At 69.6% G+C, this 114219-nt stretch carries 105 protein-coding genes and 1 pseudogene (2 of these 106 cut by a window edge); 47 read left to right on the forward strand and 59 right to left on the reverse strand.

Going from position 1 to position 114219, the window contains the following annotated elements:
* Together LL946_RS05875 and LL946_RS05880 are read left to right on the forward strand one after the other, a co-directional pair.
* Window positions 1-1688: the 3' portion of a DUF998 domain-containing protein gene (locus LL946_RS05875; RefSeq protein ID WP_404385736.1), read on the forward strand. Its footprint begins 466 nt before the window's first position; 1688 of the gene's 2154 nt are visible here — the last part of the coding sequence; the start codon falls outside the window, past its left edge; it ends in the stop codon at window positions 1686-1688.
* Between the two features lie 20 nt (window positions 1689-1708).
* Window positions 1709-2104 carry a hypothetical protein gene (locus tag LL946_RS05880; RefSeq protein WP_404385738.1) on the forward strand — a complete coding sequence of 132 codons (396 nt, stop codon included), beginning with the start codon at window positions 1709-1711 and terminating at the stop codon, window positions 2102-2104.
* Window positions 2105-2122: 18 nt separating this feature from the next.
* Here LL946_RS05880 and LL946_RS05885 read toward each other — a convergent pair whose 3' ends face one another.
* Genes LL946_RS05885 through LL946_RS05895 form a run of 3 tightly spaced genes read right to left on the reverse strand, consistent with a single transcriptional unit; the run spans window position 2123 to window position 6040 of the window.
* Window positions 2123-3358, reverse strand: coding sequence for an NAD(P)/FAD-dependent oxidoreductase (locus tag LL946_RS05885; RefSeq protein WP_404385740.1), 1236 nt, complete (start codon window positions 3356-3358; stop codon window positions 2123-2125).
* Between the two features lie 3 nt (window positions 3359-3361).
* Window positions 3362-5089, reverse strand: a complete 1728-nt coding sequence (locus tag LL946_RS05890; protein WP_404385742.1) for an AMP-binding protein — start codon at window positions 5087-5089, stop codon at window positions 3362-3364.
* 54 nt (window positions 5090-5143) lie between these two features.
* On the reverse strand, window positions 5144-6040 hold the full coding sequence (locus LL946_RS05895) for a sucrase ferredoxin (protein ID WP_404385744.1): 897 nt from the start codon (window positions 6038-6040) through the stop codon (window positions 5144-5146).
* 241 nt (window positions 6041-6281) lie between these two features.
* Between LL946_RS05895 and LL946_RS05900 the strand changes: the two genes are divergently transcribed.
* Window positions 6282-6734 (forward strand): hypothetical protein, encoded by a 453-nt coding sequence (locus LL946_RS05900; RefSeq protein ID WP_404385746.1) that lies wholly within the window; start codon window positions 6282-6284, stop codon window positions 6732-6734.
* Window positions 6735-6755: 21 nt separating this feature from the next.
* Here LL946_RS05900 and LL946_RS05905 read toward each other — a convergent pair whose 3' ends face one another.
* Complete coding sequence (locus tag LL946_RS05905) at window positions 6756-6887, reverse strand: sugar-binding domain-containing protein (protein WP_404386805.1); 132 nt, start codon at window positions 6885-6887, stop codon at window positions 6756-6758.
* A gap of 21 nt (window positions 6888-6908) precedes the next feature.
* On the opposite strand from LL946_RS05905, the pseudogene LL946_RS05910 reads away from it, so the two are divergent.
* The 3 genes and pseudogenes from LL946_RS05910 to LL946_RS05920 all read left to right on the forward strand — a co-directional run.
* Window positions 6909-7187, forward strand: a pseudogene (locus tag LL946_RS05910) (carbohydrate ABC transporter permease); the annotation flags it as partial.
* Between the two features lie 73 nt (window positions 7188-7260).
* The gene (locus LL946_RS05915) at window positions 7261-8748 is read left to right on the forward strand and encodes a mannitol dehydrogenase family protein (RefSeq protein WP_404385748.1); all 1488 of its coding nucleotides are present in this window, start codon (window positions 7261-7263) and stop codon (window positions 8746-8748) included.
* The gene (locus tag LL946_RS05920; protein WP_404385750.1) at window positions 8745-9794 is read left to right on the forward strand and encodes an NAD(P)-dependent alcohol dehydrogenase; all 1050 of its coding nucleotides are present in this window, start codon (window positions 8745-8747) and stop codon (window positions 9792-9794) included. Before LL946_RS05915 ends, LL946_RS05920 begins: the two co-directional genes overlap by 4 nt.
* Here LL946_RS05920 and LL946_RS05925 read toward each other — a convergent pair.
* The 6 genes from LL946_RS05925 to LL946_RS05950 are packed head-to-tail and all read right to left on the reverse strand — an operon-like array spanning window position 9787 to window position 17344.
* Window positions 9787-10473 (reverse strand): response regulator, encoded by a 687-nt coding sequence (locus LL946_RS05925; RefSeq protein WP_404385752.1) that lies wholly within the window; start codon window positions 10471-10473, stop codon window positions 9787-9789. The genes LL946_RS05920 and LL946_RS05925 overlap by 8 nt on opposite strands.
* On the reverse strand, window positions 10474-12984 hold the full coding sequence (locus LL946_RS05930) for an ATP-binding protein (RefSeq protein WP_404385754.1): 2511 nt from the start codon (window positions 12982-12984) through the stop codon (window positions 10474-10476).
* Window positions 12985-12994: 10 nt separating this feature from the next.
* A complete protein-coding gene (gene kdpC / locus LL946_RS05935; RefSeq protein ID WP_404385756.1) occupies window positions 12995-13561 on the reverse strand; it encodes a potassium-transporting ATPase subunit KdpC in 567 nt (188 codons plus the stop codon).
* 10 nt (window positions 13562-13571) lie between these two features.
* Window positions 13572-15605, reverse strand: coding sequence for a potassium-transporting ATPase subunit KdpB (gene kdpB / locus LL946_RS05940; protein ID WP_404385758.1), 2034 nt, complete (start codon window positions 15603-15605; stop codon window positions 13572-13574).
* Window positions 15602-17248: a potassium-transporting ATPase subunit KdpA gene (kdpA, locus tag LL946_RS05945; protein ID WP_404385760.1), complete on the reverse strand. Its 1647-nt coding sequence runs from the start codon at window positions 17246-17248 to the stop codon at window positions 15602-15604. The genes kdpB and kdpA overlap by 4 nt, the downstream gene beginning before the upstream one ends.
* A 9-nt stretch (window positions 17249-17257) precedes the next feature.
* Complete coding sequence (locus LL946_RS05950; RefSeq protein WP_404386807.1) at window positions 17258-17344, reverse strand: potassium-transporting ATPase subunit F; 87 nt, start codon at window positions 17342-17344, stop codon at window positions 17258-17260.
* A gap of 128 nt (window positions 17345-17472) precedes the next feature.
* Here LL946_RS05950 and LL946_RS05955 point away from each other — a divergent pair, with 128 nt between their 5' ends.
* Complete coding sequence (locus LL946_RS05955; RefSeq protein WP_404385762.1) at window positions 17473-18519, forward strand: zinc-binding dehydrogenase; 1047 nt, start codon at window positions 17473-17475, stop codon at window positions 18517-18519.
* Between the two features lie 24 nt (window positions 18520-18543).
* On the opposite strand, the gene LL946_RS05960 is transcribed toward LL946_RS05955, so the two are convergent.
* Complete coding sequence (locus tag LL946_RS05960) at window positions 18544-20253, reverse strand: hypothetical protein (RefSeq protein ID WP_404385764.1); 1710 nt, start codon at window positions 20251-20253, stop codon at window positions 18544-18546.
* A 184-nt stretch (window positions 20254-20437) separates the two neighbouring features.
* Here LL946_RS05960 and xylB point away from each other — a divergent pair, with 184 nt between their 5' ends.
* Complete coding sequence (gene xylB, locus LL946_RS05965) at window positions 20438-21856, forward strand: xylulokinase (protein ID WP_404385766.1); 1419 nt, start codon at window positions 20438-20440, stop codon at window positions 21854-21856.
* Window positions 21857-21872: 16 nt separating this feature from the next.
* Window positions 21873-23510, forward strand: coding sequence for an ABC-F family ATP-binding cassette domain-containing protein (locus LL946_RS05970; protein WP_404385768.1), 1638 nt, complete (start codon window positions 21873-21875; stop codon window positions 23508-23510).
* On the opposite strand, the gene LL946_RS05975 is transcribed toward LL946_RS05970, so the two are convergent.
* The 3 genes from LL946_RS05975 to LL946_RS05985 form a co-directional block, all read right to left on the reverse strand.
* Window positions 23497-24765: a cupin domain-containing protein gene (locus tag LL946_RS05975; RefSeq protein WP_404385770.1), complete on the reverse strand. Its 1269-nt coding sequence runs from the start codon at window positions 24763-24765 to the stop codon at window positions 23497-23499. The genes LL946_RS05970 and LL946_RS05975 overlap by 14 nt on opposite strands.
* Complete coding sequence (locus LL946_RS05980; RefSeq protein WP_404385772.1) at window positions 24762-25022, reverse strand: hypothetical protein; 261 nt, start codon at window positions 25020-25022, stop codon at window positions 24762-24764. Before LL946_RS05980 ends, LL946_RS05975 begins: the two co-directional genes overlap by 4 nt.
* A 104-nt stretch (window positions 25023-25126) precedes the next feature.
* Window positions 25127-26359 carry a glucose-1-phosphate adenylyltransferase family protein gene (locus LL946_RS05985; RefSeq protein WP_404385774.1) on the reverse strand — a complete coding sequence of 411 codons (1233 nt, stop codon included), beginning with the start codon at window positions 26357-26359 and terminating at the stop codon, window positions 25127-25129.
* 68 nt (window positions 26360-26427) lie between these two features.
* Between LL946_RS05985 and LL946_RS05990 the strand changes: the two genes are divergently transcribed.
* From LL946_RS05990 to LL946_RS06000, 3 genes are all read left to right on the forward strand, one after another.
* The gene (locus tag LL946_RS05990) at window positions 26428-27690 is read left to right on the forward strand and encodes a saccharopine dehydrogenase family protein (protein WP_404385776.1); all 1263 of its coding nucleotides are present in this window, start codon (window positions 26428-26430) and stop codon (window positions 27688-27690) included.
* A 140-nt stretch (window positions 27691-27830) separates the two neighbouring features.
* Complete coding sequence (locus LL946_RS05995) at window positions 27831-28463, forward strand: lysoplasmalogenase family protein (protein ID WP_404386809.1); 633 nt, start codon at window positions 27831-27833, stop codon at window positions 28461-28463.
* Window positions 28460-28948, forward strand: a complete 489-nt coding sequence (locus tag LL946_RS06000) for a GNAT family N-acetyltransferase (protein ID WP_404385778.1) — start codon at window positions 28460-28462, stop codon at window positions 28946-28948. Before LL946_RS05995 ends, LL946_RS06000 begins: the two co-directional genes overlap by 4 nt.
* A 38-nt stretch (window positions 28949-28986) precedes the next feature.
* Here the strand turns inward: LL946_RS06000 and LL946_RS06005 are convergent, their stop codons facing one another.
* Window positions 28987-29316: a hypothetical protein gene (locus LL946_RS06005; protein WP_404385780.1), complete on the reverse strand. Its 330-nt coding sequence runs from the start codon at window positions 29314-29316 to the stop codon at window positions 28987-28989.
* A gap of 210 nt (window positions 29317-29526) precedes the next feature.
* On the opposite strand from LL946_RS06005, the gene LL946_RS06010 reads away from it, so the two are divergent.
* Window positions 29527-29979 carry an NUDIX domain-containing protein gene (locus tag LL946_RS06010; protein ID WP_404385782.1) on the forward strand — a complete coding sequence of 151 codons (453 nt, stop codon included), beginning with the start codon at window positions 29527-29529 and terminating at the stop codon, window positions 29977-29979.
* Between the two features lie 193 nt (window positions 29980-30172).
* On the opposite strand, the gene LL946_RS06015 is transcribed toward LL946_RS06010, so the two are convergent.
* Window positions 30173-30511, reverse strand: coding sequence for a hypothetical protein (locus tag LL946_RS06015; RefSeq protein WP_404385784.1), 339 nt, complete (start codon window positions 30509-30511; stop codon window positions 30173-30175).
* 334 nt (window positions 30512-30845) lie between these two features.
* On the opposite strand from LL946_RS06015, the gene LL946_RS06020 reads away from it, so the two are divergent.
* The 3 genes from LL946_RS06020 (at window position 30846) to LL946_RS06030 (ending at window position 34224) form a co-directional block, all read left to right on the forward strand.
* Entirely contained in the window at window positions 30846-31970 is a 1125-nt protein-coding gene (locus tag LL946_RS06020) for an adenosylhomocysteinase (RefSeq protein WP_404385786.1), read from the forward strand.
* Between the two features lie 258 nt (window positions 31971-32228).
* The gene (locus LL946_RS06025; RefSeq protein ID WP_404385788.1) at window positions 32229-32663 is read left to right on the forward strand and encodes an SRPBCC family protein; all 435 of its coding nucleotides are present in this window, start codon (window positions 32229-32231) and stop codon (window positions 32661-32663) included.
* 181 nt (window positions 32664-32844) lie between these two features.
* Entirely contained in the window at window positions 32845-34224 is a 1380-nt protein-coding gene (locus LL946_RS06030) for an NAD(P)-binding protein (RefSeq protein WP_404385790.1), read from the forward strand.
* Window positions 34225-34339: 115 nt separating this feature from the next.
* On the opposite strand, the gene LL946_RS06035 is transcribed toward LL946_RS06030, so the two are convergent.
* Window positions 34340-34960 (reverse strand): hypothetical protein, encoded by a 621-nt coding sequence (locus tag LL946_RS06035; RefSeq protein ID WP_404385792.1) that lies wholly within the window; start codon window positions 34958-34960, stop codon window positions 34340-34342.
* Between the two features lie 175 nt (window positions 34961-35135).
* Here LL946_RS06035 and LL946_RS06040 point away from each other — a divergent pair, with 175 nt between their 5' ends.
* From LL946_RS06040 to LL946_RS06050, 3 genes are all read left to right on the forward strand, one after another.
* Complete coding sequence (locus tag LL946_RS06040) at window positions 35136-35363, forward strand: hypothetical protein (protein WP_404385794.1); 228 nt, start codon at window positions 35136-35138, stop codon at window positions 35361-35363.
* Window positions 35364-35960: 597 nt separating this feature from the next.
* Window positions 35961-36299 (forward strand): hypothetical protein, encoded by a 339-nt coding sequence (locus tag LL946_RS06045; RefSeq protein WP_404385796.1) that lies wholly within the window; start codon window positions 35961-35963, stop codon window positions 36297-36299.
* Between the two features lie 128 nt (window positions 36300-36427).
* A complete protein-coding gene (locus LL946_RS06050) occupies window positions 36428-36907 on the forward strand; it encodes a hypothetical protein (protein WP_404385798.1) in 480 nt (159 codons plus the stop codon).
* Window positions 36908-36947: 40 nt separating this feature from the next.
* On the opposite strand, the gene LL946_RS06055 is transcribed toward LL946_RS06050, so the two are convergent.
* Both LL946_RS06055 and LL946_RS06060 read right to left on the reverse strand, forming a co-directional pair.
* A complete protein-coding gene (locus LL946_RS06055) occupies window positions 36948-41309 on the reverse strand; it encodes a hypothetical protein (protein ID WP_404385800.1) in 4362 nt (1453 codons plus the stop codon).
* Between the two features lie 377 nt (window positions 41310-41686).
* Entirely contained in the window at window positions 41687-41989 is a 303-nt protein-coding gene (locus LL946_RS06060; RefSeq protein ID WP_404385802.1) for a hypothetical protein, read from the reverse strand.
* 496 nt (window positions 41990-42485) lie between these two features.
* On the opposite strand from LL946_RS06060, the gene LL946_RS06065 reads away from it, so the two are divergent.
* On the forward strand, window positions 42486-42701 hold the full coding sequence (locus tag LL946_RS06065; protein ID WP_404385804.1) for a hypothetical protein: 216 nt from the start codon (window positions 42486-42488) through the stop codon (window positions 42699-42701).
* 21 nt (window positions 42702-42722) lie between these two features.
* Here the strand turns inward: LL946_RS06065 and LL946_RS06070 are convergent, their stop codons facing one another.
* The 11 genes from LL946_RS06070 to LL946_RS06120 form a co-directional block, all read right to left on the reverse strand.
* Window positions 42723-43238 carry an HIT family protein gene (locus tag LL946_RS06070; RefSeq protein ID WP_404385806.1) on the reverse strand — a complete coding sequence of 172 codons (516 nt, stop codon included), beginning with the start codon at window positions 43236-43238 and terminating at the stop codon, window positions 42723-42725.
* Between the two features lie 39 nt (window positions 43239-43277).
* Window positions 43278-44033 carry an SDR family oxidoreductase gene (locus tag LL946_RS06075; RefSeq protein WP_404385808.1) on the reverse strand — a complete coding sequence of 252 codons (756 nt, stop codon included), beginning with the start codon at window positions 44031-44033 and terminating at the stop codon, window positions 43278-43280.
* 14 nt (window positions 44034-44047) lie between these two features.
* Window positions 44048-44737, reverse strand: a complete 690-nt coding sequence (locus LL946_RS06080) for a histidine phosphatase family protein (RefSeq protein ID WP_404385810.1) — start codon at window positions 44735-44737, stop codon at window positions 44048-44050.
* Window positions 44734-45912, reverse strand: coding sequence for a phosphotransferase family protein (locus LL946_RS06085; RefSeq protein WP_404385812.1), 1179 nt, complete (start codon window positions 45910-45912; stop codon window positions 44734-44736). Before LL946_RS06085 ends, LL946_RS06080 begins: the two co-directional genes overlap by 4 nt.
* Window positions 45905-46696, reverse strand: coding sequence for an SDR family NAD(P)-dependent oxidoreductase (locus tag LL946_RS06090; protein ID WP_404385814.1), 792 nt, complete (start codon window positions 46694-46696; stop codon window positions 45905-45907). Before LL946_RS06090 ends, LL946_RS06085 begins: the two co-directional genes overlap by 8 nt.
* On the reverse strand, window positions 46693-47961 hold the full coding sequence (locus LL946_RS06095) for an acyl-CoA dehydrogenase family protein (protein ID WP_404385816.1): 1269 nt from the start codon (window positions 47959-47961) through the stop codon (window positions 46693-46695). Before LL946_RS06095 ends, LL946_RS06090 begins: the two co-directional genes overlap by 4 nt.
* A gap of 198 nt (window positions 47962-48159) precedes the next feature.
* Window positions 48160-48516 carry a hypothetical protein gene (locus LL946_RS06100; protein WP_404385818.1) on the reverse strand — a complete coding sequence of 119 codons (357 nt, stop codon included), beginning with the start codon at window positions 48514-48516 and terminating at the stop codon, window positions 48160-48162.
* Window positions 48513-50651: a molybdopterin-dependent oxidoreductase gene (locus LL946_RS06105; protein ID WP_404385820.1), complete on the reverse strand. Its 2139-nt coding sequence runs from the start codon at window positions 50649-50651 to the stop codon at window positions 48513-48515. The genes LL946_RS06100 and LL946_RS06105 overlap by 4 nt, the downstream gene beginning before the upstream one ends.
* Window positions 50652-50655: 4 nt before the next feature.
* The gene (locus LL946_RS06110) at window positions 50656-51468 is read right to left on the reverse strand and encodes a crotonase/enoyl-CoA hydratase family protein (protein ID WP_404385822.1); all 813 of its coding nucleotides are present in this window, start codon (window positions 51466-51468) and stop codon (window positions 50656-50658) included.
* 19 nt (window positions 51469-51487) lie between these two features.
* A complete protein-coding gene (locus LL946_RS06115; RefSeq protein WP_404385824.1) occupies window positions 51488-52669 on the reverse strand; it encodes an MFS transporter in 1182 nt (393 codons plus the stop codon).
* Window positions 52670-52694: 25 nt separating this feature from the next.
* Window positions 52695-53648 carry an ArgP/LysG family DNA-binding transcriptional regulator gene (locus tag LL946_RS06120; protein ID WP_404385826.1) on the reverse strand — a complete coding sequence of 318 codons (954 nt, stop codon included), beginning with the start codon at window positions 53646-53648 and terminating at the stop codon, window positions 52695-52697.
* A gap of 276 nt (window positions 53649-53924) precedes the next feature.
* Between LL946_RS06120 and LL946_RS06125 the strand changes: the two genes are divergently transcribed.
* Window positions 53925-54896 carry an NADPH:quinone oxidoreductase family protein gene (locus LL946_RS06125; RefSeq protein ID WP_404385828.1) on the forward strand — a complete coding sequence of 324 codons (972 nt, stop codon included), beginning with the start codon at window positions 53925-53927 and terminating at the stop codon, window positions 54894-54896.
* Window positions 54897-54941: 45 nt separating this feature from the next.
* On the opposite strand, the gene LL946_RS06130 is transcribed toward LL946_RS06125, so the two are convergent.
* Window positions 54942-55976: a Y-family DNA polymerase gene (locus tag LL946_RS06130; RefSeq protein ID WP_404385830.1), complete on the reverse strand. Its 1035-nt coding sequence runs from the start codon at window positions 55974-55976 to the stop codon at window positions 54942-54944.
* 154 nt (window positions 55977-56130) lie between these two features.
* Here LL946_RS06130 and LL946_RS06135 point away from each other — a divergent pair, with 154 nt between their 5' ends.
* Window positions 56131-58221 (forward strand): NAD(+) synthase, encoded by a 2091-nt coding sequence (locus LL946_RS06135; RefSeq protein ID WP_404385832.1) that lies wholly within the window; start codon window positions 56131-56133, stop codon window positions 58219-58221.
* A 105-nt stretch (window positions 58222-58326) separates the two neighbouring features.
* Here the strand turns inward: LL946_RS06135 and LL946_RS06140 are convergent, their stop codons facing one another.
* Both LL946_RS06140 and LL946_RS06145 read right to left on the reverse strand, forming a co-directional pair.
* Entirely contained in the window at window positions 58327-59175 is an 849-nt protein-coding gene (locus tag LL946_RS06140; RefSeq protein WP_404385834.1) for an ABC transporter permease, read from the reverse strand.
* The gene (locus LL946_RS06145; RefSeq protein ID WP_404385836.1) at window positions 59172-60071 is read right to left on the reverse strand and encodes an ABC transporter ATP-binding protein; all 900 of its coding nucleotides are present in this window, start codon (window positions 60069-60071) and stop codon (window positions 59172-59174) included. Before LL946_RS06145 ends, LL946_RS06140 begins: the two co-directional genes overlap by 4 nt.
* A gap of 184 nt (window positions 60072-60255) precedes the next feature.
* Between LL946_RS06145 and LL946_RS06150 the strand changes: the two genes are divergently transcribed.
* On the forward strand, window positions 60256-61521 hold the full coding sequence (locus tag LL946_RS06150) for an endonuclease (RefSeq protein WP_404385838.1): 1266 nt from the start codon (window positions 60256-60258) through the stop codon (window positions 61519-61521).
* A gap of 58 nt (window positions 61522-61579) precedes the next feature.
* Here the strand turns inward: LL946_RS06150 and LL946_RS06155 are convergent, their stop codons facing one another.
* Window positions 61580-62089: a hypothetical protein gene (locus LL946_RS06155; RefSeq protein WP_404385840.1), complete on the reverse strand. Its 510-nt coding sequence runs from the start codon at window positions 62087-62089 to the stop codon at window positions 61580-61582.
* A gap of 164 nt (window positions 62090-62253) precedes the next feature.
* Window positions 62254-62730 (reverse strand): GNAT family N-acetyltransferase, encoded by a 477-nt coding sequence (locus LL946_RS06160; RefSeq protein WP_404385842.1) that lies wholly within the window; start codon window positions 62728-62730, stop codon window positions 62254-62256.
* 62 nt (window positions 62731-62792) lie between these two features.
* On the opposite strand from LL946_RS06160, the gene LL946_RS06165 reads away from it, so the two are divergent.
* Window positions 62793-63155 carry a DUF952 domain-containing protein gene (locus LL946_RS06165; protein WP_404385844.1) on the forward strand — a complete coding sequence of 121 codons (363 nt, stop codon included), beginning with the start codon at window positions 62793-62795 and terminating at the stop codon, window positions 63153-63155.
* A 47-nt stretch (window positions 63156-63202) separates the two neighbouring features.
* Here the strand turns inward: LL946_RS06165 and LL946_RS06170 are convergent, their stop codons facing one another.
* A complete protein-coding gene (locus tag LL946_RS06170; RefSeq protein WP_404385846.1) occupies window positions 63203-64114 on the reverse strand; it encodes a LysR family transcriptional regulator in 912 nt (303 codons plus the stop codon).
* A gap of 82 nt (window positions 64115-64196) precedes the next feature.
* On the opposite strand from LL946_RS06170, the gene LL946_RS06175 reads away from it, so the two are divergent.
* Window positions 64197-64370, forward strand: a complete 174-nt coding sequence (locus LL946_RS06175) for a hypothetical protein (RefSeq protein ID WP_404385848.1) — start codon at window positions 64197-64199, stop codon at window positions 64368-64370.
* 116 nt (window positions 64371-64486) lie between these two features.
* Here the strand turns inward: LL946_RS06175 and LL946_RS06180 are convergent, their stop codons facing one another.
* Together LL946_RS06180 and trxA are read right to left on the reverse strand one after the other, a co-directional pair.
* Entirely contained in the window at window positions 64487-65446 is a 960-nt protein-coding gene (locus tag LL946_RS06180; RefSeq protein WP_404385850.1) for an SGNH/GDSL hydrolase family protein, read from the reverse strand.
* Between the two features lie 115 nt (window positions 65447-65561).
* Window positions 65562-65942 (reverse strand): thioredoxin, encoded by a 381-nt coding sequence (gene trxA, locus LL946_RS06185; protein ID WP_404385852.1) that lies wholly within the window; start codon window positions 65940-65942, stop codon window positions 65562-65564.
* Window positions 65943-66220: 278 nt separating this feature from the next.
* Here trxA and LL946_RS06190 point away from each other — a divergent pair, with 278 nt between their 5' ends.
* Window positions 66221-67579, forward strand: a complete 1359-nt coding sequence (locus LL946_RS06190; RefSeq protein WP_404385854.1) for an aspartate aminotransferase family protein — start codon at window positions 66221-66223, stop codon at window positions 67577-67579.
* Between the two features lie 21 nt (window positions 67580-67600).
* Here LL946_RS06190 and LL946_RS06195 read toward each other — a convergent pair whose 3' ends face one another.
* Entirely contained in the window at window positions 67601-69418 is a 1818-nt protein-coding gene (locus LL946_RS06195; RefSeq protein ID WP_404385856.1) for an alpha-amylase family glycosyl hydrolase, read from the reverse strand.
* Between the two features lie 61 nt (window positions 69419-69479).
* Between LL946_RS06195 and LL946_RS06200 the strand changes: the two genes are divergently transcribed.
* Together LL946_RS06200 and LL946_RS06205 are read left to right on the forward strand one after the other, a co-directional pair.
* Complete coding sequence (locus tag LL946_RS06200; protein ID WP_404385858.1) at window positions 69480-69929, forward strand: DUF5990 family protein; 450 nt, start codon at window positions 69480-69482, stop codon at window positions 69927-69929.
* A 295-nt stretch (window positions 69930-70224) separates the two neighbouring features.
* Window positions 70225-70929, forward strand: coding sequence for a response regulator transcription factor (locus LL946_RS06205; protein WP_404385860.1), 705 nt, complete (start codon window positions 70225-70227; stop codon window positions 70927-70929).
* Between the two features lie 22 nt (window positions 70930-70951).
* On the opposite strand, the gene fumC is transcribed toward LL946_RS06205, so the two are convergent.
* Window positions 70952-72370, reverse strand: coding sequence for a class II fumarate hydratase (gene fumC / locus LL946_RS06210; RefSeq protein ID WP_404385862.1), 1419 nt, complete (start codon window positions 72368-72370; stop codon window positions 70952-70954).
* Window positions 72371-72416: 46 nt separating this feature from the next.
* Between fumC and LL946_RS06215 the strand changes: the two genes are divergently transcribed.
* From LL946_RS06215 to LL946_RS06225, 3 genes are read left to right on the forward strand one after another with little or no spacing between them, the layout of a single operon-like run.
* Entirely contained in the window at window positions 72417-73217 is an 801-nt protein-coding gene (locus LL946_RS06215; RefSeq protein ID WP_404385864.1) for an HAD-IIA family hydrolase, read from the forward strand.
* Window positions 73214-74299: a GNAT family N-acetyltransferase gene (locus LL946_RS06220; protein ID WP_404385866.1), complete on the forward strand. Its 1086-nt coding sequence runs from the start codon at window positions 73214-73216 to the stop codon at window positions 74297-74299. The genes LL946_RS06215 and LL946_RS06220 overlap by 4 nt, the downstream gene beginning before the upstream one ends.
* A 55-nt stretch (window positions 74300-74354) precedes the next feature.
* Window positions 74355-74747: a VOC family protein gene (locus tag LL946_RS06225; protein WP_404385868.1), complete on the forward strand. Its 393-nt coding sequence runs from the start codon at window positions 74355-74357 to the stop codon at window positions 74745-74747.
* Window positions 74748-74941: 194 nt separating this feature from the next.
* On the opposite strand, the gene LL946_RS06230 is transcribed toward LL946_RS06225, so the two are convergent.
* Window positions 74942-75619 (reverse strand): sirohydrochlorin chelatase, encoded by a 678-nt coding sequence (locus LL946_RS06230; RefSeq protein ID WP_404385870.1) that lies wholly within the window; start codon window positions 75617-75619, stop codon window positions 74942-74944.
* Window positions 75620-75680: 61 nt separating this feature from the next.
* Window positions 75681-77459, reverse strand: a complete 1779-nt coding sequence (locus LL946_RS06235) for an ABC transporter ATP-binding protein (protein WP_404385872.1) — start codon at window positions 77457-77459, stop codon at window positions 75681-75683.
* 77 nt (window positions 77460-77536) lie between these two features.
* Between LL946_RS06235 and LL946_RS06240 the strand changes: the two genes are divergently transcribed.
* From LL946_RS06240 to LL946_RS06250, 3 genes are all read left to right on the forward strand, one after another.
* Window positions 77537-78724, forward strand: coding sequence for a thiolase family protein (locus tag LL946_RS06240; RefSeq protein ID WP_404385874.1), 1188 nt, complete (start codon window positions 77537-77539; stop codon window positions 78722-78724).
* Window positions 78725-78755: 31 nt separating this feature from the next.
* Complete coding sequence (gene kynA, locus LL946_RS06245) at window positions 78756-79625, forward strand: tryptophan 2,3-dioxygenase (protein ID WP_404385876.1); 870 nt, start codon at window positions 78756-78758, stop codon at window positions 79623-79625.
* Between the two features lie 144 nt (window positions 79626-79769).
* Complete coding sequence (locus LL946_RS06250) at window positions 79770-80492, forward strand: CHAP domain-containing protein (protein ID WP_404385878.1); 723 nt, start codon at window positions 79770-79772, stop codon at window positions 80490-80492.
* An 85-nt stretch (window positions 80493-80577) separates the two neighbouring features.
* On the opposite strand, the gene LL946_RS06255 is transcribed toward LL946_RS06250, so the two are convergent.
* From LL946_RS06255 to LL946_RS06265, 3 genes are all read right to left on the reverse strand, one after another.
* Window positions 80578-81426, reverse strand: a complete 849-nt coding sequence (locus tag LL946_RS06255) for a hypothetical protein (protein WP_404385880.1) — start codon at window positions 81424-81426, stop codon at window positions 80578-80580.
* A gap of 93 nt (window positions 81427-81519) precedes the next feature.
* Window positions 81520-84789 (reverse strand): BTAD domain-containing putative transcriptional regulator, encoded by a 3270-nt coding sequence (locus tag LL946_RS06260; protein WP_404385882.1) that lies wholly within the window; start codon window positions 84787-84789, stop codon window positions 81520-81522.
* A gap of 156 nt (window positions 84790-84945) precedes the next feature.
* Window positions 84946-85872, reverse strand: coding sequence for a hypothetical protein (locus tag LL946_RS06265; RefSeq protein ID WP_404385884.1), 927 nt, complete (start codon window positions 85870-85872; stop codon window positions 84946-84948).
* 143 nt (window positions 85873-86015) lie between these two features.
* Between LL946_RS06265 and LL946_RS06270 the strand changes: the two genes are divergently transcribed.
* Window positions 86016-86636 (forward strand): TetR/AcrR family transcriptional regulator C-terminal ligand-binding domain-containing protein, encoded by a 621-nt coding sequence (locus tag LL946_RS06270; protein WP_404385886.1) that lies wholly within the window; start codon window positions 86016-86018, stop codon window positions 86634-86636.
* The gene (locus tag LL946_RS06275) at window positions 86633-88240 is read left to right on the forward strand and encodes an MFS transporter (protein WP_404385888.1); all 1608 of its coding nucleotides are present in this window, start codon (window positions 86633-86635) and stop codon (window positions 88238-88240) included. The genes LL946_RS06270 and LL946_RS06275 overlap by 4 nt, the downstream gene beginning before the upstream one ends.
* A 63-nt stretch (window positions 88241-88303) precedes the next feature.
* Here the strand turns inward: LL946_RS06275 and LL946_RS06280 are convergent, their stop codons facing one another.
* Genes LL946_RS06280 through LL946_RS06295 form a run of 4 tightly spaced genes read right to left on the reverse strand, consistent with a single transcriptional unit; the run spans window position 88304 to window position 90031 of the window.
* On the reverse strand, window positions 88304-88666 hold the full coding sequence (locus LL946_RS06280) for a TfoX/Sxy family protein (protein WP_404385890.1): 363 nt from the start codon (window positions 88664-88666) through the stop codon (window positions 88304-88306).
* A 36-nt stretch (window positions 88667-88702) separates the two neighbouring features.
* On the reverse strand, window positions 88703-89113 hold the full coding sequence (locus tag LL946_RS06285; RefSeq protein WP_404385892.1) for an MmcQ/YjbR family DNA-binding protein: 411 nt from the start codon (window positions 89111-89113) through the stop codon (window positions 88703-88705).
* Complete coding sequence (locus tag LL946_RS06290; RefSeq protein WP_404385894.1) at window positions 89113-89793, reverse strand: DUF2461 domain-containing protein; 681 nt, start codon at window positions 89791-89793, stop codon at window positions 89113-89115. Before LL946_RS06290 ends, LL946_RS06285 begins: the two co-directional genes overlap by 1 nt.
* Entirely contained in the window at window positions 89762-90031 is a 270-nt protein-coding gene (locus LL946_RS06295; RefSeq protein WP_404385896.1) for a hypothetical protein, read from the reverse strand. The genes LL946_RS06290 and LL946_RS06295 overlap by 32 nt, the downstream gene beginning before the upstream one ends.
* A 295-nt stretch (window positions 90032-90326) precedes the next feature.
* Between LL946_RS06295 and LL946_RS06300 the strand changes: the two genes are divergently transcribed.
* The 4 genes from LL946_RS06300 (at window position 90327) to LL946_RS06315 (ending at window position 94013) form a co-directional block, all read left to right on the forward strand.
* Complete coding sequence (locus LL946_RS06300; RefSeq protein WP_404385898.1) at window positions 90327-91325, forward strand: nucleotidyltransferase; 999 nt, start codon at window positions 90327-90329, stop codon at window positions 91323-91325.
* A 74-nt stretch (window positions 91326-91399) separates the two neighbouring features.
* Window positions 91400-92752 (forward strand): ThiF family adenylyltransferase, encoded by a 1353-nt coding sequence (locus LL946_RS06305; protein ID WP_404385900.1) that lies wholly within the window; start codon window positions 91400-91402, stop codon window positions 92750-92752.
* Between the two features lie 41 nt (window positions 92753-92793).
* Window positions 92794-93273, forward strand: a complete 480-nt coding sequence (locus tag LL946_RS06310; RefSeq protein ID WP_404385902.1) for a Mov34/MPN/PAD-1 family protein — start codon at window positions 92794-92796, stop codon at window positions 93271-93273.
* Window positions 93270-94013 carry a DUF6602 domain-containing protein gene (locus tag LL946_RS06315; protein ID WP_404385904.1) on the forward strand — a complete coding sequence of 248 codons (744 nt, stop codon included), beginning with the start codon at window positions 93270-93272 and terminating at the stop codon, window positions 94011-94013. The genes LL946_RS06310 and LL946_RS06315 overlap by 4 nt, the downstream gene beginning before the upstream one ends.
* A 505-nt stretch (window positions 94014-94518) precedes the next feature.
* Here LL946_RS06315 and LL946_RS06320 read toward each other — a convergent pair.
* The 3 genes from LL946_RS06320 to LL946_RS06330 form a co-directional block, all read right to left on the reverse strand.
* Entirely contained in the window at window positions 94519-95889 is a 1371-nt protein-coding gene (locus LL946_RS06320) for a hypothetical protein (protein ID WP_404385906.1), read from the reverse strand.
* A gap of 827 nt (window positions 95890-96716) precedes the next feature.
* Complete coding sequence (locus LL946_RS06325) at window positions 96717-98102, reverse strand: hypothetical protein (RefSeq protein ID WP_404385908.1); 1386 nt, start codon at window positions 98100-98102, stop codon at window positions 96717-96719.
* 275 nt (window positions 98103-98377) lie between these two features.
* Window positions 98378-98878, reverse strand: coding sequence for a hypothetical protein (locus LL946_RS06330; RefSeq protein ID WP_404385910.1), 501 nt, complete (start codon window positions 98876-98878; stop codon window positions 98378-98380).
* 1498 nt (window positions 98879-100376) lie between these two features.
* Between LL946_RS06330 and LL946_RS06335 the strand changes: the two genes are divergently transcribed.
* Together LL946_RS06335 and LL946_RS06340 are read left to right on the forward strand one after the other, a co-directional pair.
* Window positions 100377-100589, forward strand: a complete 213-nt coding sequence (locus LL946_RS06335) for a hypothetical protein (RefSeq protein WP_404385912.1) — start codon at window positions 100377-100379, stop codon at window positions 100587-100589.
* 16 nt (window positions 100590-100605) lie between these two features.
* Window positions 100606-101079: a hypothetical protein gene (locus LL946_RS06340; protein ID WP_404385914.1), complete on the forward strand. Its 474-nt coding sequence runs from the start codon at window positions 100606-100608 to the stop codon at window positions 101077-101079.
* A 34-nt stretch (window positions 101080-101113) separates the two neighbouring features.
* Here the strand turns inward: LL946_RS06340 and LL946_RS06345 are convergent, their stop codons facing one another.
* Both LL946_RS06345 and LL946_RS06350 read right to left on the reverse strand, forming a co-directional pair.
* Window positions 101114-102097 (reverse strand): hypothetical protein, encoded by a 984-nt coding sequence (locus LL946_RS06345; RefSeq protein WP_404385916.1) that lies wholly within the window; start codon window positions 102095-102097, stop codon window positions 101114-101116.
* A gap of 779 nt (window positions 102098-102876) precedes the next feature.
* Complete coding sequence (locus LL946_RS06350) at window positions 102877-103347, reverse strand: hypothetical protein (protein WP_404385918.1); 471 nt, start codon at window positions 103345-103347, stop codon at window positions 102877-102879.
* A gap of 192 nt (window positions 103348-103539) precedes the next feature.
* On the opposite strand from LL946_RS06350, the gene LL946_RS06355 reads away from it, so the two are divergent.
* Window positions 103540-103713, forward strand: a complete 174-nt coding sequence (locus LL946_RS06355; protein WP_404386811.1) for a helix-turn-helix domain-containing protein — start codon at window positions 103540-103542, stop codon at window positions 103711-103713.
* Window positions 103714-104120: 407 nt separating this feature from the next.
* Here the strand turns inward: LL946_RS06355 and LL946_RS06360 are convergent, their stop codons facing one another.
* The 3 genes from LL946_RS06360 to LL946_RS06370 all read right to left on the reverse strand — a co-directional run bounded on the left by LL946_RS06360 (window position 104121) and on the right by LL946_RS06370 (window position 106954).
* A complete protein-coding gene (locus LL946_RS06360) occupies window positions 104121-104792 on the reverse strand; it encodes an RES family NAD+ phosphorylase (RefSeq protein WP_404385920.1) in 672 nt (223 codons plus the stop codon).
* A complete protein-coding gene (locus LL946_RS06365; protein WP_404385922.1) occupies window positions 104789-105538 on the reverse strand; it encodes a hypothetical protein in 750 nt (249 codons plus the stop codon). Before LL946_RS06365 ends, LL946_RS06360 begins: the two co-directional genes overlap by 4 nt.
* 255 nt (window positions 105539-105793) lie before the next feature.
* Entirely contained in the window at window positions 105794-106954 is a 1161-nt protein-coding gene (locus LL946_RS06370; RefSeq protein WP_404385924.1) for an LLM class flavin-dependent oxidoreductase, read from the reverse strand.
* A 76-nt stretch (window positions 106955-107030) separates the two neighbouring features.
* Here LL946_RS06370 and LL946_RS06375 point away from each other — a divergent pair, with 76 nt between their 5' ends.
* Window positions 107031-107894 carry an SDR family oxidoreductase gene (locus LL946_RS06375; RefSeq protein WP_404385926.1) on the forward strand — a complete coding sequence of 288 codons (864 nt, stop codon included), beginning with the start codon at window positions 107031-107033 and terminating at the stop codon, window positions 107892-107894.
* Between the two features lie 56 nt (window positions 107895-107950).
* Here LL946_RS06375 and LL946_RS06380 read toward each other — a convergent pair whose 3' ends face one another.
* Entirely contained in the window at window positions 107951-108697 is a 747-nt protein-coding gene (locus tag LL946_RS06380) for a class F sortase (RefSeq protein ID WP_404385928.1), read from the reverse strand.
* An 11-nt stretch (window positions 108698-108708) separates the two neighbouring features.
* Window positions 108709-109503 carry a hypothetical protein gene (locus LL946_RS06385; protein ID WP_404385930.1) on the reverse strand — a complete coding sequence of 265 codons (795 nt, stop codon included), beginning with the start codon at window positions 109501-109503 and terminating at the stop codon, window positions 108709-108711.
* 205 nt (window positions 109504-109708) lie between these two features.
* Here LL946_RS06385 and LL946_RS06390 point away from each other — a divergent pair, with 205 nt between their 5' ends.
* From LL946_RS06390 to LL946_RS06400, 3 genes are all read left to right on the forward strand, one after another.
* Entirely contained in the window at window positions 109709-111598 is a 1890-nt protein-coding gene (locus tag LL946_RS06390; protein ID WP_404385932.1) for an HNH endonuclease, read from the forward strand.
* A gap of 220 nt (window positions 111599-111818) precedes the next feature.
* Window positions 111819-111971 carry a hypothetical protein gene (locus tag LL946_RS06395; protein ID WP_404385934.1) on the forward strand — a complete coding sequence of 51 codons (153 nt, stop codon included), beginning with the start codon at window positions 111819-111821 and terminating at the stop codon, window positions 111969-111971.
* A 65-nt stretch (window positions 111972-112036) separates the two neighbouring features.
* A protein-coding gene (locus tag LL946_RS06400; protein WP_404385936.1) for an AAA family ATPase crosses the window boundary here: on the forward strand, window positions 112037-114219 show its 5' portion. Its footprint extends 730 nt past the window's final position; the window shows 2183 of its 2913 coding nt (coding positions 1-2183); it begins with the start codon at window positions 112037-112039; its stop codon lies off the right edge, out of view.

Here is a 114219-nt window from a genome sequence, read left to right on the forward strand (position 1 = left end):
TCGCCTCGTTGCCCCTCGGTGTGCGAGCCGGTATGCCGTTCGGTGCGCACGAGCGCGTCGTCGCAGCACTGCTCGCCCTGTGGCCGCTGGCGACGGCGGCGACGGCGTGGTGGGCCCTCGGCCACCGCGTCGGCGGGCGCCGGGCGCGCGCCCTGCTCACCGTCGGTGTGCTCACCCTCGCCTGTGCCACGGGCGGTGTGGCTGCCACCCGACTCGCACCGGCCACTGCCGAGACGACGCACTACTCGGCGCAGGTGCAGCTGTCGATGGACCCCCGCGACTCCACCCGGATCCTCGCCCGAACCCTGTTCGGGGACATCGACGTCGGCTTCACCGGGCTCGCCCCGGGCATCGAGGCGACACCCCAGGTCAAGGCGTCGATCGCCGACCTCCTCAGCCGACCGGGCATCACCGTGTCGAGCCTCCAGCCGGGGCCTCTCGAGCTCAACGCCGCCATCGTCACCGCTGCCCGTGACGTCGGGATCCGGTTCGCGCTCGGGGCTCTGCTCGTTGCTGCGCTGTGGCTTCTCGTCCGGACGCTGGTCCGACGGCGACGCCCCGGCCGGTGGGCCCTCGTCGGCGCCACCGCTGCGTGGGCGGTGGCCTGTGCGGCAACAGGTCTGGGCATGTGGCAGACCTACCAGCCGGCACGCCAGCTCGAGTTCACCTCGACCGGCGTGCTCGGCACGGTGCAGCGCAACCAGTCGCTCCTCAGCGACGTCGAGGCGCGCACAGCGCAGGTCTCGCCCTACCTGCGCAACCTCATCGCCCTGTCGTCGGCGCTCCAGGACAAGTACTCCCCCACCGAGCTGGCGCAGCCCACGGCCCTGCGGGTCCTGCTCGTCTCGGACCTGCACGCGGGCAACCAGTACGCCCTGATGCGCACCATCGTCGAGGAGGAGGACATCGACCTCGTCGTCGACACCGGCGACCTCGTCAACTTCGGCACGGTCGCCGAGGGCAACGCCTCGGGCATGTTCGCCGGCATCGCCTCGGTGCCCGTGCCCTACGTCTTCGTCCGCGGCAACCACGACGCCACCTCCGCCACCGACCGCGCCATCCTCGACCGGATGGCCTCGATCCCCAACGTCGTGCTCCTCCAGCCCGCCGACGAGACCTACACGGTCGTCGAGGCGGGCGGCATACGGATCGGCGGGTTCAACGACCCGCGCTGGTTCGGCGACGACGGCAAGCGGAGCAAGGACAAGCAGCAGCCGGCCAAGCGCGCGTTCGTCGCGGCATTCGAGCAGGAGGCGCCGCTCGACCTGCTCGTCTCGCACGAGCCGTGGGCGGTCCAGGACGTGCCGCGCGCCGACGTCGCGGTCAACGGGCACATGCACACGCCCGACCTCGAGGGGAACCGCATCCAGGCGGGCACCTTCACCGGAGGCGGACCGCTGACGCACTTCGTCGGCGAGGAGGACGGCGAGGAGCTCGTCGGCCAGCCGTCGGCGTTCGACGTCCTCAGCTTCGGCGAGGAGTGCCGGCTCACGTCGGTGACGCGCTACCGGTTCCGCAACGTCATCGAGGGGCGGCCGGCATACGACGACGTCAGCCTCGTCAACGGGAGCCGGATCGACACGGTGACCGACCCCGAGCGGACCTGCTCGCGGCCCGAGCGGGGAGCCACGCCGCTGGACTCGCTGACCCTGCGAGAGGTCCGGGCACAGTCCGTCACGGCCGAGTGATCGGGGGCAGACTGGCCGGCATGGCTGAGTACACCGATGCAGAGCGCGACACCATCCGCAACGCCGCCTTCGGGGCGATCGCCCTCGTGAGCAAGGCCGACCCAGGCTTCCTCTCCTCGTTCAAGGAGAGCCTTGCCGGGTCCAAGGCTCTCGCCCAAGGGCCCAAGGAGATCACCGAGATCCTGCGCGGCGGTGGGTTCCCCACGCCACCGAGCGGGGATGCGGCTGCCCAGGAGCAGTCGATGATCTCTGGGCTCACCCAGGCCAAGGGCATCCTCGCGGCCAAGGCGGACGGCTCGGCTGAGGCGTTCTCGGGTGTCATCCTCGAGGCGACGCAGGCCGTCGCGGGCGCGTCCGACGGGGTGAGCCCCGAGGAGCAGGCGGTCATCGACAAGGTCCGCGCCGCCCTGACCTGACCCCTCTGCGTATGCCGGTCAGCCGGGACTGCGGACCGCGCTCGCTCCCCGGCGGGCGAGCGAGCCGGCCAGGCCGGCGACCAGATGCCGGTCGATGAGGCCGTCCCCGAGGCCGATCTCGACGAGGGTGTCGAAGACCCGGCGATCCCGCACCGCGGCAGAGATGCCGGCGTCGACGACCACGGGCGACTGCGCGAGCCGGGACGCGAACCAGGTGTGCCGCAGGTGCTGGGCGAGCAGGCGGCGCACCTCCCTGCGGTGGACCGTGCCCGCGTCACCCGGACGGCCGAGGCGGACGGCGCGGGCGGCGGTGCGTCCGGCGAGGATCCCGGTGGCGACGGCGTAGTAGATGCCCTCGCCCGTCATCGGGTTGACGAGTCCGGCGGCGTCACCGGCGAGGAGCACCGGGCCGTCGGGCTGGTCCCAGCGCCAGGTGCTCAGCGGGAGGTGGTGGCCGAGCCAGTCGCCGCCGGTCTCGGCGGCTCCGGGGATGAGCTCCTCGAGCTGCTCGAGGAGAAGCCGACGGCTCGGGGTCGCACCGCTCTCGTTGGCACCATCGCTCCGGTTGCCGCGCCTGCCGCGGCCCGCGAGGCGACCGTCGCTGGGTCGGTCCGGCCGGTCACCGGGGAGCAGCTCGCCGTAGCCGACGTTGACGAGCCCGTCGCCGCGGTCGAACGCCCACGCGTAGGACGGCTGGGCGCGGTGGCCGTACCTGATGACCTGCCGTCCACGCAGGGCAGCAGTCACCGGGGCGTAGCCGCGGAGGGCGAGCGCCCGGGGCTCGCGACGCCGTCCGAGCAGGTGCTCGCGCACGAGCGAGTGGGCGCCGTCGGCGCCGACCACGACCTGAGCCGTGAGCTCCCCCGAGACGACGAGCGGGCTGGTGGCGACCGACGTGACCCGGTGCCTCCGCAGCTCGGCGCCAGCCGCGACAGCACGCTCGACGAGCCGCGCGTCGAGAACCGTGCGCGGGACGACGTGGACCTCGCGCGCCATCTCACCCTCGACGCGGACGTCCCCGTGGGAGAGCTCCAGCCAGGTCAGTGGCGCCCATCCCGCGACGACGTCGTCGGCACCGACCTCGGCCAGCGCGGTGAGGACGTGCGGCGCGATGCCGTCACCGCAGGACTTGTCCCGGGGGAAGTCGCTGCGGTCGAGCAGCAGCACCCGGAGCGTCGGGTCCTCGGCGAGGGCACCCAGCGCCGCAGCCGACCCTGCCGGCCCGGCACCCACGACGACGACGTCGGCGTCCACAGGTCAGTCGGTCCTGAGAATGTCGTCCCGCCACTCCGTGCCCGACTGCTCGGCCTCTCCGCTGGCCAACTGCTCCTCACGACCGCGCAGCTCGACGCGCCGGATCTTGCCCGAGATCGTCTTGGGCAGCTCACCGAACTCGAGGCGGCGCACCCGCTGCCACGGCTGCAGGTGCTCGCGCGCGTAGGCGAGGATCGAGCGCGCCGTCTCGTCGTCGGGCTCGTGCCCGGTCGCCAGCACGACGTAGGCCTTGGGCACGGCGAGCCGGACCTCGTCGGGTGCCGGCACCACCGCAGCCTCGGCGACCGCCGGGTGCTCGATGAGCACCGACTCGAGCTCGAACGGGCTGATCTTGTAGTCGCTCGCCTTGAACACGTCGTCGGTGCGCCCGACGTAGGTGATGTAGCCGTCCGCGTCGATGCTCGCGACATCACCCGTGTGGTAGAGCCCGTCGGCCATGGCCTCGGCGTTGCGCTCGGGATCGCCCTGGTATCCGGTCATGAGGGGCAGCGGCGATGCGGCGAGGTCGAGGCACAGCTCGCCCTCCTCGACCCCGCGCTCGCCCGTGGCCGGGTCGACGAGCACGACCGGGCAGCCGGGCAGCGGCCGTCCCATCGACCCGGGCTTGAGCGGCGACCCGGGGGTGTTGCCCACCGCGGCCGTCATCTCGGTCTGGCCGTAGCCGTCGCGCAGGGTCAGGCCCCACTTGTCCTTCACCTGGGCGATGACCTCGGGGTTGAGCGGCTCACCGGCGCCGATGACCTCGCGCAGTGAGCCCGGCCCGTCGGACAGGTCGGCGTTGATGAGCATCCGCCACACCGTCGGCGGGGCGCAGAAGGTCGTGACCTCGTTGTCCCGCAACACCTTCAGCAGCGCGGGCGCGTCGAACCGGGCGTAGTTGTAGACGAGGATCGTCGCCTCCGCGATCCATGGCGCGAAGAAGCAGGACCAGGCGTGCTTCGCCCAGCCGGGAGAGCTGATGTTGAGGTGGACGTCGCCCGGCTGGAGCCCGAGCCAGAACACCGTCGACAGGTGACCGAGGGGGTACGACACCTGCGTGTGCTCGACGAGCTTCGGCCGGCTCGTCGTCCCCGACGTGAAGTAGAGGAGCAGGGGGTCCCCCGGCGCGGTGCGGGGGTGGGGCAGCGGCGGTGAGTCCACGGCATACGCGTCGTGGAGGTCGTGCCAGCCCGGAGCGGGGCCGACGCTGATCCGCGTGACGTCGCCCGGCACGCCGACGAGCTTGTCGACCTGCGAGGCGTTGGTGATGACGTGCCGAGCACCTCCGCGCGCGACCCTGTCCTCGAGGTCGGCCGCGCCGGCGGCAGAGGTGGTCGGCATGATGACGGCCCCGAGCTTCATCACCGCGAGCATGCAGTCCCAGAGCTCGACCTGGTTGTCGAGCATGAGAATCACCGGATCACCTTGCGAGACACCGCGATCGGTGAGCCAGCGCCCGACGCGGTCGGACCGGTTCGCCATCGCGTCGAAGGTGACCTCCATCGAGGAACCGTCCTCCTCGACGACGACCAATGCCCGCGAGTCGTTGCCACGGGCGATGACGTCGAACCAGTCGACCGCCCAGTTGAAGCGCTCGCCGAGGTCAGGGAACGCGAAGTCCCGCACGGCGTCCTCGTGCTTCCCGCGCCAAGCGAGGATCTGGTCGCGCGCCGCCCGGTAGAGGTCCGTGGCGGGGTTCTCGGGAAGCGCAGGCGGCGCCGTCGGTGTCATGGGCTCACCCTGCCGCTCCGGGGCGTAGCGCGCCACCCGCCGACCGGCTCGGGCTCAGTGCGGGCCGGGGACGACGGCGGTCCGGTATGCCGTGTGCTCACCCGGGCCCTTGCCGCACGACAGCGGGGCCGGCGGGAGCGCCTCCGCAGTGACCTCGACCCACGTGGTGTCGGGCAGCGGGTCGTCGCCGATGACCTCGACGCGGGTGACCGTCTCGGAGACGACGTCGACCTTGCCCGGACGTGCGGCGCTCACGGCCACGGGCCCATGCTCGGCGAGGACGGCGCCGGTCGCCGCCTGGACGGCCGGCGACCAGCGCGAGACGCCACGCAGGTGCTTCGTGTCGCCGGTGCCGGCCCGGTGCGCCTTGACGATGTCGACGGCTCCGGCCATGTCGACCCCACCGAAGCAGGTGCCGTCCGGCATGGACAGGAACGTGCCCGCGAACCGGTGACCGCCGAGGTGGGTGCACTCCCACACCTCGTCGGGCCACACCTTGGCCAGGGCAGCGGTGATCGGTCGACCGCGCAGGGCGCAGCACGCGTCGCGGGTGCCCTGGGTGCAGACGAGCAGCATCGGCTCGGCCAGGGCCTCCGAGTGCGCCAGCGGCGCACCCAAGGCGGCGACGGCGGCGACGAGGTCCTCGCTCGTGCGCCACGTGCCGGTGACCCAGGTCCCGTGCGCCGAGTCGACGGCATACCAGGACGGCGCCTCACCAGGGGGACGGCGGCCGTGCCGGCGCACGAGGAGCGAGCGGCTCTGCAGCTCGGTGCACCCCGACTCGATCGCGGCAGCCAGACTCGGCGAGATCGGCGGGGTCTCGAGGTGGTTCTTGGCCCACGGGCCGGGGTGCTCGATGAGCAGCCAGCGTCGCGCCACGGGCGCGGAGCCGAGCATGGGCTCCCCGCTGGCACGGGCGACGTTGGAGCAGCGCACGGTCTCGGGACTCACGCGCCCGATGCTACGTGCGCGTCGGGAGCCCGCACAAAGCACTGCCACCCCGGCTCAGGCACCCCGGCTCAGGCACCCTGGATCGGGCCGCGCCGTGGCCTCCACCCGTGACGATGCGCGCCGGGGAGTTCTCCCCATCGCGGTCATGCCTGTCCCCTCTCTACGCTGGCGGCGGGCAGAACGGGGACTCGCCGGGGGGCCCATCCACGCATGACCGAATCTTGTACAGGAAGCCACCACCATGATGAAGAGCGTCCAGAAGATCGCCGCAGCGGGAGCCCTTGCCGCAGCCATGACCATCGCGGGCTCTGCGCCCGCGCATGCAGGCACTGAGATGAACGGCTACTACCCGTGGGTCAAGGGCTGCGACGCGGACCAGGCCATCGTCGACTCCCGCCCGGTGTGGGACAAGTACGGCAGGTACGTCGGCCAGGTTGAGCTCTGGTGGTCAGGCCGATGCGCAACGAACTGGGTGCGGGTGGCCCCGAACAACCCCAACGGCATGGGACTGTCCGCCGGGATCTCCAACGTCTACGGAAAGTACTCCGGAGCTGCGAAGGACTACTCCTTCGGCTACAGCGGGATGCTGTACTCGCCGTCCTGGTCGCCGTGCGTCAGCATCGACATCGTGGTGAGCGCCGGTCCGTGGAGCAACACCTACAACGACCCTGCCCCCCGCTACACGATCTGCTGACTCAGCGGGTCGACGTGCGGATCAGGACTGGGCGAGGAGGGCGTCGGCGGTCTCCGCCGTCGTCACGAGCGAGTCGATGAGGCCGCCCGAGACCGCGGCAGCGATGACGGCGACCTTGTCGAGTCCGTGGGCGATGCCGATGACGTGGCGTATGCCGTGCGCTCATGACGACGCTTGCGCAAGGTCATCGCGCCGTTGGTCATGCCGGGCATCGCCGCAGCCGCGCCCATCTGCTTCATCTTCAGCTGGAACGAGCTGCTCCTGGCCCCGGTTCTCCCCGGCACCGTTGCCGGAACGGCCCCGGTGTTCTTGACTGGGTTCGTGACCAGCCAGGGACTCTTCCTCGCAAAGGTGTGCGCCGCGTCGTTCGTCGTGTCGCTGCCGGTGCTCGCCGAAGGGTTCGCGGGCCAGGACAAGCTCGTCCAGGGTCTCTCCACGTGCGCCGTCAAGTGAGTCGCCTGCTTGCGTCCGCACCTTCGGGTGACATGGCGCCACAATGACGGACGCAAGCAGGAAGGGTGAACCGATGAGACTCAGCCAGGACACACTCGGCGAGCTGCGAGCGGAGGTGGCGCGGCCGGCATACGACCGCTCCTCGGTGACCCCGGGCATCGTCCACTTCGGCGTCGGTGGCTTCCACCGGGCGCACCAGGCGATGTACGTCGACGCGCTCATGAACGAGGGCGAGGCGCTCGACTGGGGCATCGTCGGCGTCGGGCTCATGCCCGGCGACGCGAGGATGCGCGACGCGATGGAGGCACAGGACAACCTCTTCACGCTCGTCGTCAAGCACCCGGACGGCCACCTCGAGCCGCGCGTCATCGGCTCGATGGTCGGCTACCTCTTCGCCCCGGACGACCCGGGCGCGGTGATGGACCGCCTCGTCGACCCGGCGACGCGGATCGTCTCGCTCACGGTCACCGAGGGCGGCTACCACGTCAACCAGGTGACGGGTGAGTTCGATGCGAACGACCCTGTCCTGCAGGCGGACCTGTCGTTGGACCCGGACGGCGAGGGTATACCGCAGAGCATGTTCGGCTTCGTCGTCGAGGCCGCGCGACGTCGCCGGGAGGCCGGCACCGAGCCGTTCGCCGTGATGTCGTGCGACAACCTGCCCGGCAACGGTGACGTCGCCAGGAAGATGATCGTGGCGTTCGCGCGCCTGCGTGACGACGAGCTCGGCGACTGGATCGAGTCGAACGTCGCGTTCCCCAACTGCATGGTCGACCGGATCACCCCCGTGACGTCACAGGACGACATCGCGGCACTGGCCGGGACGTTCGACGTCGAGGACGCGTGGCCGGTCGTGTGCGAGCCCTACACGCAGTGGGTTCTGGAGGACCACTTCCCCTCCGGCCGACCGCGGTTCGAGGACGTGGGCGTGCAGATCGTCGACGACGTCGTGCCCTACGAGCTCATGAAGCTGCGGCTGCTCAACGCCAGCCACCAGGCGCTCTGCTACCTCGGCCACCTCTCCGGGTACCGCTACGCCCACGAGGTCGCGCAGGACCCGCTCTTCGCAGAGTTCCTGCTCGGCTACATGGCCGAGGAGGCGTCGCCCACGCTCCCCGAGGTGCCGGGGGTCGACCTCAACGTCTACCGCCGCCAGCTCATCGAGCGCTTCGCCAACCCCGAGGTCCGCGATACCCTGGCCCGGCTCTGCGCCGAGAGCTCGGACCGCATCCCCAAGTGGCTCGTGCCGGTCATCCAGCAGAACCTCGAGACGGGCGGGGCGTTCGAGCGGTCGGCGCTCGTCGTCGCCTCGTGGGCCCGCTACGCCGAGGGCGTGGACGAGTCGGGCGAGCCGATCGAGGTCGTCGACCGGCACAAGGACAAGGTCATGGCCGCTGCTCGCGCTTACCCCGACGACGAGCTCGCGTTCCTGCGCGACCGTGACTTCTTCGGCAACCTCGTCGACAGCGAGCCGTTCACGACGGCATACACGGCGTTCCTCAAGTCCCTGCACGACAACGGTGCTCGCACCACCCTCGAGGACCTGGAGTCCAACCGGTGACCGCTGACAGCCTGCCCACGACCATGCGGACAGCCGTCCTCACCGAGCCCGGGTTGATCCTCGTTGAGTCACGGCCGGTGCCCGTGCCCGCCGACGACGAGGTGGTCATCGAGGTGCGGTCGGTCGGGGTCTGCGGCTCCGACACGCACTACTACGACCACGGCCGGATTGGCGACCACGTCGTCACCGGCCCGCTGGTGCTCGGCCACGAGAGCGCCGGCGTCATCGTGGCGGTGGGTTCGGGAGTCGACCCGAGCCGGGTCGGCGAGCGGGTCGCCATCGAGCCGGGCGTGCCGTGCCGGGCGTGCACCCAGTGCCTGTCCGGGCACTACAACCTCTGCCCGGACATGGTCTTCCACGCGACGCCGCCGATTGACGGCACGCTGGCCGAGTACGTCACCCACCTCGCGTCGTTCGCCTTCGCGCTGCCCGACTCGGTGTCGCTCGACGAGGGCGCCATGCTCGAGCCGCTGTCGGTGGGCATCTGGGCCTGCCGTCGCGCCGGGGTCTCACCCGGGGTGCGCGTCCTCGTCACCGGCGCCGGGCCGGTGGGCCAGCTCGCCGCCCAGGTGGCCGGCGCCTTCGGCGCGGCCGAGGTCGTCGTGGCCGACGTCAACGCCCACCGGTTGTCGGTCGCGTCGTCGCTCGGAGCGACCGAGATCGTCGACGTCTCGTCGACCTCCCTTGCCGACGCGTATGCCGGCCGCCCCGGTCCCGACGTCGTCCTCGAGTGCTCGGGTCACGAGGGCTCGACCCAGGCAGCGATCCGGGTGGCTGCACCGGCCGGGCGGGTGGTCCTCATCGGCATGGGCGGCGACACGGTGGCACTGCCGCTCGGTGACGTGCAGAACCGCGAGCTGTGGGTCACCGGCGTCTTCCGCTACGCCAACACGTGGCCGACCGCGATCGACCTCGTCGCCTCCGGACGGGTGTCGCTGGAACCGTTGGCAACAGGACACTTCGAGCTCGAGGAGACGGCCGCGGCCCTCACCGCCGCTCGCACCGACCCCCAGTCGATCAAGTCGATCATCCACCCCGTCAGATGAGGCGGTAGCCGATCCCCGGCTCGGTGATGATGTGCCGTGGTCGGCCCGGGTCGGCCTCGAGCTTGCGCCGCAGCTGGTTGCTGTAGACCCGGAGGTAGTTGGACTCCCGACCGTAGCCCGGACCCCACACCGCGCGCAGCAGGTCCGACTGGGTGACCACGGTGCCGCGGTGGCGGGCCAGCTCGGCCAGCAGCCGCCACTCCGTCGGGGTGAGGTGGACCAGCTCGTCCCCGCGTCGGGCTTCCAAGGTGGCGAAGTCGACCGAGAAGGACTCGGTGACGACGGGAGCGACGCCGGAGAGCGCGTCGCCGTCACCGCCGCTGCGACGCAGCGCCGAACGCACACGGGCCATGAGCTCGTCCATGCCGAAGGGCTTGGTCACGTAGTCGTCGGCGCCCTCGTCGAGGGCCTCGACCTTGTCGTCGGACTGGTGCCTCGCGGACAGCACGACGACCGGGACGTCCGAGCCCGCCCGGATGCGCCGGAGGACGTCGACGCCGTCGAGGTCGGGCAGGCCGAGGTCGAGCACGACGAGGTCGGCGGGTGCGTCCTCGAGGGTGGACAGGGCATCGGTGCCGGTCCCCACCTCCTCCACGTCGTAGCCGCGGGCGCGCAGGTTGATCCGCAGGGTGCGGCGGATCGTGGGGTCGTCGTCGACGACGAGGATGCGCTGAGCCATTCAGGGTGCCTCCGCTCGGGCGCTGGGCAGGTCGACGACGACGGTGAGGCCACCACCCGGGGTGTCCTCCGCGCCCACGGTCCCACCCATGGCCTCGGTGAGGCCACGCGCCACGGCGAGACCGAGGCCGACGCCGTCACCGCTCGGCGCGTCCCCGTGGCGTTGGAACGGGAGGAAGATCCGGTCCCGGTCCGCCTCCGGCACTCCGGGTCCGGTGTCCACGACCCGGATCTCGGTGCGGTCGCCCAGGCCCGACGTCGCCACCCGGACCCGACCCGGCGCGGGCTGGTGCCGAAGCGCGTTCTCGACGACGTTGCCGAGGACGCGGTCGAGCAAGCCCGGATCCGCCACGACCACCCGGGCGTCCTCGTCGAGGTGCCACTCGACCCGCTCCGGATCCGCGACTCCGCGCACGACCCCGGGGACGACCTCACCGAGGTCGACCGGGCGCGGGTGGGCCACGAACGCCCCTGCCTGGAGTCGAGACATGTCGAGGAGGTTGCCGATGAGCGCCTCGAGCCGGTCGGCGGAGTCCTCGATGGCGGCCTCGAGCTCGGCCTCGTCCTGCGGGCTGAAGCTGACCTCGGTAGAGCGCAGGCTTCCGATCGCGGCCTTGATGCCGGCCAGCGGGGTGCGCAGGTCGTGCGAGACGGCGGACAGCAGGGCTGTGCGGGCACTGCTGTCGCGGGCCAGGGCGGCGGCCTCGGCGGCGGAGGCCTGGAGTGCGCGCCGCTGGAGGATGGCTCCGGCGTGGGCGGCGAAGGCCGCGAGGAGCCGCTGCCGACCGGCCGGCAGGCGCGCGGCCACGAGGACGAGGTCGTGGTCGGGATCGACCTCCTCGCGAGGGAGGCTCGGGCCGCGCAGGTCCTCAGGGGCAAGCCCTGCGTCAGTCCCGGCAATGACCTCGGCTGGCCGGCCTTGCGCCGGCCTGCGCACCACTGCGGCCGCCTCGGCGCCGAACATGTCGAGCGCCTGCTGGAGGAGCAGGCTCATCTGGTCGGTCGAGCCGAGCAGCGTGTGGCTCAGCGCGACGAGCGACGAGGACTCCGCCTGAGCCCGCAGTGCTTGGTCGGCACGTCGGGCGCTGCGGTCCACGACCCAGGCCACGACGGCGGCGACGACGACGAAGACCGCCAGCGCCACGGCGTTCTGGGGGTCGGAGATCGTCAGACCGCCTGTCGGAGGAGTGAAGAACCAGTTGAGGAAGAGGGAGGACGCGACGGAGCCCAGCAGCGCCGGACCCATGCCGCCGAGGAGGGCGATGAGGACGCTGAGAAGCAGGAAGAGCGGGACGGTCAGGGGCAGGTCGGGGTCCTCTGGCAGGGCGGCGAGCAGCTGGGTGAGGACGAAGGGACCGGCCAGCGCGACGGCATACCCGAGCCGCACGCGCGTGCGGGGCAGGCCGCGCCGGGGAGTGCGCCAGCCGCGGCCCGCGGCAAAACGGTGCGTCACGACCTGGACGTCGATGTCGCCCGAGCCCGCGATGACCTCCTCGACCGTGCTCGGGGAGACCAGGGTCCGCCATCGAGGTCGACGCGAGCTGCCGATGACGACCTGGCTCGCGTTGACCCCCCGCGCGAAGTCGAGGACGGCTTCGGCGAGGTCGTCGCCGGTGACGGTGTGGAAGGTGCCGCCGAGCTCGCTCGTGAGGCGTCGCTGCGACACCAGGTCGGGCAGAGCCGGCCCGGCCAGCCCGTCGGAGCGCGCGACGTGGACGGCGAGCAGCTCTCCCCCTGCACCGCGAGCCGCGATGCGCGCTCCCCTCCGCAGCAGCGTCTCGCCCTCGGGCCCACCTGACACGGCGACGACGACCCGCTCGCGCGTCGGCCACGTCGCGTCGATGCCGTGCTCGGTCCGGTAGCGACCCAGGCCCTCGTCGACCCGGTCTGCCAGCCAGAGCAGAGCGAGCTCGCGCAGCGCCGAGAGGTTCCCGACACGGAAGTAGTTGGCCAGCGCCGCGTCGACCCTGTCGGGGGCGTAGACGTTGCCATGAGCCATCCGGCGCCCGAGAGCCTCGGGGGACATGTCGACCAGCTCGATCTGGTCGGCGCGGCGCACCACCTCGTCGGGCACGGTCTCGTGCTGCGTCACCCCGGTGATCGACGTGACCACGTCGTTGAGTGACTCGAGGTGCTGGATGTTGACGGTGCTGATGACGTCGATGCCCGCGCCGAGGACCTCCTCGATGTCCTGCCACCGCTTCTCGTGGCGAGTACCGGGGGCGTTGGTGTGCGCGAGCTCGTCGATGAGCGCGACCTGCGGACGGCGGGCGAGCAGCCGGTCGAGGTCGAGCTCCTCGAGGGTGACCCCGCGGTGCGTCACCCTGGCGCGCGGCAGGACCTCGAGGCCCTCGAGCTCGGCACGCGTGTGCTCGCGCCCGTGTGTCTCCACGAGTCCCACCACGACGTCGGTGCCGCGGTCGCGGCGCCGGTGGCCCTCGTCGAGCATGGCGAAGGTCTTGCCCACGCCCGGCGCGGACCCGAGGTAGATGCGCAGTCGGCCGCGTGCCATGACGCCATTCTCACCCGCCCACGAGGGCCGCGAGCGCCACGTTGAGGTCGAGCACGTTGACGCGGTCCTGTCCGAGGACGCCGAGCGGCGCCTCGTCGACGTGCTTGGCGACGAGGTCGAGGACCGTGTCGACCTCCACGCCGCGCGCCTGCGCGACCCGCGGCGCCTGCCAACGGGCGTATGCCGGGGAGATGTCCGGGTCGAGTCCGCTCGCCGACGCGGTGAGCGCGTCGGCAGGGATCGACGCGGGCGCCGCCGGGTTCTCGGCACGGAGGGCTGTCCGGCGGTCGGCCACCGCAGCGGCGAGTTCGGGGTTCGACGGCCCGAGGTTGGAGCCGCCACTCGTCCCACCGGAGGCGTCGGAAGCCGACGGGCGACCCTGGAACCACTCGGGCCCGGACGGGGGCTGGCCCAGGAGGTGCGACCCGACCTCGCGGCCGTCGACGACGACCGGTTGGCCCGCGGCCCGGCCCGGCACGAGCTGGGCCACGGCGAGCAGGGCTGCGGGATAGCCCACCCCGCACACGAGGGTGAGGACGAGGAGCGCCTTGGTGGCGGCGAGGAGCTGGCGGGTCATGGTGGGCACCTCAGAGACCTGGGAGGAGGGAGACGACGAGGTCGATGGCCTTGATGCCGACGAACGGCGCCACGATGCCTCCGAGTCCGAAGACGAGCAGGTTGCGACGCAGCATCCGATGGGCCGACAGGGGCCGGTACTTCACACCGCGCAGCGAGAGCGGGATGAGCGCGACGATCACGAGCGCGTTGAAGATGACCGCGGAGAGCATCGCCGACTCCGGGCTCGAGAGCCGCATGACGTCGATGGCGTCGAGTCCGGGGAAGATCCCGACGAACATCGCGGGGACGATGGCGAAGTACTTCGCCACGTCGTTGGCGATGGAGAAGGTCGTCAGCGCTCCTCGCGTGATGAGCAGCTGCTTGCCGATCGCGACGATGTCGATGAGCTTGGTGGGGTCGGAGTCGAGGTCGACCATGTTGCCGGCCTCCTTGGCGGCCGAGGTCCCCGTGTTCATGGCGACGCCGACGTCCGCCTGGGCGAGCGCGGGTGCGTCGTTGGTGCCGTCACCGGTCATCGCGACGAGGCGTCCGCCCTCCTGCTCCCTGCGGATGAGCGCCATCTTGTCCTCGGGGGTGGCCTCGGCGAGGTAGTCGTCGACCCCGGCCTCCGCCGCGATCGCCTTGGCGGTGAGCGGGTTGTCGCCGGTGATCATCACCGTGCGGATCCCCATCGTCCGCAGCTGGTCGAAGCGCTCGCGCATGCCGGGCTTGACGACGTCCTTGAGGTGGATGACACCGAGAACCCGCGGCGGAGCTCCGGGGTCGGCCGCCGCCACCACGAGCGGTGTCCCACCGCTGGAGCTGATGCCTGCGACGTGCACGTCGAGGTCACGCGGCACGTCGCCGCCCTCACTCCGGGTCCAGGCGACCACCGCGTCCGCGGCCCCCTTGCGGACCCGTGCCCCGTCGCCGAGGTCGACGCCGGACATCCGGGTCATGGCCGAGAAGGGGACGAACGTCGCGCCCGCGCGGCCGAGCGTGACGATGTCGCCAGTGTCGGTCACGCCCTCCTCGTCCAGCGCGTACTCGACGATGGAGCGCCCTTCGGGGGTCTCGTCGGCGAGCGACGACAGGTGGGCCGCGTCGGCCAGCGAGGACGGGTCGGTCCCACCCACGGGGAGGAACGCGCTCGCCCGGCGGTTGCCGAACGTGATCGTCCCCGTCTTGTCGAGGAGGAGGGTGCTCACGTCACCCGCGGCCTCGACCGCGCGGCCCGACATCGCCAGGACGTTGCGCTGGACCAGGCGATCCATGCCGGCGATGCCGATGGCGGACAGGAGCGCACCGATGGTCGTGGGGATGAGGCAGACGAGCAGGGCGACGAGCACGACGAGCGAGAGCCTGCCACCGGAGTAGACCGCCATCGGCTGGATGGCCGACACGGCCAGGACGAAGATGATCGTCAGGGTCGTGAGGAGGATCGACAGGGCCACCTCGTTGGGTGTCTTCTGTCGGGAGGCGCCCTCGACGAGCGCGATCATCCGGTCGATGAAGGTCTCACCCGGGCGGCTCGTGACCCGGACGACGATGCGGTCGGACAGCACCGTCGTGCCACCGGTGACGGCGCACCGGTCACCGCCGGACTCCCGCACGACCGGTGCGGACTCGCCCGTGATTGCGGACTCGTCGACGGTCGCCACGCCCTCGACGACGTCGCCGTCGCCGGGGATGACCTGGCCGGCCTCGACGACCACGAGGTCACCGATGACGAGCGCGGTGCCCGGCACCTCCTCCTCGGTGCCGCCCGGGAGGAGGCGGCGGGCCGAGGTCTCGGTCCGGGCCCGGCGCAGGGTGGCGGCCTGGGCCTTGCCCCGGCCCTCCGCGACCGCCTCGGCGAGGTTGGCGAAGAGGACGGTGGCCCACAGCCACACCGTGACCGACACCGAGAAGACCGACGGCTCAAGGACGGTGAGGACCGTCGTGAGGACCGAGCCGACCCAGACGACGAGGATGACGGGGCTGCGCCACAGGTGACGGGGGTCGAGCTTGGCGAAGGCCGCGGGCAGGTTCTGCCAGCCGGTGCGCACGAGGGACGAGGTCATGACAGTGCCTCCGCGATGGGTCCGAGGACCAGGGACGGGAAGAAGGTCAGGCCGGCGACGATGACGACCGTGCCCACGACGAGCGTCGTGAAGAGCGGGGTGTGCGTCGGCAGGGTCCCGGCGGTGGCGGGCCGGCGGCCCTGCGCCGCAAGGGACCCAGCCAGGCGCAGCACCAGGACGATCGGCACGAGCCGGCCCAGGAGCATGCACGCCGCGAGGAGGAGGTTGAGGAACGGCTGGTCCGCCGAGAGCCCGGCGAACGCGGAGCCGTTGTTGTTCGCGGCGGAGGTCACGGCATACATGAGCTCGCTCAGCCCGTGCGAACCCTCGTTGAGGCGCGCTCCCACGGAGACCGGGAGCACGGCGGCGAGGCCGGTGCCGAGCAGGACGAGCGCCGGCATCGTCAGGGTGACGAGCGCAGCGCTGGTCACCTCGGTGCGCCCCACCGTCTTGCCGAGCAGCTCGGGTGTCCGGCCGACCATGAGGCCGGCGATGAAGACCGCGAGGACGACGACCACGAGGTAGGAGTAGAGCCCGGTCCCGACCCCACCCGGCGACACCTCACCGAGCATCATGTTGAGCAGCACGACCCCACCGCCGAGCGGGCTGAAGCTGTCGTGCATCGCGTTGACGGCGCCGGTCGAGGTCCCGGTGGTCGCGGATCCGAAGACGGCGGACCACACCACGCCGAAGCGCTGCTCCTTGCCCTCCATCGCGGCCAGCGGCGACGACGACGTCGCGGTCTCGGCCCACACGACGAGGGTCGTGCCGACGACGAGGAGGGTGCCCATGACCCCGACGGCGACGAGGCCCTGGCGGCGGTCGCCGACCATGCGGCCGAAGGTGTGGGGCAGCGAGAAGGGGATGGCGAGGAGCAGCACGATCTCGAGGAGGTTGGTCCACGGACCGGGGTTCTCGAACGGGTGCGCCGAGTTCGCGTTGAAGAAGCCACCACCGTTGGTGCCGAGCAGCTTGACGGCCTCCTGCGAGGCAACGGGTCCACCCTGCACGACCTGCTGCGCCCCCGTGAGGGTCTCGAGCGTGTGCGGGCCGGAGAGGTTCTGGATGACGCCACCGAGCAGGAGCAGGACCGCGGCCACGGCCGCGAGAGGGAGGATGACGCGCACCGTGCCGCGCACGAGGTCCACCCAGAAGTTGCCGATCCGGTCGGTCCGCTCGCGGGCGAGGCCACGCAGGAGGGCGATGGCCACGGCAAGGCCGACGGCGGCGGAGACGACGTTCTGGACGGTGAGCCCGAGCAGCTGGACGGCGTGCCCCGTGCCGGCCTCACCGGCATACGACTGCCAGTTCGTGTTGGTGACGAACGAGACCGCCGTGTTGAGCGCGGTGTGCCAGTGCATCGACCGGCCGAACGACCACGGCAGCCACCCCTGGACGAGCAGCAAAGCCCAGAGCCAGAGCACACCGACGACCGAGAACGCGAGGACGGAGCCGGCATACGACGTCCACCTCTGCTCGGCGCGTGGGTCGACCCCGACCACGCGATAGACGAGGCGCTCGACCCGCCAGTCCGACTCGTCGGTGAACGTGCGGTGGATCCACGACCCGAGCGGGACGTGCAGGGCCGCGATGATCGCGGCGACGACGAGAACGGCGCTGACCGCCTGCAGTGCGTTGCCCATGAGCACGCCTCAGAACCGGTCGGGGTGGAGGAGTGCGTGGGTCAGGTAGGCCAGGAGGAGGAGGGCCATGGTGCCCGCGAGGAGGTCTTGCCACATGCCGGCCACGCAACCACCGGGCTGCCTCGGTCGACCCGCTGCTGACGTCGCCCTGACCCGTCTTGACGCGATCCTGACGCGCCGGCGTCGCCGGGTGCGGAGGAACCGACAGTGACAGGATCGAACCCATGTCGACGATGCAGGCAGTCCGGCTGCCGGGAGGCAGCACGGTCGAGCATGTCACGGTGGACGTGCCGACGCCCGGACCCGGCCAGGTGCTGCTGCGGATGCGGGCGTCCGGCATCTGCGGCAGCGACATCCGCGCGATCTACCGCGAGCACCTCGGTCACGGCGCCGAGGCCTACCAAGGTGTCGTCGCCGGCCACGAGCCGTGCGGGGACGTCGTCGAGCTCGGCCCGGGCGTGCGGACCCTGGAGGTGGGCGACGGGGTCGCGGTCTACCACATCACCGGCTGCGGATCCTGCGACGAGTGCCGCATCGGCTACCCCATCGGCTGCACCTCTCCGACCAGGGCCGCGCACGGCTGGCAGCGCGACGGCGGCCACGCCGAGTACATGCTGGCCGAGGCCGTGTCGTGCCTGCGCCTGCCCGAGGGTGTGACCCACGTCGACGGTGCGCTGGTCTCGTGCGGGTTCGGCACGGCATACGAAGGGTTGCTGCGAGGAGGGGTGAGCGGACGGGACCGGCTGCTCGTCACGGGACTGGGTCCGGTCGGGCTCGCGACGGCGATGCTCGGTCGCCACCTCGGCGCCTCCACCGTCATCGGCCTCGAGCCCAACGCCGAGCGCGCCTCTCTCGCACGCGATCTCGACCTCGTCGACGTCGTCGTCACCGACCCCGCCGACCTCGCCGACGCGGTCGGGGACGCGACCGGTGGCCGCGGGTGCGAGGTGAGCATGGACTGCAGCGGCAACGCGCAGGCACGCGTCGCCGCGTTGACCCACACGGCCGCGCGTGGACGCTGCGTCATGGTCGGCGAGGGCGGCCGAATCGACTTCGCGGTCTCGGAGCTGCTCATCCACAAGCAGGTCGCACTGCACGGGTCGTGGGTGACCTCGCTCGGTCACATGGCCGAGCTGCTCGACCTGCTGGGTCGTTGGGGCGAGCACCCCGAACGCATTGTCTCGCACCGCTTCTCGCTCGCCGAGGCAGACGAGGCGTATGCCGTCGCGGCCGCGGGCGCCTCCGGCAAGGTCGTCATCACCTGGGACTGACCGTCACGTGGGAATGAGGCGGCCTCAGGGCATCCCGGGTCGGCGGATCGTGTCCGCGGCGTAGTCGTCGGTGTTCGTGTAGGTGCGGGCATTGCCGGTGAGTCCCGCCGAGGTGCGGTGGACCGCGCGCGCGCCCGTGTCGAGGCTGCGTTCCCCCTGCCAGAGCTGCTGGTTGAGCGTCGTCGTCAGAGCGGTGGCGGCGGGGACCTTGCCGAAGTCGCTCGCGTTGACCGTGATGCCGCCGACGAGGTTGGCGGCACCCTTGAGCGGCCCTGCGGCGGTGTCGAGGTCCGTGGCGGCGCCGCGGAGGGACTGGGGGTCGACCTCGATGTCCTCGCTCAGCCCGAGCGACTCGAGCGACGTCCGGGTCATGTAGGGGTTGGCCCAGAGGTCCTCGTCGTCGGAGCCGTCCGGGCCGTAGTGGTCGGCGCCGGACTCGTAGGTCGTGAGGATCTGCCCGTCGAGCTCGATGATCCCCTCGGACATGTAGGGGAGCTCGTAGGCGTCGCCGCGGTCTCCGTTGCCCGGCTCGTCGTCCCGGCGCTCCTGGACGATGAGCCGGCCCGCCTTGTCGCGCCCGAGCGAGGTGCTGAAGACGTACTCGCCGTCGCGGACGACGACGCCCTGCGCCTGCGGCGGAGTGTGGACGTAGCCGGCGCCGCCGCCGAAGCTCGTGTCCTGCGTCCACCCGCCGTGGCCGTCCGAGACGTAGCGATAGAGCCGGCCGTCGTCGTCGTCCCCGTCGTAGGCGTTGCCCCCGCCCCCGATGTCACCCACGTGCGTACCGACGTAGAGCACGCCGTCCTTGACGGTGCCGTAGGCCCCGGCCCCGTCGGGGAGCTCGGTGGGCGGGCCGATCGGGTCGACGGGGCGGCCGCCGCCGTTCCGCAGGTCGGTCGTGAGGTAGGTGAAGACGTGTGACGGGTTGCCGCTCGACGTGACGTAGGTGTACTTGCCGTCCGAGGCGACGCCACCGGCGTGGTCGGGGGTCGCGATGTCTCCGTAGCCGCCGAGCTCGATGTCGACCATCTCCCGACCCGTCTTCGGGTCGACCATCGACAGGACCGAGGGCTGGTCTCCGTCCTTGGAGTAGCTCGTCTGGATGATCCACCCCGTCGTCGGGTCGATCCCCAGGCCCTGCGGGATGAGCCCGCGGGTGTCCCCGCCCAGGCCGAGGTTCGGGATGAGCGGGCCCAGCCCGCCGCCGTTCTCCTTGAGCCAGTCGGCGGTCTTGTCCATGCCGCGCTTGAGCCACTCGAGCGTCTCGGCGTCGAGCTCGTCGGTGTCGATCTTCTCGCCCTTGGCGAAGGCGGCGACCGTCCTCAGCCGAGCGCTGTAGCCGGCCGACACCCCGACCAACGCACTGTGCACCACCAGTGCGAGGAGGTCCTCGACGACGGGGTTGAGTCCGGCAGGGCGGTCGCGCCAGTGCCGGATGACGGCGCGCGCGTCGGTCTCCATCGCGTCGTACTCGTTGGCGCCGGTGGTGAGTGCGGTCCGGATCCGACCGAGGACGAAGTAGTTGACCTCGATCCCCTGGCTCACGCCCGCAGTCCGGACGCGGTAGCCGGCGGACGCTGCGCTGGTCCACCTGGGACGGTCCGCCGCCTCCTCAACACGCGTCGACGCCTCGGTGACCTTCTTCATGGCGTCACCGACGGTGTCGGCCTGACTGCGGACGGTCGCCGAGCTGCCCGAGACCAGCTCGGCGTACAGCTCCTCCGGATCGACCACCAGCGCTCCCTCCCTCACGACGGCCACGGGGCAGCGGCCGACCGACGCTCCCCGAATCCAAGCACGGATGTGTCAGCCCGTCAGTGGGGAGCACTCCCCTGCGGCACCCAGGACGCCCATCCCGGCCGCGCTCGTCGGGCGGCGCACCCGTGCGTCGTCCCGTCGGTTCGGGAAGGATGCAGGCATGGCCACGAAGCACGAGCAGCTCGTCGCGGGCGTCGACTCCTCCACCCAGTCCTGCAAGGTCGTCGTGTGCGACGCCGAGACCGGCGAGGTCGTCCGGCAGGGGCGCGCCCCCCACCCGGACGGCACCGAGATCCATCCGCGCGAGTGGTGGCGCGCCTACGAGGAGGCCACCGCCGGCGGGCTGCTCGACGGGGTGTCCGCCCTCGCGGTCGGTGGGCAGCAGCACGGCATGGTCACCCTCGACGACGCCGACGAGGTCGTGCGGCCGGCGCTGCTGTGGAACGACACCCGCTCGGCCCAGGACGCCACCGACCTCACCGAGGAGTACGGCGGAGCGCAGCGGTGGGCGACCGAGGTCGGCGTCGTGCCGGTCGCGTCGTTCACCGTCACCAAGCTGCGCTGGCTCCGCCGCGCCGAGCCGGAGTCCCTCGGGCGGACCCGGGCCTGCGTCCTCCCCCACGACTGGATCACCGGCCAGATCCTCAAGCAGGGCGGCGGCTTCGAGGGCTGGACGACCGACCGCGGCGACGCCTCCGGGACCGGTTACTGGTCGGCCGGATCCGAGGCCTACCTGCCCGAGCTCATCGACCTCGCGATCGGCCGGTCCATCGAGGTGCCTCGCGTCCTCGGCCCGACCGAGGCCGCCGGGCGCACCGAGTCGGGCATGGTGCTCGGGCCGGGCACGGGTGACAACGCCGGAGCCGCGCTCGGCCTCGGGCTCCGACCCGGCGACGCCGTCATCTCACTGGGCACGAGCGGCACCGCCTTCGCCCGACACGGCGCCGCAGTCGCCGACGCCTCCGGTGCCGTGGCCTCGTTCGCGGACGCCACCGGCGACTTCCTCCCGCTGCTCGCCACCCTCAACGCCGCGCGGGTCATGACGGCCGGGGCCTCGATGCTCGGTGTCGACCTCGCCGAGCTCGACCGCCTCGCCACGACCGCCCCACGGGGCGCCGGTGGCCTCACCCTCCTGCCCTACCTCGACGGCGAGCGCACACCCAACCTGCCGACCGCGACCGGCACCCTCTCCGGACTCACCCGGGCCAACGCCACTCCCGAGAACCTCGCCCGCGCGGTCGTCGAGGGCATGGTCACCAACCTCGCCGAGGCCCTCGACGCCCTTCGCCGACAGGGAGTCGGTGTCGAGCGCGTGCTCCTCATCGGCGGCGCCGCGGCATCGGCAGCGGTGCGGTCGATGGTCGCGGACCTCTTCGGCGTTCCGGTCCACGTGCCCGCGTCAGGCGAGTACGTCGCTCTCGGCGCCGCCCGCCAGGCCGCAGCCACCCTGACCGGGTCGGACCTGCCCGACTGGGAGGTCCGAACCGAGACCGTCGTCGAGCCGGACCCGACCGCCGCTGAGGAGACCGCCGACCTGCGTGGCCGCTACGCCGAGCTCCGGAGCCGGCTCCACGGCTGACGCCTAGGCTGTGCGGGTGAGCGCAACCCTCGTGGCGAAGGACCTGTCCGGGGGGCACGCCCACCGCACCCTCTTCGAGCAGCTCGACCTCACCGTCGCTCCCGGCGACGTCGTCGGGGTCGTCGGTGCCAACGGTGCGGGCAAGACGACGCTGCTGCGGATGCTCGCCGGCGAGTCGGCGCCACTGGCCGGCAGCGTCACCACCGCACCCTCGGACGCCTTCGTCGGGTGGCTCCCGCAGGAGCACGAACGCCTCCCCGGCGAGACGGTGGCCGACTACGTCGCGCGGCGCACCGGCGCCACGGCCGCGACCGAGGCCATGGAGGCGGCGGCCACCGCGCTCGGCCACGACGCCCCGGGTGCCGACACGGCATACGCGCATGCCTTGGACCACTGGCTCGCGAGCGGCGCCCCTGACCTCGAGGATCGCCTGCCCGCGACGCTCGGCGAGCTCGGGCTGGACGTCGGACCCGACGCCCTCATGACCTCGCTCTCCGGCGGGCAAGCGGCTCGTGCGGCGCTGGCGGCGCTGCTGCTCAGCCGGTTCGACCTCGTGCTGCTCGACGAGCCGACCAACGACCTCGACCTCGCCGGGCTGGCCCGTCTCGAGGACTTCGTCACCGGCCTGCGTGGTGGGGTCGTCCTCGTCTCGCACGACCGCGAGTTCCTCGCCCGCTGCGTCACGCGCATCGTCGAGCTCGACCTCGCGCAGCACTCGGTGTCGGTCCACGACGGCGGCTACGAGTCCTGGCTGGAGGAGCGCGAGATCGCCCGACGGCACGCGCGTGAGGCCTACGAGGAGTTCGCGGAGACCAAGGCCGACCTGCAGTCGCGAGCGCGCACCCAGCGCGAGTGGAGCAGCAAGGGCGTCCGCAACGCGATGAAGAAGAGCCCCGACAACGACAAGATCCGGCGCGCGGCGAGCATCGACTCCGCCGAGAAGCAGGCCCGCAAGGTGCGCCAGATGGAGTCTCGGATCGCCAGGCTGGACGAGGTCGAGGAGCCGCGCAAGGAGTGGGTGCTGCAGTTCTCGATCGGTGACGCGCCGCGGTCGAGCGCGGTCGTCGCCACCCTCAACGAGGCGGTGGTGAGCCGTGGTGACTTCACCCTGGGGCCCGTCTCGCTCCAGGTCCCCGCCGGTGCCCGCATCGGCATCACCGGCCCCAACGGCGCCGGCAAGACCACCCTCCTCCGCCTGCTCCTCGGCGAGCTCGCGCCCGACACCGGCGGCTCGAGCCTGGGCACGAGCGTCGCGGTCGGCGTCATCGACCAGGGGCGCAGCGGTCTGCGCGAGGACCTGTCGCTCGCCGAGGCCTTCGGCGAGGCGGTGCCCGACCTGCCGCCGGCGGACCGGCGCACGCTGCTCGCCAAGTTCGGGCTCAAGGCCGACCAGGTGACGAGCCTCGTCGCGCGTCTCTCACCGGGCGAGCGGACCCGCGCTGCGATGGCGCTGCTCCAGGCCCGCGGGGTCAACGTCCTCGTCCTCGACGAGCCGACCAACCACCTCGACCTGCCCGCCATCGAGCAGCTCGAGCAGGCCCTCGACTCCTACGACGGCACGCTGCTGCTCGTCTCGCACGACCGCCGGCTCCTCGAGAACGTGCACCTCGACGAGCGCTGGCACGTCGACGCCGGGCGGGTCACGCCCCTCTGACGTCCACGGGGACGAGCAGGCCGGCAAGTGCGAGCCGTCGCCTCAGCTCGGGGTCGAGTTCCGCCGGGTCCCGTATGCCGTCCAGCACCTCCGCGACCGCGTCCCGGTCGTCCGCGCCCACGACGAGGCGACCCACCCGGCTGACGAGCGTGACCGAGTCGCCGTCGCCCTCCCAGTGGGCGGCCAGATGGCGACGGACCCGCCACGCCACCGCGGCGTCGTCCGGGCCCTGGGCACGCTCGACCTGGTCGAGGACGCCGAAGGGTTCAGCGCGCTGGGCCGCGCGGACCGTCGGGCGCAGCGCGTCGACGACCTCGTCGACCGTGATGTCGTGCAGGGCCTTGGCGACGAGCGTCCGGACCACCTCGGCGTCGTCGTCGAAGCCGAGCTCCGACGAGCCTGACCTGCCGGGGGCGATGGGCAGCGAGCGCCTCGCCTCGACGTCGTCAGCCAGTCGGGCCGTCACCCTGCCGACGAGGGCGTCGACGAGATGGCGCCGCGTCCACGTGTGGACGCCCATCGTGAGGTGGATGCTCGTGCCGCCGAGCGCCGTGGCGGAGTGCAGGTAGCCGCGCGGCAGGTAGAGGCAGTCGCCGGGTCGCAGGGTCTCCTCGATGAGGGGTTCTGCGGTGGCCGCCTGCTCGACCGCAGCTCGGTGCTGCTCCCAGGGCTGGTCGCGCAGGGGCGCCTCGAGGACGGGTGGGCGGATGCGCCACCGCTTCTCGCCGGCGACCTGGAGGACGAAGACGTCGTGCACGTCGTAGTGGTCGGCGAAGCCCTGGTTCTGCGGCGGCGTGACGTAGGCGTTGACCTGCACGGGGTGCCCGAGCTCGTCGGCAAGGTCCGCCGCGAAGTCCTGGACCGGCGCCCACGAACGATGCAGCGCCTGGAGGACGAGCGTTGCGCCAGAGGCGAACTCGCGCAGGACGCGGTCCTCGCTCAGCTGGTCACCGATGCCGGCGCCCACACCTCCGCCGAGCGTGAACTGGCGCTCGGGCAGGGTCGAGCCCTCCTTGGCCATGCGCGCGAACGGGGTCCGCAGGGCGCGCCGCGCCACGAGCTCGTCGACGGCGTCGGCACCGAAGAGGTCGGAGAAGTCCCGGGGCAGGTCGGCGCCGCGGGTGAGGAGCGGGGCGCGCGACCAGACGTCGGAGGCGAAGTCCGCGGACGGCATACCGACGAGCCGCGCCAGCGCACGAGAACCCGCGGCCGGAAGCATCGCCTCCGGCCGCGGGTCCTCACGGGGTTCGGTCACTGGGAGCCGTCGGCCCCGCCGTCCGCGCCGCCGTCCTGCTCACCGGGCACAGCCGGCTCGCCTGCGCCGCTGTCGGCCGGGCCCTCTTCGCCCCCGGCGCCACCATCGGCGCCGCCGTCCTGCTCACCGGGCACGGCCGGCTCGCCCGCGCCGCTGTCGGCCGGGCCTTCGGTCTCGGTGCCGGAGATGCTGTCCGCGCCCTGGCCCATGTTGAGACCGCCCTCGGGGTCCATGCCACTCGTCGGGTTCTGCGTCATCGCGTACCTCCATGTGTGGATCCGGCGCCGGACGGTGCCGGGACCTTCCTGTCTACCCCTTCACAAGCCCTGGGTGCACTCGAAGCGTGGGGCAAATTCGCAGGTCAGGCCATGGAACCGGGCTCGAGGCGGCCGCCGGGTGGGACGACCACGCCACGCCGGACCTGGCTCTCGTGGCCGACGAGGACGATCCGGTCGTCCCCGATCCGGGTGCCCGGCGGCGTCTCGCCGACCCGTGCACCGCGGCCGATGGTGCACTGCGAGTCGACGACGGCGGCCCGGACCTCTGCCCCGGCCTCGATCGTCGTCTGGGCGAAGACCACGGAGTCCTCGACGACGGCACCCTTGGCCACGCGGACGCCCGGGCCGATGACGCTGCCGATTACGGTGCCGGCGATGTCGGCGCCCGCGCTGATGACGGAGTGCTCGACCGTCGCGCTGCGGCGCACGTGGGCCGCGGGCAGCTCGGGCCAGCGGGTGAGGATCGGCCACCGCGGGTCGTCGAACACGTCGACCCGGCCGGCGAGCAGGTCGCGGTGGGCCGCGACGTACTCGCTCGGCGTGCCGAGGTCGCGCCAGTAGCCGGGGAGGGCGAAGGCGTGCACCGAGCCGTCCTCGACGAGGCGGGGGATGAGGTGCTCGCCGAAGTCGCCGATGCCGGAGTCGTCACCCTCGGCCGCGTCCACCCGCTCGGCCCGCAGGTCCTCGAGCGCGGCCGCGAGGCGCGAAGGGTTGTAGGCGAAGATCTCGGCCGCAATCGTCGTCGCGTCCGGGCTCTCCGGCTTGTAGTCGAGCCCGGTGACCACACCGCCGGCCCCGACCTCGATGACGGCCTTGGCCGCAGCCTGGGCGCGCGAGACCTCGGTCGTGACGACGGTGCAGGACGAGCCGTTGTCGAGGTGCTGGTCGACGACGTCGCGCAGGTCGAGGCTGAACACCTGGTCGGCGCTGAGCACGACCACGACGTCGGCACCGAAGTCCCGGATCGAGTCGAGGTTGCGGTAGAGGTCGTCGCCGTTGCCCTCGCTGAACCCGGACTGCGCGGCCGACCCGCTGCCCTCCTCGGGCGGCAGCCACTGCAGGCCGCCGCGGGTGCGGTCGAGGTCCCAGGGCCGACCCGCGGCGACGTGCTTGTGCAGGCTCGTCGCGAGGTACTGCACGGACAGCCACACGTCGGTCACCTCGCTGTTCGCGAGGGACGAGAGGGCGAAGTCCACGAGCTGGTAGTGCCCGGCATACGGCAGAGCGGGCTTGGCGCGCTCCCGGGTGAGGACGTCCATCCGGGAGCCCTTGCCTCCGGCCTGGACGATGGCCAGCACCTTCGGTCGTCGCGTCATGGCCTCACTGTGCACCACGTCCTCGATCGGCTGTCGGTTGGCCGGGGGTCATCGCCTAGATTCGGGGGATGAGCACCGATCGTGAGTTCGACATCGTCCTCGTGGGCGCCACCGGGTTCGTCGGACGGCTCACCGCCGCCCACCTCGCCGAGCACGCGCCGTCGTCGGTGCGGATCGCGCTGGCCGGGCGGTCCGAGGAGCGCCTCACGGAGGTCCGTGCGTCGCTGCTGCCGCACCGGGTCGAGGACTGGCCGCTGCTCGTCGTCGACACGACCGATGCCGACGCGGTTGCCGAGCTCGCTGCTCGGACGCGCGTCGTCGTCACGACCGTCGGTCCCTACGCGAAGCTCGGTATGCCGCTGGCGTCCGCGTGTGCCTCCGCGGGCACCCACTACGCGGACCTCACGGGCGAGGTGCTCTTCGTCCGCGACAGCATCGACGCCAACCATGAGGAGGCGCAGCGGACGGGCGCGCGCATCGTGCACTCGTGCGGCTTCGACTCGATCCCGTCAGACCTCGGCGTCTGGCTGACCGCGCGGCAGGTCGCCGCCGACGGCGAGGGCACGCTCGGTGAGACGGTGCTGCACGTCCGCACCCTGCGCGGAGGGGTGAGCGGCGGGACGATCGACTCGATGCGGCAGCAGGCCATCGAGTCCACCGACCCGGTCCGGCGCAAGGCCGTGACGGACCCGCACGGGCTGTCCCCGGACCGCTCTGCCGAGCCGCCGTCGCGCAACCGCCCCAGCTCCGACGAGTTCGGGTTGCTCGACAAGGTGCAGGCGGTGACGGGGACGCGCTACGACTCGGTGACCAAGCGGTGGGTGGCGCCGTTCTTCATGGCCTCGTTCAACACCCGGATCGTCCGGCGCAGCAACGCGCTGACCGACTGGTCCTACGGCCGCGAGTTCCGCTACGACGAGGTCATGGACACCGGCAGCGGTCCGGTGGGCGCGGTCAAGGCCGGCCTGACCACCGCGGTGCTCGGAGGGCTCTTCGCCGGGATGTCCACGGCTCCTACTCGCCGCCTGCTCGACGTCGTGCTGCCCAAGCCGGGTGAGGGGCCGTCCGAGGAGACGATGGAGAACGGACGCTTCGTCATGGACGTCGAGACGACCACGACGACCGGTGCCCGTTACCGGACCCGGGTGGCGGCCGGCTACGACCCCGGCTACTCCGGCACGGCGATCATGCTCGGACAGGCAGGGCTCTCGCTCGCCCTCGACCACCTCGACTCCGAGGGTGGGGTGCTGACGCCGGCTGTCGCGTTCGGTGAGTCTTTGGTGTCGCGGCTGCAGGGCAACGACTTCGAGTTCACGACGACGCGGCGGTGAGCCTGCCCGGCCTGGTGCGGCGGGTGGGGCGAGCTCGGCGAGTTCGGCGACGGGCCGACCTGCTGGCGTACGTGCCACTCGCTGCTGTCACGACGGCTGCTGCGGTGACTGGTCGGGAGCGAGTGCACCTCGCGAGCAAGATGCTGCTCGCGCCGAGCCTGGCTGCTGGGGTCGTGGCGACTCGGGGGCAGCGGCCGTCTGGTCGGAACGCGACTCTGGTGGCAGCGCTGGCCGGATCGACCGTCGGCGACTGGTACATGAACGCGTCGGGTCGTGCGGCCTCTGACGAGGCGCGGCGACGGGCCTTGACGCGTCGCGGGGCTGGGGCCTTCGCGGTGCAGCAGGCCGGTCTCGTGCGGCTCCTGCTGGCTGACGGTGCCCGACCGCGCGGGGTGCCGTCCGCGGTCGTGGGCGGGACTCTGGTGGGGCTGGCCGTCGTCGACACCCTCGCCCACGGAGGCGAGGCCGACCCGGTGCTCAGCGGGTACGGCGTGCTGCTCGGATCGATGACGACACTCGCGACAAGCGACGGGATGTCGCCGCGCGGTCGACGGGCGGTGGCGCTGGGCGGTGGGCTCTTCCTCCTGTCCGACGCGACGATCGTCCTCGGCGAGCACCTGGCGAAGTCCTCGCGACATGAGGTGGTCGTCTCCGGCATCGTCATGGCGACGTATGCCGCTGCCCTGGCGCTCCTGGTCCACGGCCTGCGCGACGAGCCAGTGCGCGACGACACGTCACACCCCACGAACTCCCCGAAGGGTTCCCCTGCATGATCATCCGCGAGATCACCGAGGCCGACTGGGTGGCGTTCTTCCCGACGTTCACCGAGGTCGTCGAGGCCGGCGAGACCTACGCGTTCCCGGTCGGTCTCTCCCTCGACGAGGCGCGCGGCTGGTGGGTGGAGCAGCCGCCCGCCATCACGGTGGCGGCGGTCGGTGATGACGGCGAGCTGCTCGGGTCGGCCAAGACGGGTCCGAACCGGCCGGGGCGTGGTTCGCATGTGGCCACGGCGTCGTTCATGGTGACCTCGGCCGCGCGGGGTCGCGGAGTCGGGCGTGCGCTGGGTGAGTGGGTCCTGGGGTGGGCACGCGAGCAGGGCTACGCCGCAATGCAGTTCAACGCGGTGGTCGAGACGAACACCGTCGCCGTGAAGCTGTGGCAGGACCTCGGGTTCACGGTCATCGGGACGGTGCCGGAGGCGTTCGACAGCGCACCTCACGGTCGCGTCGGGCTCCACGTCATGCACCGCCACCTCTGACCGTCACCGGGGTCGGTCCGACGTCGCTGGTCATGTGGTCAGCCGACGGCCACGCTCCTGTAGAGGATGTAGTGGCCCGCATCGCACGAAGCGGCCGAGGTCGTCGCCTTGACGCCCTGGGTGCGCCATGGACCGAACCGCGTGTATGCCGCCTGGCCGTACACGACGCTGCAGGTCACCCGGGCTCTGTAGATCGTTCCCGTGACCCCGGCGTCCGGGCACCAGGCGTACATGGTGGCGCCCTTCGAGCTGAGCTGACAGAGCGAGCTGGCCTGTGCCGGCTGGGCCACAGCCAGCGACCCTGCAAGCGCCGTAGCCGCGGTGAATGACACGACGGCGCTCTTGGTGACGGTGGTCCTGCCGAACATGCGCGTGCTCCTTGGTCGTCGATGTCGTGGTGCCGTGTGCGCCCGGCGCGCCCCTCCACGCGCCGGGTGCGAACGACGTGGCCAGCGCACAGCGCTGCCGCTCCGACCCTGCCAGCGCTTTGGTCCGGTCGCAGCATCGAGCACGAAAGTCCGCGATTTCGTTGGGTCCGGTCATCCGCTGTCCTGGCAGCGTGCTCGAGACGCAGCCGGATGAGCGGACGTTCGCATGTCGGCTCCGCCTGCCTGGATCAGCGGATGCACAAGGTCGTTGTCGGGGCGCTGGTTCGTGAGCGCCGAGTCCTGCTCGTGCATCGGAGACCGGACAAGCGTGCCTTTCCGAACGTGTGGGACCTGCCCGGTGGACTCATCGAGGCTGGCGAGTCGGAACTGGGCGCGCTCACGCGGGAACTGCAGGAAGAGCTCGGTGTGCAGATCGTGACGGGTTCGGTCTCCCATCTGTGCCACGTGGGCGTCGACGGCCCTACAGAGGATCCCGCTCTCCTGAGCGCCTGGCTGGTGCGTGACTGGGAGGGAACGCCGGCGAACGTCGCGCCCGAGGAACACGACGACCTCGGATGGTTCGATCTGGAGGAGCTGCCTCCACTCGCCCACGTGGTCGTGCGCGCGGCCCTGGTGGATGCGACGACGAGCGACCACACCTGAGCCTCAGACATGCAGAGATCGAGACGCCCACACGGAACGCAGCAGCCGCGAACGTGTGAGCGGACTGCACACGCGGCGAAGTGACGCACCTTCGAGGCGCATCCCCGTCCAGCGGTCCTACCTCCATGACGACCGAAACACGGTCACATGACCTCCCCACGACCGACAACGCCGTCCAGCCGGAGCACTTGTGTCAGACGCCCTGCTTGGTCGCAAGTGCCTCGAAGTTTCCGTACAGCTCGGGCACGCCATGCTTGTCGCGCAATTTGAGGGCCGCTGGTCCGACCCGGGACCACATTCCCGAGACCCATAGCCAGTCCAGTACCAGGTCCGTGTCCAAGATCCCGTTCTTGGTGAGTGTCCCTATGGTCTCGCCCCAGACGAGGACCCGCGAAACCAGAACATCGTCGGCGGAGGCCGTCTCGGGCTCGAACCCGTCCGCCCACACCGCCTGCTGGGCCTCCTCGAGACCCATGGTCGAGCCCCATTGCGCCAGCTGCACGAGCAGTGTGGCGTCTTCGCGATTTGCCATGTCACTCTCTCCTTTGCCTGATCTGTATATCCCCCTCTGCCACGCTACTTGCCGCCTCCGATTGCCGGTGGCCTTTCGCAGACATGCGGTAAATCTGCAGGGTTAGATCGGGATCCACCTCCTGCGGACGCGACGTTGTCACGCGCTAGACCATCCGACATTTCCGCTGGGGAGCCCGGTGCCAGCTAGGGCCCCGGTGTGCGGCCAAGATGGTCGACTGGCGGCGGTTAGACGCACCTGGAGGGCAGGGCCGTATGGCGGCCGTATGAGACCGCCAACCGTGGCTAGTTAGCGCGCCCAGAAGATGGGGCGTCGGTCGGGTATATCTTGAGTGATGGACGCTGCCGAGCTCGAATGGATCGCGTGGACGACACCGATCACCACCGCGTTTGGCGAAGCGGTGGCAGCCTCCGATTTCAGCGGTCGCACTGTGGCCTGCCGGCAGCACATCACGGCCGACACGATCTGCATCGTGGCTCCGTTGGTTGAGGCCGGCGCCCGAGTGCGGCTGGCGCCATGCAACCCCGACAGCACCGACGATCGCAGCGTCGCTCACCTGGCCTCAATCGGTGTGGAGGTCCGAGCACGCGCCGGGATGAGTGCCGGCGAGCTCGACGAGTCGCTGACGTGGCTCGTCAGCGAACCGGCTGATGCCCTGTGCGACATGGGCGGCGACCTGATCGCGGCCGCAGCTGCTGCGGGCCACCGGCCGGCCGGAGCGCTTGAGGCGACGACGACCGGTCTGCACCGGCTCGAGGGACTGCAGATCCCATTTCCGGTGCTCGACTGGAACGGGATCGCGCTTAAGGAGCTGATCCACAACCGTCACCACGTCGGCGTCGAGACGTGGCCGGCCTTCACGGCTATCACCGGTCTGGCGTTGTACGGCCGTGAGGTCGTGGTGGTCGGGTTCGGGCCGGTGGGTCAGGGCGTCGCCGCTCGCGCTCGCGATCTCGGCGCCGTCGTGACCGTCGTCGACCTTGATCCGGTGCGGCTCGTCCAGGCGCAGCACGCCGGGTGTCGAGTCGCCGACATCGCCGACGCCCTCCGCTCGGCGAACGTGGTCGTCACTGCTACAGGGTTCGACGGCGTGCTGGGTGAGGAGCAGCTCTTGCAGGTCGCCGACGGCGCGATCCTGCTCAACGTCGGTCACAGCGACCGCGAGATCGGCGTCGACTGGCTCAACCGGCATCCAAGTACCCCGGTTCGACGACACCTCGAGCGCTTCGAGCTCGACGGTCGGCGGGTCTACCTGCTCAATCGGGGCAGCTTGGTCAACCTCGCAGCCGGGCTCGGGATCAGCGCCCCTCAGCTGTTCGATCCCTTCGCGGCGATCATGCTGCTCGGGCTGGATGCCATCCTGACCGGGCAGACCGCAGATCTACCGAACGGCGTGCAGCTCTACCCGGGCGCGCTGGAAGCCCGCGTGGCGCGAGCGCTTGCCAGCCAACCCGCCTGATCGATCTCCCGGTGGCCACCGATCCGGACTCCTGGTGGCCACCGATCCAGGAGATGCGCTTTGCGGTGAAACGCGGCGGTAAGACGCGGTATCCGAACGCCATGTGCGCCCCCGCAAAGGGGCGTTTTCTCCAGGTCGGTGTGCGAGGCCCAGGGGCAGCCGAGTAGCCCATGCAGGGTCTTCCGAGGGCAAGTGATGAGGAATAGCCTCCGAAGAGGCGGGTCGCCGAGCCTGCCCCAACGGAAGGTTGGCCGTCCCATGCTCACCGTCGAGGAATCCATCACTATCAACAAGCCGCGCATGGAGGTCTGGGAGTTCATGACCGATCCCGACAACGTGCCCGTCTACAGCAGCAACGTCATCGAATACGAGTTGGTCTCAGGGGGAAAGCAGGAGGTCGGCCGGATCTGCCGGGGCGCCGTGAAGGTGGCTGGGCGACGCCTCGAGCTGACTGACGAGATGGTGGAGGTCGAGACCGGACGCACGGGCAAGCTCGTGTCCAAGGACGCCACGATTCCCTACACGCTCTCGCTTCACTACGAGGACGAGGGCGAGGGCACCACGCTCACCTGGCACCAGGAGATGGAATCTCTCAAGGGATTCTTCAAGTTTGCCGACCCGATCGTCCTCAAGCTCTACGCGCGTGACGTGCGTTCGAACCTCGAGAAGGCCAAGACCATCTTGGAGGCCTGAAGGAGCGCCCGCACGCGGCGATGAGACGCACCCTGATGAGCTCTAGGCGAGCCACTGGAAGTCGGAGGTCAGGTACCTGACCGCGGTCATCGGATGGCCGTGGGGGCTCGGCCCCGGTCACGTTGGTCTGGGCCCTTGCCGATGTGTGGACGCGGCGAGGAGGAAGTGCCACCGTGGACGCGTGACGCCGACGATCGAAGCCGACTACCTCGTGGTGGGTGCCGGTGCAATGGGAATGGCCTTCACCGACGCACTGACCGACCACGCCCGGGTTCGGGTGGCGCTGGTCGACCGTCGGCACGGCGTCAGCGGACACTGGCTCGAGGCGTACCCCTTCGTCCGACTGCATCAGGCCTCTGCCTTTTATGGCGTTGCGTCGACCCTGCTCGGCCGGGGGCAGCTGCAGCAGCGCGGGCCCGAGGAGGGCCTACAGGAGCGGGCCTCCCAGCCGGAGATCTGCGTCTACTATGCGCGGGTGCTCGACGAGATGGTGGAGTCGCGAAGCGTCGAGTTCTTCCCCAACAGCGAATACGTAGGCGACCGCACGGTGGTCTCGCGCATCTCGGGTAAGCGTTTGCAGGTGTCCGAGCGGTGCCGGATCGTGGACGCCCGCTACTTGGCTCCCAGCATTCCCGCTGAGAAGCGGGCACCCTTCGGCGTCGGCGACGTCACCCGGGTGCTCACCGTCAACGACCTCGCCCGGCTGGAGGAGTCGCCGAGCCAGTACGTCATCGCCGGGTCGGGCAAGACAGCGACCGACGCGTGCATTTGGTTGCTTTCGCGCGGTGTGGACCCCGATGCGATCTGCTGGGTGCGGCCCCGCGACCCGTGGATGATGAATCGCGCCGTGGTCCAGCCGGATCCCGCGGTCTTCCTCGGCATGGCCGCCGACACGATGCAGGCTGCCCGGGCCGCGGCCTCGTTCGACGACCTGTTCCTCCGGCTGGAGGAGGCGGGCATCATGCTGCGCATCGACCGCACCGTCACGCCGACGATGGCCAAGACCCCGACGCTCGCGACGTGGGAGCTCGATCAGCTGCGCACCTTGCAGAACGTCGTACGACGAGGTCACATCCAGGCAGTAGAGCAGGGCAAGCTCATCTTCGCCGACGGATCAGTCGCCATCGCGGACGACGCCGTGGTCGTGCATTGCGCTGCCGACGGTTTGAAGTACCCCCCGCTCGTTCCCGTGTGGCGCCCCGAGACAATCACTCTGCAGCCGATCAGGGCCGGTTTCCCCTGCTTTGCTGCCGCACTGGTCGGGTACGTCGAGGCGACCCGCCAGGACGACGATGAGAAGAATCGGCTCTGCCCGCCCTCGCCGTACGGCAACTCGATGGCGGAGTGGGCGCGAATGAACGTCCTAGGCACCCACGCCGCGATGTCCTTCTCGGCCGAGCCCGACATCAAGCAATGGGCCGACCAGGTCGCCCTCAACCCCGTACGAACCCCACCCGGGCATCCCGCGTCGGCGGCACTCGACGCCGCGCGCGAACGCCTAGCGACCAACACCCTTCCCGGGCTGGCCAGGCTGACCGAAATGATGGCCGGGTACGAGTAGCCGGTCACGCCTGCGTTCGCCCTGCCGGCTCCGGCACCCCGGATCCGCTCAACGCCTTCGATTAGTCATGCCGCCCAGTTAGCGGCGGAATGACGTGAAAGTGCCACCGGCTCCGTCAGCTAGGCCGGACCGGTCTAGGCAAGGTCAGTTCCGCGGCAACCTGTCGGGCGACCTCCTGCCGCTCATGCTGTTCAATCCGCATGCAGGCGCGCAACTCCTTCAGACTGTCCCAGTCAAGGGGCTCATTCGGATCGCCCCCGCTCTGCTCCCAATCAAAGGCTAAACGCGCGTACTCCTCGTCGAACTGCTCAACGGCTGCGGACCAGCTTTCAACTCGCGCCGTTAGATCTCGCGAGCCGAATGCTGCAAGCAGAGCGTCAATCCCGGCTCGATCCGACAGCGGCGGCCTATCGGTCGTCCTTGGCCGGGGTTGGCCGTAGTCAGGTTCCGTACGGGCTTCAAGTCGGGTCACGGCCGAGCCCAGGGCCTGCCCTTCCCGCTCCACCATCCGAAGTATCTCCAGATACGAGTCGGCCCGTTTGTCCTCGATCCGATTCTCGCGAGCAAGGCGCTCGTTGGCCGCGAGAGTGTCGCGCGTGAGCCTTTCATTAACCGCCAGAGACTCCCGGGTCATCTTCTCGTTTCGCTTCGTCGACCATGCCGCCAGGACGATGCCGCTCCAGCCACTCAAGACAGCAACGATGACTGCGGCAACGGCTACGTCCAGCTCGTCCATGGTTGGAGAGTATGCGTCGGCGCGATGCGCTGTGGTCGCAGGGGCCCCTCGGGTCCGGGCGTATCGCGGCGGATTGACGCATCAATGACGCGCGGGTACTGACCCAGTCGCCAAGGCGAGGCCCAGCCGTGCGTTCCGATGCGTAACCTGCAGAACTGCAGTCGAGATGTCGGCGATGGCCACTAAGGTTGCGAAGGCGGGGAAGTCCTGCGCTGATGAAGGGACATCAACCATGTCTAATGACCGACTGATCGGCGACTCGCTCTACACGCTGAACGCCATCTCGACATCGGAGCAGGGCGAACCAGAGCCACTCCCGCCAGGCACAAGCCTCACCGCTTCTGTCGAGACCATCGATAACGACCGAGCCAGTCTGATGCTCGACGCCGACGTCATTCGTTGAGTTGTGGCCCTGATCGTCGGGTCCGCGGCCGACCCGCACGTTAGGGCAGTCGTGGCCCGAATGGCCACTTGCGCAGTCGTCGTAGATGCGGCCTCGCTCGGACGTGCGCCTATAACGTTGACCAATGACGCTCTAGTCATAGCCGGCCAAGAGATTGGCGCCGGTCGCGGATGGATTCGCAGGCTCGCACCCGAAGGTTGGGCCGAGTCGCTCAGCGCTACGGATCTGCAAGCGGCTGAGCGCAGCGCATCCGTGTCGGCTCTGGCCGCGCTCGTCCGCATCGCGCGGGTGCAGTGGCTGACTCGACTCGACGTGTTTGGTGCTGCCGAGAACAAGCCGCTGCAATACCGGCGAGCCGCCCACGCAGGGGTGCCGGTCCCAGAGTGGGTAGTTACGACTAGCTCGGAAGCCCTCCCCACTGTTGGCCGGTGGGTCGCCAAGCCGTTGGGGCGTGGGTCCTTCATAGATGATGAGGGCACCGGATGGGTCGTTCCCACCGCATCGGTCGACCTTACGATGCACCGCCAGGCACTAGTTCGCGTTCCGTTCATGTTGCAGCGGCAGGTCCGAGCTACAACCCACGCAAGGGTGGTGACAGTGGGCACAGCACCTCACTGCACCGTCTACTCGGCGACTCTTGCGGCGTCGGAACTTCCTCTCGACTGGCGTCTCGCCGAGGCGGGGCACACTGGCTTTACGACGGTGCCCGCGCCTGCCGAGGTCCACGACCTTGCGGCTAGGGCCACCGCCGTGCTCGGAGTCGGATACTCCGCTCAGGACTGGATTTGCGACGAGGACGGGTTCTGGTGGTTCGTGGATCTGAACCCCGCAGGGCAGTGGCTCTTTCTTCCGCATGAGGTAGCCGACGCTGTGACTGCGGAGATTGCCGCCTTCCTCGATGGGTCCCAGCGCCCTGGCGACGGGTTACTTTCGTGAAGCACTTGGGGACGCGAGTTAGAGATTCGTGCCTCAGCGCCACTGGTGAGCTTCGCGCATTTCTCGCATACGCGTTGATCGTGTTCCGACCAGGAGCCATGCCGCCGCAGCATCCACAATGCCCACCGATGAGCCCGCAGCTTGCCCCGAAGGATTGGACAGCAGACGAGTACTTGCTGTACATCGAGGAGGCGCGCAGGGACATGGACGGCCAACAGGACGACAAGCGCGACGTTCGTGTTCGGGCGCAAGTGGTCCTGACGACGTCGCTTGTCATTGCTGCTGCCATCGTCACCTCCTACGAAGGTAAGGCGGACGTTTGTGTGGTTGGCAAGTTGGTGTACATCGTCGCAACCGTGCTCAGCGGGCTCACCGCGCTGGCAGCGGGAGGCATAATCACTGCCCAGTCGCCGGTGGGAGCGCCGAATCTCCAGGCCTTAGTGATGATGGGGACAGGAGATCTCCACAAACGGCTTGCGGATGAGTACGCGGCAACACGCCATCAGGGCGCTGCGACAGTCGCCATGTTGGTCACGGTGCTGCGAGACTGCGTGCTCGCCATGCTGCTAGGCGTATGCACCTTGGGCGTCGTCCACGTTTGGGCGTAGGCCACACGCAGTCTCCAGCAACCAAACCCGATCGCGGCTGTCAAGCGATTGGGGAGGGACGTTTCATACTCGCCGTGGCCTTGCTTGTCGTGCTCGGCTTCGTCGAAGCCTTCCGCGCAGCTGGGGAGGGGGTCGATGACTCCTTCGCCTTGACCCTCTTCGCCGTAGTCGTTGTTACTATTGTCTCGTTCGTAGCCGCATTCTTTCCTGTGGTCGCCTTGGCCGTGGCCTTTCTTGCCGTGTTTGTCGCGCGACTGCTCGGCCGCGTCAGGCCAGCATCAAGAACCACCATTCGGACGTCCAGACCGCGTGCATCCAGTGGCGCTGCCACGTTCTCAAGCGTCGCCGATAGCTCTTTGATAGAGCCGCGGGCTCTGGCCTTGGACTTGCGCTGATCTCCCGCTGATCGCCAGGACTCTTGGTCGAACCAAGGGACGATGTATATCCCGGACCTAGAGCCAATGTCCTGCATGTATCTCGCTGCGAGCTGTCGCTCAGGGGCCGTCTCCAAGTCTCGGTTCCAAGGGCCCTTTACTTCTCCCACAATCGTGATGGGGCGGGTCTCCAAGCTCGCCAGCCCCGGCATAATTGGTGCGGCGTCTACACGTAGGTCCGTGCGCTCCGGGGCCCCCGCTGCCTTTACGCGCTTGACCTGAACCTCCCGATTTACTACGAGTCCGCGGAGCCGCAGGCGCCACTGCAACTCTGAGCGGAGGTAGTCGGAGAACTCATCCTCGCTCTTGGGCCGGCCCGAGAATGTGTCCCAAAGGAGCGGGGCCGTCGGTGTATCGCCCTGCAGTGCAACGCCAATGTCTCGCAGCGCTGAAAGGCATGCGTCAAGCAGTTCGGACTCCGACCTAATCAGTCGGGTGAGTCTCGAGTCGGCAATCGCGTCGAGTTCTGCAGGCGAAGTGGGATGGAAAGACTTGTCTCTATATGCCTGCTCTGATGCTAGGAGCCAATACGCGTGTGACTCGCCGTGCCCAAGACGGCTGACGATAAGGCGAACAGCTTCGACTGACTGAGAGGTGCCGGTCTCGACGATGGAACGCAGGATCGAGTCACGCCACTCTCCGACAGACTCTCTTGGGCCCACGAAATGCGCATCGTCAAACTGTGGGTCTTCGGCTGCAGGGAAGTGCTCTGTCAACCACATGTAGAGCTCTGCAAGAGCGTCCACCGCGAGAGTGGGGGGCCTCCGATCGTGAGTTGCTCCCCAAGCAAGGGCCACTCGCTTCATGAAGGCATGTGCACGTCGCATGGTCTGCCGAATGACCGGCCATGAGGCGTCCGCGTCCTTGGCAAGCAGGCGCACCATCGCCGCTTCCGCGCGGGCTGTCTGCTTTGCTCGTCCCTTTGGCGCAACCCAGTCATGCAGCAAGGGTCGAATCACTTCAAACCGACCCTGCGCGAGGTGATCGACAATCTCCCAAGTGCCATCCTTGGCAGTCGCCTGACGCGAGATGAGTTCCACGAGGCGGTGGGCTAGCGCATCGGAATCCAGTAGGCGCATCTCCTCGCGAAGGTGGGTCGTCTGGCCGCGGATGAGGTTGTCCTCGAGCGCCGACATAAGGCTGTCGGTCAGCGCCTCCCTGGCATGGGGTAAAGCCAGCGCGAACAAGGCCTCCTTATCCTCCAAGGTGGCGCCATTCAGCGTGCACGTCCAGGTCACCATGATGGGCGCCCATTCGCGCCAAGCTTCGGCAGAAAGGGCGCGCAGTCGTGGAGCGTCGACCTTCAAGAGCAGGATCAGCGCCTTGTAGCCGGCCTCGGCCGGAAAGAACCGGAGGTCTTTGCCGAGCCAACGGTCCGGCGAGCAAGATGCGCTCTCCAGGTACTGGAGGGCTCCGCGTACGAGGTTCGCGCGTGTCTCCTGCGACAGTTGTTGCCAACGCGGGTGCCGGGTGAGATCGGGTTGAAACTCGTCCATGTAATGGCCTGTTCCGGGCCGGACAGTGACATCGCGCGCGGCCTGCCAGAAGGCGGTCGAGTCGCCCGCTCCGGCGTTGCGCGCGAGTGATGGCAGGCGACGGGCGACGAGATCCCGCTTGGGCTTAGCGGTGCGCCTCTCCTCGGCGCGTCGCCGCTGAGCCTCCAACTTTTGCCAAGATTCCCGAGCGGTCACCGCGGCGTCGGACTTGAGCACCACCGCACCCCGCCAATACTCGAATAGCGCCGCCGTGGGGCTGCGTTCAGACAGCGCGAGCACGGCGCTGCTCATCCGGGCAGAGGCGGGATTGAAGAGGGTCTGCAGGGCCAGACCCAGGTTGTCGCGTAGTGGTCCTGAAGATCTCGAATGTTGCCGCAGCAGCCACGGGAAGTCTGCCGAAGTCAGAAGAGCTCCATCTCGGCGGTCGAACACGTCCACCACGGCGAGGGTTTGGTCCTGCGTAGCTTTCGCCAAGATTCCCAGCGCCAGCTCTCTTCTCGCTGCGCTCGAGACCACGATCGGTTCGTCGTCGCCGCGGCGAAAGAGAGGCTGGTAGTTGCTGGCGCATGCGAGCATGATCTCCTCAACAGCGTCCCTAGCGCCCGGGACGTTGAGGTGGTTTAAGCAGAGCTCCATGCACTTGTCGACAAGGGCGTCAACGCGGCTATCGTTCAGACGCTCCAGATCCTCTCGCAGCCAGTTGGCTGCCGCCTCTGTGTCCAAAGGCGTCAGCTTTGCCGCAAACTCCGAGACGAACGCGCTATAGAGCCCAAGGAAGTTCTTCCGGTGCTTCGGCACTAGCACTGCGAAGACCTCGGCCGTCGTGATCGCGTGCGGCCAGGAGGCGAAGAGCCCGGCCGCCTGTAGCTCCTGGTCGTCATCGGCTGTCGCAGAGGAATGGCCACCAGCTTGCCGAATCAGAGGCAATAGGTCGGCCGTGGGGTCCGTGTCTGCGACCTCTTGCGCAGCGAGAGCTGCGGCTACTCGGGATGCAGACTCTTCGGACGGATCCAGTGCGAGCTGAACGAACTCGGGCTTCAACTCAGGAAGTTGGATCGCGCGCGCGATGTCCAGTGCCAGCCTTCGAACGTCCTTGTGGCTGTCCTGAAGGCCTACCGAAAGTTGGTGCGCGATGCCGGGGTGCCCAAGGCCGTCCAACGGCGTCTCGTAGTTGTGCACCATTCGCCCCGCGCGCGCATGCTCCAAGATGGATGAAACCAAGCGCGTCCTAGCATCGTCGTCCGGAATAACCACGTCGACCAGAAACGCCTCTGGATCGACGTCCAGGAGCCAGTTGTAACGACTTGCGTCAGTGGCTACGAGCCAAGCGGCAACCCCCCGCAAGTGCTTGGGAATGCGCTCGTTATCAGTGACCAGAAGCGACGCAACTTGCTCCTCGTCGAGGTCGCAATGGCGCATCCAACGCGCGGAGAGGAACTCAACGAATGTTGAGTGGCTCCACCCTAGGCGTGAGTCCCCGGCGCCCGTGAAAAGGGCTGAATGCAGCGTTGCGGCCACGAGATCGGCGGAAGCCTGAGACCCGCCAAAGCCTGTGGGTCTCCTGAGGCACTCGTCGATCGTCAGATCGGAGGCTCCGGCTTCGGCGGTCAGTCCGGTCCAAAATGTAGGTCGGCCGCCGAATAGAGACAGAGCCGCCAGCCGAGTAGCTGTGTCGAGTCGCTCGGTCGCCGTGCCAATAGCTGGATCGCCCTGGCGCCGAGCCTCGTTAGACTCGTCGCATAAGGCCAAGAGGCCCTGTTCGAACAGGTCGCTCGGGCGGGAGGGAAGCCTTCCCTCTCGCACCCACGCTCTGGCTAGTAATCGCAGGGTCAAGGGCCGGGCTCCAAGCGGAACTGCTTTGCTCTTTTCGATGGCGGTGAGAAACGCTTCCCTGTCAGTCACCTCTGGAACGAGTTCCGCAGCATCCGCTCTTCGCAACGGGAGCAGTTCAACACAGAGAGTCTCGTCGAACAACTTCTCGAGCTCGCCATTGAGCCAATTGGGCCAATCGGCGGTCCGACAAGCGATCCGCAAATAGAGACGGCCTTTCCCGCCTCGCTCAATAAAGTCCCGAAGCAAGTGTGGGAGCGTTGGCACTCGACGGTGTGCCTCGTCGAAGCTGTCGAGCGCAAGACAAAGTTTGCCGCTGCCCTCGCGCCACGTCTGGACGGCCGGATCGCCAAATATTTCGCTGACTATCCGGCTCTCACTGGCATACCCAGCCAAGTCGAACGACAGGCTCTTGAGTCGACCGCGGGGCGGCAGGCCTTCGTGCAATGAGATGAGCGTCGATTTGCCCAGTCCGGGCTCGCCCAACATGATCACGCACTTGCTCTGGGCTAGGTCCGTGGTTGAAAGAAGCTCGTAGGGCTGCCACCACGAGCCGGCGTTCGGGTCAGCGAGCCAGCCATGCGCATCAAGTGAGTAGGAACGCCCGACCTGGAGCCAATACCGCTTGAAGTCGTCCCCCATGGTTTCCACCCTAGAGTTGACTCCATAGTCCGCGCACGCAAAAAGCCGCATCAGCAGCTGAAGGATTGAAGATACGTACTCGACTGATGCATGTCACGGGATCGGCAACCTGACTAGGGCACCACCTCGTGAGTGCTTCGGCCATGTTGCAGTTGCCTCGGGTCTGCGCCGCAGAGCGACTGGGTCAACCTGACTGGGACCAACCGTCGCGACCCTTCGGGAGCAACGCACCCCATCGGTCAAGCCGGACCGCCATCCGGAGCCGTGCCCTTAGTGGGCGGTGTGACGCATCCAAGGGCGCGAGCTCATCGGCATCACAGTGAAACGGTGCCGGGCCCTTCAGACCAACGCCAAGGGTTGCCGGCCAGCCCCTCGGATCAGTGGCGCCGCTGGAACTCCCATGCCCGGCGGATGGCCATCTTGATGGTGTCGGGGTCACCGTCGAGGTTGGCCTGGACCTTCATGTGCGACTCGAAACGCGACGGCACCCCGAAGGTCTCGGTGTTCGCCTCCAGCAGCCGCTCGCGGTCCTCGAACCTCACCCGGATGACAACGGTCCCCCCGCTCGACCTGGCGCACGACGAGCCGGTCGTCGACGTACCAGGCGCCCCGCCCGGGTGGCCCTTGCGCTTGCAGCCCACCAAGGAAGTCGCGAAGTCGTCGATCTCATCCATCGTCACCGTTCCAACGTAGCCGCGGGACGGCATACGCACGCTTTGTCGGATGGCAGCATGCAAGGCGTGCTGACTCCGGATCCGTCCAGCGGGCCTACGACGGAGTGGCCGCGACGTAAGCCACCCACGTCCCGAGCACCGAGCCGGAGGCTCCGCTCGATCTCGCGATGGTCGACGGCTTCATCGCAGCCGTGACCGGCAGCGGCGGCAGCAGTAGGCGCTCAGGGTGCGACCGCTCGCGCTGAACTTACAGTTCACCGCTGGTCACACACTCGTGCTGACGTGGGCACATCTGAGGGTTGTCACGGGCCACGCACGCTGCCAGCCTGAAGGGGTCGGCAATATCGCTGATGCCCAACCACGAGGGGAGCCACTCATGACAACACGGAAGACACGTCGCGCTGCCTTGGTCGCGGTCGCGACTGGCGGCTTGGTCCTCACGATGTCCCCTGCGGCCCAGGCAGACCACACTCACGCCAAAGTGGTGGGCAACGGTCAGTGCGTGGTGCTCGCGGAGGGTGCAGGTGAGGAGGCGGTGGTACTGCCGCTGTCCGTTTTCGAAAACAACCCCAACGTGGATGCCGCCCCGACGGCCTCGCGCATGCACCCGCTGCACGTGCTGGTCCACCTCGGGCAGGCCGGCGAGCACAACGCACTGTTCGTCTACGGCACGCCCGCCGAGGCCGCTGCCTGCGCGATGGGATACGTGAACCGGTAGCCCGGCGTCCGGCGTCCCCTTCTACGACCCGCGGGGCCCCGGCGAGAGGCCCAAACGCGCGGCGACCTCCGCCGTCCTTTGCGCGGAGCCGGGCGTGGTGCGCCAAGGCCGCCGCAGAGGATCGTCAGTCCAGCGCGGGACGACGTGGAAGTGGAGGTGGAACACGTCCTGCCACCCTGCGGCGCGGTTGGACTGGAAGATGCTCAGGCCGTCGGGGTTGAGTCGGCCGTCGAGGATGCGCGCGACGGTTTGCGTGGTGCGGATGACGGCGGCGAGGTCCGCCGTACTCACCGAAAGCAGGTCCGCGGTGTGGCGCTTGGGGATCACCACGGTGTGTCCATCTGTGGCCGGCGCGATGTCGAGGAACGCCATTGTTCTCGCGTCCTCGAAGACCACCGTCGAGGGAAGTTGCCACCGCAGCACCTTGCAGAACACGCACTCATCCGGGCCATTCGCCATCGCGCCCTCCTCTGATTCCAGCCACCACAGTCGCACATCACGGGGCACGCCAGAGAACCAGGCCGTGCTGCTCTGCACCCGCTGAAGCGGAGCTGAAGCAGCAAGCCGAACCCGGGGTCAGGTGAGCTTGCGGACGATCCCGAGCGGCAGGTGGCGCATCGCCGTGCCGAGCGGCTTCCACGGCCACGCCGGGACGCGCGCCGACTCGACGCCCTTCTCGATCGCCTCGACGATGCCGCGGACCCCGGTCTCGGTGTCGACCATGAACTTCGTCCGCTGCTCGACCTTCTCGTTCATCTCGGAGCGGATGTAGCCCGGGTAGATCGTCGACACGGTGATGTCGAGGTCCGGCTTGCCGCGCATCTCGACGCGGATGCCCTCGGCGAGGTGGGCGATCCCGGCCTTCGTCGCGGCATACGTCGTCACGGTCTTGGGCATCCCGCGCATCGCCGACATCGACGAGATGACGACGAGGTGGCCGCGCTTGCGCGCCCGGAAGATCTCCATCGCCGCCTCGCACTGCGCCAGCGCACCGATGAAGTTCGTCATCGCCGTGGCCTTGTTGGCGGCATAGCCACCGACACCGATGGGCGCGCCCTTCCCCAGACCGGCATTGACGACGACGCGGTCCACGCCACTGAGCTCGGTGTCGAACTCGTGGAACACGCGGAACACCGCGTCGTCGTCGGTGACGTCGAGTGCCTTGACCGCGACGATCCGATCCGGGTGTGCCGCAACGATCTCGGCGCGCAGCTCCTCGAGCCGCTCGGTCCGACGGGCGCAGAGTGCGAGGTCGTGGCCGCGGGCGGCGAGCTGGCGGGCGAGCTCTGCGCCGATGCCGGAGCTGGCGCCGGTGATGAGGGTCGTCGTCATGAGCAGGGCTCTCCTCAGCGGGTGGTGAGCAGGTCGGGGACCCGCTCGAGGTGGGACGTGTCGTTGAACGTGCGCAGGATCGGCCCAGTCGCACCGATGGACAGGGTGGTGAGGGAACCGTTGGCGATGACCCGCTGCAACGACGTCCACACCGGCGCCCCGCCACCGAGGAGGGACGCCGCGACCCACGAGATCGCTCCCGCCGAGCTGACGACGACCGCGGTCTCACCGCGACCGACGTTCTCCGACAGCGACTTCAGCCCGGCGAGCACCCGCTCGCCGAAGGCCGAGAACGGCTCGTCGTAGTCGTCCTCGTGACCGCCGGCGACCCAGCGTTCGGTCGCGACGGCATACATCTCGTCGAAGGCTCGGTACGGACGCAGGGTGCGCGCGAGGTCGGCCTTCATCAGCGCCATCGAGCGATAGGCGGGCTTGTATGCCGTGAGGATCGCGGAGTGCGCGTACTCGTCCCAGGCGCCGTCGGTTTCGACCTCGGTCGACCACCCGGCCTCGCCGACGAGCTCGACGGCGGTGTCGTGCTGACGCTGCATGGAGCCGCAGACGACGCGCGCCGCCTCCACACCGCGCTCGGCGAGCTCGCGGCCGACGGCCCGAGACTGCTCGTGACCGAGGTCGGACAGCTTGTCGTAGTCCTTCTTGCCCCACGAGGCCTGGCCGTGCCGGACGAGGATGATCCGGCTCATCGCCCACCGGTCCCACGCGCGCCGCGACGCGCGCTCCCACTTGCGCTTCCCCGCACGCTCCCACGCGCACTGCGACGTGCGCCCCGACGGTGCCGGCCGACGAGCAGGCGGCAGCGCAGCCCGAGGTAGAGGACGAACCAGCGCATGCGCTTCGCCTGCGGGTTCGTCGTCTCTCCGCGGTAGGTGCGCAGGTAGATCTGCTGGGCGATGACGGCGAGGCGGAACAGCCCGAACACCTCGTAGAACGCCCACCGCTCGGCGTCCATCGGGATCCCTATGCGGTCGCAGTAGTAGCGCACCGCCTCGACCCGCGTCAGCATGCCGGGGGTGTGGGTCGGCTGGAGGCGCAGCGCCCTGGCCACGGGGTCGTCGCTTGCCTGCACCCAGTAGGCCATCGCACCACCGAGGTCCATGAGCGGGTCGCCGACCGTCGCCATCTCCCAGTCGAGGACACCGACGATGCGGGTCGGGTCGTCCTGGTCGAGCACGAGGTTGTCGAAGCGGAAGTCGTTGTGGATGAGGACCTGGCCGACGTCGTCGGGCCGGTTCGCCTCGAGCCAGTCCATGACCCGCTCGAACGACCCGACGTCGGGGGTCCTCGCCTTGCGGTAGCGGGCCGACCACCCGGTGACCTGGCGCTCGACGTAGCCGGGCCCCTTGCCCAGGTCACCGAGGCCGGCAGCCTCGACGTCGACTTGGTGCAGGTCGACCAAGGTGTCGAGAGCGTTGCGGCACAACAGGTTCACGCCGTCCCGAGACAGGCCGAGCGAAGACGGCACGTCCCGCCGCAGGATGGTCCCGACGATCCGCTCCATGACGTAGAACTCCGAGCCGATGACCGACTCGTCGCCGCACCACACGACGATCCGCGGCACGTGCTCGTAGACGTCGCCGAGCGACCGCTGGATGTCGCTCTCGCGGCGCATGTCGTGCGCGCCCTTGGCCTTGGTCCCCCCGGGCGGGCGGCGCAGGATGAGGTCGCGCGTCGGGTAGCGCAGCAGGTAGGTGAGGTTGGACGCGCCGCCCTTGAACTGGCGCACCTCGGGCGTGGCGTCGAGCCCCGGCTCGTCCGGCGCGTTCGCGCGCAGCCATCCCGCGAGCGCGTCGACGTCGAAGGCGTCTTCGTCCCGTACGGGTGCTGCGTTGCTCGGAGCGGACGGTGAGCGCTCAGCCATTGCCGGACTTCCGGGCCAGCTTCTGCCCCGCCTGCGTCGCGAATCGGTTGTATGCCGGCCGCACCAGCCGCTTGGTCCAGTACGCCTGGCGTCCGAGCCGGTCCGTGAGGATGACCCGCTTGTGCTTGTCGATGCCCTTGAGCACCGTCTCGGCGACCTCGTCGGCCGACATCGTCGCCTTGGTGATGAGCTTGAGCGCGGTCTCCTCCATCGCGGTGTCCTTGCCCTGCAGGGACTCGTGGAGGTTGGTCCTGAAGAACGCCGGGCAGACGGCCGAGACGTGGATGCCCCACGGCGCGAGCTCGAAACCCAGGGTCTCGGACAGGGCGACGACCGCGGCCTTGGCGGCGTTGTAGGACGACATGCCGGGGCCGTGGACGAGCCCGGCCAGCGACGCGGTGTTGACGATGTGGCCCGAGCGCTGCTCCTTGAGCAGCGGCGTGAACGTCTGGCAGCCGCGCACGACACCGAGCAGGTTGATGTCGATGACGCGCTCCCAGTCCGAGATCGACTCGACGTCGATCCGGCCGCCGGTCGCGACACCGGCGTTGTTGACGAGGACGTCGAGCCCGCCCCACGTCTCGCGCACGTGGGCGAGCGCACCGTCCCAGTCCTGCTGGCTGCGGACGTCGAGACGCAGGTATGCCGTGCCGTCCGGCACGCTGTCGGGCCGGGTTTCGCTGAGGTCACCGACGAGGACCTGGTCACCGCGCGAGACGAACGCCTTGGCCAGGGCGAGGCCGAGACCGGACGCCCCACCGGTGATGAGGACGCGGCGGCTCATGCGCGGCTCGCCTTCTCGGCGTAGGGGTGGAGCAGGATCCTGGCGACGACCCCGAGGTGGACCTCGTCCGGGCCGTCGGCCAGTCGGAGCGAGCGCGCGTTCGCGTAGGCCGCGGAGAGCGGGAAGTCCTCGGACATGCCGGCGCCACCGTGCAGCTGGATCGCCATGTCGATGACGTCGCAGGCCATCTGCGGCACCGCGACCTTGATCTCGCTGACCTCGCTCATCGCGCCGAGCGCGCCCACGGTGTCGAGCTTCCACGCGGCGTGGTGGACGAGCAGCCGTGCCTGGTTGATCGCGATCCGCGCGTGGGCCAGCCGCTCGCGGTTGCCACCGAGGTTGGCCAACGGCTTGCCGAAGGCGGTGCGGGTGGTCGCACGCTCGCAGGCGAGCTCGAGGGCGCGCTCGGCGAGGCCGATGAGTCGCATGCAGTGGTGGACACGACCGGGTCCGAGACGACCCTGCGCGATCTCGAAGGCACGCCCCGGCCCGGCAATGATGTTGGTGACGGGCAGCCGCACGTCGGTGAGCGAGACCTCGCCGTGGCCGATCGGCTCGTCGTACTGACCGAACGCCGACAGCATCCGCTCGACCTTGACGCCGGGGTGGTCGAAGGGCACGAGCACCATCGAGTGGCGCGAGTGCCGTGAGGCCTCGGGGTCGGTGACCCCCATGAAGATCGCAACCTTGCAGTCCGGGTTGCCGACGCCGGTCGACCACCACTTGCGCCCGTTGAGGACGACCTCGTCGCCGTCGACGACGGCCGTGGCCTCCATGTTGGTAGCGTCCGAGGACGCGACACCCGGCTCGGTCATGAGGAACGCGCTGCGGATCCGCCCGTCGAGCAGAGGTTCGAGCCACTCGGACCTCTGCTCGTCGGTGCCGTACTTGAGCAGCACCTCCATGTTGCCGGTGTCCGGAGCGTTGCAGTTGAAGACCAGGGGCGCGGAGAACGAGCGCCCCATGGCCTCGGCGATCGGGGCGTACTCAGCGTTCGACAGACCGGCACCGCCGTCGGTGCCGAACTGCACGGCATACGGGCCCTCGTGGCCGGCCGGGAGGAAGAGGTTCCACAGGCCCTGCTCGCGCGCCTTGCCCTGGAGCTCCGCGATGAGCGGGTGCCCCGGCCACGGGTCCTGGCCGGCGGCGCGACGGGCCGCGATGTCGGCGGCGATGACCCGCTCGGCCGGCTCGATCTCGGTGTCGACGAAGGCGCGGACGCGCTGCGCGAGGTCGAGCGAACGCTCCGACGGTGAGAAGTCCATACCCCGACCCTAGGTGAGCGGTTGCTTAGGCGGGAAGTGGGATGGCTCACGCGGCCCAGTAGTGCCCTTCGTGCGAGTGCTCGACCCAGTCGGCGAAGCGTTCACCCACGTCGTCGTCCGGTGGAGCGACCGGTGGGGGTGTGGATCCGTATGACGTGTGGCCCGGTGCCGTCGAGCCCGGTCGACTTCACCCTCACGCTAGGTGATGTAGTGCCCGAGCACTTCACGCATGCGTTCCTCCGGCTGGACGCCACGCGGCAGGACTTCCTTGTGCAGACGCTGGATGACGAAGCGCCTTCGTCGATACGCCTTCACCTTCCACGGCCGTCCGTCCGCGGCGACGTCGACGGCTGCATCGAGGACGAAGCCCACGATGCCCCCGACGACCGCGCCCACGATCCCGTCCCCGACGGTGGACCCGCCGCTCCCACCCGGTCGCATGGTCGTGCCCCGGCGAGCGGCCAGCACCTCGAAGCGCCGTCCGTCCCTCGCCTCACCGACGAGACGACGTCGCACGTCGTCCACGATCTCGACCTGCGGCTCGGGCACGCTCATTCGGACAGGGCCGGGGTGACGACCACGGGTATGCCGTTGAGCACTGCGTTGCCCGACACGCCTTCGACGTGGGCCGGGTCGGTGAGGTCGTTCATCGTCACGCCGGGCACCTCGACGGCCCGGCTCAGCCGGACGCCCGGCCGCCGGTGGCCGTAGCCGTGGGGCAGCGAGACGACGCCCCGCATGACCTCGTCGGTGGCGCGCACCTCGACCTGGAGCGAGGACACCTCCGACGTCACCGTGACGACGGAGCCGTCCGTGATCCCGCGCGACGCGAGGTCGTCGGGGTGCATGAGCAGGTGGTGGCGGGGACGCCCCCGGGTGAGCCGCTCGGTGTTGTGCATCCACGAGTTGTTGTCGCGCTGGTGGCGCCGCCCGATGAGGAGCAGGTCGTCGCTCGCGGCGGCCCGGCGCAGGGCCGGCAGCCGCGAGCGCAGGGCGCCGAGCCCGTCGGTGACGACTGCAGGGGTGAGCACGACCCGCTTGTCGGGGGTCCTGAGCCGGTCGGGCAGCCGGGGCTCCAGCGGGCCGAGGTCCACGCCGCCGGGGGTGCGGGCGAGCCTGCGGACCGACAGCCCGCGGCGGCTCGACCTCAGCAGGACGTCGACGGTGAGGCGCGGGGAGGCGCGCAGCCGGGCGACCCGCTTCCACGGCAGCCGCTGGCCACGACGCCGCGCCAGTGCGAGGACGAGGTCGCGCGCGATCTCCCAGTCGTGCCGCTGGTCGTCGCCGCGCGGGAAGAGCGCCGGCGACCACCCGGCCGTGTTGCGCACCGCGAGCGTGTGGAAGATGAGGTCGTAGTGGTCGCGCTCGAGCGGGCCGGTCGGCGGCAGGATGACCTGCGCGTGCCGCGTCGTCTCGTTGATGTAGGGGTCGATCGCGACGACGGCCTCGAGGCCGCCCAACCGCTCCGCGACGCGCGCTCCGGCAGGGGTGGACGACACGGGGTTGCCGCCGATGGTGATCAGAGCGCGGATCGCCGGCCGCGGCCCCGCCATCTCCTCGGTCATCACGGACACCGGCAGCTCGCCGGCGAACTCGGGCAGCCCGCGGACGCCCGAGTACGTCCGGCCCCGGTGCCCGCGGCCGACGAACCCCCGCCCGACGATGTCGATCGCCGGTGTCGAGAACATCGTGCCGCCCGGTCGGTCGAGGTTGCCGGTGATCGCCATGAGGCACTGGATCGCCCACTGGCAGAGCACGCCGAACTCCTGGGTCGACACCCCCATCCGCCCGTGCACCGCCGCCTCCCCCGCCGCCACGTCACGAGCCAGCTCGCGGATCACCTCTGCCGCAACGCCGCTCACCGACTCGGCGAGCTCGGGGGTGAAGTCCGCGACAGCGACCCGCAGCTCGTCGAGCCCGGACACGTGCGCGGCCGGATGCGCCAACCCCTCGGCCAGCACGGCGTTGACCAGGGCCAGCAGGACCGTGGCGTCGGTGCCCGGCCGGACGAAGTGGTGCTCGTCCGCGACCGCCGCCGTCTCGGTGCGCCGGGGGTCGATGACGACGAGCCGCCCTCCGCGAGAACGCAGCTCGCGCAGTCGACCCGGGAAGTCGGGCACCGTCCACAGCGACCCGTTCGACGCCATCGGGTTCGTCCCGACGAGGACGAGCAGGCGGGTGCGGTCGATGTCGGGCACCGGCAGGAGGAACTGGTGGCCGTACATCGCCCACGCGACGAGGTGGTGCGGCAGCTGGTCGACGCTCGTCGCGCTGAAGACGTGGCGGCTGCGCAGGGTCCGCGGGATCGCCGTGACGTGGGTCAGTGCCCCGACGCTGTGCACGTTCGGGTTGCCGAGGTAGGTCGCCACGGCATCGCGCCCGTGGCGCACCTGCACGCCGTGCAGCAGCTCGGCCGCGAGCTCGATCGCCTCGTCCCACGAGATCTCGACCCACTCGTCGCCCACCCGCTTGACCGGGCGCCGCAGTCGGTCGGGGTCGGTGTGCAGGTCCTGCAGCGCCACACCCTTGGGGCAGATGTGCCCGCGCGAGAGCGGGTCCTCGGCGTACCCCTTGATGCTCACGATCTCGGTGCCGCGCAGCGCCACCTCGAGACCGCACGAGGCCTCGCACAGCACGCACGTGATGTGCCGTGTCGTCGTGGGCGCGGTGTCGCCCGCAGAGGTCGTCACTTGGTCACCCTCGCGGGTCGATGCCGGCACGAGGCCTGTATGCCGGCCGCTCCCGTCGCGTGGCGGCGCGTCGTGCCTCGGCGGCGTTGGCGCCCATGAGGAGCCGGGCCTGCTCGAGCCGCTCCCACCGGAACGTGCGGCGGTCGCCGGCCGACCACGTCCGGTTGAAGAGGCGCTTGGTGGCCGCGACGGAGTCCGGGGAGCGCTCGGCGATGGTGGCCGCGAGAGCCAGCGCACCGGCATACGGATCGGGGTTCTCCTCCGTCGCGAGGCCGAGCCGGACCGCCTCGGTGCCCGAGACGGTCTCGCCGGTCATCGTCAGGCGCTTCGCGACGTCCATCCCGACCTGCTGGGAGAGGGCCTGGATGCCGGACATGTCGGGGATGATCCCCCACTTGGCCTCGAGGACACTCCACTTCGCGTCGGGGGAGGTGACCCGGAAGTCGGCCGCGAGCGCGATCTGGAGACCGCCGCCGAGGCAGTGCCCGTGCACCGCGGCGATGACGGGGACCGGCAGCCGGCGCCAGGCCCAGCAGGCCTCCTGGAACGTGTTGGTCCCGCGCCACGGGCGGGGCGCGAAGGCCGCGGCCACCCGCCTCGGGTCCCGCAGGACGGTCGCGAAGTCGAGCCCGGCGCAGAACGCGTCACCCTCGCCCGAGAGCACCACCGAGCGCAAAGTCCGGTCCGAGCGCAGGCGGTGGGCCGTGGCGACGAGCTGGTCGAGGGTGTCGAGCGTGAGCGCGTTGAGCTTGTCCGGGCGGTTGAGCCTGACGTGGGCGACACCGTCCTGGATCCGGGAGGTGACGAGTTCGGTCATCCCCCGAGCGTAGGCCCGGTCAGGCCACCGCCGGACGGGTGTCGGCGCGGTGCTTCATGAGGCTCAGTCCGAGCACGCCCGCACCGAGGACCGAGAGGCCGGCGCCGACCCAGCTCGGCGCGGTGTAGCCGTAGCCGGCGGCGATGACGAGGCCACCGAGCCAGGCGCCGAGCGCGTTGGCCGTGTTGAGGGCGGCGTGGTTGCTCGCCGCGGCGAGGGTCTGGGCCTGGCCTGCCACCTGCATGAGCCGGAGCTGGAGGTTGACGACGAGGATCCCGGCGAGCACCGAGGACAGGAAGTAGAAGAGGATCGCGGTCGGCCACCACTGAGCGGTGAGCGCGAAGGCCACGAGGTTGGCGCCCATGCCGACGCAGCCAATGGTGATCGAGCGCAGGACCGACCAGTCGGCGAGGCGACCGGCGAGCGGCGTGCCGACGAGTCCGCCGATGCCGGAGGCGAGCAGGAAGATCGGCACGGCGCTGGCGTCGAGCCCGGTGACGTCGGTGACGGTCGGTGCGATGTAGCTCGCCATGGCGAACATGCCGCCGAACCCGATGGCGCCGACGAGCAGGGTGAGCGCCACCTGGGTCGTCGCGAAGCCCTTGAGCTCGCGCTTGATCGTGCTCTCGAGGTTGCGCTCGATGTGCGGGATGTAGGTGACGAGCAGGCCGATCGTGAGCACGCCGAGGACCGCGACGAGCCAGTAGGCCGAGCGCCAGCCGTAGTTCTGACCGAGCCACGTCGCACCGGGAACGCCCGCGACGTTGGCGATCGGGATGCCGAGCATGACCCTGCTGACGGCCCGCCCCGCCTGCCCGCGTGCGGCCATGTCCACCGCGACGAGCGCGGCCACACCGAAGAAGGCGCCGTGCGGCATCCCCGCGACGAAGCGGGCCACGAGCAGCCAGGAGTAGTCAGGGGCGAGCGCGGTGCCGATGTTGCCGATGACGAACGCGACCGTGAGGCCGACGAGCAGCGCCTTGCGGGGCCACGTGGCCCCGAGCATCGCGAGGAGCGGGGCACCCACGACGACGCCTGCGGCATACGCGGAGATGCTGTGCCCGGCCGTCGGGATCGAGACCGAGACACCCTCGGCGATCTCGGGCAGCAGACCCATGGTGACGAACTCGGTCGTGCCGATGGCGAACCCGCCGACGATCAGGGCGATGGTGGCTAGGAGGGCATGGCGAGGCTCGGGCACACAGGATCAAGCGATCCGGGAGCCGTCACATTCCCCGGCGCGCACCGACGAGGTCCTGGTGCCGCATCCGCGCCTGCGGTCGCGCCGGGGGTCGGTGCGGCTCGCCGATGGGACGCAGGCCCTCACGGGCCGCCGCGACGACCGCATCGTTGAGCCGCTCGAGACGGTGCGATGGCACCTTCCACACGTGCCAGTGGAGGGGGATGTCGACGACGTCGTCGGAGAGGGTGACGAGGCGGCCCTCGGCGAGGTCGGCGCCCACGGTGTCCTCGGGGACGAACAGCCAGCCCAGCCCCGCGATGAGCGCGGCGCGCAGCCCGGGAGCCGACGGGATCTGCGAGGGCGGCGATGCCGAGGCGACCTCGCGGGCTGCGAGGTAGAGCTCCTGCAGCTCGTCGTTGTCGTCGTAGCGCAGGGCCGGCAGGCGCTCCCAGTCGGGCTCGCCGCTCGGCAGCGAGAACCGTGACACCAGCGTCGGTGAGGCCACGGGGACGTAGCGCATCGTGCCGAGCGGGAAGGAGCGGCACCCCGGCACCTGGGCGCTCTCGGTGGTGATCGCAGCACCGACGGCGCCCTCGCGGAGCAGGGTCAGCGAGTGGTCCTCGTCGACGATGGTGAAGCGGAGCCGGCTGTCGTCCCAGGACGACGCGGCCTCGAGGAGGTGCACGAGCCAGGTGTCGAGCGAGTCGGCGTTGACCGCAACCCGCAGCGTCACCGGTGCCCGGCGGGTGACGCCCAGGAGGTCACGGGACTCGTCCTCGAGCAGCTCGACCTGTCGCGCGAGGCGGACGAGCACGGCGCCTGCCTCGGTCGGCGTGCACGGGTTGCCCCGGCGGACGACGACCTGACCGACGCTGGTCTCGAGCGCCCGGACCCGCTGACTGACGGCGGAGGGCGTGAGGTGCAGCGATCGGGCGGCGAGCTCGAAGCTGCCGGTGTCCACAATCGCCGCCAGCGCTCGAACCTGTTCGAGGTTCATGAATTGATCTCAGCACCGTTCAGGAAGTTTCGTTGGACCGTTGGCCCAAGGTGGTCCTACGTTCAGTGGTGGTCCCGGCAACGGGGCCGGGTCGCCTGACCCAGGAGGACTATCGGAATGACCAACCTCCTGTGCCGAGCACTCGGTCCGCTGCGCCGAGGTCCGGACTGCGGCTCGACCGCAGAGAAGTTGGCGAGGACTCACCGCACCGGCTGGCGGTGAGTCCTCGTCGTCTCGGGCGCGGCGCCGACGGGCGCCCCTCCTAGGATCGGGAGCATGCGCGCAGCCCTCGTGACCCGACTCGACGGACCCGAGGCCATCGAGGTGGCCGACGTCCCCACCCCCGAGGTCGCGGACGGGCAGGTGCTCATCGACGTGGCCGCGGCCGGGGTGTCGTTCCCCGACGTGCTGCTGACCCGCGGTGAGTACCAGGTGAAGCCGCCGACCCCCTTCGTCCCCGGCTCCGAGGTGGCGGGCTTCGTCCGTGTGGCCCCCGCCGGCAGCGGGCTCGGGGTCGGCGACCGGGTGGCGGCCTTCCCGTTCCTCGGCGGGTTCGCCGAGCAGGTCGTGTGCGACCCGGCACTCGTCTTCCCGCTCCCCGACGGCGTGACGTTCGACCAGGGCGCGGCCCTGCCGATGAACTACCTCACCTGCCACTTCGCGCTCCGCACGCGCGGCCGGCTGGCCGAGGGCGAGAAGGTGCTCGTGCACGGCGCCGCCGGCGGCATCGGCACCGCGGCGATCCAGCTCGCCAAGGCGTGGGGAGCCACGGTGTATGCCGTGGTGTCGGACGCCGCCAAGGCGGACGTCGCGCGGTCGGCCGGAGCCGACGAGGTGGTGCTGGCCGACGGGTTCAGGGAGGCGGTGGCCGAGCTGACGTCGGGGCACGGCGTGGACGTCGTCGTGGACCCGGTGGGTGGCGAACGGTTCACCGACTCGCTGCGGTCGCTGGCCCCGCTCGGTCGGATCCTCGTCATCGGCTTCACCGCCGGCGGCATCCCCGAGGTCCGCGTCAACAGGCTGCTGCTCAACAACATTGACGTCGTCGGCGTCGGCTGGGGCGCGTACTGGACCGGGGTCGGCGGCCCGGGATTCGTGCGACGGCAGTGGGACGACCTCGTGCCGCTGCTCGAGACCGGCCGGCTCGACCCCGTCATCGGGTCGGTGCGCTCACTCGACGAGGTGGCGGTCGCCCTCACCGACATCGACGAGCGCCGCGCCACCGGCAAGATCCTCCTCACCCCCTGACGTCACCCCCTGACGTCGCTGACCTGAAGCGCTCGAGGCGCGGGCTCAGTCCGGGGTCGGCAGGGCGAGCGACACGCCCACCATCGCCACACCCCTTCCGTCCTCCTCGTATGCCGTCCGCCCCAGTGCCGCGAGCGCCGCACCCACGAGGACGGTCCGGTCCCTCGTGGCCTCGTCGAGGGCGCCTGGCTGGATGACGGTGTGCTGGTCGTCGTAGCGGAGGTGCACGTCGAGCCGGGTGGGCGCACGGGGGTCGTCGGCGAGCCGGTCCATCGCACGGATGACGTTGTCCCGCAGTGCTTCCTCGACCAGCGAGCGCTGCCTCGTGGCGCGGCCCAGCGATCGCATCGAGGAGATCGACTTGCGCGGCCCGGGGAGGCGGATGGTCGCGTCGTCGACCCCGTCGCGGATGGCGACGAGGTTCCTGGCCATCGCCTTGGCCACCGTGCGCTCGACGAGTCCCTCGACGCTCCACCCCGCGAGGTCGGCGACGTGGACGATGCCGGCGTCGTGGAGCTTGGCTGTCGTGGCCGGCCCGACGCCCCAGAGGTCGGAGACGGGCAGCCGCGGGCGGACCCGCGCCTCGGTCTCCGCGTCGACGACGACGAGCCCGTCCGGCTTGGCCCGGCGCGATGCGAGCTTGGCGAAGAGCTTGGCCCGGGCGACACCCGCCGAGACCGGCAGACCGAGCTCGCGCCGGGCGCGCTCGCCCAGCGCCGCGGCGATCCGCCCGGCCTCCTCCACCGACCCACCGTCGAGGGCGGACACGTCGAGGAACGCCTCCTCCATCGAGCCGGGCTCGACGAGCGGCGTGACGTCGCGGAAGAGCGCCATGAGGTCGGCACTCACCGCCTCGTAGACCGCACCCCTGAAGTCGGCCACGACGAGATCGGGCCAGCGCCGCAGGGCTGGGCGCAACGGCATACCGGCATGGACGCCGAGCGCGCGGGCCTCGTAGCTCGCGCAGGCGACCACCTGCGGACCGACGACCACTGGCCGACCGCGCAGGTGCAGGAAGTCGCGCTGCTCGACCGAGGCGAAGAACGCGTCGGCGTCGGCGTGGATGAGCACGTCGTCCACGCTCCCACCGACCTCCGACACCTGCGGTCCGGTGGTGTGCAGTGCTGCACCGGACCGCAGCAGTGCACAGCACTGCCTGTGCTCTGCTGCGGTGGAGCGCAGCAGTGCACAGCGCCACACGAGCACATCGTCCGCGCTCTGACAGACTCGGCGCATGGACTTCCGCAACGCCTACGCGCACGGGTTCGCCCGGGTCGCCGCCTGCACCCTCCCCGTCGTCATGGCCGACCCCGCGAGGAACGCAGAAGCCACGATCGAGCAGGTCCGCCGGCTCCACGACGACGGCGTCGCGGTCGCTCTCTTCCCCGAGCTCGGAGTGAGCGGCTACGCGATCGACGACCTCCACATGCAGGACGTCCTGCTCGAGGAGGTCGACCGGGCCATCGTCACCATCGCGGAGGCCACCGCCCAGCTCACCCCGATCGTCGTCGTCGGCGCACCCCTGCTCATCGGCAACCGGCTGCTCAACTGCGCCGTCGTCATCCAGGGTGGCGAGGTCATCGGCGTCGCACCGAAGTCCTACCTGCCCAACTACCGCGAGTTCTACGAGAAGCGCTGGTTCGCCGCCGGCGACGACGCGGTCGACACCCTCGTCAACCGCCCGCACTGGCCCGGCGCCGACGAGGACGGCGACATCGCCTACGGCACCGACCTCCTCTTCGAGGCGACCGACGTCCCAGGCCTCACCGTCCACGTCGAGATCTGCGAGGACATGTGGGTCCCGGTGCCGCCGAGCCACCGCGCCGCCCTCGCCGGCGCGACCGTCCTGCTCAACCTCAGCGCCTCCCCCATCACCGTCGGTCGCGCCGACGACCGTCACCTCCTCGCCCGGTCCGCGAGCGCGCGGTGCAACGCGGCCTACCTGTATGCCGCCGCGAGCGAGGGCGAGTCGTCCACCGACCTCTCGTGGGACGGCATGACGATGGTCTACGAGATGGGCGACCTGCTCGGCCAGAGCGAGCGCTTCCCCAGCGGCCCACAGGCCACGGTGGTCGACGTCGACCTCGACCGGTTGCGCCAGGAGCGGATCCGGCAGGGCAGCTTCGACGACAACCGCCGCGTCGAGGGCATCGGCGAGCCCGGCGGCGAGTCGTTCCGCGTCATCGCCCTCGAGCTCGACCCGCCCACCGGCGACATCGGGCTGCGCCGCAAGGTCGACCGCTTCCCGTTCGTCCCCGACGACGAGGCCCGTCTCGCCCAGGACTGCTACGAGGCCTACAACATCCAGGTGTCCGGGCTGGAGCAGCGGCTTCGAGCCATCGGCCAGCCCAAGATCGTCATCGGCGTCTCCGGCGGCCTCGACTCGACGCACGCGCTCATCGTCGCGGCCAAGGCGATGGACCGGCTCGCCCGTCCCCGCACCGACATCATCGGCTTCACGATGCCGGGCTTCGCGACGAGCGAGGGCACCAAGTCCAACGCGATCCACCTCATGGAGTCGCTCGGCATCACCTTCGAGACCCTCGACATCCGGCCCGCCGCGCAGCAGATGCTCAAGGACCTGGGCCACCCCGCGGGCGACGGTGAGGAGGTCTACGACGTCACCTTCGAGAACGTCCAGGCCGGCCTGCGTACCGACTACCTCTTCCGCGCGGCCAACCAGCGCGGCGGCATCGTCCTCGGCACCGGCGACCTGTCCGAGCTCGCGCTCGGTTGGTGCACCTACGGCGTCGGTGACCAGATGAGCCACTACGGCGTCAACACCGGCGTCCCCAAGACGCTCATGCAGCACCTCATCCGGTGGGTCGTCTCGTCCGGGCAGTTCGAGGGAGAGGGCAGCAAGGGCGACTCCGTCAACGACACCCTCACCGAGATCCTCGACCAGGAGATCAGCCCCGAGCTCGTCCCGACGAAGGAGGGCGAGAAGATCCAGTCGACCGAGGACTCGGTCGGGCCCTACGCGCTGCAGGACTTCACGCTCTACCACGTGCTCCGTCGGGGCTACCGGCCGAGCAAGATCGCCTTCCTCGCCCAGCACGCCTGGTCCGACGCGGCGACCGGGGACTGGCCGGCGGGCTACCCCGAGGGTGAGCGGCCGGCATACGACCTCGAGACGATCCGGCACTGGCTGGAAGTCTTCGTCAGGCGCTACTTCTCCAGCCAGTTCAAGCGCAGCGCGCTGCCCAACGGACCCAAGGTCGTCGCCGGCGGCACGATGTCGCCTCGCGGCGACTGGCGTATGCCGTCCGACGTCTCGGCCGCGGCGTGGCTCGCCGAGATCGAGCGCAACGTCCCGACCGCCTGAGCCCTGACCGGCCCCCTCGCCGACTCATTGCCCGAGAACCACCCAGTTCCGCCGGTTTGCGGATGATCTGGGTGGTCCTCGGGCAAGAGGTCCAGGCGCGCGGTGCTACTTGACCTCGGAGCGACGGACGAGGAACAGCCCGACCGCGAGCGGGATGGCCAGCCAGAACAGTCCGGTGACGCCCAGCTGGGTCCACTGCTCACCCGTCAGGTTCCCCTCGAAGAGGGTGCCCTGGGTGAAGTTGAAGTCCATCCACGGCTGCAGGTCCCGCCACCATGACTGGCTTTCGGCCAGCAGCATGGAGAGCGGTGTGAGGACGAAGTTGTAGATGAAGTAGCCCACGATGGCGCCCGGCGAGTTGCGGATGAGCACGCCCAGCATGAAGCCGATCAGCATGCTGAGGACGGTGGCGAGGGTGATCGTGAGTGCTTGGCCGATCGAGAGGTTCCACACGGGCTCGATGCCCGCGATCGAGGCTCCGACGAGGTTGCCCAGGGCACCGATCGCCAGGGCGACGCCCATGGCGACAACGCCGAGAGCGACCGTCACGACGAGCTTGGCGGTGATGACCCGACCACGGTGCGGCACGAGCGTGAAGGTCGTGAGGCCGCTGCGCTGGCTCCACTCGCTGGTCACGGACAGGGTGGCGATGATCGGGAGGATGATCACCATCGGGAAGCCGATCGCGGCACCGAAGTTGTCGTAGGTCAGGTCCGCATCCCCACCGAAGACCATGACGGAGCCGGTGGCGAGGACGGCAAGGATGCCGATGCCGCACATCAGCCACATGCCGGAGCGGGTGTTGAACATCTTGCGCAGCTCGACCTTCAACAGTCGGATGGTCGGGATCGGGGCGGAGGCTCGGCGCGGTTGCGCGGCAGTGTGGCTGGTGCCTTCTTCGGGCGTGGCCAGGGTCGTTGCTGTGGTGGCGGTCGTGGCGGTCGTGGCGGTCATGCTGCTACTCCTTCTCGCTGGGTGTCGGCGGTGAGCTCGAGGAACATCTCCTCGAGGCCCGCGCCGTCCGCGGACTTGAGCTCGGTGAGTGCGCACCCGGCGGCCCGGGCGATCTGGCCGACGAGCGCGGGATCGGCCACGGTGCGCAGGGCACCGTCCGGCGACGACGTGAACTCCACGCCCTCACGGGTGAGGGCGTCGGCGAGCTCGACACGGTCCGGCGTGCGCACGACGGTGCCGGCGGCCGCGAGGAGCTCGTCCTTGGTGCCCTGGGCGACGATGCGGCCGTTGCCGATGACGACGATGTCGTCGGCGATGACCTCGATCTCGTGCAGCAGGTGGGAGGACAGCAGGACGGTGCCTCCGGCATTGGCATAGCCCCGCAGGAGGTCGCGCATCCACCGGATGCCGGCAGGGTCGAGGCCGTTGGCCGGCTCGTCGAGGATGAGGACGTGGGGGTCCCCGATGAGGGCGGTGGCGATGCCGAGTCGCTGGCGCATTCCGAGCGAGTAGTGGCGCACTCGCCGGCCGGCCTCGGTCGGGGTGAGGCTCACCCGCTCGAGCATCTCGTCGACGCGGGACATGGGCAGACCCATCGTCATCGCTGCGACGGTGAGGATCTCGCGGCCCGTGCGCCCGGCGTGCTGGGCCGAGGCGTCGAGCAGGACGCCGACCTCGAGACCCGGGTTGGGCAGGTCGACGAAGCGCTTGCCCTCGATGGTGGCCGACCCGCTGGTGGGCGGGGTGAGCCCGACCATCACGCGCATCGTCGTGGACTTCCCGGCGCCGTTGGGCCCGAGGAAGCCGGTGACCCGGCCCGGGCGGGCGGTGAAGGAGACGTCGTCGACGGCGACGTGGTCGCCGTACTTCCTGGTCAGTGAGTCGATGGTGATCATGACCGCAACCCTCGCGCCGGGGCCCCTGCGCGCACATCGGGGACGGCACCCGACCAGCCCCTTGGCCGACCCTGACGAGCCTCGGGGTCCCACCCCGAAACGAGGGCGCCTTTTGCCGAACCCTTGCCGACTCCGCACCTGCGCTTTGCCCACTGCTGCGTATGCCGCGTGCAGGCTGAGCGCCATGCCCGCCACCGCGCCCCTCCGGTCCAACCCCTTGCGTCCGCCAAGTCGGGGGCCAGGGCCCCACCTTGGCGGACGCAACGGGGTCGCCGGGACCCGCGCCATCGCCCTGGCCTCACTGCTCCTGGTCGTCCTCATCAGTGCGCTCGCACTCACCGCGATCACGGCGCGCACCGCCGTCGCCGCAACCCCGCTCACCGTCAGCCAGGCGATCGCCACCCAGAACGGCACGTCCCAGACCGTCCGCGGCTACGTCGTCGGCGAGCCCGTCGCGACGACGACGGTCAACCGCAGCGCCTTCACCGGCGACTACGCCATCGCGCTCGCCGACACCGCCGGACAGACCGACACGAGCCGGATGCTCTACGTCCAGCTGACGACGCAGTGGCGGAGCGCGTGGGGCCTGAAGTCGAACCCGTCGCTCATGGGTCGCCTCGTCGACGTCACCGGGCCGCTCACGGCGTACTTCTCGCACGCCGGCCTCAAGTCGCCGACGGCGATCTCGTCGGTGGGCAGCACCCCGACCCCGACGAGCACGGCCACGCTCACCCCGACCCCCACTCCCACCTCGACGGGCGGCACCGACACCTACTACGCCGCCGCGCTCGGCAAGTCGGGCTCGGCCCTGCGCAGCGCCCTGCACACGATCATCAGCGACCAAAGCGTGCTCACCTACGACGAGGTGTGGACCGCCCTCAAGGACACCGACCAGGACCCGAACAACTCGGCCAACGTCATCGAGGTCTACTCGGGCCGCTCGATCTCCAAGACCAGCAACGGTGGCGACCCCGACCAGTGGAACCGCGAGCACGTGTGGCCGCAGAGCCACGGCGGGTTCGGCACGACGCCCGGCCCCGGCACCGACGTGCACCACCTCCGCCCCGAGGACGTCACGGTGAACTCCGACCGCGGCAACCTCGACTTCGACAACGGTGGATCGGCCGTCCACCAGTGCTCGGACTGCTGGCGCGACGGCGACTCGTTCGAGCCGCGTGACGCCGTGAAGGGCGACGTCGCCCGGATGATCCTCTACATGGCGATCCGCTACGAGGGCGGCGACGGGTTCGCCAACCTCGAGCCCAACAACGTGGCGGGCAACGGGTCCACGCCCTACGTCGGCAAGCTGACGACCCTCAAGACGTGGAGCGCGGGCGACCCGCCGGACGCGTTCGAGAAGCGGCGCAACGACCGCATCCACGCGCAGTGGCAGGGCAACCGCAACCCGTTCATCGACCACCCCGAGTGGGTCGCCTCGATCTGGCCCTGACCTCGGACACAGGTGTGCCGGCCGCTCGACGAGAGCGACCGGCATACCTGCCTCGTCGTCAGTCGATGATGTTGTGGGCGCGGCGGGCACCGTAGGACGAGTAGTCGCTCAGCGCGGCCTCGCGGTGGTTCATGTCCGACGTCGGGTTGGACTGCTCGAAGAGCATGAAGCGCGTGTGGGCGTCGTTGGTCCAGCGCTGGAAGAGGACGCAGTGCACGCCGGGCAGGTTGAGGAAGTCGCCCTTCTTGAGGTTCGCCTTGCTGATGCCCGAGCTGTAGTCGTTGAGGTAGCTCGTGCTGGGTCCGGGCGCCGGCAGCATGAGGCACATGGAGACGAACCCGGAGCAGTCGGTGCGGTAGCGCACCCCGCCGGGAGCGGGGTAGGTCCCCTGCTGGTCGTACTGGACATTGTTGTTCATCCAGAACCACGCCCGGTCGATGACGGTGTCGCGCGAGACGTTGGGCGCGGCCATCGCCTGGCTCGGCATGGCGACAGCGGCCCCGGCGAGTCCGAGGAACGAGGTGGCGAAGGCTCCGCGGACGAGCTCGCGGCGGTCGATGGTGGTCATGGGCTTCCCTCCTGACGTGGCGTGGACCGCCGGTCGGCGACCCGTCCGGGACGCTAGGGACGCCCGCTGCGGACGCGCTGCGAGCCGCTGCGAAACCGCTGCGTATGCCGTCCGGCCGAGCTCACGGCATACCTCGCCCTCGCGGAGGCGGCCACGACGGCCGGTCAGGTGCCGAGCGAGGTGAGCGCGTCGCCGTCCATCCGGAACACGGTCCACTCGTCCTGCGGGACCGCGTCGAGGCTCTTGTAGAAGCCGATCGAGGGCTCGTTCCAGTCGAGCACCCACCACTCGAGCCGCCGGTAGCCACGCTCGATGCAGGTGCGCGCGAGGGTTGCCAGGAGCTCGCGCCCGAGGCCGCTCCCCCGGTGTCCCGGCTCGACGAAGAGGTCCTCGAGCCAGATGCCGTTGACGCCGGTCCACGTCGAGAAGGTGAGGTACCAGACCGCCATCCCCACGACCTCGCCGTCGGCCTCGGCCACATGGGCGAAGGTCGTGGGCGTGCCCTCGGTGGGGAAGAGCGCCGAGCGAAAGTGCTCCTCCGTCGCCTCGACCGCGTCCGGCTCCTTCTCGTACGTCGCGAGCGCGCGGACGAGCCGGAGGATCGCGGGGACGTCGTCGGGCGTGGCCTCACGGATCGTCATGCGGGCGAGCGTATGTCGCGGCGTAGGTTGGGAGCCATGACTGTCGAGCAGGCGGACCGGACGTGAGCGTCATCGGCGACGGCCGCATCCACCACGTCACCGCCCCCGAGACCTGGGAGCGCGCCGTTGCCGAGGGCGCGTTCACGGAGTCGACGCTGGGCCGGTCGCTCGAGGACGAGGGCTTCATCCACTGCTGCGACCCGGCCCAGCTCGAGTTCGTGATGACGACGTTCTATGCGGACGTGCCGCACGACCTCGTGCTCCTCACCATCGACCCCGAGCTGCTCGAGTCACGCCTCGTGCGCGAGGTCGGCAACCCCGAGACCGGTGAGACGTTCCCCCACGTCTACGGGCCGATCAACCCCTCGGCGGTGGTCGAGACGCGGCTGCTCACACCTCCGCACGGTTCACCTGCCGCGCCCTGACGAGCGACCGAGCTGACGGCCGGCGCGAGGGCGACAGCGATGCCGGGTCAGCCCGGGCCGGGGCGACCTCTCCGGGCCGGGTGGGTGTTGAGCTCGAGGAGCATCTCGAGCAGCCGCTCGGCCGCGGGGTTGGGGCGGCCGGTCTCGCGCACCAGCGCCGAGATCTCTCGCACCGGGGTCGGATCGGTGATCCGCACCCGGACCACCTCCGGGGGCAGCGCCCGCGCCGCCAGCCGGGGCATGACGGAGATGCCCACCCCGGCGGCGACGAACTGGATCGCCGAGTAGTGCTCCTGCGCCTGCACCGTGAACCGCGGCGTGAACCCCGCCGCGGCACAGGCCGAGACGATGATGCGGTGGCCGAGGCTCCCGGCGAGGTCGTTGGACACCCAGGTCTCGCCGCGCAGGTCGGCCAGGGCCACGCTGCGCGCGCCGGCCAGCTCGTGGTCGCTCGGGACGACGGCGACGAAGGGGTCGCTCGCCAAGGGCACCTGCCGGTAGCCCGAGCGCCCGCCACCGTCGGGCGGGTCGATGACGACGTCGATGTCCGGCGTGACGTTGCGGCTCGTCACCTCGGTGAGGACGAGGTCGACCGTGAGGTCGGGCTGCTCGGAGGTGAGCCGCTTGACCAGCGCAGGCATCCACGCCGCGCCGGCCGAGGCGAAGTAGCCGATCGTGAGGCGCCCGCTGCGACCGTCGCGCAGGTCCGTGACGACCGAGTCCAGGCGGTCCCACTGGCGCATCGCCTCCTCGCTCTGCGCGGCGAGCTCGAGGCCCGCCGGCGTGGCGGCGATGCCTCGACCCTGGCGTTGGAAGAGGACGAGCCCGGTCTCGCGGGCGAGGGCGCTGAGGTGCTGGCTCACCGCACTCGAGGTCAGCCCGAGGTTGTCGGCGGCAGCCTGCACGGAGCCGCTGCCGACGACGGCGCGGAACACCCTGAGGCGGTGCGGGTCGAGCATGGTCCAACTCTACAGTGTTGCTTAAGAACCCCTAAGCAAAGTCACGTTGTGCTAAGCAGTTGAAGCGCGGATCATTGCAGTCATGATCCCCCGCACCCAGACCTTCCCCTCCGCCCACCGCATCGCCGAGCGCCTCCGCAACTTCCGGCGTCCGGGCAGCTCCGGCTGGTCGACCACGGTCGACATGGACTCCACCCGCGCGAACCACGAGCTCATGGTCGCCTCGCAGTGGCAGCATCACACCCGCTCGATCTGAGCAGGACTGCACCACTGCTGCGCGACTGACGCAGCCCGCACCACCCGCGCCCGGACGGGCGCACGACGACAGCGCTGGACCGTGCCACGGTTCGGCGCTGACTCATCTGCGCCGACTCAACCGCCCAGGCGCTCCCGGACGAGCCGGTCGAGCGCGTGGAGCTCAGCCCGCGCAGCCTCGGCGTCCTCCCCTCGGGCCGTGTTCTCGGCCCGGCGGGCGAGGTCGGCCACGTGCTCCGGGTCGAGCCCGTGGCGGCGGGCCCCGTCGAGACTCTCGTGCGACAGCAGGTCAGGGAGGCTGAAGGTCGGCGCCTCCCCGCGGGAGTCCGGGCCGTGCACGATCCGCACCTCCCGCGGCGGCGTCGCCGACTCCTCGCCACCGAACGCCGCCACGACGAGCCGCGCGTAGGCGGCGTGGCCCTCGGCGTTGGGGTGGTAGGACTCCTCGAGCGGCCAGGCCACGCCGTTGAGCCACTCCTGCTCGTCGCAGACCGCGTGCCCGTCGAAGTCCCCTCGGGGGTCGACGAACCGCGCCCCGGCCGCGCCCGCCGCCGAGCCGACGACCTCGGCCAGCTCGCCCACCCCGGTCTCGAGCCGATCCATCTCGTGGGGGCTGAAGAAGGTCAGGGCGTTGCAGTCCGTGCCGTTGAACAACACGGGGTATGCCGTGAGCACCAGCTCCGCGGTCGGCGCACCGCTCCTGATCCGGCCCAGCAGACCGCTGAGGCGCGCGGGCAGGTCGGTCCGCAACAGCTCGAGCGCCCGGTCAATGACGGGGTTGCTGTCGACCATCCACGCCGGCTTGGCGCACTCGATCAGCACCGGGACGAAGCCGATGTCGTTGCCGCCGACGGTGAGCGAGACGTGTGAGGTCTCGGGTCCCAGCGCCGCCAACTGGGTGCGCTCGACGTCACGGATGGTGGCGCCGAGGCACGCCTGGTAGGCCAGGTCGACCCCGAGCGTCCGCGCGACCTGGACGGGGTAGCCCTCGGCCGCGCGCCAGCACGCGCCCTGCCCGGCACCTCCCCCGACGCCGGCGGCATACGAGTCTCCGAGCGCGACGTAGGAAGGTGCCATCTCGCCATCCAAGCAGCGACGACGGACAGATCCCCGCCGGAGCCGGGGCTCGGGCGGGGATCCGTGGGGCGCCGACCGGAACGGGTCGGCGTGGCGCCTCGGTCAGGCCGTGGCGTCAGGCCTGGGCGGCGTCGCCGTTCTGGGCTGCGGCGAGCTGGGCGCGCACGTCCTCCATGTCGAGGCCCTTGATCTGCTCGATGATCCCCTCGAGCGCCGGGGCGGGAAGGGCGCCGGGCTGCGAGAAGACGAGGATCGAGTCGCGGAAGGCCATGAGCGTCGGGATCGAGGTGATCTGGGCCGCGGCGGCGAGCTGCTGCTCGGCCTCGGTGTCGATCTTGCCAAAGGTGACGTCGGGGTGCTTCTCGGACGCCTCCTCGAACACGGGTGCGAAGCGCTTGCACGGGCCACACCACTCGGCCCAGAAGTCGACGAGGACGATGCCGTTGCCCGTCACGGTCTTCTCGAAGGTCTCGGCGGTCAGCTCGACGGTTGCCATGCAGGAATCTCCTCAGGAGTGGGGTGTCAGGGGTGTCTGGTCGACTGTTCTTCGAGGGGGTCAACACCGCCGGCCGCGCGGATCATCCGCGGGGGCGCGGGTCCCACGCTCTGCGTGGGCCGGCATACACGCTTTCGGGCCGGGACACGCCACGGGCGCGCGTCGGTACAGGGAGTTCACGACGCGCGCCCGGCTGCGTCAAACCCTAGCGAAAAAATCGGGTGGTTGAACAGTCTCTGAACATGTGAGCCTCGACGCGTCGCGATCCGTGCGCCCATATGCTGACAAGGGTGACGACGACGACCCCCGCCTCGACGACCGAATCCGACCGCAAGCACGTCTTCCACTCGTGGTCCGCGCAGGGCCAGATCTCGCCGGCGGAGGTGGTCAGCGCCCAGGGGTCGCACTTCGAGCTCGCCGACGGCAGCCGCTACCTCGACTTCTCGAGCCAGCTCGTCAACGTCAACATCGGCTACCAGCACCCCAAGCTCGTGGCGGCCATCCAAGAGCAGGCGGGCCGGCTGCTCACCGTCTCGCCGGCCTTCGCCAACGACGTCCGCTCCGAGGCCGCGCGGCTCATCGCCGAGCTCGCACCCGGTGACCTCGACTCGGTCTTCTTCACCAACGGAGGCGCGGAGGCGACCGAGAACGCCATGCGCATGGCGCGCCTGCACACCGGACGCCAGAAGGTCCTCACGACCTACCGCAGCTACCACGGGGCGACGGCCGGTGCGATCGCCGCGACCGGCGAGCCGCGGCGCTGGGCCTCCGAGCCGTCGGTGCCCGGAATCGTCCACTTCTGGGGGCCCTACCTCTACCGCTCCGCCTTCCACGCCACGACCGAGGACGAGGAGTGCGACCGCGCCCTGCAGCACCTGCGCGACACGGTGATGGTCGAGGGTCCCGCCACCATCGCGGCGGTGATGCTCGAGACCGTTGTCGGCACCAACGGCGTCCTCGTGCCACCCGCGGGCTACCTCGCCGGGGTGCGCGAGATCTGCGACGAGCACGGCATCGTCTTCATCACCGACGAGGTCATGGCCGGCTTCGGCCGCTGCGGCGAGTGGTTCGCGGTCGACCGGTGGGGCGTGACGCCGGACCTCATCTGCTTCGCCAAGGGCGTGAACTCCGGCTACGTCCCGCTAGGCGGGGTCGTCATCTCGGCCGACATCGCGGCGACGTTCGCCGACCGGCCCTACCCCGGTGGCCTGACCTACTCGGGCCACCCGCTCGCCTGCGCCTCCGCCGTCGCCTCCATCGGCATCTTCAAGGAGGAGGGCATCCTCGAGCACGTCCGCGGCGTCGAGGAGACCGTGCTGCGCCCCGGCCTCGAGGCCATCGCGGACCGGCACCCCTCCGTGGGCGAGGTCCGTGGCGTCGGATTCATGTATGCCGTGGAGCTCGTTCGCGACCGTCGGACCCGGGAGCCGTTGGTCCCGTTCAACGCCTCGGGGGCCGCGGCGGCGCCGATGGGGGCGTTCGCGGCCGCGTGCAAGGAGAACGGGCTGTGGCCGTTCATACACTTCAACCGCACGCACGTCGTGCCGCCGTGCACGACGACGGCGGCCGAGATGCGTGCCGGCCTCGAGATGCTCGACGCCGCGCTCGACGTCGCCGACCGCCACACGACCGGCTGACCACCCGCCCCACGCCCCGCTTCAGGCCTCGCGGGTGAGCACGACCGCGCTGTAGGGACCCAGGGTGAGCACGGCGCTCTGCTCGCACCCGTCCATCGCCGGGCCGTCGGCCTCGACGTCGAACGCGTCGACGCCACCGAACTCCGGCGCGTAGAGCGGGGAGTCCGAGTTGAAGCGCACCTTCCACTCACCCGGGGCAGGCAGGCCGACCGGCAGCTCGTCGTGCACCTGGGTCGAGAAGTTGAGCACGACGACGGTGTCGTCGTGGACGCCCCCCTCGGCCCATCGGTGGACCGCGATGAGCTTGTCCTCGTTGTCCACCCGCAGGAGGTTGGCCCCCGCACCCCGCAGTCCACGGCTGACGTGGTCGGCGTTGCGGCGCAGGTGGATGAGGTCCCGGTGCAGCGCGACGATGCCTTCGTGCAGGTCGGACTTGCCCCAGTCGAGCGCGACCGAGTCGTCGAACCATCGGTCCTCGAGGAACTCCTGTCCCTGGAAGAGCATGGGTATGCCGGGTGAGCACATCACCGTCACGAACCCAAGCGCTGCCCGCTTCTTCGCCGCCCAGGAGTCGGCGTCCCCCGGTGCGACCGCCTCCGGCAGCCGGGTCTTGCCGTTGGCGACCTCGTCGTGTGACTCGGTGTAGACGACGCGGCTGCCCGCGGGGCCTCGGCCGTCGCCCATGATCGCGTGGGCCACCGCCTCCATGTCCCGGTGCTCGTCGCTCAGCTCGGTGAGCGCCTTGCGCACCGGATGGACGAAGCCCGCGTCCCACTGGGCGTGGAAGCCGAGGCCGCCCCGGTCGGTGGGTGCGGTGACCGCCGGGTCGTCCTGGAGGTCCTCGGCGATGAGGAGCTTCCACGGCTGGCGGGCACGGATCTCGGCCGTGAGCCAAGAAAGGTAGCTGTTGCCGTCCTCGATGACCGAGCCCTCGTCCCAGGTGCCGCCGTGGATCGAGCGGATGAATCCCGTGGCGTCGAACCGCAGCCCGTCGCACCGGAACTCCTCGAGCCAGAGCAGCGCGCTGTCGCGCAGGAAGCTGCGCACCTCGGGTCGGCCGTAGTCGGGGCGGGTCGCGCCCCACGGGGTCTGCGCCCGGTGGTCGTTGTAGAAGTAGATGCCCCCACCGTCGTTCTCGTACCAGCCGTCGAAGCGCCACAGGTCGAGGTCGGAAGGGCCGATGTGGTTGTGCACGACGTCGACGATGACGGCCATGCCGTGGTCGTGAGCCGCCTTGATGAACCCCTTGAAGGCGTCTGGCCCGCCGTAGGTCGACTCGACCGCGAAGACGTGGCTGGGGTTGTAGCCCCACGAGATGTCACCGGCGTACTCGAAGGGCGGCATGACCTGAATGACGGAGACACCCAGCTCGCGCAGGTGGTCGAGGCGATGGATCGCCGTCTCGAAGCTCCCGCGGGAGCCCCCGTGCCCGCCGAACGTGCCAATGTGCAGCTCGTAGACGACCACGTCGTCCCACGACGGCATCTGGAAGCCGTTGTCCCCCCAGTCGAACGCGGCGGGGTCGTAGACGACGCAGTTGCCGACCGAGCTCGTCATCTGGCGGGCATAGGGGTCGGCCCGCCAGACGACCTCCGAGCCGGTGTCGACCTGGAACTGGTACTCCTGACCCGCGTGGACCCCGGGAACGTGGACCGACCACGTGCCGGCTCCACCGTCGCCGTCACTCTCGAGCTGCGGGTTGTTGCCGCTGTCCCACCCGTTGAAGTCGCCGATGACCCAGACGTGACGGGCGTGCGGCGCCCACACCCGGAACGTCACCCCGCCGTCGACCAGCGTGGCGCCCATGCCGGCATGGGGAGAGGGAGCGGTGAAGTCCATGGCGCTCAACCTAGTGCGCGGGTCCGTCACGGCCCGGGGTGATCCGAGGGATGATGACGACGTGGACGTGCGCATCGTCGGGAGCCCCCTCCCACCACCGGTCCTGGGTGGTCAGGCGGTGCTGGTCGGGCTGCAGCGCGGCCGGACCGTCGACTCCCCGCGGGCGGTGTCCGGGACGTCGATGACGTTCGAGGCGGCGCTCGACGTCGTCCTGACTCCCGCCGGGGTCGACCTGCGCGGCCCGTGGGTCCAGGGCCCGCGGGGCGACCGGTTCCTCTACCTCTGCTGGGGCCACGCGGGGTCTGACGGCTTCGAGATGGCCCGACAGGCCAAGCTCATGCTCGGGGTGCTCGACCCTGCGGACCTCATGGACGCCCCCGACGACGCGACCCTCACCGGCAGGCTCTCCCTGGTCGACGCCCGTGGCGGGCCGGTGTGCGCGGCGGTCCGGCCGCCGGCGATCCGCTGGTCGCTCGACTGGTCGTCGGGCAGGAGCGACCGGGGGACCTGACCGGGACCGTCGCCCGAACCGACACCCGGACCGCAACGGTCAGCGGGTAGGCAGCGCGCACGTGAGGGAGTGGCCCCGCCCCGGGTGGGGAACGAGGCCACTCCCGCTGCCGGCTGCCCCCGCAGCCGGACGTTCGCGGAACCCCCTCCTGCCCGCGACCCGCACAGGATCGCGCACCGCCGTCCCCGAGGTCGAGTCCGTGGCGAACTCTCGACGCACCTCTTGACACCGTGGCACCGTGTGGGCGCCACCGGCTAGGGTCCGCCAGACACGTGACGTCGAAGGGGGATCGAGGATGACCCACGCGCACGGCCTGGCCCTCGCGCTCGTCGGCCGGATGAACGAGGTGGCCCATCCCGGGCGCGCCCTCCCGCAGGGGCTCGCGCTCCTCGGCGTCGGCCACGCGGCGGTCGCACCCGTCAAGGTCGAGCTCGAGCGGCGAACCCGACGCTCGGTGTGGAGCCTTCAGCCGCACCCGAGGTTCGGCCCGGAGGACGACTCGTACGAGCTCGACGCACGCTCGCGCGCCCGGGGCCTCGACCTCGTCACGATCACGACGCCGCGCGCGCTCCGCCTCAACCCGTTGCTCACCTCGCTGTCACCGGGAGTCAGGCTCGGGCCGGTCGTGACCTGGATGATCCTCATCGACCGACGGGCGGCGGTCCTCGACGGGCCGAGGACCCCCGAGGGTGACCCCACCGCGTGGATCGCGACCTCGGGTCCGTTCCTCGAGGGCGCGGTCGAGCTCTGGGATGCGACGTCGGCGGAGTCGACCCCGGCTCTCGCGGACGGCATGCCGCCACCACTGGGCCCGCGTCAGCTCGACGTCGCGCGTGGCGTCTGTCTCGGCCGCACCGACACCACGATCGCGCGTCAGCTGGGCATCTCGGAGCGGACGGTGGCTCGCGACGTCGCTGCCATCCTCGAGGTCACCGGTGCGCGGTCCCGCGCCGAAGCGGTCCTCAACATGCTCGGCCGAGGGCGTCACAGCCGCAGCTGAACCTCAGGAGTGGGTCATGTCCTCAGGGATGGGTCATGTCCTCCGGGACGACCCACGCGTCGAACTCCTCCGCCGTGAGGTCGCCGGAGGCCAACGCCGACTCGCGCAGGCTGAGGCCCTGCTTGTGCGCGTTCTTCGCGATGGCCGCGGCTTTGTCGTAGCCGATGTGCCGGTTGAGCGCGGTGACGAGCATGAGGTTGCTCGCGAGGTTGGCCTCGATCCGCTCGGTGTTGGGCTCGATCCCCCGGGCGCAGTGCGCGGTGAACGACCGGCAGCCGTCGGCGAGCAGCCGCGTGGACTCGAGGACGGCGTGCGCCATGACCGGCTTGTAGACGTTGAGCTGGAAGTTGCCCTGCGACCCGGCGAAGGCCACCGTCGCGTCGTTGCCGAAGACCCGCGTCGCCACCATCGTCAGCGCCTCGGCCTGGGTCGGGTTGACCTTGCCCGGCATGATCGAGCTGCCCGGCTCGTTCTCGGGGATCCGCAGCTCGCCCAGCCCGTTTCGCGGCCCGGAGGCGTACCAGCGCACGTCGTTGGCGAGCTTCATGAGCACCCCGCCGAGGGTGCGCAGCCCGGCGCTGACGCCGACGAGCGCGTCGTGGGCCGACAGGGCCGCGAAGAGGTCCGGTGCCTGCCGGAACGCCTGGCCCGTCTCGGCCGCGATCTTCTCGGCGGCGAGCCGGCCGAAGTCCGGGTGCGCGTTGAGGCCGGTCCCGACCGCGGTGCCACCGATCGCGAGAGCGCGAGTGGACTCGACGGCATACGAGAGGGCCTGCATCGCGTCGTCGAGCTGCGCGACCCAGCCACCGAAGACCTGACCGAGGGTCACGGGCGTGGCGTCCTGGAGGTGGGTGCGGCCCACCATGACGACGTCCTTGTATGCCGTCCGCTTGCCGTCGAGGACTTCGCGCAGCTCCGCGACCGCAGGCTCGAGCCGCTCGACGACCTCGAGCACGACGGCGATGTGCATGGCCGTGGGGAAGGTGTCGTTGCTCGACTGCCCGCGGTTGACGTGGTCGTTGGGGTGCACCGGCGTCTTGGACCCGCGCTCGCCGCCGGCGAGCTCGATGGCGCGGTTCGACACGACCTCGTTGGCGTTCATGTTGGACTGCGTGCCCGAGCCGGTCTGGAAGACGACGAGCGGGAAGTGCTCGTCGAGCGAGCCGGAGATGACGTCGTCGGCCGCGCGCACGACGAGGTCGGCGACGTCGGAGGGCAGCTCGCCCAGCTCGCCGTTCGCCTGTGCCGCAGCCTTCTTGAGGATGCCAAGGGCGCGGATCATCGGGCGCCCCCAGATGAACGTGTCGCGCCCGATGTCGAAGTTCTCGATGCTCCGCTGGGTCTGCGCGCCCCAGTACGCGTCCGCGGGAACCTCGATGGAACCCATCGTGTCGGACTCGGTCCGGTGTGCCACGCCGTCGGTGTCGTCAGGATGCGCCATGCCTCCACCGTAGGCACCACAATGGCGGAATGACAGAGGCAGCACGATGACCGAGCCGCAGCCGATCGAGACCTGGCTCACCGACATGGACGGTGTCCTCGTCCACGAGGAGCACGCGATCCCCGGTGCGACCGAGTTCATCGGCGCGCTCAAGACCGCGCAGCGTCCCTTTCTCGTCCTCACCAACAACTCGATCTACACGGCGAGGGACCTGCGGGCGCGGCTCCTCGCGAGCGGCATCGACGTCCCCGAGGAGTCGATCTGGACCTCGGCGATGGCGACCGCGCAGTTCCTCGCCGACCAGCGACCCGGGGGCACGGCATACGTCGTCGGCGAAGCCGGCCTCACCACGGCGCTGCACGACGTCGGCTACATCCTCACGAGCCGCAAGCCCGACTACGTCGTCCTCGGCGAGACCCGCACCTACTCGTTCGAGCAGATCACCCAGGCCATCCGGCTCATCGAGAAGGGCGCCCGCTTCATCGCGACCAACCCCGACGTCAGCGGTCCCTCGACCGAGGGCACGCTGCCCGCCACGGGCTCGGTCGCCGCGCTCATCTCGACCGCGACCGGGCGCCAGCCCTACTTCGTCGGCAAGCCCAACCCGCTCATGATGCGCAGCGCCCTCAACCGGCTCGACGCCCACTCCGAGTCGACCGTCATGATCGGCGACCGGATGGACACCGACATGGTCTCCGGCCTCGAGGCGGGTCTGCGCACGGTCCTCGTCCTCACCGGCTCCACCCGACCGGCCGACGTCGAGCTGTTTCCCTACCGGCCCACCGCCGTGATGGACTCGATCGCCGACCTTGTCCCGATCGTGGAGTCCGGAGGACCCATCGCATGACGTCGCAGACGCCAGATCCGCTGTCCGAGAGCCGGATCGCGCCGCACCAGTCCGGACTTCCCGACCTCTCGGGTATGCCGTCCGGCTGGGTCGCGCGCGTCCCCTCCCGCGACGACGTGACCGCCCTGGTGTCGCTGGCCGAGGCCCACCAGCGGATGGCCAAGGGCTCGGGCTCGGTGGACGTCGACGTCGTCGAGAGCAACGTCGCCGGCACCGGCTCGTGGACCCGGCACCAGGCGATCGTCACCGACGCCGACGGGCGCATCGTCGGCTGGTCGACGGTCCACGACCGCGCCGGTGGGCGAACCCTCGTCGAGGTGACCGTGGCCGTCGAGGGTGTGGACGACGCCGACGCGGAGGCCCTCGCGACCTCGCTCTTCACGTGGGCCGAGGAGGCCGGACGGGTCATTGCGGCCGGTCGCGAGCTCGGCGGCACCCAGCTCGACTCCGGCGCCTACGCCGACGACGAGCGGCAGCGCAGGTGGCTGACCGCCGCGGGCTACCGGCAGACCCGGACCTGGCTGCAGATGTCACGACCGGTCACCGCGGACGAGGCTGGCGAGGGCGTCCTTCCCGGGCCCCGCGAGGGGGTGACGATCCGGCGGGTCGCCAAGCACGACAACGGCCTGCCCGTCGCCGCCGACCTCCAGACGGTGCACCGGATGCTCGAGGAGTCCTTCGCCGACCACTTCAACAGCTACCGCGAGTCCTTCCCCGAGTTCCTGTCCCGCCTGCGCGAGGACCCCGGCCACCGGTGGGACCACTGGTGGATCGCGGAGGTCGACGTCGACGGCGAGACCGTCCCGGGCGGTGCCCTCGTCGCGACGATCCTCCCGCCCGACGACTCCGGCGAGTTCGGCAGCTACGTCGACTACATCGGCGTCCACCGGCTCGCCCGCGGCCGTGGCGTCGCGAAGTCGCTGCTGCACACCGTGATTCGTGATGCGGCCTCGCGCGGTCACAACCGCGTCGGGCTCGAGGTCGACGCCGACTCCCCGACCGGCGCGGATGGGCTCTACCTCTCGATGGGGTGGGTCACGGCATACAGGACGGAGTCCTGGCACCGCGACATCACGACCTGACCCCGTCACGCTGACGGGCCTTCCAGGGACCGCCGGACGGGCCTACCGTGGAGGCATGATCACTGCCGTCCACACCCTGGTCTACTCGGACGACGCCCCGGCGACGCGGGCCTTCTTCCGCGAGGTGCTGCGGTGGCCCTCCGCCAGTGACGAGGTCGCCGAGGGCGAGCCGGAGTGGCCGATCTTCCGCTCCGGCCCCAGCGAGCTCGGTGTGCACCCGACGAGCGGTGAGGGCGGCGACCACGCGCCCCGGCACCACTCGATCTCGCTCATGTGCGACGACCTCACCGCGACGATGGACGAGCTGCGTTCGCGCGGTGCGACGTTCACCACCGACCCGGTCGACCGTGGGTTCGGCGTCGTGGTCTTCATGGCCGTGCCGGGCGCCGACGACATGATGCTCTACGAGCCGCACCACGCGGTCGCGCACGACCTTCCGGCGGAGTGAGTCCGGGGTGCAGCTTCGTGGGTCACGGCACACCGGACCGAGCCCTGGCACCGCGACATCACGACCAGTCCTGCCTCCGGCTGATCCGCCCGGTCACACACAGTCCGGTCACACACAGGGGTGTTCGCGCGCCGATAGCCGATAGGTGTTCCTGAATACCTATAGGTCATCGACCCGGTGGACGACCTCATGGGTCAGCCCGAGCCGAGGCGGCTGAGGATGACGGCGAGGACGGCGTCGTCGTCGCACAGCGGGGCACTGACGTGGTCGGCACCCGCGTCGGCGAGCCGGTCGTGGAAGAAGCCCTCGGCGAGGAGGTACGTCGCAACCGCGACCGTCGCCGCCCCGTCGGCACGGGCGGCGGCGACCGCCTCCGGGACCGACGGCGACGTCCCGGAGGCATAGGCCACGGTCACCGGGCCGTCCCACTCCAGGGCGAGCTGCTCCGCCGCCACCTCGACGTCCTCGGCGGCCTCGGCGCGGCTCGACCCGGCGGCCGCGAGGACGACGTGCGACGGCTCGGGGACCGCGGCGTCCCGGAGCCGGCCGGCGAGCAGGGCCGCCAGCAGCGGGTCGGGTCCCAGCTGGGCCACCGCGCGCGACCCCGGGTGAGCGGCGACGGCCTCGGCGATGTCGACGTCGACGTGGAAGCCGCGGCTGAGCAGCAGTGGCACGACGACGACCGACGAGTGCCGGCCCATGACGTCGTCGAGCGCGTCACCGACCAGCGGCGTCTGGACGTCGACGTAGGCGAGCGCGACCTCCTGGCTCGGCAGGGCCTCGGCGACCCGGCTTGCGAGACGGCGCACCGTCTCCGCGCCTCGCTGGTCCCGGGTGCCGTGGGCGACGAGGACGACTGCGCTGGAATCCATGCCCCGCAGTCCAGCACATGCCGGGTGCGAGGTGGTCCTCACGGCACTCCCAAAGCGCGGGTCAGAGCTCGCCGGTCTGCACCTTCCACAGCGAGGCATAGATGCCCCCGGTGGCGAGGAGCTCGTCGTGCGTCCCGGACTCGGCCACCCGGCCGGCGTCGAGGACCCAGATGCGGTGGGCGTGCCGGACCGTCGAGAGCCGGTGCGCGACGACGATCGCCGTGCGGTCGACGGTGGCCCGGCGCAGCGACGCCTGGATGGCGGCCTCGGTCTCGTTGTCGACCGCACTCGTCGCCTCGTCGAGGACGAGCACGGCGGGGTCGCGCAGGAGGGCCCGGGCGAGGGCCAGCCGCTGTCGTTGGCCGCCGGAGAGGTTGACCCCGCGCTCGCCGAGCAGCGAGTCGAACCCCTCGGGCAGGGCGTCGATGAAGTCCACGGCGGCGGCCGCCACCGCGGCCTCGCGGACCTCCTCACGGCTGGCGTCGGGACGGCCGTAGGCGATGTTGTCGGCGACCGACCCCGAGAAGATGTAGACGTCCTGGGCGACGTAGCCCATCGACCCGCGCAGCGAGTCCCAGTCGAGCTCGCGCACGTCGCGCCCGTCGAGCAGGACCGCGCCGTCCCGCGGGTCGTCGAAACGGAGGACGAGCCGCAGCAGCGTGGACTTCCCCGAGCCGGTAGCCCCGACGATCGCGTGCGTCTCGCCTGCCGGGATGTCCATGTCGATCTCGTGCAGGACGGTCGGCCCCTCGCCGTAGCCGGCCCGCACGCCGCGGAGCTCGACGGCGCCCCGGACCGGTCGCTGCAGGGCGCCGGTGCCCGCAGGCACGGTGACCGGCTCGTCGAGCAGGCGCAGGATCCGACCCGCCGAGGCCCGGCCGCGCTGGTAGAGGTCGAGCACCGTCGCCACCTCGGTGAGCGGCCAGAGCAGTCGCTGCGTCATGAAGACGAGCACCGAGTAGAGGCCGACCTCGAGCTCACCGCGCAGGGTCGCCCAGCCACCGAAGAGGAGGGTGCACGTGAAGCCCGCGAGGATCGCCATCCGGACGAGCGGGACGAACGCGGCGCTGGAGCGGATGGCGTCGACGTTGGCCTGCCGGTATGCCGTGGACAGCGCCGCGATCCGGTCCCGCTCGCGCGCCTCGGCAGTGAACGCCTTGATGGTCGAGATGCCGGCGAGGTTGGCGCTCAGCGCACCCGAGAGGTCCGACACCGTCTCGCGGACGCGTGCGTAGAGCGGCTCCAGCCGGCGCTGGAAGAGCAGTGACCCGCCGATGACGACCGGGATGGGCAGGAACGCGAGGACGAAGAGCTGCACACTGGACGCCGCGAAGACGGCACCGACGAGCACGACGTTGAGCGCGGTCTGCAGGATCGCCGCCGCCCCGACGTCGAGGAACCGCTCGAGCTGGTTGACGTCGTCGTTGAGGGTGGCCAGGGTCGTGCCGCTCGCCCTTCCCTCGTGCCAAGACATGTCCAGGTGCTGCGCGTGGTCGTACGCCTCCACCCTGAGGTCGTGCTCGACGCCCTGGGCGAGGCCCCGCCAGAGCACGTCGGCGACGTACTGGGACAGCGACTCGATGACCCAGACGACCACGTTGAAGGCCGCCAGCCAGCCGAGCTGGGCGTAGCGGGACTCGACCCCGAGGAGCGATCCGATCCACGAGTCGTCGCCGCGCACGACGACGTCCACGGCCGCGCCGATGAGCAGCTCCGGCACGACGTCCGCGACCTTGTTGACGGTGGACATCGTCACCGCGGCGACCAGTCGGCCGCGATAGCGGCGGTGCCGCTGCCAGAGAGCGCTGAGCGGGCGGGCGGGGCCGACTGGACGAGTCACCGCCACACCCTAGGTCCCGCACAGGTCACACCCCGCGGGCCTGTCCCCTCCGGCGGGCGCTTCCTACGATGGACCTCATGACCGACCCCCACGCAGAGAAGATCGTCCTCGTCGACGGCGCCCGCACCCCGATCGGCAGCTTCGGCGGGATGTTCAAGGACGTCCCCGCCCACGAACTCGGTGCCACGGCCGCTCGCGAGGCGCTCGCGCGCGCCGGCGTGGCCGCGGACGACATCGACGAGGTCGTCATGGGGTGCATCGGCCAGGTCGGCCCCGACGCCTACAACGCGCGCCGCGTGGCCCTGGCCGCCGGGCTCCCGAAGTCCACACCGGCATACACCGTCAACCGCCTGTGCGGATCGGGACTGCAGGCGATCTGGTCGGCCGCGATGCAGATGCGCTGGGGCGGCGTGGACCTCGCCCTGGCCGGTGGCGACGAGTCCATGTCGCGTATGCCGTTCTACGACTTCGGTGCCCGCGCGGGCTACCGCCTCGGCAACCGGGAGCTCGTCGATGGCACCGTCATGATGCTCACCGACCCGTTCCACGGCATCCACATGGGCGTCACCGCCGAGAACGTCGCCGACCGCTACGGCGTGAGCCGCGAGGAGCAGGACGAGTTCGCGCTCCGCAGCCAGCAGCTCGCCACGGGCGAGGCCGGCCGGGCCGCCTTCGCCGAGGAGATCACCCCCGTCGAGGTCGGCGGTCGCAAGCCGTTCACCGCCACCGAGGACGAGCACCCCAAGCCGGGCACCACGCTCGAGGCCCTCGCCGGCCTGCGCCCCGCCTTCGCCAAGGAGGGCACCGTCACCGCCGGCAACGCCTCCGGCATCAACGACGGCGCCGCGGCGGTCGTCCTCGCCCGCGAGTCGGTCGCCGCCGAGCGCGGTCTCACCGGCCTCGTGACGCTCGAGGCCGTGACGACCGGCGCCATGGAGCCCGAGCTCATGGGCTACGCGCCGGTGATCGCCCTCGAGAAGCTCTTCGAGCAGACCGGGCTCGGCGCCGACGACATCGACACGTTCGAGGTCAACGAGGCGTTCGCGGCGCAGGCCGTGGCCGTCGTGCGCGACGCCAAGCTCGACCCCGACAAGGTCAACCCCTACGGCGGGGCCATCGCGCTGGGCCACCCCGTCGGCGCGACCGGCGCCATCCTCTCGCTGCGCGTCGCCAAGGACCTGCACCGGCGCGACCTTGAGACCGGCGTCGTGACGATGTGCATCGGTGGCGGCCAGGCCCTCGCCGCCCTCTTCCGCCGCATCTGAGCCACCTCGGCACGAGCTCTAGGGTGGCCCCATGAGCGAGACGTCGAAGGGCAACACCCGGGCCATCGAGTCGGGGATCCACACCGACTTCAGGCACGAGATGAGCTACGGCTCCTACCTGTCCCTCGACGAGCTCCTGGGCGCCCAGCACCCGGTGAGCGACCCGGAGCACCACGACGAGCTGCTCTTCATCATCCAGCACCAGACGTCGGAGCTCTGGCTCAAGCTCGTCCTGCACGAGCTGCGTTCTGCCGCAGCCCTGCTCGCACAGGACGAGATGCGGATCGCCCTCAAGCGCATCGCCCGGGTCAAGCACATCCAGCGCACCCTCACCGACCAGTGGTCCGTTCTCGCGACCCTCACCCCGACCGAGTACAGCGAGTTCCGCGGCTACCTCGGCCACGCGTCGGGCTTCCAGTCCTGGCAGTACCGCGCCGTCGAGTTCATGCTCGGCAACAAGCACCGCGGCATGCTCAAGGTCCACGAGGCCGACCCTGCCGCGCACGCGATCCTCGAGGAGCTGCTCGAGGCGCCGAGCATCTACGACGAGTTCCTCAGGTACCTCGCCCGACGTGGGTATGCCGTCCCGCGCGAGATCCTGGAGCGCGACGTGAGCGTCGCCCACGTCCCGAACGACGAGCTCGTCCGCGTGCTCACCGAGATCTACGAGGACGCGGAGGACCACTGGGACCTCTACGAGGCGTGCGAGGAGCTCGTCGACCTCGAGGACAACTTCCAGCTGTGGCGCTTCCGCCACCTCAAGACGGTGCAGCGCGTCATCGGCATGAAGACCGGCACCGGCGGCTCGAGCGGCGTCGGGTTCCTCCAGCGCGCCCTCGAGCTCACCTTCTTCCCGGAGCTCTTCTCGGTGCGGACCTCGATCCGCGAGCCCCAGCACTGAGGGCCCAGCACTGAAGGGCCCAGCACCGACGAGCCCCACGCCACCAGCCACGACGTGCGGAGCGGATCCGCAGTGGTTTCGCAGCGGCGCCGCGCACTCTCTCCCTGCGGGCACCCGCACGCAACCCACGAGAGGGAGACACCCATGAAGGCGCGCACCATCGCCGCACTCGCGGTCTCGGCCATGTCGGCCGGACTGGTCGCTGCGGTCCCGACAGCACAGACACAGCAGCAGCCAGCCGAGACCTCCACGGTCATGAGCACCCAGGCCGCCGCCATGGCCCTGTCGACCCTGCGGCAGGACACCGTGAACCGGGCCAACACCCTGCTCGCCGCCGAGCTCTCCTACAAGGACGCGTCCGGCACGATCCGGCTCAGCCGCCAACCGAGCGCGGACCGCAACGTGCTCGAGATCGACGGCAGCAACACCAACCGCAACGAGCTCAACGACTACAGCGCGGGGTACGCCAGCGGGCTCGACTGGTGCGGCTACTTCGTCGCGCGGACCTGGACGGGCACCAACACCCCCGACCCCGCGGCATACCCACGCATCCCCACCTACTACATGAGGTCCCAGGCCTGGCGCACCGACGCCCAGACGCCCTACCACCGCTTCTCGCAGACCCGGCTGCCCCAGCCCGGTGACGTCCTCGTGTGGCAGAACGGCGCCGGTTCCCCCGGCGTGGACAACGGCTCGGCCACGGGACACGTCGGGGTCGTCACCGCCGTCAACACCACCACCAAGGTCGTCACGAGCGTCGAGGGCAACGTCGCCGGCGACGAGATCCGCCGCTTCACCTACGCCTGGGACGTGGACGGTCCGACGAAGGACGACAAGCACTTCATGGGGCACACCTCGCGAGAGTGACCCGGCCCCACGAGAGAAGCGAGGCGGTATGCCGGGTGCGCACCCGGCATACCGCCTCGCTCGTCTGCGTCCTCGTGCGTCCCTGTCAGAGGGAGCGCTGGTACTGCTCCCACCAGACGAGCGGGCGGTCGGTGCCGGCCGTCGAGTCGCTGCACGAGACACCTTCTCCGCCGAATCGGAACTGGTGGATCTGGCACAGGCTCCGGTGCGAGCCGTAGGCCACCCACGGGTCGCCCACGGCGATGGCGTGGATGTGCTCGTTGCCGGCCCAGTTGCGGAACCACGCGGCGAAGCCGACCTCGCGCAGCGCCGCGACCCGCGCGCTCGTCCTGGCCGGGGCGTCGTTGACCCGGATGTCGATGACGCCACCGCCGACGTGGGTGCCGGCCGACGCCTCGGCCCCGCCACGCCCCTGGGTGATGGTCATGTCGCTGTCGCTGAGGGCCTCGGCCTTGCGGAACATGGCCCGCGTGCGCTCGTTGACGGCCTCGCCGTTCTCCGTGACCCACGACCCCTGGTCCACCTTGTGGCTCAGGGTGAAGCGGTTCGGCGCCAGCTCGTTGAGCTCGAAGAGGCTGGGCAGGCCGTTGGTGGACCACGGGTTGTCGGTCGTGTGCACGCGGTTCTCCCAGACGCGCCACGCATCCATCGTCGCCCGTCCGAAGTGACCGTCGGTGTCGGTCGAGGCCAGCAGGCCCTTGGCGCGCAGGGCCGCCTTGACGGTCCTCACCGAGTCCTCGGCGCCGGCGGTCAGGCCCCGGTCCGGCTTGCTCGGGTCGAGCTGAGCCGCGAGCACGAGGCGCTCGTGGTTGACGTCCGGCAGTGCCGCCAGCTCGGCCGGCGCGCTGTGGGCGGGGCCGCCGGCCAGGCCCAGGGACGCCGCCGCGGCCAGGGTGGCGAATGTTGCGATGGCACCACGTCGAACAGTGCTCATGGAGTGTCCTCTCCCTCGGGGTGGGCCTGGGGTGGCCTCGGTCCCCGGAGCGAACCAGCCGGCGCTGCGAAGCCGCTGCGGATCGGCTGCGGTTCAGGCGACGCCGTGCCCGTCGTGGCCCGACCGTCCACGCGCGAGGTGGCCGCCGCGGCGCGAGCGGATGAGGGCGGCGAGCCGGGCGATGATCTCGTCGAGCTCGGCGTTGTCGGTCAGGCCGCAGCGCACGAGGCAGTCACGCTCGGACTCGAACACCTCGATGGCCTCGGGCAAGCGGTCCTGCAGCTGGAGCACCCGGCCCAGGTCGCGCAGGCTGGCCGCCCGGCTCAGCGGCCGGTCGAGCCGTTCGAAGCCGGCGATGCTGTCGCGCAGCACCGACTCACTCTCGGCGAGCCTCCCGAGCGCCGCACGCGCACGGCCGAGTGTGCGCTGGGCGCGGTGGAGCATGAAGTCGTCGTGGCGCACGGCCGCCTGCTCGACGGCCTGCTCGGCGCCCGGCAACGCCTGGAGCGGCTCGCCCATCTGGACGAGGATGTCGGCGCGCGTGTCGAGGACTGCCGTGAGCCCGTTGACGTCGCCGAGCCGGGTGAAGAGCTCCATGGCGTGGTCGCAGAGCGGCAGGCCCGCGGCGTACTCGCCCAGTCTGCGGTGGACCCGGGCCAGCGCGAAGAGGGCCGTGGCGGAGCCCGACCAGTCCTCGATCCCCTCGAACAGCCGGGTCGCCTCGAGGAGGTGCTCGCGACCCGGCTCGAGGACGTCGTAGTCGTCGAGCAGGCTCCCCCAGGCGAGCGCGACGTAGGCGCGCACCACGGGGTCGACGGCGTCGTCGCTCGAGCGGGTCGCCCAGTCGAGGGCCTCCTCGGCCGCGGCCCGCTCGCCGTTGGCGCGGTGGGCCCGCCCGAGGACGACCGCGGCGACGATGGCACCGGCCACGTCACCGTCGAGGAGCATCGTGCGGCGGGCCCGGGTGGCGAGCGTGGCGGCGAGCCGTGACGACGCGGACTCGTGGCGCAGGTGGGCCTCGACGAGGTCGAGGTGGGCGAGCCCTCGCCGCTCGTCGACGTGGTCGGGATCGAGGTGCTCGCGCACCGCGTCGGCGACGGCGAACCACCGGTCGAGCTCCAGGCCGTTCTGGGCGTGCTGGCCGAGGACCACGAGCAGGCGCCACGCGGTGGCCGGGTCGGTCCCGGCGACCTCGCGGGCGCAGAGGACGAACGTGTCCTGCTCCGTGCGCAGGAACGCCAGCGCCTCCTCGGCGTCGACGGCGCCGCTGACCCGTGGCAGCCGCCCGCCGACCGGGCACGGCGGCAGCGGCAGGAACTGCACCGGGTAGGCCTGCGCGTGCGGGAGAGCAGTCACGAGAAGGGTTCTGGCGACGCGGGCGAGGTCGTCGGTGACGTCCGCCGGCGTCTCGGACTGCACGGCATACAGGCGGACGAGGTCGTGGAGGACGAACTGGGTCGAGACGCCCTCGCGCGACTCCGTCTCGAGCAGGTATGCCGCGTGGAGCTCGTCGACGGCCGCGTCACCGTCGCGGCCGTCCCCGACGAGCGACGCGAGCAGCCACCGGCTGGCGGCACGGAACGGGAGCCCGGCGAAGCGGCCGAGGACCTCGCGGGCGGCACCGCTGAGGGGGGCCTCGGCCAGTCCGAGCCCGGCATACACCGCCCGGTCCGACTGCTCGCCGTCCGACTGCCCACTGATCTCCCTGCTCAGCGACGACGCGGCGCGACGCAGCGAGAGGTCGGGACGCGACGCGACGCGCTGGGCCGTGATGCGCAGCAGGAGCGGGAGCCCCAGGCACGCCTGCGCGAGCTGGCGCAGGCCCTCGGCCTCGCCCTCGACCCGGCCGTCGCCGACGAGGCCGCCGAGGAGCCGGGCACTGTCGAGGTCGCCGAGGGCGGTGACGACGATGCGCAGCGTGGGTTCGCACTCGGTGAGGGGCTGCCGGCTCGTGAGGATGGCCGCCGAGGGTGCGCGCGTCGGCAGCAGGTCACGGATGTCGACGCCCGAGCCGATGTCGTCGAGGACGACGAGGAGCCGCTTGGTGTCGAGGATCGAGCGGTACATCGCGACCCGGGCGTCGTGGCCCGCGGGAAGCACGTCGGCCGGCACCCCGAGGAGCTGGAGGAAGTGCGCGAGGACGCTGGAGACCCCGGCACGGCCCGTCTCGCTGTCGAGGTGGAGGTAGAGCGTGCCGTCGGGGAAGGCGTCGCGGAGCCGGTGCGCGGCCTCGACCGCGAGGGTGGTCTTGCCCATGCCGCCGAGACCGGTGACCGCGACGACGGGCGCCGTGCCGGACGTCGCCGTGGCAGCCGCGACAAGCCGCTCCAGCTCTGACTCCCGCCCGACGAGGTGGGCGACGCTGCGCGGCGCGGTGCGCGGGGCGGGGATCCGGCGCAGCGGGAGGAGCTCGCCGGGTGAGCCGGGCTGGCCGGGTGCGTCGTGCTGGCCGGGTGCGTCGTGGGCGGTGGGCGCCTCGCCCGAGGGGTCCTCCGTCGGCGACGAGGCCGGGTGGGGAGCCGAGGTGGCAGCCGGCGTCGACGCCGCTGCCGCCGATCCCGCCGCGCCGGGCGAGCGGGTGGGGCTGGATGCGCGGGGTCCATCGGTCGCGGATGTCGCTCCCCGCGGAACCGCCTCGTCGAAGGTGAGCACCTCCTGGTGGGCGGCCGCGAGGATGGGCCCCGGCCGCACGCCGAGGTCGTCGTCGAGTCGGGAGCGCACGTCGCGGTAGACGCTCAAAGCCTCGGCCTGGCGACCGACACGGACGAGGGTGCGCATGAGGAGGGCGTGGACCTGCTCGTGGAACCGGTGGCGCTGGCTCAGGTGGCCGAGTGAGCTGGCGAGCCCGTCGAGGTGGCCGGTCTCGAGGTCGGCCTCGATGCGCTGGAGGGTGACCTCCAGGCTCTCCTCGTCGATCCTGCGCCGCCGCGCCTCGACGTCGGGGCTGTCGGCCACCCCGCCGAGCGCCGCACCGAGGTTGAGCGCTTCCGCCTCGTGCAGCAGCGCGTGCTTCTCCGGGCTGTCCGCGGGGAGGGCGTGGGCGCGGCGGGTGAGCGCCCCCCGGTGCCCGATGTCGGTCCGGACGACGTCGTCGAGGCGGTAGCCGGCCTCGTGGGTCACGATGAGCCGCGCCGGTGCCACCTTGCGCCGGATCCCCGAGACGACGGCCTGCACCCGGTTGCGCGGCGAGGCGTGTGACCGGCCACCCCAGACCCACTCGGCGAGCGCGTCGACGGTGACCACCCGGTGCTCGGCGACGGCGAGGCCCGCGACCAGCGCCCGCTCGGACGGGGTCAGCGGGACGTCCTGGCCCTCGCTGACCAGCCGCACCATCCCGAGGACGCAGGCGCTGAGTTCGGGCACGGGGGCCACTGCGGGACCTCGCGCCTGGGTGCCAGATGCAGAACGACTGACCACACGGGCGAGGCTAGCGACGCAGGGCACACCTCGCATCAGGAAGAGCCGGGGAGGGCTCCCCTGATCGGGGGGTCGGTGGGCGGCCCGTCCGGGCCAGGAGGGTCAGTGCGTCATCGCAAAGGCAGCCACCACCCCGTTGTGGTCGGACCGGGTGCCGTCGACGACGTAGTGGTTCGTCATCTCCATGAGGCGGCTCGAGGGCACGCGCACCCACTCGTAGATGTAGTCGATCCGGCGGCTGCCGTGCGTCGACAAGTTCGTGACCCCCATCTGCGAGTAGCCCGAACGCAGGCCGGGGATCGCACCGGAGGCCTGGCGCTCCTCGAGCACCGTGTAGGGGAACCGGGAGTACTGCACCCGCTTGTCGTCCTGGTAGTCGACGTTGAAGTCGCCGCTCACGACGACCTGGCCCTGGTCGGACCGGCGGACCGCGAGGTCCCGGATCATCCGGAGGTGCAGCTCGGCGTCCTCGGTGCGGGGCAGGTCGTAGGGGGAGCCGTTGTCGTCGATGTGCGCGTTGAGGTGGCTGTTGATGTGGTTGACGTGGCGGCCACTGGGGATGTGCTCCCAGCTGATCCAGGTGAGGTAGCGCGGCGGGGGCGGCGCGGCGCTGCCCCCGGTGTCGCAGACGAAGGTCGAGCCCCGGTCACCGCTGCTCGTGGGCCGGAACATCGACTTCCTCGCGAGCAGGGGTTCGGCGCCGGGCCACGTCCCGGACGGCATGTGGAGGTGCCACCCGTTGTCGTCGGCCCAGTTCTTCACGGCGTCACGGCGGAACTGCACCTCGTTGAGGCCGAGGAGGTGGCAGTGGTCGGCGATGAGGTTGAGGTCGTGGAGGAAGTCGGCGTGCGACAGGTCGCTGAGGATGTTGAGGTGGCCGACCCGGAAGGTCGACGTCACGGCCGAGGCCGGGCCTGCGGCGCCGACCGAGGCGAGTGCCCCTGCGCCGGCGGCGAGCCCGAGGCGCCCGATCGACCGGCGGCTGAGGAGGGGCGTGGGGTCTGCGGGCCTGTCCGGCGGCGTGTCCATGGGAGCACCGTGGACACCGCCGCTGCGAAGTCGCTGCGGTTTCGCTGCGGGGTGCCCTTGGACTCCTGCTTGCGAAACGAAACCGTTTCGTTCTATCGTACGGAACGACATCGTTTCATCGCACCGAAGGACGACCGCACCCCATGACACCCGAGATCCAGGCCCGACCCCGCGTCGAGGGCGAGCGCGAGCAGGAGATCCTGCGCGCGACGCTCGACGTCCTCGCCGAGGTGGGCTACGACCGGCTGACCATGGATGCGGTCGCCGCTGCGGCCAAGGCGTCGAAGGCGACGCTCTACCGGCGGTGGAGCAGCAAGTCGGCGCTGGTGATCGACGCCGTGCTGGCCCAGAAGGGCCCGACGGCTGCGCCCGACACGGGCAGCCTGCGCGAGGACCTGCTGCAGATGCACTGCGGCGCCGGCGGCGTGACCGACCAGCGGGCGATGAACGTCCTCGCCTCGGTGATCACCGCCGTCAACATCGACCCGGAGTTCGCGACCGCCTTCCGGCGCGACTTCATCGGCCCCAAGGTCGCGGCCGGTCGTGCCGTCTTCGAGCGGGCCCGCGATCGGGGGGAGATCGGCCCCGACGTCGACCTCGACCTCGTCGCCCCCGCGCTGGCCGGGATGGTGCTCCACCGCACCCACCTGCTCGGCGAGCCCCCCAGCACGGCGGTCATCGCCGCGCTCATCGACCAGGTCATCCTCCCGGCCTGTCACGCCACACACACTTCGAAGAAGCACCAGGACAAGGACGACGCATGACCGACGTACGACCCCTCGACGGACCCGCGGCCGACGTCGCGAGGCCACCGCGCGAGCTCAACCTCACGTGGGCACTCGTGCTCATCTCCATCGCCCAGCTCATGATCGTCCTCGACGGGACCATCGCCAACATTGCCCTCCCCTACATCCAGGCCGACCTCGAGATTAGCCAGGCAAACCTCACGTGGGTCGTCACCGGCTATGCGCTGGCCTTCGGCAGCCTGCTCCTGCTCGGCGGCCGGCTGGGTGACCTCTACGGACGTCGCCGGGTCTTCATGGTCGGCCTCGTGGTCTTCGCCGTCGCCTCGCTGCTCGGCGGCTTCGCGACGAGCGAGCCGCTGCTGCTCGCCTCCCGTGCCCTCCAGGGCCTCGGCGCGGCGCTCGCCTCCCCGGCGGCCCTCGCGCTGATCACGACGACGTTCCCGGCGGGACCGGCGCGCAACCGTGCCTTCGCGGTGTATGCCGCGATGTCCGGCGCCGGTGCGGCCGTCGGTCTCATCCTCGGCGGCTGGCTCACGGGCACCTCGCCCGAGATCCTCGGCAGCGCGGTCGACGGCTGGCGCCTGACGTTCCTCATCAACGTCCCGATCGGCCTGGCCGCGGCGTTCCTCGCCCCGCGCTTCCTCAACGAGTCGGAGTCGCACCCCGGTGAGCTCGACCTGCCCGGCGCCCTCACCGGCACGCTCGGCCTGCTCGGTGTCGTCTACGGCCTGTCCCGCGCCGGCACCGAGGGTTGGGGTGACGGCCTGACGATCGCCAGCCTCGTCGCCGGCGTCGCGATGCTCGTGGTCTTCGGGCTCATCGAGCGGAGGGTCACGCACCCCCTGTTGCCCTTCCGGATCTTCACCAGCCGGACCCGCGCCGCCAGTTTCGTGGCGATGTTCTTCGCCCCGGCCGCGATGTTCGCGATGTTCTACTTCCTCAGCCAGTACATCCAGAACGTCATGGGCTACAGCCCCCTCAAGGCCGGCGTGGCGTTCCTGCCGTTCACGGTCGGCATCGTCGTCGGCGCGGGCCTCGCCTCGAACCTGCTCAACCGGGTCAACCCACGGATCATCTCGGGCACGGGCACCCTCATCGCGGCGGGCGCCCTGTACGGCTTCTCGACGCTGCCCTACGACACGTCGTTCCCGGTCCAGGCCGTCACCGGCACCTACGTCGCCGACATCCTGCCGTTCGTCGTCATGATGGCCTTCGGCATGGGGCTCACCTTCGTCCCGGTCACGCTCACCGCCGTCCACCACCTCCGCCCGGAGGAGTCCGGGATCGGGTCCGGTGTCCTCAACACCGCCCAGCAGGTCGGTGGCGCACTCGGCCTCGCGGTGCTGGCCACGGTCGCGACCCAGACCTTCACCGACCGTGGGGCCGAGCTCGCCTCTGCCGGCGCCGCGGCGGTGGCAGCCGGTGGACCTGCTCCGTCTCCCGAGCAGCTGCAGGCGATGGAGGCGGTCGCTCGGCTCCAGGTCTTCACGGAGGGGTCGACGCAGGCCTTCCTCGTCGGCTCGCTCCTCATGCTCGCGGCCTCTGCGGTCATCTGGATCTTCCTCGACGTCAAGCACGAGGAGCTGGCCACCGACGGTCCGGAGCCGGTGCACGTCGGCTGACGACCTCATGAGTGTGGGGAGCGTCCGAGGAGGGCGCTCCCCACACTCATGCCGTCCGCCGTCCTACGTCGCGGTCTTCCGCGCCGGCTTGCGGACCTTCGGCGGCAGGGTCTCGATGTGGGCGCGGGCCCGCTCGAACCAGTCGGCCCTGTCGGCGTCGGACAGGTCCGGGGGCAGCGAGAGCCAGCCGTTCATCGGTCGCTCCGCCGGGCCGAAAGGGCCCGTCCCGGGGACCGACCGCAGCTCGTCGAGCCCGGCTTCGTCGAGCTTGACCCCGAGGGAGTCGCCGAACAGGCCGGCGAACATGTTGCCGTTGACGAACGCGCCGACCGACCCGAACATCGGCTTCACCTCGACGCCCGGGACGCCGGGCACGAGCGTGCGGAAGTGGGCCTTGGCCTCGTCACTGTGCTTGGGCATCTGCATCGCGATCTGCTCCTGTTCGTGGCGTCGTCGGCGCGCTCACCCGAGTGTGTCAGGACCGAGGTGCTCGCGGACGAGCTTCTTGGGAGCCTTGGCTGCCCACGCCTCGACGATGATCTCCTCGAGCTCGTCGCGGTCGAGCTCGCCGATCCGGGAGAGCCTCACGAGCACGCCGGGGTGGCTGCGGAAGTGCGGGATGTCGAAGAACGGGTTGTCGGCCTCGACGAGGGACTGCTTCACACCCATGTCGGGCGTGAAGACGACGAGCAGGTCGTCCCACATCTCGCCCGTCTCGGGGTCGACGGCGGTCTTGTGCGGCATGCGGTAGAGCAGGAAGCCCTTGCCGCGCACCTTCCACGTCAGACGGTCACCCCACGAGATGCCGAGCTCGGTCTCCGGGAGCGAGCCCGCGATCTCGTCGACGTCGCTCGGTCGGGCACCACGGGCCATCACCGCCTCCCGGGCTTCTCGGTGGCCCCGACGTACTGGTCGCACCACTCGATGAGAGGCCGCATCGCGGCCCAGTCCGCCCGCACCCTCTGGGCGACCTCCTCGGCCTCCAGCCAGTCCGGTGTGCCGTGGTCCCGGGACGCCGAGAGGGTCCGGTGCCGCAGCAGCTCGAGTCGCGGATGGTCTGCCGGTATGCCGCGTGGTCGCGTCGCGAGAACGTCGCCTCCGATGTCGAAACCGCTGTCCGACAACGTGTCGACGATCTTCATCAGTCGGGCGCCGACCAGTTCGTCGGCCACGCTCGCGCGGTAGCGCGCCAGCTGGTCCGACTCGGAGGCGTAGAAGCCACCGGCGGTCCGGAGACCGTCGGCCCCGACCTGGACGTACCAGCCCATCCGCGCCGAGGTCGGCACGAAGAGACCCTGGTGGTCCTTGTAGGGCGCCTTGTTCTTGCTGAAGCGCACGTCCCGGTTGGGGCGGAAGAGCTTCGGTTCGCCGAACTCCTCGGTGAGCACGTCACCGAGGTGAGCCATCGGCTCCTGGACGCTCACGGCATACCGCTGCTTGTTGGCGGCCCACCACTCACGGGAGTTGGAGGACTCGAGCTCGCGGTAGAACGCGACCGCGTCGAGCGGGATGCCTGGGACGTCAGCCGAAGCCGTGGGTGGCGAGGGCGTCATGGAGCGCCTCCTCCTCGTAGGACAGGTGGGCGAGCAGGTGTGCGGTGAGCTCGTCGACGGCATCGGCGAGGGCATCGAGGGCGCGGTGGCCGTCACCGCCGTGGCCGGGGTCGGTGACGAGGGCCACGAGCGCGCGGTCGAGCGAGTCGAGCAGGCCTGCGATGACCTCGTGCTCGTCGTGCAGCCGGCTGATGACGGGCTCGAGGTCGGGGTCGGAGCGCAGCAGGTGGGGGAACATGCCGCGGTCCTCGTTGGTGTGGTGACCGGTGACGATCCGGCAGTAGGACTCGCAGTAGGCGCCGAGCGTCCAGTTGTTCTGGCTTCTGTAGCCAGACTACGTCTCTCAACTCCGGGTACCGCACCGCTTGCCACCCGGGTCAGTGTGCCGGTTCTGCGGCACCCAAGAAAGTCTCAGTCTCCGTTGGCGGTCAGGACACAGGTGTGGCGCCCGTCGCTGTCAGTGGCCCGCCCTATCCTCAAAGGAGGGATTGCCCGAAGGGGCGCCCGAGCGACGGCGAGACATTGGAGTGAACGTGGCAATCCTGACCGGCCTCTTCCAGCAGGCATTGAGCAATATCGAGCCTTCAGACGAAGATAAGCAGAACGCGCCGAAGGCCCATAAGGACGTTAGTGGTGCGCTGGGAGGGGACGACCAACTCGTCGAGTGGGGAACGGATCCGATCCTGATTGGGTCCTACAAGCGCAACGTTTCGATCCAACGGGTTAAGGATGTGGACGTTTTTTGTCGCTTGAATGACCTACCCGCCGACGTGGGACCGGCTGACCTGCTCGACCACTTCCACGAGGTGCTCGCGGAAGAGTTCGGGGGAGATCGAGTTGATCGGCAGGCTCGCTCGGTCAAGGTCGCCTTCCCTGCCTTCGATGACCTCCACGTCGACGCGGTCCCCGCTCGGCCCCGGTCCGACGGCACGTGGGAAATCCCGCAGCACGAGCCCGAGGAGGGTTGGCAGGTCACCAACCCTGACGCCCTGACGAGCCTGTCGTCTGAGATGAACGCCGAACACAACGAGTACTACGTGAAGAACGTGAAGTTGCTCCGGCAGACCCGCCGTACATTGCTGGGCAAGCGACCAGGTGGGCTCATGGTCGAGATGGCGCTCTACGAGGCCTATCGCACTGGTCTGGTCTCGGGAGACTCCCAGGCCAAGCAGTACGTGACTGGCATCGAAGCAGTCGCCAAGATCATCGCGGATTACGTCGACTCGGGCGTCGAGATCCCGGATCCCACACTCGACGGTGGCGTGCTGTCGTTTCGGGCCACCGATGCTCAGTGGCAGGACGCCAAGGACAAGTTCGCCGATGCCGCCATCCGCGCGCGTAGCGCGCTTACGGAGTCTGACCTAGGGCTGTCAGCCAAGGGCTACGCGGATCTTCTGGGCGGCAACGACGAACATGAGTCCGTCTTTCCAATGCCCGAGGGTTACAACGACGATGGCACCAAACGTGCGGAGGGCGCACCGCTTACTCCCGGCGACCCGCATGTTCCGGCAGGGGACAGCAAGTTCGGGTGACCGAAATAGACGCCAGCAGGGCCCTCGCACGAACCTCGTTCATTGAGTCCCTCGAACAGGCCGGACTGCGGTACGTGGACGATGTCACGTACCGCGGCAGGCATGCGGCGAAAACCGGCCCGATTGACTACATCGTGACGCTCGACGCAGCCTTCCCGTTCATGCCGCCGAAGGTTCTGGTTGACCCCGAGGAGTCGGTGCCGTGGAGTTGGCACCGTTACGTGGACGGCTCGATGTGCCTCTACACGGAGGATGACCACGGCAGCACCCCATGGCTCGACGTCGACTCGTTTCTGGTCCAAGTGGAGCACTGGATCGATAACACCATCTCCGGGTGGACGACCGACAACCCCGATATGGACCTAGAGCGCTATTTCACACCGTCAAATCACCGCTTGCTGGTTCTGTACGCAGATCTCGACCGGTACAAGACACCGTTCGTGCTTCTCCGCACCACCGAGTACACGGCCACCGTCGTGGGCGAAGCGAAAGCCCCGCCGAAACACCGACCCCGGCATCGCCTCTACGGCTACATGGTCGATATCGGCACTCCGGATGAGCCGCCCAGAACCTGGGACCAAGTGATGACCTTGGTAGGCCCCAGCGACGACGTCACAAGACTTGTCGCCGAACGGTTAATCGACGTCGTCCTCGTGCGCTACCGCCGGGGAGGCACCGATGGCGTCCTCGCGCTTCGCGTCCGATGGACTGCCGACGGAGTACTCGCTCAGGCAATGCCCGCGGCGCCCAATGACGCGAGTGTCATGGAGATGCGCGCTGGACCACAGCGCGTCCTCTTGGAGTCTGCGCATGTGCACTTGGTAGGTGGCGGCGCGCTTGGTTCATTCATTGCTGACGGCCTGATCCGCGCTGGTCTTGGCCGCCTCACCATCCAAGATCACGACGTTGTCCGCCCCGGCAATCTCGTCCGCCACCTCGTTGGGGCAGAGCAAGTTGGGATGGCCAAAGGTTCTGCGATCAAGGACTACCTCGACAGAACGACGTACTCCCACTGCACCATCGAGGTCTCCTCGACTGCGATGTTGACGCTAGAACAAGCCCTCCACGCGTTGAGGTCCTGCCATCTACTCATCGACGCGACTGCCAACAGCGTTGCCACTAGCGTGCTCGCGCACGCAGCCAGGATCACGGGTACGAGCATTCTGGCTGCGTGCTTGCAGAACGACGGCCAAACCCAGAGAGTCGATGTGATTCCCCCCATGTCGGGCTCGCCCATCCCGCCAACTCTGCAACGCGCGAGTGTTGCCCCTGCCTTGTATGAGGGGGGTTGCGGCAGTCCTGTTTCACCTACCCCGCCGCATGCGGTCATCGAAGCAGCCGCCATGACAGTGGCCCACGCTGTTGGCTTCCTCACCCGCTCCCATGTGTCTACAAACGGTGAACTCCGCGATCGAGCAGCCTTGTGAAGCGATCGCGAGCCCACGCGCGGGTGGTTTGCGCCCCCGCAGTGCTAACTCATGTCGAGGACGCTGCTCGCCAAGCCGCACCCAAGGAGACCGGCGGCATCCTGACAGGCTGGCGAGAAGGCGACAGTGTCGTCGTCCGTCACGCCTTGACGGTGACCGACCCCGAGGCCCAGCACAGTCAATACCAGCGAAACCACGCCGCAGCCGAAACGGCGTTATCCGCCCACCTACGCGAGATGTCCGATGAGCGACTCGGGTATGTCGGTGAATGGCATACCCACCCCCTCCCGCAGGACCCGAGTGGGAAGGACTGGGCGAGCGTGCGCCGTATCGCATCCGTTGCAGGCGGGTCAGTCGCGCTCATAGTTGCGGCCCTGGACCCAGGGACGCTTCACGTCCGGACCCATGCGGGCATCGGTCGACGGAACCGCCTCGGAAGAGCCATCACCCAGAAGGCCACAGTGAACCTTCTCGAGATGCCGACTTCCAGTCCGATCCCCGATAACAGGAGCGATGCATGAGCGACTTTGATCTGCGTAAGGCATTCCTTGCCCGACAAAGGGCGCTGATAGCCGACCTCGGCATCACGGGTGACTTCACAGACCACGGCACCACGATCGGGGACGCAAGCGAGGCGGACTGGCTATCCATGCTGCGCGACTTCCTCCCCGCCCGATACGGCGTTGGGGCCGTAACCGTCGTTGACAGCGCTGGAAGGAAGAGCCACCAGATCGACCTTGCGATTTGGGACCAGCAGTACTCGCCCAATTGGTTCACGACGTCGGACGGCGACCGGTTCATACCTGCTGAGAGCGTCTACGCCGTCTTCGAGGTCAAGCCGGAGATCGACAAGGAGTACGTCGAGTACGCAGGCCTCAAGATCGCGAGCGTGCGGGACTTGGTCCGCGTGCCCGCGCCGATCCACCACCTCGGGGGTCGATCTACGCCACCGGATCTCGATTCGAAACCCATCTTGGGCGGCATCGTTGCGTTGAGGTCCGGATGGAAGACGACCCTGGCGGGCCCGGCCGGAAAGAAGGCGATTCACAGCCAAACGGGCAACCGACGTATCGATCTCGGCATCGCGCTAGATGACTTGTCGTTCGACCACAACCTCGCTGGGCAGATCGAGTACAGCCCGGCGGGCACGCAGTTGATCTTCTTCGCCATCCGACTGTTTCAACGCCTCCAACCGCTCGCGACTGCGTTCTCGCCAGACATGACGGCGTACGAAAAGGCGCTCGACGAGTCTCAGCGCTAAGAAGGGGCCGTGCTCTGCGACTCTGGCCCAGCGCGGCCATCGAGTGGCAGTGGTCAACGGGGTCGACATCAGATGTGAGAGGAGGCTTGTCAGTTCCCGTCACTTGGGACTCGCGGCTGGCCGCGGCGGTCCGATAGTCGGGTTGGGGCTGGGGGATTTGGCCGAGAGGACTGCAAGCGTCGGAGTGTCTCTTTTTGTTCTTCAACGATGAGGAGGAGGCGAACGATGACCTCGCTGAGTTCGCGTACGGCACCGTGTGGGTCGGCTTCGATCGGATCCTCGGGCTCCTCCTCTCGGGTGACCTGAGTACGATCCGCGAATGCGGCTCGTCCCGCGCTCAGCATGTTTGCGGCCGTCGTGTCGTTCTCGATGACCCGGTAGTACGTGGCGCTAGATACGCCTGAAGCCGCAATGATCTCCGCTGCCGAGGGTTGTTGCTCGGTTGCCTCACGGAAACAGTCGATGATCGCGGCGCGCACCCGATCTACGTTGGCTGCGAGGGCCATCAGGGAGCGTCTCCGAGCATGCGCTCTAGGGATCGCATGCGTTGCCGCAGTACGACCTTCTGCCCACTCGGAAGGCGGGGCATGGACAGAATTTCTTCGACCTCGTCACGCAGGTCCGCGTATACCGCTTGTTGCTCTCCATCGAGTACCACGTTCGAACAGGCCTCCGGCTGACAGCGGGCGAGTACCGGTCCATCGGTGCCGCCACAAAGGGATTTGGATGCGTCGTAGTAGCAGTGATTGGTGACGCCGAGATATAGCGACTCTGAAACGGAACGGGCAAACGCCAACAGGACCGGGCTGTCCGCGACGATGCCTCGAAACTGCGCGAGTACCGGCTGTTCGGTTACCGGGGGGGAGATCTGCTCATCGTCCAGGAGTGCGGTAAAGGCAGTTTCGATCTTGGGTCCGGCGAGTCCGGCGAGCGTCCGGTCGCCCGCCCAGACCCCAGCAAGTACCTCCAAGACGCGACTGTTCGCTTCTGCGGCGTCAGCAACGACAAGATGATCACGCCATGAGTCAGTCTCGCCATTCGCCATGTAACTCCATGTCTGTTGGATACGTGCGTGCTGCAGTTGCTGGTTGAGCGCCGCATCACCAAGCGTGGAGAAGTTGGCGATCGACGACAGAGTGAGGCGGAGGCGGTGGGGCGTGATCGTTTCACCGTCATCGGACGAAAGGTTTCCGTAGGCGAACGCGGCAGGGATCCCAAAGCCGATGCGCAGGGCGGGATTCGTGTCGATGTGGGCGAGGAAGCGCTGAATGGACGTGTGCACGAGAGTGCGCGACTCGTCCACCACGCCCTTAGGCCCTTGCCTGCCGACGGTTCGCTCATGACGTACCTCGCCAGTGGCGAGCATGTAGGTCGCCCCGGCTGCGGCTGTGTTGGCGAGAATCTCGCAGGCTTGGGTGACCGCCGGAACAGCCCACCACTTCTTGTTGTCTCCTGCGGCAGTCTTGACCGACGGCGCTTCGATAGCCGCTGACCCGTGCCAAGTTGTTCGCCAGCCTTGGGTGGGCAACAAAGCGACCTCACCATCCCGCATTCCGGTGAACCCGGTGATGATCACGGCGCACGCGTCACGCAAGGCGGTCAACTCCATCTCAATGCTCGACCAGCACCACGGGTCGCGCCAAGGACCCCTTTCGCCGCCAGGGAGGTTGATGTTGCTGACCCTGAGGGGTAGCAGGCCGGGGATCAACGTCGTTCCCTCGCGAGCACGCCTGCGCAGGTAGTCCTTGGCCGACTGCAGATTCTTCAGGGTTGGGTGATCAATCAACGCGGCGATGGATGTGAACGCGATCTCGCCCCGAACCGCTCCTGATACCGAGACGGTGTATGCCGGTATTCCCCTCTGCTGTTCGATCATCTGAGCGAGTTCCCAAATGACTGGCCCACGGACCCCATGACTCAGGCCGGGATGGCCCTTGGGTAGGCGTCTGGGCCTGGTCGCGAAGTCTCCCTGCTCCCAACGATCCTCGATCGCGCGCTTCCATCGCGCAGCAGCGAGGATGTCGGCTGCAACCTCTAGGTAAGTGAGTGCGGCTCTCATCAGAGCGAAGTAGACATCTGGCCGAATTGCCGTCCCCTTTATGTCCTCTTGCGGGGATCGGGCGCCGGACCACTCGTAGATGGTCTGCCCCTGTAGAGGGTCGAAATCGAGGCCCCCCAAGGTGAGCCGTTCTCGAAGGCGAAAGAGAGCGCCGACCACGTTTGCCAGAGCAGCATCTCTCACGTGCTGTCGGCACCAGTCCGACAGGCGCTCGGTGTCTTCTAGACGCCAAGACGTTGGAAGGCCGATACCGAGTTCACCCGAAGCAGTGATGATGGACTGGAGCCCGCGGTAGACACCAGCGAGCGTGGCGGCTGCGGGCTGTTCCCGCTGATTGCGCCGAGTGGATCCCGGCTCCAGCACTTCCCTCAGGGCCTCCTTGCCCGCTGCACGCCAATACAAGATTTCGCGACCGTAGAGCGCCCACTCAGGAGACCACTCGGTGAAGTCAAGCGTTCGTCGTTGCCTGGGGAAAGGGTCCAGACCAGTGATCTGCCAGCGGAGATCCCCAAATCTTGGAACCGGAGATTCCGCCGTACTCCACGCGTGCACTTTGAATGGTGGCGCATCATCCGATACGAAGGCGGATGGCAGGCGTGTTCTCGCGGGACCGATCAAAGGGCCGCTCGCGGCCGGCCATTCCGTCACGGGTTCCCCCCGCTTGGGCCGACCCCTAGATCCGGAGGGGGGCCTAGCAACTGCTCGTAGTTCGGGGCAAGGGGCTCAAGCACCTCAAGCGCGGAATGAATGAAGGCCACCGTGCCGCTCCATAGCGCCTCCCACTCGATCGGTGACATGGCCAAGCGCCGCTTCCCGGCGAGGTCGAGCATTTGTCGCAGCCTGGTGACATGTCGAGGTGTCACGACGGCGTTGGGGCACTCGAAGCAAGCCCGGAAAGCCAGCCCGCAGGGGTGCCCTCGCCTCTGACCCGGCTGGGGTGAATCAAGCGGGTCCAGACACGCCACGAGTCCCGCCTCTAGATCACCGTCGAGGGCGCTTCGCGCTGTCGTCGCGTCAAGTCCGGACGCAAGGGACCCGGCTTCTTCAGTCACGATGTGAGGTCGCCAACCGCGGATCAGCCCCTCCGCTCGTCCCGCAATTTCCTTGTGCCAGATCTGAGCGAGTTCACGCATAAGGCGTGCGTTGCGCGTGTAGCGGCGCTGAAAGACCTCCGCGGTATGGCCATCCACGATGTCCGCAACGTGCAACCCCGACGTGTCGGTCAGAGACATTCGGACAGCCTTGGCGGCAGGGCGTATCGCTCGGAACGTAACTCTTTCACCAACGGCTTCTGGCGTCGCTATGCCATGAAGCGTGAGCCATCTTCGAAACTGGCCGTGGCCGTCGAACGTCCGGACAAGCCAGCCCCCCTCAACCGGGAGCCGGTCGCCAAAACCTGAAGGACTGTCCACCACCGCCAGCCAAGGACATCCAGATGTAAAGTCATTGTCTGCCCTGTCCCCCACTTCGCGAGCGCTTCGAGTGAAGGTCTCAAGGCATCGCAGCAACGTGCCTGGAGACCACGGACCATCCGCTCGGTATAGGCGCTGCTGGGAGGCCCCGCCACGTGCCTTGAGCCAAATCGTCTCGACGAACGTTCCGTCGCCCGCGCTCCAATCAAGCACCGTGGTCGGCGAGTCGGGCCTGAATTGGAGGGCCTTAAGAACGTCCATGGACCAATCGAGTTCCCACAGCAGAAGAACGAAGAGAGACACACTCTCCCCCCAAGCCATGTGACCTGGCCTCCCTTCGAGCCGCCGCCTTGCGCGGGCCACATCCCCTTTAGCGGCCCGCAGGACCTTCCTCATCACGTCGTCAGACAACGCCTCCGTGGGAAGAGATTCACGGCCACGCACGTTCGGCGCGTGTCGAACGAACCGGGCCGTGTCCTCTCTGAGATCACTCTTCACCCGCCTGAGCACCATCCAAGTCGCGGCGAGGTACCTGAAGCCCAGTGAGGGGTGTCGTCGTGAGACCCACACCTCGAAGTTCCGAAGCGCCTCCGGCGACAGTTCTTGGAGACTGGTCACCCGAATCTCTTGTAGGTATGGGAGGAAGCATCTCGTCAATGCTGTGTGGATCGTTCCTGCGGTAGCGAGGGATACGGTCCGGGACCGGCGCTCCCATTCGGCCCCTAAAACGCGGGCTGCATCGGCACACGCGAAGTCGGTCGGGTTGATGCTGAGTCGTTGGGCTGACTGGGCTGGGTGCGCCTTGACCACCACAAACTCACCCACGCGACTGGTCTTGAGGTGTTGCGCCGAGCCGAGATCGCGACGAATTGGCACTCCTGGCCGCCGACGAGTCACGCTGAGACCTTGGCGTCCAGAAACGCATCGGTCCATGACGAGTACGCCAGTTGCGCCAACGGGTCGTCTTCGGCAACCTCAGTGAGGTAGACGAGGGTCGTCGTGATGCTGGAGTGACCAAGCATTTGCCTGACTTCGATGAGCGGGTTCATCAGGTACCGGCGGAGTCGGCGCACGTCCGTTGGCTCGACGTCGAGAACTTCCTTCATCGCGGCCAAGCAAGCGCGCAGGTGTTCAACCGCGAAGGTGTGGCGAAGGGTGTGAGGTGTGATGCGGACCGGCATGGCCTTGCCGGATTTGGTGCATAGGTATCGAACCCGCTTGTCCGCGTTCTTGAGGATTTTGGTCCAGGTGTTCGGCGCTAACCCCGGACGCTTCGTCCCCGGAAAGACGGTGAGCGGGACGAGCCACCCATCCTCCGTCGGTAGGCCGAGTTTCGCCGCGAGCCGGTGGTCAGCGACCAGACGCATCCGCATCGAGCGGGTGAGGCTCTCCAACGGCCGCCATCCACCGTCGATCGGATCCGACCCCCGTCGAAGTCATCGGCTATAACCAGACTGTGTCTCTTGCGACGCAGAGCCTTTTGAGAGCGCTCAACCTGGCTGCGCCACTCCCCGAGGTGGTAGCGCTCTAGTCGTTGGAGCCAGAGAGCGGGGACCTTGGTCTTGCGTCCCCTGTGGTTCTTGCATATCTCGGCTGGAAGCACCAGAGGGTACGAAGCCCTTCCCACATCTCGCTGGAGCGGAAGGTCCACTAAAAGCAGATGGGCGGCCTCGATACGCCTACATCCCGACACGAGGAGTAGATCTGCGAACAGGCCGTCTCGCTCGCCCGTGGTAACTGTGAACAGGGGATCAAGCGCGCCTTCAAGAGTAAGGCCGCGCAAACCCACGTCCCGGAAGCGCCGAAACTCCTCCAGAGGTGCCCCTCTACGTCTGTGCGGACGCGAACGGTCACGGAGTTCACGTGACCATTGCTCGGCTTCCACCGCTCGTCCGATCTCGCGAAGCACGCGCACCAACGAAGCCACATTCTTGTTCCATGTGGAACCGCTAATGCCGTCGACCTCGCGCCGTTCCTCCCGATAGTCCAGTAGGTCATCTAGCGTGCACGTGCTCAAGTTGACGCCATTTGCACCAGCCCAGTCGAGGAAGATTCGCAAGTCGCCCCCGTAGGTCAACTGGGTGTCGATGGGCCTTGAACCGATGCTTCTGAGCATCCTGTTCCCGGCATCCCACGGCACGCCCCCGTAGTCCAGCAGTCTTGGGCGAGGATCCCGGGTCTCATGCTCACCAGCGATCTCCACCAAACGCGCGGCTGTTTCTTGGCCTAGGGCCGCGACGAGCACCTGCGTCAGTCGGGTAGGCCCTACGCGAGCGATGAAGCGAGGCCGGACGATGGGCACCGGTGCGGCCCGATGCGCCGGCGGGCTCTCCAGGCTCGTCACCGGGCTCTCGGCTTCATCAGACCGTTGGCAGGTTCGCTCATCGAATGTCCCCCGCCCCGTCGCCATGCAGAGGCGGCAGATGGTGGCGGGGCCGGGAAGCGGGGCAGCCGTGCGACGCACATGGCCCGCACGATAGTCCGGATCCGCCCCGGAGTCACGTGCTTGACAGTGAGTATGCCTGTGCGACAACGGAATTGGCGCTTGCTGACCGTGGAGGACTGGCCTACGCTGCCTCTACCTTCACTCGCCACCAACGGAAGAGATCGAACACTGAGGTCCGGTCGCCGCCAACAAGTGCCCTCCGGATCTGCTGAGCGTCCAAGGAGGCGCGAGGGATCGAACGCAGGTGAACTCCGAGGATCACGCACACACGGTTCGGGCGTCAGCAGCACGTTCGTGACTCGCTACTACTGACCATCCCAGAGAGGTCTCCGATGCACAGTCCACCAAGTAGGGACCTAGAGGTTGAGGCGGTCCTCCACGTCTTGACTGGGATCTTCAAGGGCGACGCGCGAGTGTGGCGACACGTCGACCTCGCCGATCGATCGGTGTACTTCGACCAGATCTTGGCCAACGGCACGTTCTCGACCCAAGAACGCCACCTGCTCACGGCTGCGGCATCCATCTGGCGCGGACGTGGGTACGAAGTCGATCTTGGCGCGATGACACACGGCATGGACGACCGATTCCTCAGCGCTCTCCTGAGCGCCATGCGTTCGGCTCGCGGTGGCTCGTTGCCAGGCGAGCGGTCATTTACCTGATAGGACGAGACCGGACATGTCCAAGACAGTCGCGTTGTCCGAGCGGAGAACGGGAGTACTGATCTCGTTCGTGCGTCACGAGGCGGACCTGAGTAACCCGAAATGCGAGCATGCACTCGTCTTCGTACCGTGGAACATCGTTGAAGAACTCCTCGAAGCGGTAAGCCCACGCAGCGCTCACCGGAGAGGTCAGGCGAGAGGGCGAACGATCGTCGGAGTTCGTGCGGCCATCTCGGCCCTGCGATGGGAGTGGGTTGCCGACGACAACGGTCGGTCGCTTGACGATGCCTTCGAGCCCGTCGCGACCGCGTTCGAGACCGGCAGCATGTTCATCGTCAATGGGCCACTACCTGGGGCGTCCGAAGCGGACGTCACTTTCGTCCTCAACGGGCCGCGCGCAGGAGATGGCCTGATGGTGGTCCTCAGCGCAGCGGAGGTCCAGGACTTCATGCTGTCCCTGACAGCGTTGTGGTCCGACCACACTGGATAGACCCAAAGGCAACCTCTACAGGGCTCAGTCACTCCTAGGCAAGATCGTCGGCGGTTACGCGCACGAGGGCGGGGCGTCCCGCCTTGAGCAGATCGCGGGCGGATGGCGCCAGTGCAGGCTCTTCCTCAACCAGACGAATCAGGTCGAACAGAGCACGCGTGTCGACGACTGTGCCCCCGGAGTTGGCGAACGTCTCGACGACGACTGGCTTGTTCTGGAATGGCGACTCACGTGTGCTTGGGTCCAAGCCACGTTGGTGATTGGTGACGAACCATCGAGCACTCGGGGCACGCCCTTCGTCCAGGATGAACCGTTCGATCCATCGACCGAAGTTCTGGACCTCGGTCTCTCTGGCGCCATTCTTGGCCCCCTTCACCTCAACGATGGCGACCCAGTCCGGGTCCGCATCATCAAAAATCCGCAGGTCTTCCCGCCGGTCGCCCTCGCCCCAATGCTCGTCCATATCGACAACATGAAAGCCGAGGTGAGCAAAGGCGCTTCCAACGGCACTAGCGAGCGCCTCTCCGTCTTGTGTCAGCAGCGCCCGCTGGTAGGCGTCGGCTTCCCGCTGTGCGACGGAGGCTCGATCGTCCAGAATCGCGAGTTGCTGTTCGTGTTCCACTTGGCGAACCCGGAATGCCTCGGTCGCCTTCTCTCGTTGCGCGGCGATGGCCCTTTCTGCGGCAGATTGCCAGTCCGGGGTGTCATGCCATTCCGGCAGTAGCGGGAATCGATCCGGATACAGGCTGTGCCATTCCTTCAGTGCCTCTAGCACCCAGGGGTACATGTCTGGAAGGTCGTTGGGGAGCAACCACACAGAGGAGAGGTCGTTTCGCTGGTATGAGCCAGCCAGCACGATGTCATCGGGGCCGAGAAGGAACGGCCGGATAGGCAGATGCTCATCGCGCCTGACGGGGCTGTCTTCCCGCGTCACGCGGCGGAAGGACAGATGCGTCTGCCGTAGGCGCGCTACAGGTAGTAGTTCACGACCGATGACGGAGCCGAGCGTTTCAGGCAAGCCGAGTACCTGGCGGATGTGCCGACCGACCCTGTCTGACTCTCGGACGATGGCCGCCTCTGGCAAGTCCGGGCTGCTCGCCGACTCCTCTGGTACAGCGTCCAAGATTCGCCAAGGCCCTGATCCGACGACGCAAACGACCGACAAAGTCTTTGGGTAACGCTGTGACCACGAGTACAGCAACGAAGGCTCTTCCCCCCGATACTCGGGCTGCTTCTTCGCCTTGTTCACGCTCGTCGGGGGCTCAACTGTGACTAGGCAGTCCCACTCGCGCAGGTTGTAGTCGCTTAGGGATCCCGCAACAGCCACTGTGGGCACCGTCGCGCGCAGGCGATCCGCAAGCGCCTCAGGGTCGAAGTCGCCACGTTCGAACCCGCCGCCCACCCCACCTCGCAACGACGGGTGATAACGCCTCGGGTCCTCGATGAGGACACGCGGGCCCGGCAACTTGGTGAGCGCCTGTCCAAAAGTCACGGCGCTTGATGGCCCAGTCCGTCCCTGCCCTGACACCTTGCTCGTCCCCTAGCCATCGTCGACGCAGTCTCCGCGCCTCTGTCATGTTCAACAGGCGGCGCCCCGGAGCGCAGGTTACTACTGGCCCACTTCCGCGAGAGTCTCGTCCACTCGCACCCGCCGACGGTTGTCACGTTGGCTCGACCGGAATGCACCTCACCCCGCCTCGGGCCCACTCCGAGGTGAACGATGTCGTCCTACTGACCGGCTGATTTGGGCTCAGCGAGTCCAGACCTCTGGATGTTGACGCTTGAGCCGTTCGACGGTTAGCCACTACCGCCATGCCGAAGCGGGGGCACTGCGTACGCGCGCTGGAAGTCAAGCCATGCGCGTCTCGTGGGCAACTCCTCGATCCAGGCGCCCACGGGAAGAAGAAGGCGTATCTCACGGGATGGCGACGCGGCTTCCTGAACGGCCTCAATGGCATTCCGTGTGAGAGCCACAAGATCGCCACGCACCACTAGCGTCGCCGCGGCGTCCAACCACGGATCGCCGAGGGCCACCCTCGTCAACTGCAGCGCTGTCTTGTCACGACCGCTCAACACCCGGCCGCTCTTTCGGCGCGGCTCGAACAGGGTCGCGGCGGACTCCAGCGCCGCGGCAACCTTCAACACGACGACGTCTCCTTGGAAGAGTCCTTCGCGGTGGAGGTAACCGCGTTCCGCCAGACCCTTCGCGACACCCTCAGGAACCCTCGCCTCTGTGTACACCTGTCTGAACGACCACTCGCCGTCCAAGGGCCGCTCAGCAGCGCGAGCCACAACAACGCCCGTCCCCCAAGGAGACCCCGTGCGAGCGATATGCACAGTTGTTCATGGCTACATGATGCCCAATCTGATGCGGTTGGTGCCATGCCCGCCGCTGGAAACACCGACGAAGTTCTGCGGGATCTCGGCAAGAACATTCGGCGGCTGCGAGAGCGGTCGGGCATGACAGTCGAGCAACTAGCGACCAAGTCCGGCATCAGTTGGCGTGGACTCATGTACCTGGAGCATGGGGAGCGCAACCCTCGCCTACTCACACTCGTCGACCTCGCCTCCGCCTTGGAAGTGGAGGTCGCGTCAATCCTGCCCACAACGACGCGATCAGGCAGTGACGGCTAGATACCTCACATGAGAGCAGGCAGGCTTGGGCCTGGTTGCGGGGCGATGGCCGTGGGAACGAAGCCCCGAGCCGTGCTTGCGGCTGCACCAGGCTGCTGTGGCTGAACGTGGAGCACACGACTGACCGAGACGTTGGGCTGAGGTTGAGGACGACAAGTAACGGTCCGCGCCGGTCGGCTAGCGATATTTGCTGGGGTCCGTTAACTAACGCTACGCACTCGGTCCTCACGACCGAGCGAGCAACGGCTGCGGCGGTAGGTCGCGATTAGGGGTCCCCGCGGGACTTCGGGTGCGCCGCATCGCAAGGGCGCGCGCGCAAAGTGCAAGGACGCAAAGGTCACACTCGGTGATATATGAATCGAGGAGGACCTCGACATGCCTTGCGCCGCCGAGGAGGCGGCGTGTGTTCACGCCGTGAGGGTGACGCGTATCTGGTCGCACACCTCGGCGAGCCAGTCACGGTCGGCGGCGAGGGCGAAGACGCGGCTCGCATTCTCGATGACGAGGTCCCCGTCGTCGAACCGGTCACCGAACAGCAGCAGGCACGCTTCGGTGTTGCGCGGGCGGCTCATCCAGATGAGTCCGTCGAGGTCGGGGTGCTGGGTGTGGATCTTCTCGGCCCAGCGCACGGTGCGCTGGTAGACCTGCGTGAACGGTTCGGTGTCGGTCAGGTAGCGGGCGGTGACGCCGAGCGCGGCCAAGCCGGGTCCGCGCAGGCTGGCCAGGCGCAGGTCACGGGTGGGGGTGAGTCGGGCCAGCGCTCGCCGGGCGTACTCGGCGCGGGTGATCCGGCCACCGGTGACGGCGTTGCGCAGAATCGTCTCGGCCACGGCCGTCTCCTGGCTCTCTCCGGCATACAGGACCGGGACGTAGGGGGCGCCGAAGTCGGAGAAGCGGTAGGTGCGCGGCGGTGCGCCCGGTGGTGGAGCCCAGAACCCAGCCCCGGCGCCGTCGGGGCGTACCTCGTAGCAGGTGTGCAGGCTGGTCCCGGCGGGCCAGGACTCGACGAGCGGGGTGATGGGGTCCGGCGGGTCGGGCACGAACCGCGCTTCGGTGTCCGGGTCGGGGGTGGCCTTCATCCGGCGGCGGTGACGGTCGCGGCCGCCAGGACCCGCTGCGGGTCGCTGTGCAGGATCTCGGCCGGGACGGCGCCGTCGGCGGTGCCTTGCGGGGAGGTGAACCACAGCGCGATCGAGTCATCGTCCCATCCGCTGGTGCGCAGCAGGGCGAGGATGTCGGGCAGGACGGTTGAGGGGGCGCCGGTGGACGGGTTGACCTGGTAGCCGGGGAAGACGAGGCGGTTGCTGCGGGTGACGGCCAGGAGTTTGCCGTTGCGGACCTGGGCGGTGGCCCAGTCGTGCGGGTTCTTGTTGGTGTTGCCGACGGCGCGGGCGATCTCGGCGCTGCTCCACGTGCCCCACTGGTCGGCGAGGTCGCGCCAGGCCTTGTCGTGGGCGTTGAGGGCGCGCAGGGTCGTGTGCGAGACGGGTTCGTCGAGATCGGCGAGCAGGTCGGCGATGCGCTCTTCGGCGTTCTGCTCGCCCAGGTAGCGGGCGAGGATGTGTTCGACAAGGGCGCCGTAGACGCGCGGGTCGTCGCCGGTGTGTGCGGAGGAGTCGTCCTTGACCGAGACGACGTAGGTCAAAGGGTCCGCGTGGCGGCCCGGCGTGCCTTTGACGAAGTCGATCTTGTCAACGTTCGTCTGGGAGGCCATGACCTTGGTGAACTTGTCCCGGACCTCGGGGTCGATGGCGACGACGTGGATCGTGCGCAAGGCCTTAAAGCGGTGGCTAGTGCTGCCCTTGGTGTGACTCTTGGGGTTCATGGCGTCCTGACGCTGGGGTAGGGCTCGCGACCGGCGATAGCGAGGTTCCAGAGGACTCAGTCTTCTCCTCGGATTTCTCGGCGTCAAGACCCGGGGGAAGTGTCTGCCGATTTCTCTCGCTCGGAGAGGTTCGTATTGACGCCGCACTCCGTCACCAGCGGCTGGTCCACCTGAGAGATTCTCGTCGGAATCGGACACCTCGGCTCAGGGGCTTTGACCCTGTCCGGCGATCACGTTGGGTAGGCAAATTGAGACCTACGAGGGTGAGAGAGAGTGGTGTCGCCACAGAATCAACCGCATCGTCATCGTGTTGATGACCGAGCGCGCCGAGCCGACGGTCGTGTGTCCCTCACGCACCTGGCGGACGATGTCGCGGACCTGGTCGAGCTCGGCCCGCAGGTGGTCGTGGACCTCGACGAGGTGCGCGGGGACCGCCAGCTGCTGCGGCGTGAATCGTGAGTCTTCCTGTGTCGCAACGGTTTTGCGATCGGCATCGTCGCCCGAAGGGCTGGCCGGTGGAGCCTGATCTCGCGGGCCACCCTCACGCTCGGCGGCGACGAGCTCGCGGGTCAGCGGGACGACCTCCTCGGCGAACCGGCGCAGGAAGTCGGGGTCGTGGGTGCCGACGATGAAGGTGCTCATGCCGATGCCGACGGCGAGGTCGGTGAGCTGCTCGGCCCAGTTGGCCGGGGTGCCGCGCAGCAGGCCGGATCCGGTGCCGAACTTCCCGAAGATGTTGTAGATCCGGCGGATGTCCCGGGGCGCGCGCCCGGCCGACGCGGCGGCGTCGTCGAGGCGAGCACTGAGGTCCGTCAGGGCATGAGGGTCGGCATAGCCCATGCTCGGCACCCACCCGTCCGCGAGCTGACCGGTGAGGCGCACCATCCGCGGCTTGTAGGCACCCAGCCAGATCGGGATGTCGTGGGCCGGACGCGGGCCCGGCCTGAGCCCGTGGTTGGAGTAGTGCTCTCCGCGCAGGCGACCTGGCTCCCCCGCCCAGAACGAGCGGAGGATCGTGATGGCCTCGACGAGGGCGTCGACGGACTCCTTGGGCGACTTGCGCCCACCACCGGCCGCCTCGATGCCGTCCCAGAAGGCGCCCGCCCCGAGGCCCAGCTCGACCCGCCCGCCGGTGAGGACGTCGAGGGTCGCCGCAGCCTTGGCGAGTGCGACCGGGGGGCGCAGCGGGACGTTGGCGACGTTGGTCGAGAGTCGGACCTGCACGGTCCGCGCACCGATCGCCGACAGGAGCGTCCACGTGTCGAGGTGGGCCGGTTGGTAGGGGTGGTCCTGGATGCTCACGTGGTCGAGGCCGAGGACGTCGGCGAGCTGGGCGAGCTCGAGCACGTCGTGGTGGCGCGACGCGTCAGGGGTCGGGAAGACGCCGAACTCGAGGTCGAGACCGTAGTCGGGCATGCGTGCAGTCTCGCATTCGGGCAGGTCAGGGGGCAGGGTGGAGCTGGACTGCCACCCACCTCAGGAGGACGACCCGATGTCACGCGCCAAGCTCACCCAGATCCCCGCCCAGTCCCAGGAGTGGCCGGGCACGACCGACGACCTGAGCCCCGCACCCGACCACGGCGAGACCTCGTGGACGGGCCGCGGCCGGCTCGAGGGCAAGCGCGTGCTCGTCACCGGAGGCGACTCCGGCATCGGCCGGGCGGTCGCCATCACGATGGCCAAGGAGGGCGCCAGCATCGCGATCGCCCACCTCGCGGCCGAGCAGGCGGACGCCGAGGACACGGCACGGGCCGTCGAGGAGTCCGGTGGCACGGCATACCTGTTCGTCACCGACCTCACGGAGCTCGCGGCCAACCAGCAGCTCGCCACGGACGCCGTCGCGGCCCTCGGCGGGCTGGACGTCCTCGTCTGCAACGCGGCGTACCAGATGACGTTCGACGACCTCGAGGCCTTCCCGCCGGAGCAGATCCAGCGAACGTTCGCGACCAACGTCTTCTCGACGTTCTGGCTCGTGCAGTCCCTCGCGGGTGAGCTCGAGAAGACCTCGGGCAACGTCCTCGTCACGACGTCGATCCAGGCCTACGAGCCCTCCGGTCACCTCCTCGACTACGCCGCCACCAAGGCCGCGCTCAACAACCTCGTGGTCAACCTCGCCGGGGAGCTCGGCCCACGGGGCATCCGCGTCAATGCCGTCGCGCCCGGACCGATCTGGACGCCGCTCATCCCCGCAACCATGGCCGAGGAGAAGGTCAAGGGCTTCGGGTCGGACACGCCGCTGGGGCGAGCCGGTCACCCGGTCGAGGTGGCGGCGGCGTTCGTCTTCCTGGCCTCCGATGAGGCGAGCTACGTCTCCGGCACCGTGGTCGGCGTGACGGGCGGCAAGCCGGTCTTCTAGCCGGTCCGGCGAGCCGGTCTGGCGAGCCGGTCAGGCGAGCCGGTCAGGCGAGCCGGTCAGGCGACGAGGTCGGCGTAGACGACGACGTTGTCGACGTGGCTGCCGGTCTCGCCGTCGAGGACTCCACCGCAGGTGATGAGGCGCAGGGCGGCGTGGTCCACCGATCCGTAGACCTTCTCGGTCGGGAAGTCCGCCTTGGGGTACTGCCCGACCGACGTCACCGCGAAGGTTGCGGTCGACCCGTCCTCACGAGTCACCTCGATCCGGTCACCCCTGGCCATCCCACTGAGCTCGAAGAACACGGCCGGCTTGCTCCGGTGGGTGACGTGGGCGGCGATGACCGCCGGGCCCAGCTCCCCCGGCGTCGGGCTGCTGGTGAACCAGCCCGCGTCGGTGCCGTTGTCGGGCACCTCCATCCGACCGTCCTTCTTGAGGCTGAGGTCGATGACGGGGGCGCTCTTGCCCTGTCCGGGCAGGGTCACGGTCGTGGGGCGCGACCGGGCCAGGAGCGGTCCCTTGGGCGTCCGGTATGCCGTGTCCCCCGCCGGCGCGGTGCCGCCGTGGCCCGCGTGCGGGTCCGCGGTCACGCCGGGCGTCGTGGACGGCGATGGCGAGGTGGACCCGGTGGGGTCCGCGCCGCCGTGACCGCTGTGGTCCGACGCATCGGTGACGGCCTTGGGCGGCGCTCCGACCTGTTGCGAGAGGGCGTACCCGGTCGCAGCCACGCCGAGGACACCGAAGGCCATGGCCGCCGCAGCCGACACCGTGAGGCGCCGGCTGCGGCTGGTCCTGTCAGAGGACATGACGTTGCCGATCAGCCACGGTCCGTGGCGAGCCGGCGACGGTAGAGCAGCGCTCCACCGGCCACGGCGAAGGCAGCACCGGCGAACCCGAAGGTGCCGGCTCCCTCGATGCCATCGGTCGTGCCGTCACCGGTGTCGACCCCACCGGAGGGCATCTCGCCGGCGGACGCGCCGGTCACGGTGCCGCAGGTGGCCGGGTTCGTGGCCTCCTCGGGGATGCCGTTGACACCCAGGGACTTGGCGAAGGTCGACTCACCCAGGGCCTCGAGGTCGTACTTGTCGTTGCCGTTGGCGTCGAGACCGTGCTGGACGATGTGCAGGTTCTTGAGCTTGGCACCGGCACCGGCCGGCAGCTCGATGGTGCGGGTGTACGAGAGGTTTCCGTCGGCGTCAGCCTTCGGCATCCGGTCGATCGCCAGCCCGCTCTTGGGACTCGTGTCGCCCGCCGTTGTGAGAGAGAGGATGACGTCGCCGTACATCGGCAGGCCCTCCTCGGTGTTGACCTGGCCGTCGCCGTCCTTGTCGGCCGAGGAGTCCGGGCAGGTGAACTTCTTGTCCTCGCTGAATGACCCGTGGAAGTGCTGGGCGTGCGGTGAGTTGGGCGTGAAGCCTTCGCCGGTGATCTTGATGGCGAGGCTGTCGCCGTCAACGGTGAGCTGGGCTGTCGAGCTCGACCCGCTGTCGTTGCCTGAGGTGTCCGTGAGCTCCATCGTGTAGGACTCCTCGGCGCTGGCGCCAGTTGCTCCCGCCAGGATGAGGAAGGCCGCGCCCGGGAGGGCCAGGGCTGTCTTGGTGAACGTACGCATCGTTGCGACTCCTTCGTCGGTTCGGACCGATGGTTCGATCCGTTCGAGGTGCACTGGGGGTTCGCCACCACCCCGATAACGGATTGGTGCCATTTCACGAACGCCTCCCGGTAGGCCAGACACTCGGCGCAATGACGCTGTGCCACAGCGATATTGGCACTGTGGAAAACTTTCATTCGAACGTGTGTTCGGCTATGATGGGGTGATGGAAGCCGCCTCTGCGACCGCAGCCCTCGAGGGCCGGTATGCCGTGCTGCGGGAGTGCGCTGCGGACCTCACCTCGGACGAGCTGCTCGACGTCATCGAGGAGGCGCAGCGGGAGAAGGACGCGGCGTCGGCACGTCAGGCAGTGGCGTTGGCGCACCTGTCGGCGCGTGAGCCGCACCTGCAGGAGGACGGCACAATGGTGGAGGTGCACCACGGGTTGGGGCACCAGCGGTTGGACGCGCCGGAGCTGGCCGCGCCCCGGTTGGGGGTGTCGGTGCACGTCGCCACCAGGAGGGTGACGGCGGCGGGCGACCAGATGACCCGGACCCCGGCGGTGGTCGACGCGATGGCTGTGGGTGTGCTCGATGAGCAGCGGGCGGCGGTGGTGACCGAGGAGACCGAGTTCCTCTCCCCCGAGTCCGCGGGCAAGGTCGTGGCCCTGGTCGCGGACCGGTGGGCCGGGTTGACGACCGGTCCGTTGCGGCGGCTGCTGGCGCGCACCGCGGCGCAGGTCGACCCGGAGGCGGTCGCGGCGCACGCCGATGACGAGCGGGAGCGGCGCGGGCTGACCCGGCGGCTGGGGGTGCACGGCACCGACCACTGGCGCGGGGACTTCCGGGTCGAGCAGTCCCGGGTTGCGTGGGCCGCGGTCACCGAACGCGCCCGCGAGCTCGTCCGGGACGGGCACGCCGACACCCTGGAGAAGGCCCGCGCGGACGCGATGATGGAGCTCATCCTCGAGCACTGCGACGTGCGCGTCGTCGTTCACACCACCCGCGCCGCCGACGCCCCCGCTGACTCGACACCCGACGATGACCTCAGGGGTGCTGCGCGCGCCGCGGACACCAGCCCCGGTGACCGCATTGTCCAGGACCCGACCAAGGACCACACGTCCGCCACCGCCGATCCGGCCCCTGACTTCAGCGCAGAGCCCACACGCGCCGCCGGCGGTGATCCGCCTACCGGTGACGCCGCCCCTTTACCGCCATCGGATCCCACCCTGCACGACAGCGACGACACCCCCGATGACCCGGCCGAGGACCGCGCCGCCGAGGCGCCCGCCAGCAGGCTGGTCGAGGTCGGTGGGCTCGGAGCGCCCGGGACGACGTTCGTGCCCCGCGCCTGGCTCGACGACGCAGACACCAGCACGACGGACCCGGAGCGGGAGCTGACCTGCGACCCCGACACCGGCGCCCTGCTGGCCGGGGACGTCCCCGAAGCCTTCGCGTCCGGACGGACCCGCCGCCCACGCTCCCGACCTCACCCCGAGGACCCCACCACGACCTACCGCATCCCGACCGAGATGGCCCGCCTCGTCCGCCTCCGCGACGGCTCCTGCCGCTTCCCCGGCTGCGCCACCCCCGCCCGACAGTGCGACCTCGACCACGTCCGCCCCTGGCCGACCGGGCCCACCGCACCGACCAACCTCATCGCCCTGTGCCGGCGCCACCACCGCATCAAGCAACGCCCCGGCTGGACCCTGCGACTGCACCCCGACGCCCGCGTCACCTGGCACGACCCCACCGGGCGCGCCCACACCACCTGGCCCGTCGACCACCTCCACCTCGCCACCCCCAACCCCGGCCCCACGGGCACCGCCTCGGCGGCGGCGACGACCCGAAGTGACCTCGACCTGCCCACCACCTTCGAGGACGAGCTCCACGACCTCCTCGAGCTCCACGCCATCCCACCCCGACGCACCCGCCCCACCGTCTGGAACGCCCGCGGCCAGCTCCTCTCCGGACCACCACCACGCACCGACCACCACACCGGCCGCATCCGCCACCGCGACACCGGACGCCACACCCTCGTCGTCCTCGACCTCGCGCACCGACCTCCACCACCGCCGCCAGGCGGCTCGCGCCACCCCGACACCATCCCCTTCTGACCGACATCGGGTGAGGTCACGCCGTGTGCGGTCGCCCCGGGTGAGGACGCACGCGGAGGTGGGCGGACGGCATACGGGCACTCCGTCTGAGGTAGGGAACGAGACCGGCCTGAGGTAGCAGCCGCGCGCGAAATACGGCGTCTGCCCGATGTGAGCGGCTACCTCACCCGACGACTGTTGAGGAGTCAGCAACAGCACAGGTCGGAAAGGACCAGCAGCCATGAACACCTCGTTCCTCACCCCCGAAGCCGTCCGGGCCGAGATGCACGCCCGCTACGGACAGTTCCCCGAGACGCAGGAGCGTCCCGGATCCTCGCTCCACGTGATCCGCCGCGTGCGGGCACGCGTCACCGCTTCGCGCCGCACCCGCTGAGCGGCGTGGTCACAGGAGCAGGGCTCGCCCACGCGGAGTCGGTGGAGTCGTCGATACTTCGACTCATGACTCCTCCCGTGCGTGAGCTCGTCGGGCGCGACGCCGACCTCACCAGGCTCGCCGAGATCATCGGTCTCGACGACCCGCGTGGGGTCGGCATCGTCGTGTCCGGGGATGCCGGGATCGGCAAGTCCAGCCTGCTCGCGCGCTTCTCCGCGGACGCCGAGGCCGCCGACTGGAGCATCGCCTGGGGCCACTGCGTCGGGCAGTCCGGCAGCGGTGTCGCCTACCTCCCCTTCACCGAGCTCCTCGCCCGCCTCGACCTCCTCGAGCCCGATGTCGTCGAGCAGGTCGTCGCGAGCCGACCCGCCCTCGCAGTGCTGCTCCCGGGCCGCCGTGGGGCAGCAGCCTCGACCCACTCCCCCGGCCAGGTGGCCGAGGCCGTCCATGCCGTACTCACCGCCGTGGGCGAGCGATCACCCCTGCTCGTCGTGCTCGAGGACGCCCACTGGGCCGACCCGTCGTCGCGCGACCTCATGACCCTGTTGCTGACCCGCGGGTTCGCCTCGCCCGTCGCGCTCGTCGTGACCTACCGCTCCGACGACCTGCACCGCCGCCACCCCTTGCACGAGACCCTCGCCGTCTGGGCACGCATCGCCGGCGTCGAGCACGTCGACCTGCAACCGCTGGGCGACAGCGCCATTCGCGACATCGTCACGGCCGCCGGTTCCCGCGAGCTGGGCGAACGCACCACGCAGGAGATCACCAAGCGCGCCGAGGGCAACCCCTTCTTCGCCGAGGAGCTCGCCGCGAGCACCGTTGCCGGGCAACCCATCTCGGGCGGCCTCAGCCGTGTCCTGTGGGCCCGCGTCGACCAGCTCTCCACCCCTGCCCAAGAGGTGGTGCGGACGATGGCCATCGGAGGCCGGACCATCAGCCACGACCTCCTCGTCCGGCTCGTCGACCTCACCGAGGCCGAGCTCGATGCGGCCATCGCCGAAGCCGTCGAGCGCCACGTCCTCGAGACCCGCTGGCCCCCGGCCTACGCCTTCCGGCACGCGCTCCTCGCCGAGACGACCACGAGCGACCTCCTCCCCGGCCAACGGATCCGGCTCCACCGCGCGTATGCCGGTGCGCTGGCTTCCGATCCGAGCCTCGGCTCCCCGGCTGAGCTGGCGCGTCACGCCGCCGCCTCGGGCGACCTCGTGACGGCCGTGGGCGCCGCCCGTGAAGCGGCTCGGGCCGACCTCGCCGTCGGTGGACCGGTCAACGCGCTGCAGCACCTCGAGGAGGCCCTCGGCTGGATGCCCGAGGACGACGACGAGCGCGATGAGGTGAGCCTCGAGGCCTCCGACGCGGCCCTCACCGCGGGTGACGTCGTGCGTGCGGTGCAGCTGCTCCGCGACCGGATCGAGCACCCGGGTCCCCGCCAGTCGCCGGCGACCCGGGCGCGGCTGCTCGCCACCTGCGCCAACCGGTGCCGCCTCGTCGACCTCGTCTTCGCCGAGACCGCCCTCGACATGACGACCGAGGCGATGTCCATCGACCCGAGCAACGACAGCGCGGACCACCTGTTCGTCCTGACCGCGCACATGCAGCAGCTCGTCGACACCCGCCAGTACACCGACGCCGCGGCACTCGGCGAGGAGGCGACAGCCCTGGCCCAGCGCCTCGACCTCCCCGGCGCGCTGGCCGAGATCCGCACGGTGATGTCGCGCGTCATCGAGGTCCACGACGACCTCGACGCGCTCGAGCGGCACATCGACGGCCTGCTCGCCGACGTCGGTGACCGTCGCGACCCGCTGCGGGTCCGCATCCACCACCAGGCGGCGACGATGCACCACCGTCGAGGACGGCTCGGGCAGGCCCTGGAGTCCTACGACCGTGGCGCCGCCCTGGCCAACGAGCTGCACATCGACTGGGCCCCGTTCGCCCTGGAGTCACGCCTCATCGGTGGGCTCACGGCATACGAGCTGGGCGACTGGGAGGGCGCACGCAGGCGGCTGCACGTCACCGACCCGCTGCTCCCCCAGCCCGGTCGCTCGTTCTTCGATGCGGCCCTCATGGGGGTGCGCGTGGGGCAGGGCGAGAACATCGACGAGGACGAGATCTCGGCCGTCCGGGAGTGGTGGCACGTCGACGGCTTCGGGGTGGTGCAGCTCGTGATGCCTGCGGTGGACCACTACGGCCACCGCGGCGACCTCGCCCGCGCGCTCGACATCGCCGAGGACGCCGTCGACACACTGGA

It is taken from the genome of Knoellia locipacati (assembly GCF_044791685.1).
In the GTDB taxonomy this organism is placed as follows: Bacteria; Actinomycetota; Actinomycetes; order Actinomycetales; family Dermatophilaceae; genus Knoellia; species Knoellia locipacati_A.

Coding starts and splice junctions, on each gene's coding strand:
- LL946_RS05880 (WP_404385738.1), top strand. CDS start 1,709: ATGGCTGAGTACACCGATGCAGAGCGCGACACCATCCGCAACGCCGCC.
- LL946_RS05890 (WP_404385742.1), bottom strand. CDS start 5,089: ATGACACCGACGGCGCCGCCTGCGCTTCCCGAGAACCCCGCCACGGAC.
- LL946_RS05900 (WP_404385746.1), top strand. CDS start 6,282: ATGATGAAGAGCGTCCAGAAGATCGCCGCAGCGGGAGCCCTTGCCGCA.
- LL946_RS05915 (WP_404385748.1), top strand. CDS start 7,261: ATGAGACTCAGCCAGGACACACTCGGCGAGCTGCGAGCGGAGGTGGCG.
- LL946_RS05925 (WP_404385752.1), bottom strand. CDS start 10,473: ATGGCTCAGCGCATCCTCGTCGTCGACGACGACCCCACGATCCGCCGC.
- LL946_RS05930 (WP_404385754.1), bottom strand. CDS start 12,984: ATGGCACGCGGCCGACTGCGCATCTACCTCGGGTCCGCGCCGGGCGTG.
- kdpC (WP_404385756.1), bottom strand. CDS start 13,561: ATGACCCGCCAGCTCCTCGCCGCCACCAAGGCGCTCCTCGTCCTCACC.
- kdpB (WP_404385758.1), bottom strand. CDS start 15,605: ATGACCTCGTCCCTCGTGCGCACCGGCTGGCAGAACCTGCCCGCGGCC.
- kdpA (WP_404385760.1), bottom strand. CDS start 17,248: ATGGGCAACGCACTGCAGGCGGTCAGCGCCGTTCTCGTCGTCGCCGCG.
- LL946_RS05950 (WP_404386807.1), bottom strand. CDS start 17,344: ATGTGGCAAGACCTCCTCGCGGGCACCATGGCCCTCCTCCTCCTGGCC.
- LL946_RS05955 (WP_404385762.1), top strand. CDS start 17,473: ATGTCGACGATGCAGGCAGTCCGGCTGCCGGGAGGCAGCACGGTCGAG.
- xylB (WP_404385766.1), top strand. CDS start 20,438: ATGGCCACGAAGCACGAGCAGCTCGTCGCGGGCGTCGACTCCTCCACC.
- LL946_RS05980 (WP_404385772.1), bottom strand. CDS start 25,022: ATGACGCAGAACCCGACGAGTGGCATGGACCCCGAGGGCGGTCTCAAC.
- LL946_RS05985 (WP_404385774.1), bottom strand. CDS start 26,359: ATGACGCGACGACCGAAGGTGCTGGCCATCGTCCAGGCCGGAGGCAAG.
- LL946_RS05990 (WP_404385776.1), top strand. CDS start 26,428: ATGAGCACCGATCGTGAGTTCGACATCGTCCTCGTGGGCGCCACCGGG.
- LL946_RS05995 (WP_404386809.1), top strand. CDS start 27,831: ATGCTGCTCGCGCCGAGCCTGGCTGCTGGGGTCGTGGCGACTCGGGGG.
- LL946_RS06000 (WP_404385778.1), top strand. CDS start 28,460: ATGATCATCCGCGAGATCACCGAGGCCGACTGGGTGGCGTTCTTCCCG.
- LL946_RS06005 (WP_404385780.1), bottom strand. CDS start 29,316: ATGTTCGGCAGGACCACCGTCACCAAGAGCGCCGTCGTGTCATTCACC.
- LL946_RS06010 (WP_404385782.1), top strand. CDS start 29,527: ATGAGCGGACGTTCGCATGTCGGCTCCGCCTGCCTGGATCAGCGGATG.
- LL946_RS06015 (WP_404385784.1), bottom strand. CDS start 30,511: ATGGCAAATCGCGAAGACGCCACACTGCTCGTGCAGCTGGCGCAATGG.
- LL946_RS06020 (WP_404385786.1), top strand. CDS start 30,846: ATGGACGCTGCCGAGCTCGAATGGATCGCGTGGACGACACCGATCACC.
- LL946_RS06025 (WP_404385788.1), top strand. CDS start 32,229: ATGCTCACCGTCGAGGAATCCATCACTATCAACAAGCCGCGCATGGAG.
- LL946_RS06035 (WP_404385792.1), bottom strand. CDS start 34,960: ATGGACGAGCTGGACGTAGCCGTTGCCGCAGTCATCGTTGCTGTCTTG.
- LL946_RS06040 (WP_404385794.1), top strand. CDS start 35,136: ATGGCCACTAAGGTTGCGAAGGCGGGGAAGTCCTGCGCTGATGAAGGG.
- LL946_RS06050 (WP_404385798.1), top strand. CDS start 36,428: ATGAGCCCGCAGCTTGCCCCGAAGGATTGGACAGCAGACGAGTACTTG.
- LL946_RS06055 (WP_404385800.1), bottom strand. CDS start 41,309: ATGGGGGACGACTTCAAGCGGTATTGGCTCCAGGTCGGGCGTTCCTAC.
- LL946_RS06075 (WP_404385808.1), bottom strand. CDS start 44,033: ATGACGACGACCCTCATCACCGGCGCCAGCTCCGGCATCGGCGCAGAG.
- LL946_RS06080 (WP_404385810.1), bottom strand. CDS start 44,737: ATGAGCCGGATCATCCTCGTCCGGCACGGCCAGGCCTCGTGGGGCAAG.
- LL946_RS06085 (WP_404385812.1), bottom strand. CDS start 45,912: ATGGCTGAGCGCTCACCGTCCGCTCCGAGCAACGCAGCACCCGTACGG.
- LL946_RS06090 (WP_404385814.1), bottom strand. CDS start 46,696: ATGAGCCGCCGCGTCCTCATCACCGGTGGGGCGTCCGGTCTCGGCCTC.
- LL946_RS06095 (WP_404385816.1), bottom strand. CDS start 47,961: ATGGACTTCTCACCGTCGGAGCGTTCGCTCGACCTCGCGCAGCGCGTC.
- LL946_RS06100 (WP_404385818.1), bottom strand. CDS start 48,516: ATGAGCGTGCCCGAGCCGCAGGTCGAGATCGTGGACGACGTGCGACGT.
- LL946_RS06110 (WP_404385822.1), bottom strand. CDS start 51,468: ATGACCGAACTCGTCACCTCCCGGATCCAGGACGGTGTCGCCCACGTC.
- LL946_RS06120 (WP_404385826.1), bottom strand. CDS start 53,648: ATGAACCTCGAACAGGTTCGAGCGCTGGCGGCGATTGTGGACACCGGC.
- LL946_RS06125 (WP_404385828.1), top strand. CDS start 53,925: ATGCGCGCAGCCCTCGTGACCCGACTCGACGGACCCGAGGCCATCGAG.
- LL946_RS06135 (WP_404385832.1), top strand. CDS start 56,131: ATGGACTTCCGCAACGCCTACGCGCACGGGTTCGCCCGGGTCGCCGCC.
- LL946_RS06140 (WP_404385834.1), bottom strand. CDS start 59,175: ATGACCGCCACGACCGCCACGACCGCCACCACAGCAACGACCCTGGCC.
- LL946_RS06145 (WP_404385836.1), bottom strand. CDS start 60,071: ATGATCACCATCGACTCACTGACCAGGAAGTACGGCGACCACGTCGCC.
- LL946_RS06150 (WP_404385838.1), top strand. CDS start 60,256: ATGCCCGCCACCGCGCCCCTCCGGTCCAACCCCTTGCGTCCGCCAAGT.
- LL946_RS06155 (WP_404385840.1), bottom strand. CDS start 62,089: ATGACCACCATCGACCGCCGCGAGCTCGTCCGCGGAGCCTTCGCCACC.
- LL946_RS06160 (WP_404385842.1), bottom strand. CDS start 62,730: ATGACGATCCGTGAGGCCACGCCCGACGACGTCCCCGCGATCCTCCGG.
- LL946_RS06170 (WP_404385846.1), bottom strand. CDS start 64,114: ATGCTCGACCCGCACCGCCTCAGGGTGTTCCGCGCCGTCGTCGGCAGC.
- LL946_RS06175 (WP_404385848.1), top strand. CDS start 64,197: ATGATCCCCCGCACCCAGACCTTCCCCTCCGCCCACCGCATCGCCGAG.
- LL946_RS06180 (WP_404385850.1), bottom strand. CDS start 65,446: ATGGCACCTTCCTACGTCGCGCTCGGAGACTCGTATGCCGCCGGCGTC.
- trxA (WP_404385852.1), bottom strand. CDS start 65,942: ATGGCAACCGTCGAGCTGACCGCCGAGACCTTCGAGAAGACCGTGACG.
- LL946_RS06190 (WP_404385854.1), top strand. CDS start 66,221: ATGCTGACAAGGGTGACGACGACGACCCCCGCCTCGACGACCGAATCC.
- LL946_RS06195 (WP_404385856.1), bottom strand. CDS start 69,418: ATGGACTTCACCGCTCCCTCTCCCCATGCCGGCATGGGCGCCACGCTG.
- LL946_RS06205 (WP_404385860.1), top strand. CDS start 70,225: ATGACCCACGCGCACGGCCTGGCCCTCGCGCTCGTCGGCCGGATGAAC.
- fumC (WP_404385862.1), bottom strand. CDS start 72,370: ATGGCGCATCCTGACGACACCGACGGCGTGGCACACCGGACCGAGTCC.
- LL946_RS06215 (WP_404385864.1), top strand. CDS start 72,417: ATGACCGAGCCGCAGCCGATCGAGACCTGGCTCACCGACATGGACGGT.
- LL946_RS06220 (WP_404385866.1), top strand. CDS start 73,214: ATGACGTCGCAGACGCCAGATCCGCTGTCCGAGAGCCGGATCGCGCCG.
- LL946_RS06225 (WP_404385868.1), top strand. CDS start 74,355: ATGATCACTGCCGTCCACACCCTGGTCTACTCGGACGACGCCCCGGCG.
- LL946_RS06230 (WP_404385870.1), bottom strand. CDS start 75,619: ATGGATTCCAGCGCAGTCGTCCTCGTCGCCCACGGCACCCGGGACCAG.
- LL946_RS06240 (WP_404385874.1), top strand. CDS start 77,537: ATGACCGACCCCCACGCAGAGAAGATCGTCCTCGTCGACGGCGCCCGC.
- kynA (WP_404385876.1), top strand. CDS start 78,756: ATGAGCGAGACGTCGAAGGGCAACACCCGGGCCATCGAGTCGGGGATC.
- LL946_RS06250 (WP_404385878.1), top strand. CDS start 79,770: ATGAAGGCGCGCACCATCGCCGCACTCGCGGTCTCGGCCATGTCGGCC.
- LL946_RS06255 (WP_404385880.1), bottom strand. CDS start 81,426: ATGAGCACTGTTCGACGTGGTGCCATCGCAACATTCGCCACCCTGGCC.
- LL946_RS06265 (WP_404385884.1), bottom strand. CDS start 85,872: ATGGACACGCCGCCGGACAGGCCCGCAGACCCCACGCCCCTCCTCAGC.
- LL946_RS06270 (WP_404385886.1), top strand. CDS start 86,016: ATGACACCCGAGATCCAGGCCCGACCCCGCGTCGAGGGCGAGCGCGAG.
- LL946_RS06275 (WP_404385888.1), top strand. CDS start 86,633: ATGACCGACGTACGACCCCTCGACGGACCCGCGGCCGACGTCGCGAGG.
- LL946_RS06280 (WP_404385890.1), bottom strand. CDS start 88,666: ATGCAGATGCCCAAGCACAGTGACGAGGCCAAGGCCCACTTCCGCACG.
- LL946_RS06285 (WP_404385892.1), bottom strand. CDS start 89,113: ATGGCCCGTGGTGCCCGACCGAGCGACGTCGACGAGATCGCGGGCTCG.
- LL946_RS06290 (WP_404385894.1), bottom strand. CDS start 89,793: ATGACGCCCTCGCCACCCACGGCTTCGGCTGACGTCCCAGGCATCCCG.
- LL946_RS06295 (WP_404385896.1), bottom strand. CDS start 90,031: ATGTTCCCCCACCTGCTGCGCTCCGACCCCGACCTCGAGCCCGTCATC.
- LL946_RS06315 (WP_404385904.1), top strand. CDS start 93,270: ATGAGCGACTTTGATCTGCGTAAGGCATTCCTTGCCCGACAAAGGGCG.
- LL946_RS06320 (WP_404385906.1), bottom strand. CDS start 95,889: ATGATCGAACAGCAGAGGGGAATACCGGCATACACCGTCTCGGTATCA.
- LL946_RS06340 (WP_404385914.1), top strand. CDS start 100,606: ATGTCCAAGACAGTCGCGTTGTCCGAGCGGAGAACGGGAGTACTGATC.
- LL946_RS06355 (WP_404386811.1), top strand. CDS start 103,540: ATGACAGTCGAGCAACTAGCGACCAAGTCCGGCATCAGTTGGCGTGGA.
- LL946_RS06360 (WP_404385920.1), bottom strand. CDS start 104,792: ATGAAGGCCACCCCCGACCCGGACACCGAAGCGCGGTTCGTGCCCGAC.
- LL946_RS06365 (WP_404385922.1), bottom strand. CDS start 105,538: ATGAACCCCAAGAGTCACACCAAGGGCAGCACTAGCCACCGCTTTAAG.
- LL946_RS06370 (WP_404385924.1), bottom strand. CDS start 106,954: ATGCCCGACTACGGTCTCGACCTCGAGTTCGGCGTCTTCCCGACCCCT.
- LL946_RS06375 (WP_404385926.1), top strand. CDS start 107,031: ATGTCACGCGCCAAGCTCACCCAGATCCCCGCCCAGTCCCAGGAGTGG.
- LL946_RS06380 (WP_404385928.1), bottom strand. CDS start 108,697: ATGTCCTCTGACAGGACCAGCCGCAGCCGGCGCCTCACGGTGTCGGCT.
- LL946_RS06385 (WP_404385930.1), bottom strand. CDS start 109,503: ATGCGTACGTTCACCAAGACAGCCCTGGCCCTCCCGGGCGCGGCCTTC.
- LL946_RS06390 (WP_404385932.1), top strand. CDS start 109,709: ATGGAAGCCGCCTCTGCGACCGCAGCCCTCGAGGGCCGGTATGCCGTG.
- LL946_RS06395 (WP_404385934.1), top strand. CDS start 111,819: ATGAACACCTCGTTCCTCACCCCCGAAGCCGTCCGGGCCGAGATGCAC.